The organism is Streptomyces sp. NPDC021749 (genome assembly GCF_040640655.1).
Lineage (GTDB): Bacteria > Actinomycetota > Actinomycetes > Streptomycetales > Streptomycetaceae > Streptomyces.
Genome location: NZ_JBFACE010000009.1, coordinates 55584 through 167804, shown reverse-complemented (window position 1 = coordinate 167804; position 112221 = coordinate 55584). Strand labels below are relative to the sequence as shown.

The window sequence follows — 112221 nt, the reverse complement described above, 5'->3', positions numbered from 1 at the left end:
GCCGACGGTTCGAGCGCGACGATCCGCGCCACCCGCTCGTCACGGGTGGCCGGTGCCGCCAGCCACCGCTCCGCGGCCGCCGCGAACGTCTCGTCGTCGCCGCGTTCCAGGGCTGTGGCCAGCATGTCCTGCAGCCGGGGCAGTCGCCGGGCACGCGGTCCCAGCGCGTCGGCCAGGCCCAGCAGCACCCGGAAGTCGGCGCGTTGGGCGGCCGCCGCCAGCCACGGGTGCAGCGCGTCGAAGAGCTGGTGCTCCTGGCCGCGGCGCAGGACCCGGTGGAGCGGACCGAAGTCGGGGACGCCGGTCCGGGCCACCACCCGCTCCAGGGTGCCGAGCGCCCAAGCCGGCAGGGCCGAGCCACCGTCGGTGGCGTGCTCCGCCAGTACGCGTGCGGCGAGGGTCCGCAGCGCCGCCCGGCTGTCGGCGGAAGCATCCCGTGCCTCCAGGGCCGCGACGGCGATCTCGTCCAGCAGCGCGGCGTCGTCGGACCGGAACGACCGCGCGGGTACGGAGGCGAGTGCGGTGAGCGCTGCGGCGCGCACCGCGTCCCGCTCGTTGCGCAGCCGCCGCATCGCGGTCAGCAGGTCGGTGAGTGCCTGGCGGCCGCCGTCCCGGGCGGCGCACGCCACCCACAGCGGCCAGGCGGCCGCCCGGTCGTCCGCGTCGGGCCGTCGGACCGCGGCGAGCAGCGCCGGTCGCGCCTCGTCGAACGGTCCGTGGGCGAGGGTGTCCAGGTCGTCCCACCAGTCGGCGCCGCTCGTGAACTCGGCCGCGGCCCGCCGCACCTCCGCCCACCGACGGTCGCGGGGCAGCAGATCGAGGACGGCCAGGGCCGGCTCCCCGGGGGTCCCGCCGGCGGTGACCGCGTCCAGGAAGGCCGGGCGCCGGCCGGGGGCCATGGCCTTGACCAAGGCGGTGAAGTGACCGCCGCGGGCCAGCCAGTGGCGGCCGAGGGCGGGCAGCGACGCCGGCGCGGCCCGCACCAGCCTGCGCAGCACTCCCGGCGGCGGTACCGGCTCGTGGCGCTGGGCACGCCGCTCGGGGGAGATCAGCCAGCGGACCACCCGCTCGGCATCGACGTCGACCAGCGCGCCGAGGCCGGTCCGCAGCGAGGACGGCAGGCTCTCCGGCCCGTACCGCTCCAGTAGCGTCAGCACCCGCTCGGGGCGGAGCGGTGCGAGCACGGCGACCGCGGGCGCGTGCAGCCGCCACCACTCGTCCCGCTGCCGTCCGTCCGCCCGCTCGGCGAGGGCGGCTTCGGCGTGCTCCAGCACCGGGTCGGGGTGCCGGCGGGCCAGCCCCGCCCAGGCCTCGACGCGGTGCGCGAGCCGGGGCAGGTGCTGTGCGACGAAGGGGGTGGAACAGGCCGGCAGCAGTCGTGCCGCCTCCGCGTCGCCCCAGTCCGCACGCAGCCGCACCACCAGCCGTTCGGCGAGCGCGGTACGGTCGCCGGAGGCCAGCAGCCGTGCGAGCCGGTGCCGCAGGGCGGCCGGTGCGTCGTCGTACACCGCCTCCACCGCCTCGTCCGGCACGGGCAGTACGCGGGCGGCGCGCAGGGCGTAGCCGGCCACGACCGGGTCGGGATCGGTGAGCCGCCCGGTGAGGAATCCGGCGTCCTTCCCGGCGAGGGCGGCCAGCGCCGCGAGCCGCCGCTCGTACGGCCCCCGGGCGTCCAGATCGGCCAGCAGCGGGGCGAGTCGGCCCTCCTTGGCCAGCCGATGGGCCGTCCTCGCGGTGAGGGAGAGGCGGGCGGGGAACGGCAGCGGTTCGAGTGCGGAGAGCAAGTGCTCCGCGGTGGTCGGCATGCGCGCATTGTGCCCGGAGTGATCCCGACGTGCGATCGAATATCCGGAGCGGGGTCTCCCCGCCGGAAGAGCCGCCTCCCGGACGGTCGCTCTGCGCTGCGGTCCTGCCGTGCGTACCGTTCATGGCGGTAGCAGCCGACCCGAAACAGGCCAGGTGGCGCACGATGAACGACCAGGACAGGCAGGCGGACGGCCTGCGCGTACGCACGGGCGCCGAACGCCACGACGCCGCGGAGCCGGCGGAGACCGGGGGACGGTCGGCCGAGTTGCGGGTGGCGCTCGACGGCATCCGGAGCATCCGCCGGCTGACCAACTCCGGTTCCGCGCCGCAGGCGCGCCCGGCCGAGTGGGAGCGGCGCCGGTTGCTGCGCACGGTGAGTCTGCTCCTGGAGGCCGAAGGCATTCCCCCCTCAGTCGTGGGTGAGGACGGCGAGCCGGTGCGGACCGGCTACCGCGTGAGCGAGGAGGAGCGGGCGGGGCTGGTGCGGGTGCGGTGGGCCGGGCCGCGGGGGAGCGGCGCCCGCTACCAGGAGCGGGAGAGCCTCCTGCGGTGCCAGGAGGTCCTGCGTGAGTGGGGCTTCGAGGCCCTGGAGGTCCGCGGCCGGGGCGGCCGCCGTCACCTGGAGGTCGAGGCCGGCCCTGGATGAACGCGGACTCCGCGCCCCGAAAGCGTCAGCCGGCGCTGACCGGCCGTTCGAAGAAGGTCTCCAGCACGACCGTCGCCTGCGTCCCGCTCACGCCCTCGATCGCGTAGAGCCGTCGCAGGACGTCCTGCAACTGCTCCGTGGTGGCCGTGCGCACCTTGACGAGGACGGAGGCGGCGCCGGCGATGATGTGCGCTTCCTGGATCTCGGAGATGGCGGCGAAGGCCTCGGCCGAGTCCCCCATCCAGGCCGAGGAGTCGACCATGACGAAGGCGAGCACGCCCTGCCCGAGGGCGGCCGGGTCGACGTCCACGGTGGTGTGGCGGATGACGCCGCGCTCACGGAGCTTGCGTACGCGGTCGTGTGCCGCGCCGGCCGAGAGGCCGACCGCCTTGCCGAGCGCCGCATAGGCCTGCGAGGCGTCCCGCTGCAGCTCCGCGATCAGCGCCCGGTCGATGTCGTCCACGATCCCCTTGTCCATCATCCTCATGCCGTCACCATATCTGGTTCGAGCGCACTAGTATGACGCCGAATGAGGTTCGATCGTTGTCGAGAAAGGGATGACCATGCCCGGCGATACGTTCAACACTCCGTACGAGGTTCTGGACGAGCGCTTCCGCACCGGGAGGTGCGCCAACGGGGACGCCCGGCTGGAGCGGCTGCACGCGGACTGCCGTTGGGCCGAGGGGCCGCTCTATCTGCCCGCCTGGCGGCAGTTGATCTGGAGCGACATTCCCAACGACCGGCTGCTGCGCTGGGACGAGGCGACCGGTGCGATCGGCGTGTTCCGCTCCCCGGCCGGGCACGTCAACGGCAACACCCTCGACCGCGAGGGCCGGTTGGTCAGCTGCGAGCAGGGCAACCGCCAAGTCACCCGCACCGAACACGACGGCCGGGTCACCGTGCTCGCCGACCGTTTCGAGGGCAAGCGCCTCAACAGCCCGAACGATGCCGTCGTCCGTTCCGACGGCTCGGTGTGGTTCACGGACCCGGACTTCGGGATCACGAGTGACTACGAGGGCCACCGCGCCGAGAGCGAGATCGGCAGCTGCGACGTCTACCGGATCGATCCGGTGACGGGCGCGGTCCGCCGGGTCGCGGACGGCTTCGGCGGACCGAACGGCCTGGTCTTCTCGCCGGACGAACGGCAGTTGTACGTCGCCGACACACGGGCCCGGCAGATCCGCGTCTTCGACGTACGGGAGGACGGCACCGTCTCGGACGGCAAGGTGTTCGTGGAGCGCACCGACGGCGGCTTCGACAACATCCGGTTCGACGACGAAGGGCGGCTGTGGGCCGCCGCGTTCGACGACGGCGTGCACTGCTACCACCCCGACGGCACCCTCATCGGAAGGCTCCGCGTGCCCGAGCCGGTGTCCAACATCGCTTTCGGCGGTCCCAAGAACAACCGGCTGTTCCTCACGGCGACCACCTCGCTGTACTCGCTCGTGATGTCGGTGACGGGTCTGCCCAGGGTGCTGTGACGCCTACGGCCCGGCGAACGGGAGGTGGCGCGATTCCCAGGCCCAGGCCGCGATGCCCACGCGGTTGCGTACCTTCAACTTCGCCTGGATGTTGGCGAGGTGCGTCTTGGCCGTGCCCGCGGAGATGTAAAGGCGTGCCGCTATCCCGGCGTTCGTCCCGCAGGCGCCGTCGCGCAGGGCCGTGCGGACGTAGTCGTCGTGGTCGAAGGTGGTGACGACCAGGACGCGGGGCCCGTCCGGCGTGGCCGGGCCGGTCAGGCGGCGGGTCACCTCCAGGCCGTCGAGCACCGGCATGCGGATGTCGGCGATGACCAGGTCGGGGCGGAGCTCGTGGGCCAGGTCGACGGCCGTGGCGCCGTCCGCTGCCTCGCCGACGACCGTCATGTCCGGCTGGGAGTCGAGGATCAGCCGGAATCCGCTGCGTACGTCGGCCTGGTCGTCGGCGAGGAGGATGCGGGTGAGGCGGCTGGGGGCGGGGGTGCCGGCGGCGGGGGTGGTCACTTCGGCTCCTTCGCGGCGGCGGCCGGCAGGGGGAGGAATGCCGTGAGGTGCCAGCCGCCCTCGTCCTGCGGGCCGGCGGTGAGGGTGCCGTCCAGTGCCCGTACGTGTCCGGTGAGGGCGGCGAGGCCGCGTCCGCCGCGGCGGCGCGGGGCGGTGGGCCGTCGGCTGGAGGGGGATTTGAGGGGCGGCTCGTTGGTCACGCGCAGTTCCACGCCCGCGGGAACGGCGGCGAAGCGGATGTCCACGCGGGGCGTACGGGGCGCGTGCCGATGGATGTTGGTGAGCGCCTCGGCCACGATGCGGTAGGCCACCGCGCCGGTCTCCGGAGCGTCAGCGAAGGCGTCCGCCGTGCTCGGCGGCAGGTGGAGACGGACGTCCGTATCGCTCAGTGCCGTGAAGTCATCGACGAGCGTGGCGAGTTGGGCGATGCCCGGGCGGTGGCGCGACGCGCTCGCCGGTTCCTGGTCGCCGCCGTCCAGCATGTGCATCGTGCGGTCGATCGCCTCCAGGGCACTCAGTCCCGCCTTCTCGATCCGCTCCAGGGCCAGCACCGCCTGGCCGGGATCGGTCGGAGCCAGGAAGCGGGCCGCCTGGGCCTGTACGACGATGCCGCTGATGTCGTGCGCCACGAAGTCGTGGAGGTCGCGGGAGAGCTGGAGGCGCTGGGCCCGCCGGGCCTCGCTGACCGCGGCCCGCCCACGCTGCTCCACCCGGCGCGGATAGCCCCCGACGGCTGCCGCGGCGAGCGCCGGGAGCAGCCAGAACGCCGCCACCCCCGTACGTTCCAGTAATCCGCCGTGGACCAGCGGCACCGGCCAAGCGGCCACCGCGACGACTGCGACGGGGATCGTGATGCGCAGTTCCCGCGGGGGCGACCAGCGGGCGACGGCTGCGATGAGGGGCAACAGGAGCGTTGCCGCCGCGAGTTCCCCGTGCGAGCCGGCCTGCGCGCTGCCGGCCACGGTGGTGGTCAGGGACAACAGTGCGCAGACCGCCGTGGGCCGGGCCAGTCGGGTGTGCGCGGCGGTGCGGCGGCGGGCCAGGGCCCAGGCCACGGTGACTGCGGTCGCGAGCGCCGGCACGCCGCCAAGTATGAGCTCCGGCACGGCTGGTGTCGTTTCCCCCATGGTGTCAGCGTACGAGGTCGTGATCATCAGCGCCGTCTCCGCCGAACGGCAGAGACGGCCCGCGCGGGGGCCGCAGATATCCGCCGGTCGGCCGATGGGCGGGGGCGGTGGGTGCGGGCGAGGCTGTTGTTCGTTCGGCGCACAGGCCGAACAGGACCGATCAGCCTTCTGTGAAAGGGAGTTCGCCATGCGCTTTGCTCCGTTGGGTGCAGTCGGCGCCGCCGCCGTGCTCGCCGGAATCGTCACGGCGGCACCCGCGCCCGGCGCCGCGCACGCTGCCCAGACGCCCGCGAAGAAGCCCGGGAAGGTCGCGAGCGTCCACGGGGCAGGACGCATCTGGTACGTCTACTCGCCCCACGACGACATCCGCTTCACCGTCGACGCCCAGGCGGCGCCCTTCACCCGCCCTCTGCCAGGGTCGCCGCTGCCCGCGTCGCCCACCTCGACCACATCACCGGCGACGCCCAAGGAGACGGGGGAGGCGGTGGGAAGGCGCAGTAGCGTGCGATGAAGGGGGCGTGGGTGGGGTGGGGGCCGGGGGCTGCGGTCCGGTCAGCCAGGCCGTATGAGAGCCGGCGCCGTGCTCCTGGCCCCCGCTTCCTGGAAGGGGGCGACGTGTGGGGCGTCGGACGGCACGATGGAGAGCGAGAAGACCGGGAAGTGGCCTTGTCCAGCAGGGGGAGTGCCGCCCCGAGGCCCCGGCTCCTCGGCCGAGGCGGGACCGGGAACCCTTGTGCATGAGGCCGGCCCTGACGAGTACGACTGCCCGAAGCGCTAGGGATGCGGGCGACGACGGGCACGCCAACGTCCGGGCCGACCCGCGTGGGGCCGGCCCGGACGCCTACAGCAAGGTGATCACGCCAGGGTAATCAGGCCAGGTCGTTCGGGTCAGGCCGATCAGACCAGGTCGAACCGGTCCAGGTTCGACACCTTGACCCACGCCGCGATGAAGTCGTTCACGAACTTCTCCTTCGCGTCGTCGCTCGCGTAGACCTCGGCGAGGGCGCGCAGCTCGGAGTTCGAGCCGAAGACGAGGTCGGCACGGGTGCCGGTCCACTTGACCTCGCCGGTGGCGTCGTCGCGGCCCTCGAAGGTGGTCTGGTCCTCCGAGGTCGCCTGCCACGTCGTACCCAGGTCGAGGAGGTTGACGAAGAAGTCGTTCGTCAGCTTGCCCGGGGTGTCGGTGAAGACGCCGAGCGACGTCTGCTGGTGGTTCGCGCCCAGGACGCGCAGGCCGCCGACGAGGACGGTCAGCTCGGGAGCGCTCAGACCCAGCAGGTTCGCCTTGTCGAGCAGCAGGTACTCGGCCGGCAGGCGGTTGCCCTTACCCAGGTAGTTGCGGAAGCCGTCGGCGGTGGGCTCCAGCGCGGCGAAGGACTCCGCGTCGGTGTGCTCCTCCGTGGCGTCCACACGGCCCGGCGCGAAGGGCACCTCGACGTCGTAACCGGCGTCCTTGGCGGCCTTCTCCACGGCGGCGGCGCCACCGAGGATGATCAGGTCGGCCAGGGAGACCTTCTTGGCGCCGGAGTTGAACCCGGCCTGGATGCCCTCAAGGACGCGCAGGACCTGGGCGAGGGCGTCCGGGTCGTTGGCCTCCCAGCTGCGCTGCGGCTCCAGGCGGATACGGGCACCGTTGGCGCCGCCGCGCTTGTCGCTGGTGCGGAAGGTCGAGGCCGACGCCCACGCGGTGGACACCAACTGTGCGACGGTCAGCCCCGAGTCGAGGAGCTTGGCCTTGAGGGCGGCGATGTCGCCGGCGTCGATGACCTCGCCGTCGGCCTCCGGCAGCGGGTCCTGCCACAGCAGGGTCTCCTCCGGAACCTCCGGGCCGAGGTACAGCGACTTCGGGCCGAGGTCGCGGTGGGTCAGCTTGTACCAGGCGCGGGCGAAGGCGTCCGCGAACTCCTCGGGGTGCTCGTAGAAGCGACGCGAGATCGGCTCGTAGACCGGGTCGAAACGCAGCGACAGGTCGGTGGTGAGCATCGTCGGGAGCTTCTTCTTCGACGGGTCGTGTGCGTCGGGGATGATCGCCTCGGCGTTCTTGGCCACCCACTGGTGGGCGCCGGCCGGGCTCTGGGTGAGCTCGTACTCGTACTCGAAGAGGTTCTTGAAGAAGCCGTTGCTCCACTCGGTCGGTGTGGCGGTCCAGGTGACCTCCAGGCCACTGGTGATCGCGTCGCCGCCCTTGCCGGTGCCGTAGGTGCTCTTCCAGCCAAGGCCCTGCTGCTCGATCGGGGCGGCCTCGGGGTCGGGCCCGACGTGGTCCGCGGGACCGGCGCCGTGGGTCTTGCCGAAGGTGTGACCGCCGGCGATCAGCGCGACGGTCTCCTCGTCGTTCATCGCCATCCGGCGGAACGTCTCACGGATGTCGCGGGCCGCGGCGATCGGGTCCGGGGTGCCGTTCGGGCCCTCCGGGTTGACGTAGATCAGACCCATCTGGACCGCGCCGAGCGGGTTCTCCAGCTCACGGTCGCCGGTGTAGCGCTGGTCGTCGAGCCAGACCTTCTCGGGACCCCAGTAGACGTCCTCCTCGGACTCCCAGACGTCCTCGCGGCCGCCGCCGAAGCCGAAGGTCGTGAAGCCCATGGACTCCAGGGCGACATTGCCGGCGAGGACCATGAGGTCGGCCCAGGACAGGCTCTTGCCGTACTTCTTCTTGACCGGCCACAGCAGACGGCGGGCCTTGTCGAGGTTGCCGTTGTCCGGCCAGCTGTTGAGCGGGGCGAAGCGCTGCTGGCCGGCGCCGGCGCCGCCGCGGCCGTCGCTGATGCGGTAGGTGCCCGCGCTGTGCCACGCCATGCGGATCATGAACGGGCCGTAGTGACCGAAGTCGGCCGGCCACCAGTCCTTCGAGTCCGTCAGCACCTCGGCGATGTCCCGTTTCACGGCCGGCAGGTCGAGGCTCTTGAAGGCCTCGGCGTAGTCGAAGTCCTCCCCGAGCGGGTTGGCCACGGCGGGATTCTTGGCAAGGATCTTCAGATTGAGCCGCTCCGGCCACCACTGGGCGTTGCCGCCCCCCTGGGTCGGGTGCAGGGCGCGCCCGTGCGCGACCGGGCAGCCGCCCGCCTCCTGGGGCTTGGGGTCCGTGACGATCGCGTCGTGGTTCTCAGACATGGGAATCCTTCCGAACTGGGCAGATCACGGTGCTCAGAAAATGCGGACGGGAAAACGACCGGGGCCTGTGGGCCCCAGCAGGTGACCTCGGCCTCGACGAACGAGGGCCGTGATCGCCGGACACGGTCGGCCACAACGCCATTCCGACCGCGTCGTGGACATCGACGACGACACCGCACGGCCGGCACCCGCCGTGGTGGCGGCCGTGGTCTCGCGCGCAGCGGTTCTCGCGCACGCGAAGGGTGCACTCCCGCTCGAAGGGGGCGACCTGCTCCAGCAGGACCTGCTCCTCGACCAGCACCGGGCCGCCGGCACCCGCCTGCCCGCTGTCCCGGCCGCTTGCGGCCAGGGCACCGGATGCGGTGCTGAGCGGACCCGTCCCATCAACCGTCACGGGCTTTCCCTGCTGTTGTCCTGTCCCTTGGCTGTCGCCAGAACCGATCCTACGATGGACGAAGTCCAAGTCAATACAACAGCCAGACCCGTACGCATTCATTTGCCGGAAGACGAACGGTCCGGAATCGGAAGACGAACGGCCGGAACGAAGACGAACAGTCCGGAAGACGCACAGTAAGGCTGGTGGTCATGAGCGACCTGCTGGACCGGCTCCGCCGACGCGGCTGGCGGATGACTGCCCAGCGCCGGGTAGTCGCCGAGGTACTCGACGGCGAGCATGTCCACCTCACCGCGGACGAGGTGCTCGCCCGCGCCACCGTCCGGCTGCCGGAGATCTCCCGCGCAACCGTCTACAACACCCTCGGCGAGCTCGTCTCGCTCGGCGAGGTGACCGAGGTGGCCACCGACGGCCGCGCCAAGCGCTACGACCCCAACGCCCACCGCCCCCACCAGCACCTGGTCTGCTCGCACTGCGGCACCATCCGCGACGTCCACCCCGTCGGCGACCCCCTGGCCGGCCTACCCGCCTCCGAACGCTTCGGCTTCACGGTCTCCGAGGTCGAGATGACCTATCGGGGCTTGTGCCCTGAGTGCAACCAAGCGTGAGCGGGGGCGGTGTACGGTGCGGCCGCGCCCGGGGGCGGAGGGTGCGTCCGCCGGCAGGTCCGGGGCGGGCGACCGGGCCTACCCGAGTTGCTTCCGCATCACCGTGCACATCGTTTCGTAGCGGCGCAACGACCCGTCAGGGGCTTGCTCGTCCCACGAGTCCGGCCGACGGTCGTACGCGACGTACCCCAGCCGTTCGTACAGCGCGCGTGCCCGTGGGTTGGCGTCCTCCACGGCCAGCTCGGCCTGCCGCAGACCGCGTTCCCTGATCCGCAGTTCTGCGGATGCGACGAGGAACGTACCGATGCCGCACGACTGCAATGCGGGGTGGACCGCCAACTGCCACAACGTGCCGACGCCCTCCGTGACCTGGTAGTCGACGCCGCCCTTCGCCACCGGGATGTCCGTTGCCGGGCAGATCGCGAGGTAGTCGACCTCACCGGTCCGGGCACGTTCCAACTGCCTGGCGACGTCGGTCAGGTGGTGAGCAGACCCTGCCCATCCGCACGACGCCAGGTCCGCGTGCACCAGGTCACGGGCTGACAGCTTCAACACCACGTCGCTCATCTTCCGTACCTCCGGCGAACCAGCATCCACGCCGATCACACGGGGGCGCAAAGCCGTTTCCCCGGCCCACGCCCTCGGCCCGTCGGCCGCTGCCGATCCGGTGCGCCGAGGGCCGGCCGTGGAACCTGCCGCTCCGCAAGGTCCTCGTGAGCCCGCGGCGTACGTGGCACGGCTTGCGCACCGGAAGCCGGATCACCGCTCGACCCCGTTGTCACATTCGACGGGCCGGCGGTGTCTTCATGGCGTAACGGCAGACATTCACGCCTACAGGGAGAACACCATGTCGCCACGCGTTCCGAAGGCGGAGCTTCCCACCGAACTCCGCGAGAACATGATCAAGCAGCTCGGTGCCGTGCCCGAGCCCGTCGAGGTGGTGTGGCACAGTCCCGAAGTCGGCGCGGCCAACCTGGAGTTCTCGGCCAAGCTGGCCGAGTGGGACGCGGCCGACGCGGACCTCAAGTCGTTCGCGCACATGGCCGTCGCGGCGCAGGTCGGCTGCAGCTGGTGCCTCGACGTCGGCTACTTCCAGGCGCTGAACCAGAACCTGGACCTGACCAAGGCGAGCCAGGTGCCGCGCTGGCGGGAGTCGGAGGTGTTCACCCCGCTGGAGCGGGACGTCCTGGAGTACGCCGAGGCCATGACGAACACGCCGCCGACCGTCACCGATGAGATGTACGCCGGTTTGCTGGACCGGCTCGGTCCGGCGGCGATGGTCGAACTCACCGCGTACATCGCCTTCGTCAACATGGCCAGCAGGAACAACAACGCCAACGGCGTCACCTCGCAGGGCTTCTCCGAAGCCTGCGAGGTTCCGCTGGCCGGGCGTCCGGTGACTTCCGGCGTGGCGTCGACGGCATGACCGAGGACCCGTTCGTCACCCATCGCACCCTGCTCTTCACGGTCGCCTACGAGATGCTCGGGTCGGCGGCCGATGCGGAGGACGTGCTGCAGGACTCCTGGTTGCGGTGGGCCGATGTCGACCAGGCGCAGGTGAGCGACCCACGGGGGTACCTCGTCCGGGTCGTCACCCGGCAGGCGCTCAACCGCCTGCGGACGTTGTCCCGCCGCCGTGAGGAATACGTCGGCGAGTGGCTGCCGGAACCGCTGCTGACCAGCCCTGATGTCGCCGAGGACGTGGAACTCGCGGAGAGCGTCTCGATCGCGATGCTGACCGTGCTGGAAACGCTCGGGCCGGCGGAGCGGGCGGTGTTCGTGCTCCGGGAGGTCTTCGACATGCCGTACCGCGAGATCGCCCAGGCCGTGGGGAAGTCCGCGGGCGCGGTGCGGCAGATCGCGCGGCGGGCCCGCGAGCATGTGGCGGCCAGGCGGCCGCGGGTCCAGGTGAGCCGGTCGGAGCAGCAGGCGGTGGTGGAGCGGTTCCTGGCCGCGTTGCGTACCGGACGGGTCCAGGAGCTGCTGGACGTCATGGCGCCGGACGTGGTCCTGATCGCCGACGGTGGCGGGATCGCCGCCGCCGCTCGGGAGCCGATCCACGGGGCCGAGCTGGTGGCGACGTTGCTCGCGCGGCCCGGCCGGGCGGTGTCGGCCGTGTGGCTCAACGGCGCGCCCGCCGGCCGGATCGAGATCGACGGCCGGCTGGCCGCGGTGAGCCTCGTGGTGGAGGACGGACGGGTCACCCGCATCCACGCGGTGGCCAACCCGCAGAAACTGACGCGGTTGGACGAGCCGGCCGAACTCGCCAGGTAGGCCGGCGGTTTGCTCAGGCGCGTGGGTGTTCCGGGCGGTGGAAACCGCCCGGAACACCCACGAACAGCGGTGTGCGTCCGTCAGCACCCCTACGGCACCCGGGCCGGAGCCCGTCCTGCCATGCTGTGTGGCATGGCGCATCTCGACGGAAAGCCCGTGCTCACCGATGACGTGCTCCCTCTCGCATTGACGGGCTACGGACACTTCACCACCATGCGGGTCGACGCCGATCACCGGATCCGTGGGGTGTCCCTGCACATGGACCGCCTCGTAGCGGACTGCAGGACCGTCTGGGGCGCCGATCTGGACACCGGCCGGGTCCGGCGGTTCGTCCGGCAGGCACTGGCGGGACACCGCGGTCCGTGCGTGGTCCGCGCGACGATCTACGATCCCGCGGTCGATGTCGCGCACCCTGCGGACGCCGATCAGCCCCGGGTGCTGGTCACCGTACGTCCGGCCGGGGCGATGCCCCCACCGCCGCTGCGTGCGAGGAGCGTGCCCTATGAGCGGGACCTGCCCCAGGTCAAACACTGCGGCCTGTTCGGGGCCCTGCACGTGCGGCGCGCAGCTCAGGTCGCCGGCTTTGACGATGCCCTGTTGGTCGGGCCCGACGGACACGTCAGCGAAGGACCGACCTGGAACGTCGGTTTCATCGCCGACGACGGCACCGTGGTGTGGCCGCAGGCTCCGGTACTCCCGGGCGTCACCATGAGGCTGTTGCAGCAACGGGTGGAGCACCGGATCACACCCGTCACCCTGGACCGGGCCAAGGGCATGCGGGCGGCGTTCGCCACCAACACGAGCATCGGCGTCCGGGCGCTGGCGGCGATCGATGACGCCTCTTTGGCCGTCGAGGACCCGGTGCTGAGCACTCTGCGTGAGGCGTACCTGTCGGTCCCCGGAGAGGAGCTGTAGGGGGCGATCATGGGGAGACGAGGCTTCCGCCGGCACCGACCACGATCAAGGAGCTCACCTCATGACCGACCTCGCCCCGCAGCATCCCTACCCCGACGCGTTCCGGCCGGACGAAGCGCCCGAGCCCCATGCACTGCTCGCGCCACTGATCGGGCTCCTGGGCACCTGGGCCGGCCGGGGGCGGGGCGGGTACCCCACCCTCGCCGAGGAGTTCGCGTACGCCCAGGAGGTCACCTTCAGTCATGACGGGCGTCCCTTCCTGCGCTACGAGGCACGCGCCTGGCTCCTCGACACGGACGACGCCCCGCTGCGGCCGGCCGCCCGGGAGAGCGGCTGGTGGCGGGTGCAGTCCGAGGGGCGCGTGGAGGCACTGATCACCCAGCCCACCGGTGTCGCGGAGATCCTGGTCGGACGTGCGGGCGACGGCACGGTCGACCTGACCACCCATCAGGTAGCGCTCACTCCCACCGCCAAGGAAGTCAGCGCCACCCGCCGCCGCTACGACCTGACCGACCGGGACACGCTCACCTTCGTCCACGACCTCGCGGCGGTCGGCGAGCCGCTCCAACACCACCTCGCGGCGGAGCTCCGGCGCGCCGATGGCAGCTAGGCACGTCCCGCCCGTTGCCCCCGGGGCAACCAACATCGCCATCCCGGCATCTCTCCGGATGACCAACCGACTGGGGGACACGATGAACTGGTCCAGGCTGATGGGCGCGCTGGCGGCCGGCCTTGTGCTGTGCGGGTGCGGCGCCCATTCGGCGAGCACGACCGAGGCGAAGCAGAGCCCGGGAGCGTCCGCGCACAACGCACACAAGACCGGCGCAGACCACACCGGGGACCACCGCAACGGCAAGAGCGGGTGCACGATCCCCGCGGGCAAGGCCACCGTGGCCGTGGAGAGCGATTCCGACGCCCGCCCCGGACAACGGGTCGCCATCGACCTCAACGGCGTCAGGTGCGAGCCGGAGGACCCGGTGGTGGCCCGGTCGTCCGCGTTCAGCGGGCCGGTACGGCTGCGCTGCCGGGACGGCTCCTGCCGTGCCACGGCCTCCCTCTCGATGACGGCCGAGCCCGGCCGGCACCCGGTGTCGGTCACCGTCGCGGGCCGTACCATCGCCCGCGACAAGATCCGGGTCGTGCGGTCCCGGCGCCCGTCGCTTGAGCTCAACCAGGCGGAGGGCGTGGCCCGCCCCGGGGCGCCGGTGTGGGTGTACTTCGACGACCTGTACCCCGGTGAGCGGGGTACCCACTTCACCGTGCGGTCCTCGGCCCTGCCACGGCCCGTGCGCCTGACCCACGACGTGACCGACTTCTACAACCCCCGCACGTTCCAGGCCCGGCCGGAGCTCAAGCCCGGCCTGGCGGACGGCAGGTACACCTTCGAACTGCTGGGCCCGCACGGCCGGCACATCATGACCAAGCGCCTGACCGTCCGCGCGCCCCGCCCCGGCGACCCCGACTACCTCGGCAAGGCGTACGGCCCCGCCCTGTACGAACCGGGCGTCGGCTACGACAGCAGCCCGCACGGGCACAGCATCCGGGTCGCCCGAGGAGGGAAAGTCGGGGTCATGTGGCACGACGTGACGCCGGACCCGGGCGAGGAGACGCGGCTGACCGCCACCTCCCCGGCGTTCACCCGCGTACTCCACCTCCGCTTCGACGACAGCAAGGCCGGCGACGGTGACGACCCGCGCTTCCTCGGCACGGCCACCATCCGCACCGACATCAAGCCCGGCCGCTATCCGGTGACGGTCGTCGCCCACCGCGGCCACGTGCGCAAGGTCGGCTATGTCACGGTGACGGCGGGGTAGGGACGGCTGGGCAGGGGCGGTGGGGTAGGGACGGCTGGGCAGGGACGGGACGGTGGTGGCCCGGCAAGGCATCGGCGGGCCACCGCGTGCATCTTCACCGTGTGCGTCTCACCGTGGGCGTCCTCCCCTGGGCGTCCTCACCCCTGCTCGTCCAGCAGGAAGGACCCGTACTCGGGTCGGCCCGCCCGTTCGTAGGTGCAGTACTGCACGCCCGCGCCGGTGGTGCGGGATTCCGTGAGCGTCCAGGCGACCGGGGCGGCACCCGCCGCGAAGAGCCGCTTGCCGGTGCCGAGGACCACCGGGTTGACGAGCAGCCGGTACTCGTCGACGAGGTCGTGCTGCTGCAGGGTGCTGATCAGGTCGCTGCTGCCCTGCGTCATGATCACGCCGTCGAGCCGTTCCTTGAGCTGCGCGACGGACTGTGCGGCCTCGCCCTTCAGCAGGTGGGAGTTGTGCCACTCCAGGCTGTTGCGGGTGCGTGAGGCGACATACTTGGGCATCGAGTTGAGCTTGACGGCGATCGGGTCGTTCGGGTCGGTGACGCGCGGCCAGTGGGCGGCGAAGATGTCGTAGGTCTTCCGGCCGAGCAGGAGATGGTCGGCGGTCCGCTCGAAGATCGCCGTGACGAGGCCCATGAAGTCCTCGTCGACGTAAGGGACCTGCCAGCCACCGTGCTCGAAGCCTCCGTCGACGTCCTCGTTCGGGCCGCCGGGAGCCTGCATCACGCCGTCCAGGGTGATGAACGCGGTGACGATCAGTCTGCTCATGGTGCCGCCTTTCTCCTCATGCCGAGCATCCCGCCACATGCCACTCTGACCGCAGCCGGGCGATACGGCCGCCTCGGACCGGCGAACGATGCGCCGAATACCCTGAGCGGCGGAACCGTTTCCCGAACAACAGCGGCCGGCTCGGCGCCATGGGCGCTGAACCGGCCGCTTCGGTGCTGCGTCACCCCCGGGGGTGGCGAGCGCACCGCTCGCCACCCCCGGGGGTGATCAGTCCGTAGATTCCCTTGATCCCGTGGGTTCCGCCTTGCTTCCGTTGAGTCCGTTGAGTCCGCTGCTCGGTCCGCTCGGTCCGTTCAGTCCGTGCCGGATTCCATCGCGGCGCGGTCCAGCAGCGCGTCGTCGTCGGAGACCTCGCCGCGGGAGGCGATGGCCTCGGCGCCGCCCTCCGGCAGTGTGCCGATCAGCCCGGTCGCGGCCGCCTGCGCGGCGCCGACGGCGGGGTTGGCGGTGCCGATCAGGCCGAGCCCGGCGTACTGCTCCAGCTTGGCGCGCGAGTCGGCGATGTCGAGGTTGCGCATGGTGAGCTGGCCGATCCGGTCGACCGGGCCGAACGCGGAGTCCTCGGTGCGCTCCATGGACAGCTTGTCCGGGTGGTAGCTGAACGCCGGACCGGTGGTGTCGAGGATCGAGTAGTCCTCACCGCGCCGCAGCCGCAGCGTCACCTCGCCGGTGACGGCCGCGCCGACCCAGCGCTGCAGGGACTCGCGGACCATCAGGGCCTGCGGGTCCAGCCAGCGGCCCTCGTACATCAGCCGCCCGAGGCGACGGCCCTCGTTGTGGTACTGGGCCAGGGTGTCCTCGTTGTGGATCGCGTTGACCAGGCGCTCGTACGCGGCGTGGAGGAGGGCCATGCCCGGGGCCTCGTAGATGCCGCGGCTCTTCGCCTCGATGATCCGGTTCTCGATCTGGTCGGACATGCCCATGCCGTGCCGGCCACCGATGGCGTTGGCCTCCATGACCAGGTCGACGGCGGAGGCGAACTCCTTGCCGTTGATCGTCACGGGGCGGCCCTGGTCGAAGCCGATCGTCACGTCCTCGGTGGGGATCTCGACCGACGGGTCCCAGAACCGCACGCCCATGATCGGCTGCACGGTCTCCACGCCGGTGTCGAGGTGCTCCAGGGTCTTCGCCTCGTGGGTGGCGCCCCAGATGTTGGCGTCGGTGGAGTACGCCTTCTCGGTGCTGTCCCGGTACGGCAGGTCGTGGGCGAGCAGCCACTCCGACATTTCCTTGCGGCCGCCGAGCTCGGTCACGAAGTTCGCGTCCAGCCAGGGCTTGTAGATCCGCAGGTGGGGGTTGGCCAGCAGCCCGTAGCGGTAGAACCGCTCGATGTCGTTGCCCTTGAAGGTCGAGCCGTCGCCCCAGATCTGTACGTCGTCCTCCAGCATCGCCCGGACCAGGAGGGTGCCCGTGACGGCACGGCCGAGCGGCGTGGTGTTGAAGTAGACCCGCCCGCCCGAGCGGATGTGGAACGCGCCGCAGGTCAGCGCGGCCAGGCCCTCTTCGACCAGCGCCGCGCGGCAGTCGACCAGGCGCGCGATCTCGGCACCGTAGGTCTTCGCGCGGCCCGGCACCGAGGCGATGTCGGGCTCGTCGTACTGGCCGATGTCGGCGGTGTAGGTGCAGGGGACGGCGCCTTTGTCACGCATCCACGCGACTGCGACGGAGGTGTCGAGGCCGCCCGAGAAGGCGATGCCGACGCGCTCGCCGGCGGGGAGGGAGGTGAGGACCTTGGACATGGAAAGAGTATGCAGCATCTCGCATGATCATGCAAAGGGCAGCGCCGGAATCGGCGACCTGCGGACCCGGCACCGACGGACGCGCCGCGGGGGAGGCGGCCGATGCGATCACCACGGACGCCACCCGCCGGGACTGAGCACGCCGAGCCGGCCGGTGCGTTCGGGCCCGTACGTTCCGTCCATACGGTCCCTCCCCGCACACTCTCCACCCCGACCCCTGCGTTCCGTCTCTGCGCCGCCTCGCGAGCCCCCGCACGGGAGCGGAAAATAGTGGCCGGGGCAGCAGCTCCCTGCCGCTCGCGGAGGAGGTAGCGGGGATGCGTCACACCAATCTGACCGAGGAGTCGGAGGCGTACGCCGACGCACGCGAGGAGCTGCGGCAAGCCGAGATCGAGCTGATGCGCCACCGCGAACGCATCGCCGAGCTGCGCCGCCGACTACCACCGGGGCCGGTCGTCGATGACTACGCGTTCGAGGAAGGCCCCGCCGACCTGCACGCCGGCGACGCCCCCGGGCAGACCGTACGGCTGAGTGAACTGTTCACCCAGCCCGGGCGGGACCTCGTCATCTATCACCTCATGTACGGCAAGCGGCAGACCGAGCCGTGTCCCATGTGCACGATGTGGATCGACGGCTTCAACGGCATCGCCCACCACCTCGCGCAGAACATCGACTTCGCCGTGGTCGCCGCGGCCGACCTGCCCACACTCCGCGCGCACGCCCGCAACCGGAACTGGACGAACCTGCGGTTGCTGAGCGCCGGCTCCAACACCTTCAAGTACGACCTCGGCAGCGAGGACGCCGAGGGCAACCAGGACTCCACGGTCTCGGTCTTCACCCGCGACGGCAACGGGGCGGTGCGCCACTTCTACTCGGCGCATCCCCGGCTGTCCGACGACATCGACCAGCGCGGTATCGACCTGCTCTGCCCCGTGTGGCACTTCCTCGACCTCACCCGGCACGGCCGGGGCGACTGGTTCGCCGCCCTCAGCTACTAGGCAGTGTCCGGCGGGTCGTGTGACGTGACTGTGCCTCCGTCTCTCACGGGGTGAGGACCAGGCACCCCCACAGGCCACCCTTGGCGAGTGCCTCATGCGCCTGGGCGGCCTGGTCCCATGGCAGGGTGCCGGCCACACGCAGGGACAACTGACCGCGTTCGGCCAGTGAGGAGAGCTGCGCGCGGCCAGTTCCACGGCAACCCCGGGCCGCGGGGTTGCGTGCCCCGCTCTACGCCGAGACCCGGATCGCCCTGCCCTTCGACCAGGTGTGGGCGGTCATCGCCGACTACCGCCGCCTGCTCGGGAAGCGCCGCACCCGCGCCTTCTTCCGTGCGGTGGAGCATCGCGCCGCCCTGCGCTGACCTCCCCTCAGCGGGTTCCGGCAACTGGTCCCGTCAGCCGTTGCTGTCGCCGGGCCCTGTCGCCGGGTCCCGTCGCGGGGGCCTGTCACCCGGTGCTGTCACCCACTCCTTTCAGGGGTGGTTTCGCCCGGGACGGTCACCTGCGTCTGTCCTCCGGCCCTGGCGATGAGTTCCCGCAGGGCCTCGGCCACCGCCGCGGGACGCTCCTCGTGCAGATGGTGTCCTGCGCCCGGCACGATCCGCACGGTCAGGTCGTCGGCGTCGGGACTGCCGCGCAGCAGGGCCGGTGGGATCACCGGGTCGTGCTCGCCGCCCAGGACGAACGTCGGGACGGTCAGCCGCCGCCGGCGGTGCGTGCCGCGAAAGCCCGCCGGAATGTCCCGTACGACGTACTGCCAGAACATCGCCTGTCCGGCATGCGCCGAGGCCTGTGCCGCCGCGGTGAACTCGGTGAGATCCGCGTCCCGCCACGCCGCCGGGTCGGCGACCGCGCGCCGCAGCAGATACCGGGTGAGGGCCGGCCAGTGCCGCAGGACCAGCCGTCCGACCACCGGATACTCGATGCAGGCGGTGAACCACATCCGCCACAGGTTCGGCAGGACATCACGGTGACGCGTCCACGGGTGCGCCATGTTCAGCGCCAGGAAGGCGCGGAACCGCTCCGGTGCCCGCTGGCAGAGCCGGAAGCCCACCCCGGCACCCCAGTTGTGTCCGACCAGGGTCACCCGGCCGAGGCCCAGCTCGTCGAGGAGTGCGAGGAGGTCGTCGCCGAGCTCGTCGGTGTCGTAGCCGCGCTTGGTCTGCTCCGACCAGCCGAAGCCGCGCAGATCGACGCAGATCAGCCGGTGATTGTCGGCGAGCAGGGGGACGAGCGCGCGCCACGCGTACCAGTGCTGTGGGAAGCCGTGCAGCAGCACCACGGGCTTGCCGCTGCCGAACTCGGCGAGGTGCAGCCGGGCCCCGCGGACCGTCACCCACCGGTGCTCGGCCCCTTCGAGTGTGGGCATGGGGCGGTCGCTGCTGATCATGAGGGAATCCGTTCGCCGGATGACTGTCGGCCGTTGACGAGAAGCCGCTTACATCCGCCAGGAGGCGCCCGATCCCGCGAACGTTCCCCGGTGTTTCCCTGTCGTACTAAGCCTTCGCCGCGTCCTGGCCGGGCTCGGGGGTTGGGGCGGCGGCCGTGGCGTCGGCCGGCTTCGCCCGGCCCCCGGTCACCCGCAGCGTCACGGCGGCCGCGACCCCCGCCACCAGGCCGCAGGTCAGCGCGGCCGGGACGCCGCCACCGAGGCCGGCGCTCAGGTGGAACAGCCCCCAGCGCAGGCCCGTCCCGTCCGTCGCCATCCGCAGCAGTTGGCTCGCCAGCTGGGGCAGGAAGCGGAAACTGCCGTGTCCTCCCGCAGCGATCAGCCACGGCGCGGAAACGGTCACCGCCAGGGTCCCGGCCACCAGGCCCCACGCCCAGAAGGTGAGCAGCGCGGCCGTCGTCCGGCCGCGCACCGGCGGCAGCCGGCGGGCCAGGAGCAGCGCCCCGAGCACGAAGAAGGCGAAGACCGCGGCGAACCGGATCTGCAGCGCGGTGGTGTACAGCGCGAGGTAACGGGTGCCTGCGATCCAGGCAGTGCCCCCGACCCCGCCGGGCACCTCGCCGTCGAGCTGGGCCGAGGACGGGGGATCGTACGACCAGGGGGCGAGTCAGTGGTCGAGCTCGGCGGTGGCGGGGACGCCCATCATGCCGGTGGCGCCCGGCAGGTGCAGCGCGTGCGCGCTCGCCCCCGCCCACCACAGCAGCGCGGTGAGTACCAGCCCTCCGGCCAGTGCCGGTATCGCCGCACGCCGGTATGTCATGTGTGCCCCCGTCTTGGTCGTGCATCCCGTAAGTCCCCTGCGCAGGTGGAGATTACGGGGCGTTGATCACATACGGATCACGGTCGTACGACCCGCGCGTCAACGAGGGGTTCGCTGTCCCGCTGCTGCCCTCGCACTTGCCCGCCCGCCTCACCGGCGGCCTCGCCCCTGAACGGCACGCCGACCAGGGGCGAAGTCACCCAGCGGAGGAAGGGCCGTGGCGTGCCCGTGTGCCGGGGCCGTGCGCGTTGCGGTCAGAAGGAGCCCAGGTCGGCGGACACCCAGTGTTCCGGCCGCATGGCGATGACGACGTGCGCACCGAGATGGGCGTGGTCGTACTCCACGAAGGCGGCGACCTTGTCCTGAGGGAGGTACCGCGCGGCCATCTCCCAGGACCGTTCGCGGCTGTCCGGGTCCGTCCGGGTCACCGGCCCCTCCACCGACGCGTAGCGCACCGTCGGCTCGGTCCGCTGCACCATCAGGCTGAAGCGCCCGGCAGCCCGGATCGCCCGCGCCTTGCGGGAATCCGGCCCGGTACGCACCCACAGCTCACCGCCCGGCGTGTACTGGTACCAGATGGGCACCGTCAGCGGTGCGCGGTCCGGCCGTTCGACCACCGACAGCGCACCGATATGAGGTTCCGCCAGGAAGTTCTCTCGTTCTCGGATCGACAGGGTCATGGAGCCGACCCTAGTCCGGCCGACCGCCCTCAGACGTGTACACCCGACTCAGGGCGGCGCGAGGTGGTCGAGCCAGTGCCCGAAGAGGGCGTGGAAGGGGCCGGGTTGGGCGCCGTTTCGCGGTCGACGCGGCCTTGGGGAAAGCTCGCTGATGTCGCCGTCGGGTCGCGGTGCGGTCAGCTGTTGCCGGTGCGCCGGGTCGGGAACCCGTGGTTCCGGGCCGCCAGTACGACGAGGAGGACCGGTGCGAGGAGCACCAGGACGGTCCAGGGGAAGGCGTCGGCCCCGACGGCCTGGAGGAGGAGGCCGCCGATGATGCCGCCGCCCGCCATGGCCACGTTCCACAGGGTCACCAGCATGGCCTGGGCGGCATCAGCCGCTTCCCCACCGGCTTGGCCGGCGGCAGTCTGCAACAGCGTGGGAACGCCGCCCCAGCCCAGACCCCACAGGGCGGCGGCGACGTACACCAGGGCATGGCTGCCGGAGAAGGCGCCGAGGCCCGCGGCGGCGATGCCGACCAGCACGGTGCTGGCAAGGATCAAGGTGCGCAAGTGGCCGTGGATGAAGGTGCCGACGATCCAGATGCCGGCCAGTGAGGCGATGCCGAAGACCAGGAGGGCGGCGTCGGTCCGGCCGCCCAGACCGATGTGGTGGAGGAAGGTGGCGATGTAGGCGTAGAGGATGGTGTGGGCCAGGACGAAGACGAGGGTGACGAACAGCACCGCGGCCACTCCCGGGACGCGCAGGGTCCGGCGCATGGGGATTTTGCCGCCGGTGGTCTGGCCCGGGTAGTCGGGCACCGTAAGGATGATCCAGGCCAGCAGCACCACGGTCAGCACGGTCATGGCGAGGAAGGCAGCCTGCCAGGAGACCAGCTGGCCCAGAAAGGTGCCGGCCGGCACGCCCAGGGACAGCGCGACGGGGATGCCCGCCATGGCGATCGCGATCGCACGGCCCTCCTGGTGGGGGGCGACCATCCGGCGGGCGTAACCGGCCAGAAGGGCCCAGGCAAGCCCGGCGGCGACGCCGGCGACGAACCGGGCGATGAGGGTCAGCGGGTAGTTCCCCGACACCGCGGTAACGGTGTTGGCGACGGCGAAGCCGGCCATGGCCGTCAGCAGCAGGCGCTTGCGGCGCCAGCCGGCCGTGGCCGCCGACAGCGGGATGGCCGTGAGCACCGTGCCGAGCGCGTAGATGGTCACCGTCTGGCCGGTGGCCGACTCGCTGGTGTGCAGGCTGGAGCTCATCGCGGGCAGCAGCCCGGCCGGCAGGGTCTCGGTGAGACTGGTGAGGAACACCGCGATGGCCAGGGCCAACAGTGCGCCATATGGCAGACGCTGCAGGCTAATTGATGGATCGTCAGGTGTCTGGGATGAGGAGAGGGAAGTGTCGGTGAGTAGCTCGTTCCTTCGCATGAGGGGATGCTGAAACCTTCCCACTAGTGTGAAGGTCAAGCCCGGCCTCATCCCGGTTCGCCTTCAAGGACGGCCTGATCGCCCGTGAACGTGGCCGACGTGGGGGTGGGCGACGTAAGGGTGGGGGATAAGAGGGCGGTCGACCCTCGACTGAAGGGCATCGACGAGATCAAAGCGAGGCATCTCTTCGCACCTCGGTCGTCAGTGCGAGACGTGGCTACGATCTCGCCATGACCAAGCTCTTCACGCACCGACTGCGGGTGCGCTACAGCGAGTGTGACCAGCAAAACGTCGTGTTCAACGGCCACTACCTCTTCTATTACGACGTTGCCCTCAATGAGTTGTGGCGCGACGCCGCGGCGGACTATTTCTCCATGGTCGAGGGGGGAACCGACCTGGTCGTCGCGGAATCACGGATTCGCTATCTCCAGGGCGCGCGTTTCGACGAGTTGCTCGACATCGAGCTGCCCGTCACCCATCTCGGAACGACGAGCATGATCGTGTGTCCGACATTCAAGGTCGGCGAACGGCTCATCGCCGAGGGCGAAGTGCGGCATGTGTTCACCGACGCCGTGGCCGGCGGCAAGAAAGAGATGCCGAGCACGGTCCGGGCCGCCTTCCAGCCCTACCTCTCAACAGCCCGATAACCTCCGCCCGGTCCGGCGCGTACGCGATGTCCAGACACTGCTGGCCGGACCGGGAGCAGTGCCCGTCTCTCCCGAGCTCGCCTGCCGCACCCGCGTGATGCCCGTCTCCCGCCTCGACGACAGTGGACTCGTCGACTGTGGCCCGCATCGACGACGTGAGCTCGTCGACTTCTGATCCCGTTTGCGGCTTGCCCAGGCAGCGCAGCCCCTATGCTGTGACCTCGCAATGACTCTATGTGATGAGCTTGGGGGAACTGTGAAGAGGGCAGCGTTAGCACTGCTTGCCTGTGGGCTCGGCACTGTGCTCTTAGTGGGGTGTGGTGCTGACACAGAGACCGAAACGTCGTCGGCCGATATCGCCGATGCGGTCAGGGACTTGCAGAACGCCATGAAGAAGGAGGCGGCGGCCGGCAAAACCGGCGGTGCAAGCGAGGAAACGGAGAACGTGCAGCGCGTCGCGCAGGCGGATCACGAGCGACTCGTGAAGCTGGCGGAGCGCGCGCCGGCGGACACTCAGAACTTCGCCGATGCCGCCGAGACGTGGGCCAAAGCGGTGTTGACCGACCGCAGCGCCGTCGTCGCAGGGGCACGCGCGAACACCGGTAAGGCCGCGACACTCAACATCCGTCTGGCCGCCCAGCAAATGGACTCCGAAGCGGCACGGCTGCACATCACGCCGTGGAGCAAGCTCGACCAATACTGACCGGGGCCCACCGGCGTGAACGTAAGGCACGGGGGTGTGCTGTCTGGCCGCCGGGGTGAACGGAGGACCCGGCGGCCAGGCACTTTGCGAGTTATGCGAACTGGCCGGGCCGGTAGTCGCCGGCCGGCTGCTGGACGATGACGTTCAGGCGGTTGAAGGCGTTGATGAGGGCGATGGCGCACACCAGGGCGGCGAGTTGCTCCTCGTCGTAGTGCTTGGCGGCATTCGACCAGGCCTCGTCCGTGACCCCGCCGGCCGCGTCGGCGATCCGGCTGCCCTGCTCCGCCAGCTCCAGAGCGGCGCGCTCGGCCTCGGTGAACACCGTGGCCTCCCGCCAGGCCGCCACCAGGTTGAGACGCGTCGGGGTCTCGCCGGCGTGCGCGGCGTCCTTGGTGTGCATGTCGGTGCAGAAACCGCAGCCATTGATCTGACTGGCGCGCAGCTTCACCAGTTCCTGCGTCGCGGCCGGCAGCGTTGAGTCCGCGAGCACCTTGCCCGCAGCGATGATGTGCTTCCCGAACTTGGCGGCGACCGGGCTGGCGAAGAGGTTCAACCGGGCTTCCATCATGCACTCCTGCGTCGTTGTGGGTGGCGACACCCCTTGTTGGTGGTGACACCCCTTGGACGAACGGCTCCCGCCTGTTGTGACACGAAGGAAAGTGATGCGCATCTCCTGTCGCACCGCGGCGCAGGTCCGCGACGGTCGGTAGTCGCGCTTGCCGGCAGTCGCCGTGCGCGCCGTGAACGGGACCGTGGAGCGGCCTCGGCGCCGTCATGCGACCAGGGCGTACCAGTCCTATCGTGGCAGGGGGGGGAGGAGGGAGGGGGAAGCCGGAGCTGCGGGGCGACCTTGGCTTCCGTAGGGGCGGACTGCCATCAGTTCACTGCCATCAGTTCGCTGCCGTCAGTTCACGTCACGATCTCGGATGGCTCTTCGACCAGATCCAGCAAGTGCTCCAGGACGCCGGTGCGGTCGTGCCGGCAGACATAGACGACCTGCAGTCCGTCAACCTCTTCCGGGTCGCGTGCGGTGCGGCACACCTCCTCTTTCCCGTGCCCGCCCCGGACGAACGCCCGCGGAACCGGCGGATCGAATTCGCGGTGGCGTCCTTCTCCCCCGAGGAGACACCCACCTTGTAGGCGCGCATCCCCACGGAACCGCCTAATACACCGGCAGCGCCAGCAACGTCGTGCGGTTGAGGACGAAGAGACGGTTGCCGCTGGCGGCCGTGGAGCGGGACTGGCCGCCGATGAGGGCGTACGTCTGGGGCTGGCCCTCCCCGGAGCGGGGAAAGCCGCTCACTCCGGTCTCGTCGCTCTCCACGACCCAGACACTGTTTCCCTGGACGACCGGTGGCCGCCACGGCGGGGCGACACCGGCGATCATCATCCGGGAGGCTGCCTCGCTGCCGTCGGAGTGCAGGGAGCGCAGCGACTCGCAGTCCAGTGCGTAGACCACTCCGCCGGCCACGGTGGGCGGACCCCACCCGGCGGTGCCCTGTCTGGGCGGTCGCAGCGGGTTCAGGGACCACAGCTCGCGACCGCCGGCGGCCTCCACCGCCGCCAGGGTGCGGCCGCCGAGATAGACGGTGGTGCCGTCGATGGCGGGCCGCAGTGCTCCTTCGGCCTGGCCCTTGCGGACCCAGGCACGGGCCCCGTCCTCGGCACGTACCGCAACCACGTCCCCCGTCTCGGTGCACAGCACCAGACGCCCGGCGCCGAGGGCCGCGGCGGGGTGGCCGCCCGACAGCGGCAGCGGCGGCCGCCGGGTCCACCGCACCTTCCCGTCGGTCCCCACACAGCGCAGTCGGCCGTCGGAGGTCAGCAGGTAGACCGCGTGGGCGTCCGCGGCCAGCAGGGCACCCACTTCCGCGTCCACCGTCCACCGGGGGGAGCCGGTGGCGGCCACCCAGGTACGCAGGGTCCCCTCGCCGTCGGCGGTGGCCACCAGCCGGTCCCCGATCGACAGGTAACCGGCGGCCGCCTTCGCCTCGTGGACCCGCCACCGTTCCCGGCCGTCGGTGACCCGGCGCGCCGCGATGCCGCCCCCGGAGGCCCCGAACACCACCACATCGCGGACCGGCAGCGGCGCCGGCGACCGGGCGTCGGCCACGTCCTGGAGGGGCCCCCACAGCTCTTTCGGGGTGCCGTCGGCGGAGCCGAGCGGGGCGGCCCGCACCTTGGCGGCCGGCGGGATGTCGAAAGGGTCGGCCGGGGCGTCATCATCGCCGCGGCTGAGCCACCAGGCCGTACCGCCGCCCGCCGCCAGCAGCGCCGTGCCGCCGGCGGCCGCGATCAGCAGCCGTCTCCGGGGGAGGCCGGGGGCGTTGCCGGCAGTACCCCCGGCGGCGGGGGAGGAGACGGTGGTACGGGCCGTCAGGCGGCGTGCGGTCGCCTCCCGTTGCCGGATCTCCTCACCCAACGTGCCTGACTTCCACAGCCGTTCGGGCTGGCGCGGTGCCGCGGCGGCCTCGGCGACCTGGGCGGGCAGCGGGCGGGCGGCCGGGTCCTTGGAGAAGCAGGGCACGACCAGGTACCGCAAGCCCTCCGGAACGGCCGCCAGGTCGGGGCTGCCGTGCACGACCTCGTACAGCACCGCCGTGACCTCGGCGCCGGTGTACACCGGCCGGCCGCCCGCGGCGAAGGCGAGCACGGCGCCGAGGGAGAAGACGTCGGCCGCCGGTCCGACGCGCTGCCCGAGGACCTGTTCCGGCGCGCCGTAGCCGGGGGTGACCGGGATCTGGCCGGTGCGGGTGAGGGTCAGGCCGTGCTCGGGGCGGGCGATGCCGAAGTCGATCAGACGGGGGCCGCGCGAGGTGAGTACGACGTTGGGTGGCTTCACGTCCCGGTGGACCAGCCCCGTGGCATGCACGTCCTGGAGCGTGCGGGCCAGCGACCGCGCCAACTCCCGTACCGCGGCGTCGTCGAGCGGCCCGAAGCGTTCGACGGCGTCGTCCAGCGTCGGCCCGGCCAGGAACTCCGTGGCGATCCACGGCCTGCCGCCCTCCAGTTCGGCGGCCAGTACGCGCGCCACGCCCTCGCTGGTCACCGCCTGCGCGGTCCGCGCCTCCCGGAGGAAGCGGTCGGCCAGATGCCCGTCGTGGGCGAGTTCCGGCAGCAGGACCTTCACCGCGGCCGGGCGACCGGAGGCGTCCGCTCCGAAGTACACCTTGCCCATACCGCCCTCACCGAGGACACCGTGCAGGCGGTACGGGCCCAGGCGCAGCGGATCTCCTTGGCCGAGGGGTTTCACAGGCGGTCGTCTCCTGGATCGGGAACGGGCGGGACGTCAGGCGAGCGGGAGGGCGAGGGTCCGCTTCTCCTGGCGGACGTACAGGTGCCCGCCCTTGGGGTCGGCGGACAGGACGAGGGGCTGGGTCTCGTACGTCCAGACGGCCTGACGGGTGCGCAGGTCGATGGCGCGGAGACCCTTGTCGTCGACGCAGTACGCGTACCGCTTTCCGATCGCCGGGGCCACGTCCCGGTTGCTCTTCCTGCCGGACAGCCCCTTCTCCTGCCAGTTCAACGTGCCGGAGGGGGCGTCGACGGCGACCAGCCCCTCGTCACCCTTGGTGCAGTAGACGACTCCGTCCTGGACGATCGGCGCGCCGTACTGCCGCTCCTGGCCCGCGCCGTCGTCGTGCTTGTTCTCCAGGAGCCATTCGAGACCACCGTCGGACAGCCGGCGGGCGGTGAGGTTCTCGGCGCCCAGGTAGAGGTTCCGGTCGTCGGTGACCAGCCGGGTCGGCGGGGTGGTGCCCGCGAACGTCTCGGACATCGTCCACAGTTGGCGGCCGTGGCCCTTGTCGTGCGCGGAGAGGCGGATGAACTTCGAGTCCTCCATCGGGCTCCCGCACAGCACCACCCGGGACCCCACCACGGCACCGCACAGCACCGGCGGGAGCCCCTCGGTCTGCGGCTCGTCCACCGGGCTGCGCCAGCGCTCCTTGCCCGATTTCAGGTCGGCCGCGACCAGGTACCAGCGCTTTCCGGAAGCGGCCCGGGCCACCAGGTACGCGATGCCGTCGACCACGCACAGCAGTTGGTTGGACTGCTTTCTGCCGGTGAACGCGGAGAGTTCCACCAGGGGCTTGCCCAGTTCGCCGTTGATCTGCGAGACCTCGCACACCGCCAGGGCCGTGCCCTCGTCCCGGTAGTCCCGCAGGGCGTACAACCGGGTCCCGTCGGTGGCCGACCGCCAGGTATCGGCGATGTTCGCCTGCCACGTCCCCTTGCCCGACTCGGCGTTGATGCCGCACAGCACGATGCCCGCGCGCATGGCCAGGTTCCGGCCCACCCGCATCACCTCGCCCCCGGCGTCGGGGCACCGGATGGTGGTGCTCCACAGCTGGGTCGGAGGCTTCGGACGGTCGACGGCGTCCTTCTTCGTGCCGCCGCCCCCGTCGTCCTTGGCGCCCCCGAACAGGGCCCAGCCACCGCCGCCCAGAAGGCCGCCGCCCAGGAGGGCGCCCCCGGCCACGGTCAGCAGCCGCCGCCGCGAGACGCCCGCCGCGGGGGCGACCTCGGTCCGCGGCACCTCGGTGGGCACCGGCGGCGGCAAGCGGTGCGGCGGCTCGCGCCACACCTCGTCGCTGCGCCGGGCGATCTCCCGCAGCACCGCGTCGGGCAGCAGGACCGCGAAGCCGCCGCGGTCGCCCGGCTCGGCCCCGGCACCGCCCAGTGCGGTGCGCAGCTCGGTGGTGGACGGCCGGTGCGCGGGATCCTTGGCCAGGCAACGGACGAGCAGCGGGCGCAGCGACTCGGGTACCGCGCCGAGGTCCGGCTCGCCGAACCGGACGCGGTACAGCAGGTCGGTGGGGGCCCCGCCGCCGAACGGGCCGACGCCGGTGGCGGCGAAGACCAGCACCCCGGCCAGGGCGAACACATCACCCGCCGCCGCGTGTTCCAGGCCCGCCGCCTGCTCGGGCGACATGAACGCCGGCGTTCCCACGGCGCTGCCGACGTGCGTCAGATGCTCGTCGCCGAAGGCCCGGGCGATGCCGAAGTCGATGATCCGCGGACCCTGTGCGGTCACCAGGATGTTGGACGGCTTCAGGTCGCGGTGCACCACCTCCGACCGGTGCAGCTGCTCCAGCCCTGCGGCGAGGGCCGCACCGAGGGCGCGTACGGCCGGCTCGGGCAGCGGCCCGCCCACCCCGACGGCGTCGTCCAGCGGCGGGCCGAGGACGTACTCCGTGGCCAGCCACGGGGTCGGTGCCTGCGGGTCGGCGTCGACGACCACCGCACCGTGGCCGGAGCCGATGACGCGGGCCGCGTCCGTCTCCAGCCGGAAGCGGGTCCGCAGCGTGGTGTCGGCGGCGAGGCGGGTGTGCAGCGTCTTCACCGCGACCGTGCGTCCGCCCGCGGAACGGGCCAGGTAGACGGTCCCCATACCGCCTCCGCCGAGGCGGGCGAGGATGCGGAACGGACCGACGGTGTGCGGGTCGTCGTGCAGAAGGGGGGAGATCATGGCTCAGTTCCCTTGGGTGGGGAGAGCGGCGGCGAGGACCTCCGCCGACTGACGGGACAACGCCTCGACGACCCGGCCGGGCAGCGACACCGGTTCCGTGGAGCCGGTCAGCGCGCCGTACGCCGCGCCCGGCAGCAACTCCGCGAGCACCCTTGCCGGTTCGGGCCGGCCCTGCGGGTCGCGCGAACGGCACGCCGTGATGATGTCCCGCAGGGCGGCGGGGATCTCCTGCCGCTCGGGCACGGTGTGCCCAGTCGCCGCGTACGCCAGCACGGCACCCAGGGCGTAGACGTCCGCGGCCCGGTCCGCCGCGCCGCCCGCCGCCAGCTCGGGTGCCAGGCAGCCGGTCTCCAGCCCGGCTGCCTGGGCGGGGGAGGCCCCTGCCAGTGGGTTCGCGCGGGTCGCACCGAAGCAGCCCAGCAGCGGTCCGCAGGCGGTCAGCAGGACGCCCGCCGGGCAGACACCGCCGTGCACGAGGCCCAGGACGTGGGCCGAGGCGAGGGCTTCGGCCAGCGTGCCGCCGAGCGTGCGGACAAACGGTTCCGGCAGCGGGCCGCCGTGCGCGGCCAGGACGGCGGGCAACGGCAGTGCGGGCCGGTAGGGGGAGGCGTACCAGGGGAAGGCCGGTGTCCCCCCGAGCTGGCCGACCGGCCAGAACCCGGGCTGGGTCAGCCGGGCCGCCTGCTGCACCTCGGCGGCCCACCGCGCCGGGTCACCGCCGGGCGCGGGCAGACACACCAGCACGGTCTGCCCGCCGTCCGCGCTCCGGGCCAGATAGCGGCGTTCGGGAACGCCCCGGCTGCCGTCGGCGTCGAGGCGCGCCAACGTCACAAATTCCCCGATCCGCGCAGGCTCGTCCTGTCGCAGCCGCTCCACTCGTTACTCCCCCGTCAGGCTCGTTACGGACGTGAGCCTATATACGGCGGGGACGCGGGCCGGAAGGGGGGCCGCATCCGCGGCGACGGACGCCGCATGGCGCCCGAAGTGCGGGTCTTTGTCCGGGAGGGCGAGGCGGGCGATCGCTGGGAGGCGGAGGCGGAGAGCGGAGGGCGAAGGGCGGAGGGCGGAGGCGGGGAACGGAAGGCCCCCGAGCCTCCCGCCGCCGTCCTGCCGTCCCGCCGTCCTGTCGTCCCGCCGCCCCACCGTCCTGTCGTCCTGCCGTCCCACCGTTGCCGTCCGCGGCCGCCCCGCCGCCCGCCGCCTATCATCCGGGCAGTCCGTGACCTCATCAGGCCACCGGTGACTGGCAGCCGCCCCGGCAGTCGCTCCGGCTACGTGTCTGAGTGAAGGAGCAGGCACATTGCTGCCTTGGTGGCGGCGGAGGGGCGTAGGGCTTCCGCCGGCGGTGGGGGAGGGGAACAGCGCTGCTGCGAGGGGCGCCATGACGGTGTGTTGCATTCTTGGCGGACTCACTGCTACTGCCTCAAGGAGGCAAACGATGATTCTGGTGACCGGTGCGAGTGGGAACGTCGGAACGGCTCTCCTGGCTCGTCTTTCTGCCGACGGTGTGCTCGCGCGTGCGGCGTATCGTGATCCGCGCATCACGGCCCGGGTGATGGGATCGGGCGGCCAGGCGGTCACGCTTGATCTGGGCAAGCCGGACACGCTCGGGCCCGCGCTGGAGGGCGTCGAGTCCCTCTTCCTGCTCGGCGCGACGGGCCCGGACCAGACCACGCACGAACTCAACATGGTGGAAGCCGCCCGTGCCGCGGGTGTGCGGGTGGTCAAGCTGTCGGTCTGGCGGGCCGAGGAAGGGCTTTCGCCGATCGCCCGGCTGCATCGGCCCGTCGAACGGGCACTCGCCACGTCCGGGCTGCCCTGGACGATCCTGCGCCCCAACTTCTATCTGCAGAACTTCCTGAATCAGCGGTCCATCCGCGAGGCCGGGGAATTCCGCCTGCCACTGATCACCGCACCCATAAGCTTCATCGACGTCGGCGATATCGCCGACGTCGCCGCGCGGGTCCTCACTACCGGTGGCCACGACGGCTGCGTGTACGACCTCACCGGGCCCGAGGCACTGACCTACGCCGACGTCGCGGAAGTGTTCTCCGACGTCCTCGGCAAGCCGGTGCGCTATGTGGGCCTGCCGGACGACGAAGCGCGCGCGGCCATGCTGAGCCGCGGAATGCCGGAGTTCTCCGCCGATGCCCTGGTAGAAGTGGCCCGCGCCTACCGCGACGGCGGCGCCGAGACCGTCACTTCGGCCGTGGCCGATCTCACCGGCCGCAAGGCCCTCGGATGTGCCGAATTCGTGCGCCGGCACCGGCACGTGTTCAGTTGACCCATCACGCCCGAGCGGCCGTGTTCCAGGGCTACCGCCAGTCGACCAAGGCCGTCGGCCCGGCGGCCCGACAGGCCGAGGCCGCTGCCCGCCTCTGGTCCCAGTGGGTGCACACACCAAGGGGAGGCGGTGATCGTGTCCGGCAGGCCCCTGCGGTCCGGACGCCTGCGCTGCGAGACGTCCGGGTTCAGCGCGCCGAGAGCTCCGTGATGCGCCGGATCAGGTCGGGGTAGGTCCAGCCGGCCCCGGTCGCCGCGAGCGGCAGCAGGCTCGTCGCCGTCAGGCCCGGGAGGGCGTTCACTTCGATGCACATCGGCGCGCCGCCGGCATCGCAGCGAAAGTCGGTACGGGAGTACGCGTTGCCGCCGAACCCGAGAGCCTGATGCGCACGCAGCGCCAACTCCTGCAGCTGGTGGGCGAATTCGTCCGGCACCGGTGCCGGACACACTTCGTTGACCGCCCCGGGCTGGTACTTGGCCGTGTAGTCGAACACCGACGTCGTCAGCTCGATCTCCACCACGGGGAGCACCTGGTCGCCGACCACGGCCACGGTGAACTCCCGCCCGGAAAGGAACGGCTCCACCATCAGCTCCGCCTCACCGGAGCGCATCTCGGCCGCGAGCTGCGCCAGCCGCGGGAGCGAGTCGACGTAGTGGACCGACACGCTCGATCCGTCCGCGACCGGTTTGACCACCACCGGCCCGGCGGTCAGGAGCCGTGTCACGGCCTCCGGCAGCTCATGTGCGGCCGGCCGCCACAGCACCCGCTCGGCCACCGGGAGGCCTGTCGCACCCAGTACCGCTTGGGTGCGCCCCTTGTGCCACGCCGCCGCGCAGGCCGCGCTGCCGGCGCCCGTGAACCGCACGCCCGCCATCTCCAGCAGCGCCTGCACATGCCCGTCCTCGCCCCAGCCGCCGTGCAGCGCCAGGAACACCAACTCCGCGTCCCGCAGCAGTTCCAGGACCGGGCCGCCGGTCAAGGAGGCGTGCATGCGCCGCCTCAGCCGATCCCGGTCTGCCGGGGAAGGCGGCTCCTTGCCCACCATGGACCCGTCGACCGCGTCACCGGGGCGCAGCGGCCCTGCCAGCACCGGCACCGCAGCGGCCGGGTCGACCAGCACCACCTCGTGCCCCCGGTCGAGCAAGGCCCCGGCGACCGACCGGCCCGAGGCCAGGGAGACCTCGCGCTCCGAGCTCTCCCCGCCACACAAGATCACCACACGCATGCCTGACTCTGTCTCCTTTCTCCGGCCCGGCTCGCCTCGCAGGCGGCCGGCCGGCCCAGTCGGATCGGTCACGTTCCGTCGGCACGGTGGCCGGTCGTCGCTTCCGGCCGGCCCGGGCTCAAGATCATCAGATGCTCGGGGTTCGGTATGGGGGTGAATCCGGCCTTCGCGTAGACCCCGTGCGCGTCGAGCGTGGAGAGCATGAGGCGCTTGAGCCGGTACGGAGCAAGGTGGTCGCGGACCGCACCGGCAAGCCAGGTGCCGAGCCCCTTCCCGCGGTGCGCGGGAGCGACATAGACGTCGCAGAGCCAGGCGAAGGTCGCCCGGTCGGTGACGACCCGCGCGTAAGCGACCTGCGGGCCGGCGGGCTCATAGACGGCGAAGTTGACGGAGTTGCGCACCGACTGCTCGACGGTTTCCCGGCTGCGGCCCAGCGCCCAGAACGCATCCGTCGAGAGCCACTGGTGTACCAGGCCGACGTCGAGGCGGTCGGGGTCGGTGGAGAGCTGGTAGCCGTCTTCCCTGTTTCTGATCACGGGGGCAGCGTAGCGGTGGCACTTGGGTTTTCCAAGGATGTACTTGGGTCGTCCAAGGATGCACTTGGGTCTTCCAAGTGCCGGCATGGCTCCCACGGTCCGAAAAGCGTTTCGAGAGTTCGACGGCCGTGGGGTACGTTTCTGCTGTTCGAAGGGGGACGAAGTGGCGAAGCTGAACCAGATCATCGCTGTCGAAAAGGGTGTCAAGAGCAAGTCGCTCCAGGACATCACCGCGGCTCACCAGAAGCTGCAGAAGCCCGCACAGCTGGCCGGTATCTCGCGTACGTATCAGCCGAAGGACGAAGAGGGCGAGCAGTTGCCGCCCGAGTCCACGCGGGTGCAGGTCAAGTCCGAGGACATACTGCGGGAGATGGCGGCGTCGCTGACCCGGCTGTTCGACGTGACGGCCACCAAGGACTGGGCCAACTGCACGGCCCGCGCCGACATCACGGTCGACGGGCGGACGATCCTCGCCGAAGTCCCGGTCAGCTACCTGCTGTTCCTGGAGAAGCAGCTCGCCGACCTGTACGCCTTCGTCAAGAAGCTCCCGGTGCTCGATGCCGCCGAGTCCTGGTCCCTCGACCCGTCCACGGACTGGTGGAAGACGGACCCGGTCCGCACGATCCGTACGAAGAAGGTCCCGCGCAACCACGTCAAGGCGGAAGCGACCGACAAGCACCCGGCGCAGGTCGAGGTGTATTACGAGGACGTGCCGATCGGTTACTGGACGACGGTGAAGTTCTCCGGAGCACTTCCGGCACGCCGGGTGAACGAGCTGTTGGAGCGGGTCGAGAAGCTCCAGCAGGCGGTCAAGTTCGCCCGCGAGGAGGCCAACGGCGCCGAGGTCACCGACCAGCGCATCGGCGACGCGGTGTTCGGCTACCTCTTCGGCTGACGCCGACCGCTGTCCGCTCGGCCGACATCGGTTGCGGGTAGCATCCACGATCGCCCCCGCGTGCGAGCGCGGGGGTGCGCAACAGGCACGGGCCGGATTGAGGACCGGTCCGTGCGAGCGCAAGCTGAAACTGAAGTTCAGCCTGAAGACGCGGTTCACAGTGAAGGTTCGAGTCCTTCCCCCGGCACTACGGGCCGGGGTGGCCCAACATGGCAGAGGCAAAACCGCATCAATCTCAGACTCTCGCTCCAGCTTCAGCATCGCCGCCGATCGCCGGACCGACCGAGGACGGACGAACGCCGTCGGATGCGAGTTCGAATCTCGCCTGCACCTCTCCGCGGTGCGGTAGTTCAAAGGAAGAACACGACGGCCTGATGACTGATCCGTCCTCTTAAACGCCGCCGGCGTGCGCAATTGGGTGGCATCCCCAGGGGCCCGGGAGCTGGATACGACTCCCGGGCCCCGCCACGTTCCGCGTCAGCGCCTGCGCGCCGGCGTCAGCCCGTCCCGCTGATGGCTCGGCTGGGCCATGGTGCGCCGTATGCGCCCCGAAGTACCGTTCCGGCCAACGGAGTTGGGTTTCCCCCCACGTCGCCTCCGGCACGACTTCCGCGGTCGCGCGACGGAGCGCCGGCAGGACCTTGCGCCGAGAACGGTGAGGGCGATAGGAGTTTGCCCTCCACGCAGGGTCGAGCGGTGAGGGGACGAGGCGATGCCGCAGCACTCGGGACACAGACGCACACCGAACTTATGGGCCGACACCAGCGCCGTTCGGTGCGAGGCGGGCCGGGCGGGGGTGTTCGCCGACGCGGGGGTCGGCGAACCGGCGCTGCCGCGGCCCGGCAGGGGTGCGAACCAGGAGCCGACGTCATGACCGCCGCCTCTTCCCGCCCCTCCCCTTCACCCCGTCGTTCCACAGCGCTCGACATCGAAGCGTTTCCCTCCGACCTCTCGCTGATGCTGACCCTGCTGGTCGCCACGGTGCTGACCCAGGACCTGTTCTTCGCGCTCTGGATGGCCACCCTGCAGGCACCCGTGGCGGAGCTGTGCACGGGTTCGTCCCTCAACTGCCCCAGGGATCCCAGCGCCATGGTCAGCGGCACGATCAACTACCTCATGATGCTGCTCACGCCCGGGCTCGTGATCGGGGTGCACACCGGCTGGCGCCGGCAGCGGCGTTCCACGCCGCTGGCCGAGACCCCCTTCCGCGGCGTCGGCGAGGCGGTGCAGAACCTCGTCACGGAAGCCCGGCTGCATCGCGAGCCGACCGTGATGGTGGACCCGCGGCTGGCGTCGGGAGCGTACGTCACCGGGCAACGAGGTCGGCCCCTGCTGATGCTCAGCCCGGGCCTGCTGGTGCTCCGCGAGAAGAGCGACCACGGACGGCGGATCTTCGAGGCCGTGGTCCGGCATGAGCTCGCGCATCTTCGGGGCGGGGACCTTCAGGCGTACAACCTGCTGACGGTGTTCCGTCCCTCCAACCTGTTCGCCGGGGCCTTCATCGCCTTCGCCATGACACTGGACGTGCTCAACCGCAACTCCACGCCGGGAGCGATGGTGGTCGCCCTGGCCCGGGTCGTCCTGCTCACCCTGCTCGGCGAGCTGATCGTCCGCGCCTACCTGAGGATCCGCGAACACCATGCGGACGTGCACGCCGGAATGACCGACCCGGAGGGCCTGCTCGCCGCCCTCGGCGCGGAGGCCGGCAGCGCGGACGGTACGGGTGCGGCACGGCTGCGGTCCTGGCTGCGCCACCACCCCATGGGAACGGAACGGGTCGGCGTGGCCAGGTCCCCGGGCCGCGTGCTCGCCTCCTCGCCGGGACGGGTGTTCCTCGGTGCGACCGTCGCGGGTGTGCTGCTGCCGACGCTCCAGGACATGCTGCTGCGGTTCTACGGCCCGAGGGACGGCTTCTTCACCCCGGTGCTGTGCGGGCTGCTCGTCGGAGTGGGGCTGACGCTGTTCGTGGGGTTCACGCTCTGGCGCCACCAGTGGTACGCGGGTGGTCCGGCCGGGCTCGGCCGGTCGGCGCTCACCGGTGTGACCGTGGCCGCCGGTGTGGTGGTGGGCAGTTGGCTCGCCCTCTACACGAGGGTTTCCGGTTACGGCCTCTCCGGCATGCCGTTGGCCCCGTCCTTCCTGGCTGCGCTGGCCGCCGTGGCGGTGCTGCTGTGCGGCTGGCTCACGGTGGTCGGGGCCCAGTGGTTCCGGGGCGACCCACAGGCGCAACGCATGCCACGGTTCCTGAAACTGGCCGTTCTTCCCGCGTGCCTGCTCGGCGGGTGGCTGATCGCCGGAATCTGGACGTGGGGAGTGACCCTTCAGGGCGTGCTGACCGGCTGCTCGACCCAAGGGTACGTGTGTCGGTCGGACGCGCCGGAGTGGGACGTCGCCAGGATGGTGACCGGATTCTTCGGCCAGGGACCGGTGCTGGTGACGGTGGTTGTCCTTGCCGTGGCCGTCCCGCTGGCCGCCCGTTTCACCGCACCGGTCACCGAAAGACTCTGGCGCGCCGGCCGGCCACCGCGGCGTTCTCCCTGAGCAAGGACAGGTACCCGCCTACCTGCCAGGGTGAGCGAGAGCGCCTGGTTTGTCCGGGCGTACTGCGCGCAGCGGCCTCTGTCAGTGGCGGGTGCTTGACTGGGGCGTATGACCCCAGAGTCCGTGCGTCCTGCCCTCCGGGACTTCTGCGCCGAGCGTCTCGGCCCAGGTCTCGCCGACCGGTTCGTCCGCCTGGCCCGACCTGGTTTCGACCTCACCGAGGCCGCTCCCGGCGAAGCCGCCGGCCACAGCCGGTTCGGCGGCCGGGCGTTGCTCGAACCGGGCACGCCCTGGCCGACGTGCGACGGCTTTCCGTTGAGCCTGATCGCCGTGCTCGACACGGACGCCTTGGCCCCCTGGCTCGACGACGTCCTCCCGGCCGGAACGGGCCTGCTCAACTTCTTCTCCCTCGACACCGACTCCGAGCAGTGCGATCCCGTTTCCTACGAGCTGGCACTCACGTACCACTCCTTCGATGCGCAGTTGGGGAAGGTGATCTCGGCCCGCTCGGCGCACGCCGTCGAGACGAACCCGCCCGCCCGGTCGAGCGTCTTCGACCCGGTCGCCTGGGCAGCCACGCCCGGGTTCGACTTCCCCGACACCTGGGACCCGGCCTGGGACGCCCTCGACCTCGGACCGGATGCCGACCACATGGCCAGGGCCATGCCCGGTCAGTACGTGGAGGAGTTGCTCACCGACTGGTCGGGGCGACCGGGTGCCCTCGTTGCCGAGGACCTGGCCTTCGGCTGGCCGACGTTCCCCACGGGGAGCTCGCCGACCGTGCCGTGGGGCGAAGACCCCACCACCTACCACCACCTGCTCCAGCTGTCCGGACAGGAGGAGTGGTACCTGGGCGGCGACGGCGGCTGGATGCACTGGTCGATACCCACCGACGCGCTGCGGACCGGCGACTTCAGCCGGGCGATCCCGACCCCGGACATATGGTGACCGCAGAACGAGCGGATTCCGTCCGGGGATGCGGGGAGCCTGAGCCTGAGCCAGAGCCTGAGTGGTCCCGCTGTGTGATCGACTTCCGCGAGGGCGCCGCACCGGTCCCCCACCGCGGACCTCCTCAGCCGACGTGGGCCGGCAGCGGGAGCGACGCAGGTCACATCCGTCCATGTCACAGGGGGTCGGGCCACCCCGTCTCAGGGGTGTAGTCACTGACAACCGCAGAGGAGCACACCATGGACGCGCGACTGAACTACTTCGCCAGCCCGACCGCCGGCAAGGCCCTCAAGTACGTCATGTCGGCGGGCAAGGTGATCAAGGACTCGCCGTTGCCGGCCGCGACGCAGGAGTTGGTGGCGCTGCGCGTGAGCCAGATCAACGGCTGCGCCGGCTGCATCGACATGCACACCAAGGAGGCCGCGGCTGCCGGTGAGACCTCGGTGCGGCTGAACCTGGTCGTGGCCTGGCGGGAGGCCACGGTCTTCACCGAGGCCGAGCGTGCCGCGCTGGAGCTGGCGGAGGAGGGGACCCGGGTCGCGGATGCTGCCGGCGGGGTCAGCGACGAGGTGTGGGCGAACGCCGCCAAGCACTACGACGAGGAGCAGCTCAACGCCCTGGTGATCTTGGTCTCCTTCATGAACATGGTGAACCGGCTGAACGTCATCTCCCAGCAGCCGGCCGGCAACTACGAGCCCGGGCAGTTCCACTGACCGGCACCAGCAACCGGCTCGGGGCCCGCCCTGGGGCTCCGAGCCCTCTCGCTCACGACCCCGGGCTCATGACCCCGGGCTCAAGACCTCCGGGCTCAAGACCTCCGGGCTCAAGACCTCCGGGCTCAAGACCTCCGGGCTCGTGGCCTCCGGGCCGTGGCCCTACTCTGGCCTGTCGACGGGGCTGCACGATCATCAAGAACATGTCTGCGCCGGCGAGTACGGCCGGGGGCGGGCTTCACGGGGAGGGGATGCGGCGTGCGCAAGGTCGAGGAGTTCGAGGAGCTACGGCCGCTGCTGTTTTCGATCGCCTATCGGATCCTGGGCAGTGTGGGGGAGGCCGAGGACGCGGTGCAGGAGACGTGGCTGCGCTTCGACGCTTCGGCCACCCGGCCCACCTCGACCAAGGCCTATCTGTCGGCCGCGGTGACGCGGATCTCGATCGATGTACTGCGCTCCGCGCGGGTCCGGCGGGAGGAGTACATGGGCCCGTGGTTCCCCGAGCCGCTGCTGAGCGATCCGTATCAGGATCCGGCGCGGTCGGTCGAGCTCGCCGACTCGGTGTCGATGGCGGCGCTGCTCCTGCTGGAGCGCCTCAGCCCGCTGGAGCGGGCGGTGTTCGTGCTGCGGGAGGTGTTCGGCTTCGGGTTCGACGAGGTCGCCGCGGCGGTGGGGCGCTCCGAAGCGGCGTGCCGACAGCTCCTGGTGCGGGCGCGACGGCATATGGAAGCCGGACGGCCGCGCTTCGAAGCGGTCCGCGAAGAGCGGGAGGAACTGGCTTCGCGATTCTTCGACGCCCTCCGCGAAGGCGACGTGGCCGGTCTGCAGGAACTCCTCGCCGCCGACGTATCGATGGTCGGCGACGGCGGCGGCAAGGCCCCGCAGCTGGCCAGGGCCGTCATCGGCCCCGAGAAGGTCGCCAGGCTCCTTGCCTCCGTCTTCCCCAGGATGGCCCGGATCGATGTGTCCTTCGAGCCGCACGACATCAACGGCCAGCCGGGCGCGATCTTCCGCGACCGGGACGGCAAGGTGCTCCACACCCTGGTGCTCGACGTGCTCGACGGGCAGATCCAGACCATCCGCTCGGTGATCAATCCTGACAAGCTCGGCCACATCGGGCCGGTCGCCGACGCCTGGGCCCTTGACCGCGAGATGAAGCAGACCCGTCGGTAGCGGACTCGACCACGGAGAGGGCACGCCTGGCCTCAGCCGCCGAGGAAGTACAGCTTCTCCATGCGGTAGGTGGAGCTCACGGTGTGGCGGACCGTGAAGACGGAAGTCTCCGGGTGCGTCCAGGGCCACGGGTCTGCCTCGCCCAGGGCCAGGCCGACGAAGGCCGCCCACTCCACTTCCTCGGGCCCGGCGTTCAGGTCGACGTCGATGTCCTCCAGCATCTCACCGGTGATGCCGAGGGCAGCGGCAACCGCGTGGGGATCGCCGGTCAACTCCCAGGGCTCCATCCCGGGCCAGCCGGAGGCGTGGAACATGGTGCCGTCAGGAAGCCAGACGATGTCCTCGGTGTGGGACTCGCCGCAGTCCACCTCCACCCGTCCGACGATCCGGGCATCCGGGTAGCGCTCGCGCAGCCGGCCCACCTCGTACAGCAGCGGGGTGTCGTTGCCGTCGCCACCGAGCGCGGGATCGCTGATCCCCAATACGGGGCCCCATGCCCCGGCCTGTATCTGGTCGAGGTCGGCTCGCTCGCTGGGGTACAGGATCTGGTTTGCGGGCCGGGTCTCGATCTCTCCCAGCACCTCATCGACGGTGCCGAAGGAACGGGCGAACTCCCTTGCCCGGACGGGGTCGTTGGCCGGGAGGGTGTGGGCGGTCGCCGTGAACGGCGGTGGGAGGACGGTGATGTCGCATCTGCCCATGCTGCCGCGCACCATGCGGTCCGCCGGCGTGGTCCAGAAACTGATGTCGGTCATGCATCACACGGTAGTGCGGACCACTGACAGGCCCCTGCGGACCGTCGGCCGCGATCGTCGGCCGCTACCGTCGGCCGCGGTCGACGGTCGTGCATCGACGGCCGCGATCGACGGTGCCGCCTCGACAGTCGTCAACTTGCCCTTCTGTGCGGCGACTTCATGCGTTTTCCCGTGTCCGGTGTGACGGACGTTGCGTGAGCCTAGGATTGCGGCGACATTCGGCAATCAAGGCACGGGGAATCACGGGGGAATGATGACTGGCCAGTGGGAGAGGCTCGCGAAGCCGGTGGCATCGAGGCGTATGTGCACCGCCCGGAGGGTGAGGTGCGGGGCGCGGTGGTGATCTGCTCCGAGCTGTACGGAGTGAACGCCTACGTCCGCGACACCTGCGCCGAGTTGGCGGCGGCCGGGTATGTGGCGCTGGCACCCGACTACTACTGGCGCAACGCCCGCCGAACCGCGCTCGGGTACTCGGTCGAGGAGCGCGAGGACGGTCTGGCGCTGATGCGCGCCCTGGACCGGGACGAGTTGGTGGCCGATGCCTCGGCGGCGCTGTCGGTGGCGCGTGCTGAGGCCGGGGAGCGGGGCGTGGCCTTCCTCGGACTGAGCATGGGCGGACACATCGCCCTGCGGGCGGCGACCGAGCTGCGCTTCGAATTGGCCGCCGTCTTCTACCCGGGGTGGCTACTGAACAGCGGCTTCCCCCTGGTCGGCCCGGTGCCCTCGTTGGAGACCAGTGAGCGGATCGCCGAGGGCGGCGCCTTCCTGCTGGGCTTCCGCCGCGAGCTGGACCACATCATCCCGGCCGAGGAGTGGGAGCAGGCCGAACGGCGGCTCACCGAGGCCAAGGTGCCGCACGAGCTGGTGACCTACCCGGGCGCGCGGCACGGCTTCGCCTGCGCGGACCGCCCGGAGGACTACGACCCGCACGCGGGCGCGGATGCCTGGCGGAAGGTCTATGCCGCCTTGGCATCGCACCTCTAGGGATGGCAGTGACTGGTCACTCGGGCAGTGGTCGGTCACTCGGGCAGTGACCGGTCACTCGGGCAGTGGTCGGTCGTCGATGACGTTCTTCATCACGAGGGTGGAGGTCAGCCGCTGGACGCCCGGCAGCTTGGCCAGCTGCTGGTCGTAGAGCTGCTGGTAGGCGGCCAGGTCGGTGGTGGCGACCCGCAAGAGGTAGTCGGGTTCGCCGAAGAGGCGCTGGGCCTGGATCACGTGCGGGATGGCGGTCACGGCCTCTTCGAAGGCGGTGACGGTGTCGCGGTCCTCCCAGCGCAGAGTGGCGAAGACGAGAGCTTCGAAGTTCAGGCCGATGGCAGCCGGCTCGACGACGGCGCGGTAGCCGCGGATGGCGCCCTCGCGTTCGAGGTCGCGCAGGCGGCGGTGGCAGGGCGACACGCTCAGCTGCACGCGGGCGGCCAGCTCCGTGACGGTCAGGCGGCCGTCCAACTGCAGCTCGGTAAGAATTTTCCGGTCGAGGGCATCCATGGAGAAGATTCTCCCTCACGAGCCGCGATCTTGGGGTAAGAACAGAAACACTTTCTGGCTGGTCCAGCCTAGGTTTTCCTCTCAGAGCAAGGAACGTGAGAGGAATCGATCGATGCACATGACAACGCTGGCGGCTTTTCTGGCGGTGGATCTGCTGCTGGTGTTCACTCCGGGCGCGGACTGGGCCTATGCGATCTCGGCGGGGTTGCGGGACCGGTCGGTGGTTCCTGCGGTCGCCGGGCTGATAGCCGGATACGCGGGCTACACGCTGCTCGCCGTGGCCGGCCTGGTGGTGCTCGTGGCGAGCTCGCCGCCCGTGCTCACCGCGCTGACCGTCGCCGGTGCCGCTTACCTGATGTGGTTGGGCTGGGGCGTACTGTCGCGGCCGGTGGCCCTGGGCGCGGCCACGGAGACGAACTTGGACGCGCCCACGGCGACGAAGGCTTCCACGACGGTGGCATCCACAACGGTGGCATCCACGACGGTGGCCCCCTCCGCGGTGGCCCCCTCCGCGGTGGCCCCCTCGACGGTGGTGTCCTCTACGGCGCCCTCCTCAACGCTGGTGTCCTCTGCGGTGGCCTCCTCGACGACGGCCGCGTCGCGCGGGCGGATCATGCTCAAGGGTGCCGGCATCAGCGGTCTGAACCCCAAGGCGCTGTTGCTGTACTTCTCGCTGTTCCCGCAGTTCATCAACCCTGAGGGTGGCTGGCCGGTTGCCGCACAGACCGGTCTGCTCGGCATTCTCCACATGACGGCCTGCGCCCTGGTCTACCTCACCGTCGGCGTCCTGGCCCGCACCGTCCTGAAGACCCGCCCTTCGGCGGCCCGAGCGGTCATGCGGGTCTCCGGTGCCATGATGATCGTCATCGGCGCGTTCCTGCTCGCGGAACGCCTCGCCGGCTGACGCACCCGCCCCACCGGACCCACCTGTCCAAGGCCGCGGGAATCGAAGCGCTCGACATGATCGAGACGGCGCTGGAGGCCGCGGGTCTGCTGCCACTGGTCGACTCGACCGAGGCACCGGTCGACGCCGCGCCGGGTTCGTCATCAAGGCAGCCGTGATCACCCCAGCCGCGATCAACCCAGCCGCCCCAGCCGCGATCAACGATGTTCGTGATCGCTCGGTTGGTGATCGCTCACGTTCGTTCTCAGGTACGAACGCACTCGCCTATCCTCGTCCGCACGCACCAACCCGGGGGCCGGTAACGGTCCTAACCTGCGGAGATGATCAGGCGCATGTCGTCGCACCCCGCCAGAAGCTTGAGCCGGGTGCTCAAGGACTTCGGCTCCACCCTGCTGGACCTGTCGTACGGCGACGCCGAGGCGGCCGAGGAGATCGGCGGCGTCGGCATCCACGACCCGCATGACGACCAGCAGTATCCGCAGCGCGCCATCGTGCTCGGCGTCGGTGTTCATGGAGCCGAGCAGATCTCCCGGCTCCTGCGGGAGCTCGCCGTTCCTCGGGCCGCGGCTCTGGTGGTCCGGGGCCCGGTCGAGGACGCGGGCGAGCTCGAACAGGTCGTGGCCGAGACCGGTGTGGCGCTGCTGGCCCTGACCCGTGGCGCGTCCTGGGCCCAGCTGGCGGCGATGCTGCGGACGCTGCTGTCCGAAGGGGACGTCGGCGAAGCGGGGGCACACACGCTCGGCGGGGTGCCGTCCGGTGACCTCTTCGCGCTGGCCAACGCGATCGCCACCCTGCTGGACGCCCCGATCACCATCGAGGACCGCCGCTCGCGGATCCTGGCCTTCTCCGGCCGGCAGGACGAGGCCGACACCGCCCGCGTGGAGAGCATCCTGGCCCGGCAGGTGCCCGATTGCTACCTGCGCGTCCATGAGGAGACCGGGGCCTTCAAGGAGCTGTACCGCAGTGCGGGCCCGGTGCACATTCCTCCGCCGGCCGTCGGTGACGAGGTCGCGCTGCCACGCGTGGCGATCGCGGTGCGCGCGGGGGACGAGATCCTGGGGTCGGTGTGGGCGGCGCTGCGGAAGCCGCTCACCCCCGAGCGCGACCAGGCGTTCCGGGAGGCGGCCAAGCTCACCGCGCTGCACATGCTCCGGTTCCGCGCGGGCACCGACGCCGAGAACAGGCTGCGCGCCGACCTCGTCGCCACCGCTCTGGAGGGCGGGGGAGGGGCGGTCGACGCGCTCGGCCGGCTGGGCCTGGTGAACGAGCCCACCTTGGTCATGGCCATGGGGCCGGCCCCCGGCGCCGGCGAGGACCACGCCCACCTCACCGCCGAGCGCCAGCGCCTCGCGAGCGCCCTGGCCGTCCACCTCACCGCCGTCCAGCCCCGTTCCGCGGTGGCCCTGCTGGGAGACGTGGCGTACGCGCTGTTCCCGGTGGCCGGCGACCCGGCCCAGGCCCGGGAACGTTCCGTGCAGGTGGCGGAGAACTTCCTGCAGCGCACCGGTGGCCGGGCCGGCGCCGTCATCGGCATCGGCCCGGTCGCCCAGGAGCCCGCCGCCCTCCCGCGCTCGCGGGCCAACGCCGACCGGGCGCTGCGCGTACTGCTCAGCGGCGAGAGTGCCCAGCGCGTCGCCTCGATCGCCGACGTGTACGTCGACGCCCTCCTGCTGGAGATGCGGGACCTTGCGATCGCCCACCGCGACGAGCCCTCCGGCCCGCTCGCCCGGCTGACGGCCTACGACACCAAGCACAACGCCCATCTCGTCGAGACGCTGCGGGCGTGGCTGGACGCCTTCGGGGACGTCATCGCCGCCTCTGCGAGCGTGTTCGTCCACCCCAACACGTTCCGCTACCGCCTCCGCCGGGTGGCCGAGGTGGGACAGCTGGACCTGCAGGACCCGTCCGCCCGGTTCGCCGCGATGCTCCAACTCCGCCTGATGGGCAACGGCGAGAGCGGGGGGACGCGTACCGGAGGCGCAGGCCTCCCGTGACCGTATCGAGGGCCGGGCGGCGGTGACCTCTCAGACGCAGTGCCGGCTTCGACCAGGCATCAGTTCCCCATCATGGACATCAGAAGCCGGTGGGTTTCCCGGTCGGCAGCCGCGACGAGGCCGCGACCTGCCGGCCCGACCGGGGCGCCGTCGATCCCCGTGACCACGCAGCCGGCGGCCCGGCACAGGGCGATACCGGCGGCGAAGTGCACGCTCCCGGACAGGTCGCCGCCGTCCGTGACGTACGCGGCGCGCCTGCCGGCGGCGACCCAGGCCAACGCCAGCGTCGTGGAGGCGACCCGGGGCCGGAACCGTTCGGCGAACGCGGGGTGGGCCAGCAGGTCCACGGCCCGGAATCCGGGCGCGCTGGGGAACGGCGGGTCCAGGTTGACGTCCACGAGTGGGGAGGCGGGCGTGGGTGCCAGTCGGGTATCCGCCCCGTCGTGCCGCACCCAGGCGGTCTCACCGTCGGTGCAGAAGATCTCGCCGCTGAACGGGTCGGCCACCGCTGCCGCCCCGTCGCGCAGCGCCACGTTGACGGCCACCAGCATGGTGCCGACGGCGTAGTTCAGCGTGCCGCACAAGGGATCCACCAGCCACTGGCGCGCGGCCTTCGCGGCACCCTGCTGTCCGCCCTCCTCGCCGAGGACGGCGTCGTCCGGCCGGGCGGCACGGAGGACGCCGAGGATCGCCGTCTCGGCCTCCACATCGGCGGCGGTGGCGAAGTCCCCGCCGCCCTTGTCGATACGGGTGAGCCGCCGGCCGTACATGCTGCGCACCACGTCCGCGCCGGCGCGGGCCGCTGCTCTCGCGACCCCGGCATCGTCAAGGGCTGCATACGCGTGGGACATGGCCCGCAGGATAGCGGCGACACCCGGCACACCCCGCCTACGGATGTCGCGCGGGCCGCCCCCGCGCATGTCCGACCGGTGCCCGGCGGGCGGCCGGTCCGCCGGGCACCGGCGTTCCTCACGGATTCGGTTCCGGGCACCAATCGGCTCCCCAGATTGTCACCGGGCTACCAACCAGGCCCTGGTCAGCGTGCCTAGCGTGGCGGTCATCCCACCCCTGGAGGACCCGTGCCGGTTGACCCCGCATCCCGTTCCGCGCGAGCGGACCGTAGGGCGAGCCTCGACGCCATGCTCGCCGACCTCGAAGAACTCGTGACCTGTGAGTCCTACTCCGCCGACCATGCGGCCGTGGCCCGCAGTGCCCAGGTCGTCGCCGCGCAGGGCGGCCGCCTGCTCGGCACCCCCGCGCAGACGTTGGTGATCGGCGGTGTCACCCACGTCCAGTGGACCTTCGGAACGCCGCGCATCCTGCTCCTCGGCCACCACGACACCGTCTGGCCGATCGGCTCCCTCACGACCCACCCCTGGTCGGTGGAGCAGGGCATCGCCCGCGGCCCGGGCGTCTTCGACATGAAGGCCGGCCTGGTCCAGATGTTCCACGCGCTGGCCTCGCTCCCGTCCCTCGACGGCATCTGCGTACTGGTCACCGGCGACGAAGAGGTCGGCTCGAACACCTCCCGCCGGCTCATCGAGGACCTCGCGCGTCAGTGCACGGCCACCCTCGTCCTCGAACCCTCGGCCCCCGGAGGCGCGTTGAAGACCAGCCGCAAGGGCGTCTCCCTCTACGACATCACGGTTCACGGCCGGGCCGCCCACTCCGGGCTGGAACCCGAGAAGGGCGTGAACGCCGCGACCGAGCTCGCCCACCAGCTCCTCGCCCTGCAGCACATCGCCGACAGCGTCACCGCGCGCACCGGGCCCGGGACGACCCTCACCCCGACCCTGATGTCCGCGGGCACCGCGAGTAACACCGTGCCCGCCCGCGCCGAATTGAACGTGGACGTGCGCGTGCCCACCGCCGCGGCACAGGCAGCGGTCGACCAGCTCATCCGGACCAGGCAACCGCAGATCCGCGGCGCCCGTCTGCAGATCGACGGCGGCCCCAACCGTCCGCCCCTGGATCCCGACGCCTCCCGTGAGCTGTTCGCCCTGGCCGCCGAACAGGCCGCACAGCTCGGCCTCGACCCGTTGCGGCAAGCGGCCGTCGGCGGAGCATCCGACGGCAACTACACCGCCGGAGCCGGCTGCCCCACCCTCGACGGACTCGGTGCTGTCGGCGACGGCGCCCACGCCGACCACGAACACGTCCTCGCCGCCACCATGCCGGTCCGGGCCCGCCTCCTGTCCCACCTCGTCGGAGCACTGCGATGAACGGACCCGAGATCCGCGAACTCCACGCCGTGGAGGAGTTCGCCACCGTGAGCCGCCTCTACGCCGACATCTGGGGCACGGAGACCGCCGGCCCGCCCGTCTCCGCCGAGGTCATGCGTGCCCTGGCGCACGCCGGCAACTACGTGGCCGGGGCCTACGAGGACGGCCGGCTGGTCGGCGCGTCCGTCGCCTTCTTCGGCGACCCCATCGCGACCACCCTGCACTCCCACATCACCGGCGCCGCCATGGGCCGCGGCATCGGCCTGGCCCTCAAACAGCACCAGCGCCGGTGGGCGCTCGCCCGCGGACTGAAGCGCATCACCTGGACCTACGACCCGCTCATCCGCCGCAACGCCTACTTCAACCTCGTCAAACTCGGCGCCCGCCCCGAGGAGTATCTGACCTCCTTCTACGGCGCCATGGACGACGCCATCAACGGCGGCGACGAGTCCGACCGCGTGCTGGCCGCCTGGGACCTGACCGCACCCACCGAAGCACCAGGGCCGGGCAACGCATCCGCTGGGCTCGCCGACGCGGCACACGCCCTGCGGAACCGCGGCGGCCGCCCCGAAACCGGACCGGCCGACGCCGACACCGTCCTCGTCGACCTGCCCGACGACATCGAAGCCCTCCGTCGGCAGGACGCCGGCGCCGCCCGCGCCTGGCGACTGGCCGTCCGGCACACCCTGGGCGGCCTGCTCGCCGAAGGCGCGCGCGTGACCGGCTTCCACGACCGGCGCAGTTACGTCGTCCACCGCACCCCCACCTCCATCGCCTGACCCCTCAACTCTCCATCCAGCCACAGGAGTTACCCCACCATGAAGATCAAAATCTCCGGCGTCGAACTGCGCCGGATCGCGATGCCGCTCGTCGCACCGTTCCGCACCTCCTTCGGCGTCCAGACCAGCCGCGACGTGCTGCTGGTCCGCGTCGTCACCTCCGACGGCGAGGGCTGGGCCGAATGCGCGGCCATGTCCGAACCCCGCTACTGCTCCGAGTACGTCGACGGCGCACAGGACGTCCTGCGCAAGTTCCTCATCCCCGCCCTGCCCAAGGACGGCGTGGACGCCGCCGCGGTGGGACGGATACTGGAGCCCTTCACCGGCCACCACATGGCGAAGTGCGCGCTGGAAACCGCGGTCCTGGACGCCCAACTCCGCATCGCCGGCGAGTCCTTCGGCTCCTACCTCGGCGCCGCCCGGGACCGCGTCCCCTGCGGCGTCTCCGTCGGCATCATGAACTCCGTCCCGGAACTCCTCGACGCCGTCGAACGCTACGTCGCCGAGGGGTACGTCCGCATCAAGCTGAAGATCGAACCCGGCTGGGACGTCGAACCGGTCCGCGCCGTCCGCGAACGCTTCGGCGACGACCTCCTCCTCCAGGTCGACGCCAACGCCGCCTACACCCTCGTGGACGCCCAACAGCTCGCCAAACTCGACGCCTTCGGCCTGCTCCTGATCGAACAGCCCCTCGCCAACGACGACATGGTCCAGCACGCCCAGCTCGCCAAGATGCTGCGCACCCCGATCTGCCTGGACGAGTCCATCGAGTCCGCCGCCGACGCCGCGGCGGCCATCTCCCTCGGCGCCTGCTCCCTCATCAACATCAAACCGGCCCGGGTCGGCGGCTACCTGGAAGCCCGCCGCATCCACGACCTGGCCCGCGCCCACGGCATCCCCGTCTGGTGCGGCGGCATGCTCGAAACCGGCATCGGCCGCGCCGCCAACGTCGCCCTCGCCGCCCTGCCCGGCTTCACCCTCCCCGGCGACACCTCCGGCTCCCACCGCTACTTCGCCACCGACATCACGCCCCCCTTCGTCCTCACCGACGGCCACCTCAACGTCCCCACCGGCCCAGGCCTCGGCATCCAGCCGCTCACCGACCTCCTCGACGAGGTCACGACGGCCAGCGAATGGATAGCCCTATAGCCGCGGGCGCAGAGGCCGAGTGATCGCGTGATCGCGTGATGCCCGGGCAGCGCCGCTCCCGCCAACCCAAGGCATCGCTTGGGTATTTCCCAGTAAACCCATGGATTGACTTGGGTTTCCCCGAGGCTTGATCATCGTCACAGGGCCCAGGGCGGCAACCCGCCGCTGCTTTCTGCGTGATCCGGACGCGCGAGAGTACGGCGGGTGCCGACCCGCACCCCGTGCCAGGGAACCGTCGTCGCCCATCCACCGATGCACACGGCCTACATGCCTGGCGCCTCGACCACCCCGACCACACCCATCACGCCCATCCCACTCATCACGCCCATCACACCCATCACACCGATCAGACGGTCTCGTCAGGACAGGAGCAGACGCGTGAGCACAACCAACCTGAGGGTGGCCGTCCTCGGACCCGGCGGCGTCGGCGGTCTGCTCGGCGCGCTGCTCGCCCGTGACGGACACCGCGTCATCTGCCTGGCCGGCGAGCAGACCGCGGCCACACTCCGCCGGGACGGCCTCCACGTCGAGAGCGCCCGGTACGGGAACTTCACCGCAGAGGTCGAAGCCGACACCCGTCTGCGCGAGCCGGTGGACGCCGTCTTCGTGACGGTCAAGCAGACCACCCTGGACGAGGCGCTCGACCGGGTCCCGGCCGACATCCTCGGTGAGGCGCTGGTGGTCCCCCTCCTCAACGGCCTCGACCACCTCGCGGTACTCCGCCGGCGCTACCCCGCCGCCGGTGTCGTCGCAGGGACGATCAAGGTCGAGGCCACCCGTACGGCACCCGGCCGCATCGTCCACACCAGCCCCTTCGCCCACCTCGAACTCGCGGCACCGCTCGACGCGCTCGCCGACGGCCTGCGGCAGGCCGGCCTCGGCGTGACGCTGCGCCCCGACGAGGCCGCGATGCTCTGGGACAAACTCGCCTTCCTGGCCCCGTTCGCCCTGCTGACCACCCGCTACCGGGCCGGCCTGGGGACCGTACGCAGTGAGCGGAGGCCGGAGCTGGTCGCCGTGCTCGACGAGATCACCGCCGTGGCACGGGCCGCCGGCGCGGCGGTGACCACCGAGTCCCTGCTGTCGTTCTTCGACGGCGCTCCGCAGTCGATGAAGTCCTCGATGCAGCGCGACGCCGAGGCCGGACGCCCCCTCGAACTCGACGCCATCGGCGGAGCCGTCCTGCGCGCCGGAACCGCCCACGGCGTCGAAACCCCGGTCACGGCACGGCTGGTGGCCGAGGTGGCCCACGCGGCGGACGAGGCGGCGGCGTGATGCAGCAGGGCGACCTGACGGACGGCGGCTCTTCGGCAAGCCGAAGCGGAAGCGGCAGGGGAAGCGGCCCGGGTGGTGCCACGGCGCGGCCGGACATCGATGACTTCCTGCGCACCCGGGGCGCCGACCGGGTGCCCCACCCCGGTGGCACACTCCTGGAACACCTGACGCGCGTCGCGCAACTGCTGGACGCGTGGGGCGCCGGCCCGGCCGTACAGATCGCGGGGCTCTGCCACGCGGCCTACGGCACGGACGGATTCGGCCACACACTGCTGGACGTCACCGAGCGCGCCGTCCTGGCCGAACTGATCGGCGAACGGGCGGAGGCGCTGGTCCACCTCTATGCGAGCTGCGACCGCGATGTCGTGTACCCACGGCTCGGCGGCGGGCGCCCCGTGGTCTTCCGCGACCGCTTCACCGGCCGGGAACACACGCCGCCGGAACCGGACGTGTGTGCCTTCCTGGAGATCACCGCCGCCAACGAGCTCGACGTGCTGACGCACCACGCCGATCTGGCCGAGCGCTACGGCCCGGCCCTCTACCGGCTGTTCACCCGCTCGCACGACCTGCTGTCCGCCCCGGCCCGGGACGCCTGCGAGCGCCACCTCGGCCGGTACGCCCCTGACCACGGCGCAGGATCCGCATCACCGGCCTGACGTGCCGGACCACCTGACGCCGCCCCTCACCACCGCCCAACGGGCCGTCGCCATGAACGGAAGCACCGCCAACTACCCTGCCTAGCAGCCGAAGTTGCCAACCGACAGGAGTCCTCGGCATGCCCACGAAGCTGACCACGGTCGTCATCGAGGCGTCGGACCCATCGCGCCTGGCCCGCTTCTGGGCGCAGGCCCTGGAATGCGAGCCGCCCGCCCCCGCCGACGGCTCGATCGCCGACGGCTCGATCGCCGACGGCTCGATCGCCGACGGTACGGCCATCCGGCCGCGCGGCGCGGGCGATGTCGGCCTGCTGTTCGTCCCCTCGGAGCGGCCGAAGACCGCGAAGAACCGGGTTCACCTCGATCTCGCCGGCGACGCGGACGACGTGCGGCGCCTGCTGGCCCTGGGCGCCGGGCGCCTGGACATCGGGCAGGGCGCGGTTTTGTGGGAGGTGCTCGCCGACCCGGAGGGCAACGAATTCTGCGTCCTGCCCCAGAAGGGCTCCCACGGTCGCCTTGCCCAGATCTGCCAGGACGCCGCCGACCCGACCACGCAGGGCAGGTTCTGGGAAGAGGCGAGCGGCTGGTCCCTCGTGGACAAGGGCGACTGGGGCGTCAGGCTCGCCCCGGCAGCCGCCGACGGACCCACGCTGGTCATGGGCCCGCCAGTGGCACCCAAGACCAGCCGGAACCGCCTCCACCTGGCCCTCACGACCAGCGCCGGCAGCGACCTTTCGGCCGAGGTGCAGCGCCTGCTGGACGCAGGTGCCGCACACGGGGACGCCGGAGCGCACGAGTCACCCCGACGGCTGCTGACCGACCCCGAGGGGAACGAATTCCTCGTCCTCGGCCCCTCGCAGGCGTAGAAGCGGGACGCTCAACGCACGAGACGCCGCGAGACACCACCTAACCGTTCACCGGCCGGAGCCGAGACGTCCTTCGGCCGCAGGACGCCCGAGAGGCACCGCCTAACCGTCCTCCCGGCCGGGGAGTGGTGCCCCCTGGAGAAACGCTCGGTAAGCGTCTGCGGCATCGCCCTCTATGGTCGGCCCCTCCGGTCCGTACCGTGTGTCGCCCCGGTCGCGTTTCGGTCCAGAGATCCAGAAGTCCTCATGGGTTTCGACGTCGTAGAAGTTGGCGTCGGACAAGCCGAGACCCGTGCCACGCCGCAGGGTCCGCCCGTGGAAGTAGGCCGTCTTCCAGGTCTTGGAGAACTCCACCCATCCGATCCACGAGGGTCCGCGATCGGTGTCGTAGCCCGTTTTGAGCTGCACGAACATGATTCTGCGAGGCATGGCCCCAGCTTGGCCGATCGCGCCGGCCCAGGAAACCGAATTCGGTGACCGAGCCGATGAGCCCGAGACCCGTGGACCTCCACGCCACGAGAGGGCTCGCCGGAAACGGAAGTGCGGGACGGGAAGTGCGGCCGGCCGCGCCAAGGCATGGCCCTTCGGGCAGCCGAACAATGCGGAGAGCAAGCGGCGTTACGCGGTGGAACAGCGCCAGGCGGTGCTGCGTGCGCTGGCGGCGTATGCCCCGCAGACCATGGCCGTCTTCGACGTGGACTTCGGGCACACCGATCCGCAATGGGTGATCCCGTACGGCGGCTTGGTGAGCGTGGACGGCCCGGCACGGCGGATCACCGTGACGTACTGATCCCGGCTCAGCGGAGCTCGCTCGCCAGCAGGCCCATCGTGAACATGTCGTACCACTGGCCGTCACGACGGAAGACCTGGCGCAGGCGGCCCTCCTCGACGAAGCCGGCCTTCTCGTAGACCCTGCGTGCGGCGTCGTTCTCCGTGACCACGGTGAGCGTCACCTTGTGCAGGCGCATGTCCTCGAAGCCGTAGCGGCAGATCGTCCGTACCGCGTCAGTGGCGTAGCCCTTGCCCCAGTACGCCTTCTCGCCCAGGTAGATGTCGAGTTTCGCGATGCCCTTCTCCGGCTCCGCGTCCTGCAGCATGACCAGGCCGCGCCTCGGCGTCCGCCGGGCCCATCGCCCGCTGTTTCACCAGTTCTCCGAGCGGCACGCCCACCGACCCCCTACGCATCCCGTGACCATGTGAGGAACCACGAAGTGGTGCCACGGTCATGATCGCTTGCTCAAGCGGTTTCCGTGGGGGCGGGCGGGCGTCCGGCCGGGGTGTCAGGCGCTGGTCAGGACGACGAGTTGCCGGGTGGCTCGGGTCATCGCGACGTAGCGGTCGACGGCGCCTTCGATGCCCTGGCCGAAGGCGTCCGGGTCGATGAGGACGACCAGGTCGAACTCAAGCCCCTTGGACAGCTCCGGGGGCAGCGACCTGACGCGGGACGTCGCGGGGAACGTGGGGTCGCCGATGACGCAGGCGGTCCCTTCGGGGTGTGCGGCGAGCCAGGTGTCGAGGATCGACTGCAGGTCGGTGGCGGATCCGTGGACGACGGGGAGGCCGTTGCTGCGGATGGAGGTCGGTACGTTGGCGTCGGGGAGTGCGGTGCGGATGACCGGCTCGGCTTCTGCCATGACCTCTTCCGGGGTGCGGTAGTTGATGCTCAGGGAGGTGAGGTTGATCCGGTCGAGGCCGATGCGTTCGAGCCGTTCCTGCCACGACTCCGTGAAGCCGTGTCTGGCCTGGGCGCGGTCACCGACGATGGTGAAGCTGCGGGAGGGGCAGCGGAGCAGCAGCATCTGCCATTCCGCGTCGGTCAGTTCCTGGGCCTCGTCGACCACGATGTGGGCGAACGGGCCGGCGAGCCGGTCCGCTTCGAGGGCGGGCAGTTCGGACTCGTCGACCAGGCTGACCTGGGCGTCCTGGCCGCGCAGCATCCTCACCAGGCCCTCGCCGTCATCACCGTCGGCGCCGGAGCTGGCCGCGGCCTCGATCAGGTTGTCGACGACCTGCGTCATGCGCTCGCGCTGGGCGGCGAGGATGGCCTTGTGCCGTCGCTGTCGTCGAGCCGCCTCCGGGTCGCCGAGGCGCTGCCGTGCCGCATCCAGGAGCGGCAGGTCGGACACCGTCCAGGCCTGGGGGGTTTCCTTGCGCTGCAGCCTGCGCACCTCGTCGCGGCTGAGCCAGGGAGCGCACATCCGCAGGTACGCGGGTACCGACCACAGGTCTCCGACGAGGTCGGCCGCTTCGAGCAGCGGCCACGCGCGGTTGAGCGTGGTGACCAGCTCTTCGTCGTGCAGCAACGACCTGCGGAACAGCTCGGGGGAGACGTCACCGTCGAGCTTGTCCAGCAGGATCGTGACCAGCGCGTCCCAGATCTGCTCGCGCGCCTCGTTGTGCGGAGTGCCTGGTTCGGGTGCGTCGAAGGCCTCGGCCCATTCGTCGGCGCTCAGCCAGATGTCGGACCAGTCGGTCGTGACCGTCATCCCCTCGGCGGGTGGCTCTTCGTAGAACCTGACGGCCGTCTCGATCGCCTTCACCATGTCCGCGGACGACTTCAGACGGGCCACCTCCGGGTCGGCCTCCACCGCTGCGGTGGCTCCCTCGGCGACGAGGTCCCGCAGCACGGCCGTCTGCACCCCCTCCTCCCCGAGGCTGGGGAGGACGTCGGCGACATAGGCCAGGTAGGGCCGGTGAGGACCCACGAACAGCACACCGCCCCTTCGGTGACTGAGGCGAGGGTCGGAGTAGAGGAGGTAGGCGGAGCGGTGCAGGGCGACCACGGTCTTGCCGGTGCCCGGACCGCCGTCGACCACCAGGGCGCCGCGGGATCCCGCGCGGATGATGGTGTCCTGGTCGGCCTGGATGGTGCCGAGCACATCGCGCATCCGTGCCGAGCGGTTGCTGCCCAGACTGGCGATGAAGGCGGACTGGTCGTCGAGCGCGGCGTGCCCGACACCTCCGTCCGGGGTGAACACCTCGTCCCAGTAGTCGCTGATCCGGCCGCGGGTCCAGCGATACCTGCGGCGGCTCGCCAGACCCATCGGGTTGGCGTGGGTGGCTCCGAAGAACGGCTCGGCCGCGGGGGAGCGCCAGTCGACCAGCAGCCGGCGACCCGTGCTGTCGGTGAGGCCGAGTCGGCCGACGTACACCGGTTCCGAGCCGTCCGCGCCGACCATGTGTCCGAGGCACAGGTCCAGGCCGAAGCGACGCAGCGCGCGCAGGCGGGCGGTCAGCCGGTGGATCTCCGCGTCCCGGTCCATGGCCTGCCGCCCCATGCCACCGGGGGCCTTGCGCTCGGCTTCGAGGCGGCCGGAGAGTTCGGCGATGGTCTGCTCAAGGCTCTCCGCGATGGCCGCGAAGTGCTGCTCGTCGCCGGCGATCAGCGTGGGATCGGCCTTGGGGGAGAGGTGGTCGGGAAGGTCGAACACGCTGGTGGTCAGCGGGTGCACAGCAGGGCTCCGATCTGCGGTCGCTCGCTCGCGACCGTTGCGCGCGGCAAGGGTTCTGGTTCTCGGTCTCGGCTCGACGGTCCCGGTCCCGGTCCCGGTCCCGTGGGATTCACCGGACGTCGGTGGCTGTTCTCAGCCGACCGCGTCGAGCAGCAGCTTCGCGGCCACCGCCGCGCCGTCGGTACGGGCCGTCCCGGCCACGGCGGCCGCTCGTGCGCGGGTCTCGGGGGCCAGGGCGGTCTTGAGGGCGGCGGACAGTTTCTCGGCCACCGACAGCGCGCCGGCCGCGGCCGGCAACATGCCGGTCGCCACCAATGCGTCACATCCTTCGGCCGCCGCGGCGACCACCTGGAACTGGGTGGCGATCAGCTCGGCCGCGTACTGGGGCAGCGAAGACGGCGGCGGCGCCGCGGTGGTCAGCTCGCGCGCCGACGGACCGACGGGCACCAGCGACACACCGATGCCGGCCAGTCGCTCCGCGAACTCCTCATCCGGCGGCGCGCACACCCGTACCTCCGCGCCGAGCTCCCGCAACCGCACCGCGAGTCCCGCCAGCGGTTCGACGTCCCCCCGCGACCCATAGGTCGACAACAACACACGCACTTCGCGACACCCGTTTCCGCAGATTGTGGCTTCGGCCGGCGATTCTGCGGCACGAGGGGGGCCTTGCGGCAAGGCCCCCCATGCGCTATATGTTGAGAGTGGCAAGGAGTGGATGACCTCCTTGCCTTTGTTTTTGCCCTGGTCCTGGCTTGCCGACCTCGCGAAAGTATGTGGCAAGTACCCAGAGGCGGCACGGCAATACGCTCTTTTTCGCGGATCCCGGGCTGGAATGCGAGGGGGTATCGACTTCTCGCAGCGATACGGCTTGCGCTGCATCGAAGGAGACGGATCGTCCCCTGGGCCAGGCCGTCAGCCGTCACCGTGGCCCGGGCTGCTCACTCTCCGCGTCCTTGGCCTGGACGGCGGTTCCGCTGCCCGATGTTGCGTGCCGGTACAGGACCGAAAGCGCGTCGTCGATGGGGTGGTGTTGCGGCTTTCCCGAAGCGTCGATCCTGTTCCACCTGGAGAGGTTCATCGCGAGGGACAGCTGCCGTTTTCCGTCGGCGCGGGTCAGGGAGATCGTTGCGGCCCCCCAGACGGTGCCGTGGTGGCCCCAGAAGGTGCCGCAGCCGGGAACCGTGACCTTCTGCAGACCGAGACCGTAGTCGATCAGCTGTCCGTCCAGGGCGCGGACCGGGACCGTGCGCTGCATCTGCGCGAGCGACGAAGGGCTGACGATCCGGCCGTCGAGCAGCTCGCCGTAGAAATGGTTGAGGTCTTCCATGGTCGATACCAGCCCGGCGCCTGTGCGCACCCATGACGTGCTGTAGACGCTGTAGTCGCGGGGCGGATCGATCAGGCCGTAGAACGCCTCGTACATCCGCGAGTGTGGTCCGTCGATATGCGGTCCGGCCGGGAATTCGGTGTGCCGGAGGCCGGCGCGCTCGATGACATTCCGGGTGATGCACTCCTCGGCCGTGGTGCCCGTTGCCTGTTCCAGGAGTTGGCCGAGGAGCAGGTAGTTGGTGTTGGAGTACGTCCCGGTGGGGCCTCCCGGCTCGCCGGCGGGAGGCGCGTTGAGTCCGCTCTCGATCAGTTCCTCCGGGCGGAACTCCCGGAACCGGTTGTCGTCCAGGCTCTCGGGCGAGATGTCCGGCAGGGAGGGGAACTTACCGAGGGACGGGAAGGCGTAGGGGAGGTAATCGGGAATGCCGCTGGTGTTGTTGAGCAGCATCCGGACGGTGATTTTTTCGCCGCGTTCTCCCGGCACCAAGTGCGGCAAATAACCGCCGATCGGTGCGTCGAGTTCGATCCGGCCGCCTTCGACCTGCTGCATGACGGCGGCGGCGGTGAAGGTCTTGGTGATGCTGCCCACGCGCTGCCGCATGTCGGCAGCGACGGGACGGCCGGTTCGGAGATCGGCGACGCCGGATGCGCCGCGCCATGTCCGGCCGGCCGCGCGTACCTCCGCGTAGACACCCGGCGTCCCCGCACGGTGGATTCCGTCCAGGGCGGACTGCAGCGCCGCAGGATCGAATCCGCTCGACGGATGCGTGCTCCCGGCCGGTGCGGCTCCCGTCTCCTCGGGCGTGGGGACCGCCGCGACCGGGCCCGCGCCCACGCCCAGCGCGGCCGCACTTCCACTTGCCTCGGGTCGGATCTTCATGACACTCGTCCTCTCGTGATCAAGGGGCGCACCGGGGACTGGCCCGGTGCTCTTCGACATCCCTGGCCCGGCCGGGACGCCTCGCCTCCACGGCCCGGCCGGGCCTCGTCCACGGCGTCGCAAGGGCTCCTCCACGGGGCCGCCACGCGCCGTCCAGGGCTCACTCGGCCAGGGCGCGGCGCAGGACGGCGCCGAGTTCGGCGATCTGCCGCTGTGAGATCTCGGCGGACAGGATCGCCTGCGAGCCGTGGAAGGTGCCGGGCCACTGGTGCAGCTCGACCGAGACGCCGGCCTGGAGCAGGCGCAGCGCATAGCTGATGTCCTCGTCGCGGTTCGGGCAGAGTTCCGCGGTGGCCACGTAGGCGGGCGGCAGACCGGACAGGTCGGCGGCCCGGGCCGGGGCCGCGTACGGGGTGGCCGGCGCGGAGCCCAGATAGTGGCGCCAGGACGCGGTGACCTTGTCGCGCGTCATCCAGGGCGTTTGCCGGAAATTCCGCGCCGACCAGGTCTCCTGCCGGTCGTCGAGTCCGGGCTGGTTGAGCAGTTGGAATCGGATCGGCGGCCCCTGCCGGTCACGCGCCCGCAACGCCACCGCGGCCGCGAGCCCTCCGCCGGCACTGTGCCCGCCGACCGCGATCCGTTCCGGGTCGATGCCGAGCTCGGCCGCGTGCTCGGCCGTCCAGGTCAGCACGGTGTAGGCGTCGTCCAGGGCGGCCGGGAACCGGTGCTCGGGAGCCAGTCGATAGTCCACCGAGATCACCACCGCGCCGGATGCGTCGGCGATCCGGGTGGCCCACGGATGCTCGGTGTCCAGGCCGCCGTAGACGAATCCGCCGCCGTGCAGCCACACGATGGCGCCCTGCGCCTGGTGCGGGCGGTAGATCCGCACCGGCACGTCCGGATCGCCGGGCACCGTGCGGTCCTCGATCTCCATGCGCGTGGTGTCCGGGGGCGGCAGCTTGGCCGCCAGGTCGGCGAAATAATTGCGCTCGGCGACCGGGTCGAGCAGGTCGACCTGTGGGAACAACGGTATGAACGCTTCGAGTTCGGGATCCATGTCGGCCATCCTCGCGGTTGCCGTCCATGGGATCACCCGCCGACTGTCGGGCAGTGCCACCCGATCACGCACCGAACGGCGCCTCTCCTCCCTGCCTGCCCGTCCTATCCTCCTGCCATGGAGGCACTGGCCGTACGGCTGTCAGGAATGGATTCGCACGTCGACGGCGCGCTCCGCATCGTCGCGTTCTACGACACACTGATGCGCCGGCGGGTGGATCTCCCGGCCCTCGCCCGGGCCTCGGCGGGCCTGGCGGAATGCGTCGCCGGAATCCAACTCCACGGCACGGAACGGCCGATCCGCATGGCCCCCGACGGCAGGCAAGCGCCTGCCCCGCCGGCACCCGCGTCCACCACGGTGCCGATCCTTCTCGATGAGGAGGAGATCGGCACGGTGTGGCTGGAACGCCCCGGCGCGCCCGGCCCGTCCGGCTCGCTCGACCTCGACGAGGTGCTGCTGGACCGGCTCGCCCTCGCCGCCGCCGCGGTCGCCGAGCGGTACGGCCCGGCCCGCACCACCATGGCCGACCCCGCCCTCGTCGAACTGGTCATCAGCGCCGACAGCGACGAGGCCGGCCGTGCGCGGGCGTTGCGGCTGCTGGGATTCGCCGCCGACCTGCCCGTCCGCGTCGTCGCCGTACGGTCGCACCTCCCGCTCGACCGGATCGGCAGCCTCATCTGCCCGGGCCGCCCGGTGAAGGCGGCACCCCTCGCCGACGTGGGCGTCATCCTGGCCACCGCCATCGCTCCGGATCGGTTTCCGGCCGGCGTCTGCGCGGGCCTCGGCGCCGCGACCAGCCCCGACCGGTCATGGCGGGAGGCCCGCACCGCCCTCCGCTTCACCACCTCGCGCCAACCAGTCGTCCACCATGACGAACTGGGCGCGCTGGCGCTCCTGGCCGAGATACCGCAGGACATCGCACGCAACAACGCCGATGTGCTCGCCGTCGCCCGCATCGCCGACACTCCACACGATCTGGAAACCCTCGACACCTACTGCGCCACCGGCTCCCTGCGCCGGGCCGCCGACCTCCTCCACCTGCACCACAGCAGCGTCGCCCGCCGACTCGAACAGCTCGGCAGGACCCTGGGCCTGGAACTCACCGAACCCGCCGGCCTGTTGCGCGCCAGGCTCGCCCTCACCACGTGGCGGCTGCTCAACGACTGAGGAAGCCCCGAACCGCAGCCAGGGCCCGTCCGCGCCCGACGCCCTGCGTTCCCCGCCTCCTCCCTCACCTGGCACGAACTCACGCTCCCACCACCGCCGTTACGGGGCGGCACTTGCGCAGAGCATCCGTGCATCCCCTATCCTCGTACAGTGTACGTAATGAAGGAGGGGGAACCATGTCCTCACGCATGCCCGAAACCGTGACCAGGCCGTCCTGGGTGCCGTCTGCCAAGAAGCCACCGCTGTCCGCACGGATGTTGAGGGCGACCTGGCGGGGCCTCCCGGCGAAGCGCCACGAGGTCGGATACGAGCCGGGGCTGGAGGTGCCGGCTGCCGACGGCATCCCGTTGATCAGTGACCACTACTTCCCTCGCGCCGAGGGTGACTTCCCCACCCTGCTGGTCCGTTCGCCGTACGGCCGGGGGCTGCCGTGGGCTCCCATGTACGGCCTGCTCTTCGCCGAACAAGGCTTCCACGTGGTCCTGCAGAGCTGCCGGGGCACCGGCGGCTCGGGCGGTGAGTTCTATCCGTGGCGCAGCGAGGCCGCTGACGGCCAGGCCACGGTGGCCTGGCTGCGCGAACAGCCCTGGTTCGACGAACGGCTGGGGACGATCGGCCCCAGCTACCTGGGATACGTGCAGTGGGCCCTGGCCGCGAACCCGCCACCGGAGCTGAAGGCGATGGTCGTGCAGCTGGGGTTGCACGATCCTTCCGCCTTCTTCCACACGGACGGTGTGCTCCACCTGGAGAACGCTCTGGCCGTCGGCGCAGGCATGACGTATCAGCACCAAGGCGTGGCACCGCTGCTGAAAGCGAGCCTGCGTCTGCACAGGCGCCTGCGTGACATCACCACCGCGCAGCCGCTGCGTGGCGCACACGTGTCCGCCATCGGCGAAGTGCCCTGGCTGGACGACGTGATGGCCCACCCGGACGCCAACGACGCCTACTGGGACGGCATCTCGGTGGCCGAGACGGCGGACCGGCTGCAGGTACCCACGAGTCTGGTCGGCGGGTGGCGCGACGTACTGCTAGACCAGACCCTCGAACAGTACGGTCGACTGCGCCGGGCCGGATGCGAGACCGCCCTGCTCATCGGCCCCTGGACGCACACCTCCGCCGTGCAACAGGGATGGCCCGAGGTGTTCGCCGAAAGTCTGGCGTGGCTGCGCGCCCACCTGTACGCCGATCCCTCCGACCTGCGCCCCACCACGGTGCGCCTACACATCGGCGGCGAGGACGCCTGGCGGGACCTCGACGACTGGCCGTCGGCCCCGGCTGCCGCCTCGTGGTACCCCGTTCCGGGCGGCCATCTCACCCGGCAGGCCCCCACGGACTCCGCACCGGTGACCACGTTCCGCTACGACCCGGCCGACCCCACCCCGTCACTCGGCGGCCCCCTGCTCTCCCGCACCGCCGGACCTCGTGACAACGCCACCTTGGAGGCCCGAGACGATGTCCTGACATTCACCGGCCCCCCACTGACCGAGCCCGTGGACATTCTGGGCCCGGTCTCCGCGCGGCTGACCCTCTCCACCGACACCGGCCACGCCGACGTCTTCACCCGCCTGTGCGACGTGGACGAACAGGGCCGCTCCGTCAACGTGTGTGACGGGCTGGGCCGGATCCGGGCGGCGGAACACACGCCCTCGCAGGTCACCGTGCCGATGAGCTCCACCGCCCATCGCTTCGCCGTCGGGCACCGCATACGCTGGCAGATCAGCGGCGGCGCCCATCCGCGCTACGTCCGCAGCACCGGCACCGGGGAGTCGCCCGTGGACGCGACCACCTTCACACCGGTGCGCATCACGCTCCACGCGGACTCGGAATTGCTGCTTCCGCACAGCTCCGGTCTCTCGTGATGCTCCAGCCCTGATGAGGGCAACGACCGACGAGCCGGGCCCGGCCGGGCCCGGCTTTTCACGGCCGATCTGCGGCCGGTCGAGGTGCTGCGCTCCGCACGAGCCGCTGGTTCTGCCACACGGTGATGCGCCTGATGATGACCAGCACCAGCAGACCGGCGACTACATCGAGCACGGTACTCAAAGTGGACAGCTTCGCGGCGCTCAGCAGGCTCTCCTCGGTGATCTCCTCCGACACGTAGAGGCCCAGGAGGGCCCGGCCGAGGACCGCGCTCACCACGAGGGGCGCCCACCAGGCCAGGACCAGTCCAGTGGGGACCGGCCGCCGGGGTGCGCTGGCCCGCCAGATGTCCGACACGACCTGGTACGGAACCCACAGGTTGGCCACCGGGGTGAACCAACCGCCCACCACCCAGCCCCGGGAACGGCGCTGCGCGGCGGCGCCGCCCAACAACTCGGCGTTGAACCGCGCCCGCCACAACCAGACGAGGAACACCACGCCGGCTGCCACCCATGCCACGACCGACGGCAGCGACACCAGCTGCGAGAAGTCGTCGGCCGCCTCAAGGTCCATGATCGCCGCCGCCCCGGCCTTGTAGTCGTGGACGACCAGGTAAGTGCGCCAGTCGGACACCGCGATCAAGACCTCGCCCACCAGCACCAGCAAGATCAGTGCCATCGCGGCGGTGCCCGTTCCGGTCACCGTCCTGGGCCGCTGCGGACCGGCCAGGCTCGCATGCATCGGCGTGGCTTCCTGCGGACCGTCCATGATTCCCCCGAATCCCGCGCAAACGCTGAACAATCCCTGAGGCGGGATGCTACTCCGGAGCGCCCTGACACGTCTGCCGTTTCTCCTTTCCCGCAGGCGGCGCTGTCAGGGGCCGAAGAGCTGCAGTGCCCGGGACACGAGCCAGGACAGCAGGCCCAGGGCCACGACCAGCGCCATACCTGCCCACAACGCGGCCTGCGCAGCGAAAAGTCCCTTCAAGGCCAACATCCGTCTGCGCACCCCCACCGACGCCAGAGCGGCCTTCACGGCACGGATCACGTCGTACGCGGGCGTGGTCACGGTCATCGACATCAGACCGACCTTCCTCAAACGGGCCACGAGGTACCCGAAACCGCCTCGCCGGGTCATGGTCCCGGCCCGCCGCTCCACCGGACGCACCTGGGGTGTCCCATCGGGGGCGAAGGCGATGACGGCGGAGATCCAGGAGTCACCCGCGATCACCTCGTCCAGCCGGGACGGTGCCGGCAGATGCTCGGCCAGCCGCTCGACCACGTCCGGCCGTCCGCCGGGCGCCAGCAGGACCAGCTTCCGCGCGGGCTGAGTGGCGCGGGCCCGCTCGACCTCCCACCACAGCCCCTCGCCCGATCCGAGGCCCAGCACGATGAGTTGGGACAGCTCCATCAGCCGCAGGACACCGGGCTGCCAGTCGTCCGGCGGCAGATAGAACCGCGCCGCTCCCAGGCGTGGCAGCGGCTCCCCGGGCTTTCCCACTGCAATGACGGGGCCGAAGGCGCTCAATGCCGCCGCGAGTTGCTCCTCCCGCGAATGGAGGTTGATCGGCGCCCCGTCGTCGACCGAGGCCGCGGTGTCGTCGTCGGCGAAGCTGCGCAGGTAGAGCACCGGCTTACGGCCGTCGGCCAGCAGGGCCTGGGCCGCGCTGCGCGCCGAGCGTGGACGGCAGTGACGCAGGATCAGGACGGCGGCGCCCAGCGCGGCCAGACCACCGAGCAGCAAGAGCACCTGTGCCTCCAGCGGCATCTTGTAGCCCTGCCGCTCCGCCCCGGTGACCGCGAAGGTGCCCGCCGCGAACAGGGCGTATCCGCACCAGCTGAACACCAGGAACACCGGTCGCCGCCACCACGGTTGGGGCGGGACGAACCGGCTGACCACGTCTACGACCTCCGCGGCGCCCGACCGGCGACGATGACGCAGCCGGAGCGCCGGCACGAGAAGCACCCCAGCGGGCACCGCCAAGTACAGCGCGGCCGCGGTCGACGAGCTGAGTTCCCGGTCGAGCCCCGCCTGATCCTGGGCGGTCTTTGCCGCCAGCCCGGCCAGGTGCTCGCGGGCCAGGGAAACCCTGCCCTCCTCGGCGTCGTCGGCGGCGGCGGAGATCGCTGACTGGCTCGCCCCCGACGGGGCGTTCCGGCCGAACCACGCGTCGATCCGCTGGATGTCAGCGCGCGCGGACCGCTCTCCGTCGGCGTAGCGGTCCAGTGCGGCGACGAAGGCAGCGGCCCGCACCGGCGCCTCGCGGAAACGGTCACGGGCCTGCAGGTCCAGGCATGCGGTGACGGTGAAGTGCAACGCGATGTAGGCCGTGATGACCGTGATCGCCGTGACCAGACGGGCAACCGCCCGTAAGCCGGAGGACACCTCGACCCCCCTCGCTCCCGTTGCCGCAGCACCGCGGTCAGGCGCGGTTTCGCTCCAGTGGTACGTGCAAGGTGTGTGTTCACCAGTGTGTCGGGCACTCAAACCGTCCGCGTGGTGTCCTTGTCCGGTGCCCGGTGGTGAGGGACGGTCCACCGTCGCACCAACCGGTCGTCGGAAGCCGTGGCGATCAGGGACATCCGGGTCCTGCGCTCCCTCGTCCGGCGACAGCGCATCCACTGCGCTGGAGAGAGGTGCGGTCCGCTTCTCGCCCGTCGACGAGCAGACCCACGGGAGGGATCGGTGTCCGTACCACTGAGCGAACGTCAGAGCCCGCTCAGGCCGCGCGCCGGACAGCGCAACGTGCGCGCGCGGCCATTCGGATGACCCTCCTCCGGAAACCTTGCCCGCCCCGTCACCCTGGTGGGTTACTTGGTGCGTCCAATCCGGTGAGCCGCCCATCTTCTCCGGGGGAGCACGTGACGGCGGTTTCTGTTCGCTTCCCGGTTTGGAGTCCCGGCCCCGCACCGGTCTGACGACGGCGATGCCTTACCGGTTCCCTCGGCAGAGGACCTGCCTCGCCCGCCCGTGCTGCTTCTCAGCAGGGCAGGAGCAGCGGCTCGCACGACCGCTTGGGGGCCTCATGCCAACCGCCCGTGCTCTTCGGTCGGCACTCGTGGTCTGTCCTCTGACCGCGGGCCTGAGGGCAGTACCGGCCACCGCCCGTGCCCAGGCCCCTGTGCGGTACGCGCCGGACGACTGCGCCTGTGCGGGAAGCATCCCGGGCTGCGCGGACTGACGGCACGGCCGAACCCCACCACCGGGCAGCCGGACGACACCACCGGCTCGCTGCGACATCAGGGCGCGCACCGCAGCACAGCAGAGCGCCCGGCCCGCGGGCCAGGCATGTCCCCCCACAGTGAGAAGAGGCACCATGCCCATCACCCCCAACCAAGGCTCCACCGGCGGTGGCACAGCCGTCACCAGCACCGGTACCCAGCTGACCACCACGCAGGCGGTCTCCTTCGGCGGTGGCCCGGCATCGTTCGACGTCATCGGCGACACCATCATTGCGGCCGTCACCCCACCCGGGGCCGCCGGCACGGTGGATGGAGTGGTGGCCACTACAGGCGGAGCGGCAACTGCTGCGGGCGCCTTCACCTACACCGCAGGGCCCGGTATCTGACACTACGGGTCGCTGAGCCTGGCCCCTCCCGGCCAGGCGCGCGGGGGCCTACCCGGAATTCCCCCCAACCCCCACCGGGCAGGCCCCCGCGCATTCCCCTTCCCACAGACAGCGGAGCATCCTGCCTCGCGCCGGTCCGGCGCTCGCACCGACCGCCGCGCCTTTTCGCAGGCAGCAACGTCTCCACCCCCACTGGGTCCGAGGGTCCGCCCCTCCGCGACAGGACGGCGACCGGCTCCGGGCCCACCACAGCCATCGGCAAGCAACGCAAGAGGTGCCCCATGAGGATGTCGAACGAGCGCCGGAAGAGGGTCGCCGCCCTCAGGCCCGGCTACCAGAGCGACCTGGCACAGGGCCTGGAGCGGTTCTTCGAACCCCGCCGGACCGAGTGCCCCTGGTGCACCTCCACCAGCCTGCGCCGGCGGCTGCGCACCAGAGACCACCTCCAGCGCAAACCGGGGATCTTCGTACTCGATCAGTGCTGCAGCTGCGGTCACGTCTTCCAGAACCCCCGACTCAGCGAAGAGGGAAGGGAGTTCTACTACCGCGACTGCTACGACGGCCTGGGACGGGCGACGATGGCGCGACTGGCCTCCTCGCCCCTTGCGGTCATGCTCTACCGGGCACGTGCCCGCGCAGTGCTGCCCTACGGTCGCCCGTCGCTGTGGCTGGACGTGGGAACCGGCCAGGGCCACTTCTGCGCCACGGCCCGGAAAATTCATCCGGACACCGAATTCCACGGGCTGGACCAGGGCGATGGCGTGCAGAGCGCCGCACGCGAGGGCCGCATCGCGCGAGCCCACCGAGGATCGTTCACCGACCTCAGTCGCCGGTTCGCCGCACGGTACGACGTGGTGAGCATGTACCACTACCTCGAACACACCCCCACACCGCGCAGGGAATTGGATGCAGCGCACCGAACGCTCCGCGTAGGCGGCCATCTCGTGATCGAGGTCCCCGATCCGCAGTCCCTCTCCGCCCGTCTGCTCGGCCGCTGGTGGGGCCCGTGGCTGCAACCGCAGCACCTGCACCTCCTTCCGCTGCAAAACCTCTGCGAGGCGTTGGACGAGCACGGCTTCACGGTGGTGGCCGTCGACCGGCGCACGCCACACATCCCCACCGACCTCACCTCCGCGGCGGCCAACCTGCTCAAGTCCGTTCTGCCGTACGAGGATCAGCCCTGGAATCCCAAGAGACCGGGCCCGCTCAGGCGCTGGCTCCGCAGGCTGTTGCTGCAGCAGACCGCACCCGCCCTGGTCGCCCTCTTCGCAGCGGACCTCCTGCTGGCGCCCGTCATCCGCCGCACCCGTCTGTCCAACGCCTACCGGGTGATTGCACGACGTAACTGATCGTTCAACACGCCTGCCAATGAAGGGAGTTGGCCATGCGTGTGCTGATAGCTTCCGCGGGTTCGCACGGGGACGTCGCCCCGTACACCGGCCTGGGGACTCGTTTGAGGACAGCCGGGCACGAGGTGGTGGTGGCGACGCATGAGCGCTCCGCCGCGCTGGTCCGCCGCTGTGGACTCGACTTTCTTCCGTTGCCGCTCGACCAGGGTGCGTCAGCCGGCCCCGGCACGCGGCGCCCACCGGCGAAGGCCGGCCTCTCCGTGACCGAGCAGATCCGTGTGGTGCGCGATCTGGGACCGGTGATGGGGGAGGCGCTGGCGGACGCCTGCGCCTCCGGTGCGGACCTCCTTCTGTTCTCCAGCGGCCTGGCTCCCCTGGCGCTGGTGGCAGCGGAAGGAACGGGACTGCCCAGCAGCGGGGTCTACCTGCAACCACTGGCCCCCACACGGGAGTTCCCCCCGGTCATCTCGGGTTTCCCGTCGCTGGGACCGCAGGGCAACCTGACTGCGGGCCACTGCGCCCAGTCATTGCTGGTCCGCCTCTACGCACCGGCGGTGCGTCATCTGCGGCGGCGCCTGCACGTGACGGCGCACGCCGTCCGGCGAAGGCGGGCGGCATCACCCGTGTACCACGGCTTCAGCCCCAGGGTCGTACCCAGACCTTCCGACTGGCGGCCGGGCATGGACGTGGTGGGGTACTGGTGGCCGGCGGAGGACCCTGACTGGACGCCGGACCCCGGACTGGCCGATTTCCTGCGGTCCGGACCGCCGCCGGTCTACGTGGGCTTCGGCAGCATGCATCTCGGGGACGCGGAGGACCTCGGGCGTCTGGTGGCCCGCGCCCTCAGGCTCGCCGGCGTACGCGGGGTGTTGCAGACGGGCCAGGCAGGCCTGTCCCTCCACGGAGACGACCTGCTGACGATAGGCCAGGTTCCGCATGCGCAGCTGTTTCCGCAGGTGGCCGCGGTGATACACCATGCGGGGGCCGGCACCACGGCGGCCGGTCTGCGGGCCGGGGTGCCGGCGGTGCCGGTACCCGTGATGCTGGACCAGCCGTTCTGGGCGTCCCGTCTGAGGGCCCTCGGAGTCAGTCCCGGTGTGCTGCCGGTGCGGCGACTTTCTGCGGAGAGGCTGGCGGAGGCCGTCCGGCACGCCGTGCGCGATCCCGGCTACCGTCGGCGCGCGCAGCGCCTCTCCGGGCTGATCGCAGCCGAGGACGGCGCCGGACGGGTACTGGCGGCCATCGAGCGCGGCGAGTGAGCCATCGAGAGCGGAATGATCCCCAACTATCTTCCAAGGCACGGAAGTTGGGCCAGTCGTCCGCTCGCTTCGCGGCGTTGCCGGCTTAGGCCAAACGGGTGCCTTGTGGTCAATGCCGGTTACGTGGGGCCGGTCCGCGTTGCTTTACTGGCTGCATCCGAACCGGCGGGCCGCCCATCCCTTCCCCGGGAAGTCGGCGCTATGACGCCCGCCCGCTCGCGCTCCCAACAGGCAAGCCATTGGCGGCTGTTGCCAGCTTTCCGCAAGCCCTCTGGAAGGGACCCGGTGTTCCTCCGGCACCCACTCTCCTTGCCGCTCGGCGAGGATGACACCTGTAGGGAGTTCCCATGAACCGTCTCCGTATCGCCGCCGCCACCGGCACGTCCGTCGTCGCGATAGCTCTTGCTCTGGGCGTCGCCCCGATCGCTTCGGCCGCGCCCGCGAAGGCCGCCGTATCGGCCTGCGTGACCGACCTCCAGGCCGCCCAGAACTCCAACAACGCTGCGATCGCGGCGGACCAGGCCAACAACACCGCCGCCGCCCGCAACTACAACCTGTCCACCACGACCTCGCTGCTGGGGGCAGCGGTCGACTGCCTCGGGCAGCCTTCGAATGTGACGGCCAACGTCCTCACCGCCACGACCAGCAACCTCTCCGCGACGGTGTTCAACCTGCTGGGGGCCTCGGCTGCCGCCCTGAACTCGGAGCAGTCGACGGCCTCGGCAATCAGCAGCGCTCTGGCCAGCGCAAGCTGACGGCTCCGTAGACAGCTGGGGGCCCGGGCCGCACGCCCGGGCCCCCACCGCTTTCCCCCGCGTTGTCATTCCGCCGGAATGCGCGCTGCGCTGAACGAGTGGCCCCAGGTCAAGGACGTTGTCCGGCGGCAAACCCTTCTGGGTTACTGGGGGTGCCTGTCGGTGGGCCGTCCATCCCCCTCGGGCTTCAGTGGTCGGTCCGCCCGCCAGCCCCCTGCACGCGGGGTGGTGAAGGAAGCCGACAGCGTGACGGCCCCTCTCCCCTCGCGAAGGTGAGCAGGCCCCTGCGCGCCGTCGTGTTCTCCTCCGGTACGGCCGGCTGCTGCCAGTGCTCGGACTCATGGCCCGTGAACACCTCGTTGCGGGCCGATCCGGGCGACATCCCGCAGACAGCAGGAGAACTTCCATGTGCGAATGCTCGAACACAGCGAATCCGCAGGTCCAGACGCAGCTCCAGGCTCCTCAGCTCCCTCAGCTCCCTCAGCTCCCTCAGCTTCCCCAGCTCCCGCAGCTCGGTCCGGTTCTGATCGCCGTGCTGCCCAATTCGGGACCCGTCGACGGTGATAACACGGTGACGCTGTTCGGCCTGGGGCTGGCCGGAACGACCAGCGTGCTGTTCGGGAGCTCACCGGCGACCATCGTCGGGCAGGATCCCCTCGGGCTGACCGTCACGGTGCAGGCCCCGCCGCACGACGCGGGTGTCGCGCAGGTCACCGCCACGAACGCCGCGGGCACCAGCAACCCGGTGCCCTACCTCTACGTGGTGCAGGCCCCGCCGCCGGTCCCGCAGCCGCTCGCGATCGTCCCCAACTCCGGTCCGTCCGCGGGCAGCACCCCGTTCATCATCATCGGGTCCGGTCTGCAGAACGCGACCGTGACGTTCGGGGACACTCCCGCGACCGTGCTGGGCACCGACCCCAGCGGCTCGTTCCTGTTCGGCCTCACTCCGGCCGGACCCGGCGAAGGCGGCAACGTCCCGGTCGTGGTGACCACCCCGGGCGGCAGCGGCACAGTCTCCGGTGGGTTCACCTACCTGTGAGGTAGGCAATCTCCCCAGGGCCTCGCCCCGGGCGTGGTGTCCCCGTCGTCCGGCCCCCGTCCCTCAGGGACGGGGGCCGGACTCTGCCGGGGCGCCACGGGCTCGTCCTAGCGCCCGGGGCTCGCGCTCGGCGGGAGGTAGCGCCGGACCTCGTCCTGCGGAGGGCGCCCGGCGACGTCGTGCAACTCGGACATCGGCATGCCGGCGTCCGCCATCCAAGTCAGCCCGGTGGGCCGCAGGTCGTTGCGCAGCAGGAAATCGTGCCCCAGCTCCACGACGACGTCGTCCCAACGGGTCGCCTCCCTCAGCAGCGGGGTGGAAAAACGGCCACCGGACGGTGCGGTGAACAGCCGGGTCTGCGGTGCCTGGCGTGCCGCCTGCAACCGCCGGGCCAGCAGTATCCGTGCCGCGGGACGCAGCGGCACCGCACGCCGGCTCCGGTTCCGGCACAGGCAGTCGGTCAGCCCGTCCGGTACGAAGACGGTGTGCCGGCATACGTGCCAGGTCCAGGTCACCGGGTCGATGTCCTGTGCGCGCAGGGCGGACACCTCGCTGAAGCGGGTGCCCGTCCAGGCCGTGAAGCGCACGATGTCGCCCCAGCCCTGGTAGCCGTCAGAGGACTGCTGGACGAGCCTGGCCGCCAGACGGTCGAGCGCCGCGGGGTCGGGCAGCGCCAGCGACCGCGGGGTGCTGCGTTCGCGTTGGGCGCGCTGGTACTCCTGCTGCCAGCCGGCGAGGCGCGCGGGATTGGCGTCGAGGACCCCGTCGCGCACGGCCTGTTCGAGGACCCGCACCAGCACCGCCAGGCTGTTCTTCACCGTCGACAGCCCGTATTCGTCCGCGATCCAGCAGTGCAGCGCCCGGTTGACGTCCCGTCGCGTCATCTGCCGTACGAGGACGTGCCCGAGGGCCGGGAGGACACGCAGCCGCCATCCCGCCTCGTACGGACACATCGTCAGGGGCTCCAGCCCCTCCATCGCTGCTGCCCACCGATATCCGCCGTACTCGGCGAGTGACATCGTGCGGCTGTCGACCGTGCGGGAAGACCGTGCCGAGAAAACAATCGTCATTCTCCAATTGCCCTTGTCTGATGGGGGAGTTGTCGCCCGTGCTAAGAGGTGGCGGAAATTGTTCGTACACGGTGAAGGCGGTGTCCGGCCGTGGGTACTTCAGAAAGATGTGCTAAGCCCCGTCACAGGTCATCGGGCATACCTACCGACTGGTTGACGTCCTGAGGCAACCGATTTTGTACCGCCCGAGCTCCCGGTGTGCGAATCCGGAGCATCGAGTTGGCGGTGGCGCACGTCATCTTTTCATTGCACAGCGGGTGGAGGTATGGCGGCGCAGCATCGGTCATGAGTGAATTAAAAGCACCCATCAATGCCGGTGCGCAAGTTGGTTGGTGCGAGTTCACGGTTTTTCGCGCTGCTCCGAATGGGTGGCCTTTTCGGTTGACTGTTGTAGCCCACCCTGAGTGCATGGATAACTATTCGCATCCAACCGGTGGGCCGCCCACCCTCTCCGGGGAGCGGCTCCGGCCTACTCGTTGGCCCGGCCCCGTGCCTGGTTACGGGTCAGACCGTTGCCGTATGGGCGTCCCCGGCGGAGGGTCTTGGATCCGTCAGCCGGCGCCGGATTTCCGGCGCCGGCTGATCGGCCCCCCACCGCCGAGCGAGGGGCGCCAGACTATCGACTTCCGCGTGGTGACCGTCCCCAAGGCCACCACGATCACAGCGGCCACCGCCTTCGCCGCTGTCGACCGTCCACTCACCGGCGCAGCCCCGCCGGTAACACGACAGGCACGGCCTTCGTCGCCCCTCCGGCAGGTGCCGCCCCAGCGGTGACCTCCACGCAGGTTCCCCCACCGCATCTCTGCATCGCCATCGGCCGGGAATCCGGCTGCGAACCAGAAAACCTGCGAAAGAACCCCGGAGTGGACCATGCCACGAAAAAACATCGTGATTCTCGTCGACGAGCCCGGGGGGACGGCCCTTCCCCAGAACTCGCGTGAAGAAATCCGGGATCCGGTACGGCTCGTGCGCGGCAGCGGCTACGAGCGTTTCGAATTCTACGGCGAATACGCCGAGCTGGACGGCGAACAAGTGCCCGTTTACCGCTGGCACTACCGCACGTCCATTGCCGAATAGGCAACGCGCGCCCCGAGGAAGAAACCAGTTCACAGAGGACGGCGCATGACGATCCTCGTGAGGGACGGAGTCCTGCCATGAAACCAGCCGTGTACCCCGAAGACCAGGACACCGGCCGCCGCGCCGTGGTGACCGGCGTGGGGTTCTGTCTGCCCGGCCAGACGAAACCGGTCTTCACGGCCGAAGAGGCATGGGACGTCGCCTCAAACGGCCGGTCGTGCCTCACGTACGACGAGGTCTACTACGGTGCCGTCGGCCTCACCCAGGAAATGTTTGACGAACATTTCCCGGACCTTCCGCCGTTCTTCTCCGGGCACTACACAACGGCACATCGCTACGGCCTCCTCTCGCTGGCACATGCCTGCGACAACGCCGGACTCAATTTCCGGGACGGCGAACTCGGCAATGCCGCGATCCTGGTAGGACGCGGGGGAGTGGACGCCAACATCGACAGTTATCTGTCGGTGCTCCGTGCCGACCCCGCGACGACCACCGCACCGGAGGCCATGGAGCTGTTCGTCGCGGCCCAACAGGCGGTGACCCCCTCCGACGTGGCACTGGTCCAGTCCGCGCTCGTCCGTTCCAACGGCCCCACGTACACGGTCTCGTGCGGGTGCGCCTCGTCCGCCGTGCAGATCGGCAACGCCCGGCAGATGATCAACCGGGGTGAGGTCGACATCGCCGTCGTCACCGGCGTCGACGTCTTCAACATGCACCTCATCCAGAACATCCAACGGCTGCTGCACGGCGCCCAGCAGAGCTACGAGAACGTACGGACGCCCGGCATGCCGGAGACGGTCCCGTCCTTCCTCTCGCTCATGCGCCCCTACGACCGCCGGGCGGACTGCATCAACCACGGCGAGGGCTCGGCCACCCTGATCATCGAGAGCTGGGACCACGCCGTCCGGCGCGGTGCGCACATCTACGGCCAGGTGCTCTCCACCGCCATGACCCGCGACGGCCTGGCCAACCCGCTCGCCTGCGACGAGACCGGCAGCGAACTGGTCACCGCCGTCCGCCGCTGCCTCGGCGACCGGTGGGACCTGGGCAACGTGCCGTACGTCCACGGCGGCAGCGACGGCAACGTCGTCGTCACCGCCTTCGAATCCGCCGCCATCAGGGAGTTGTACGGCGACGAGAAGCCCATCATGACGTCGCAGGAGGGCTGCTTCGGCCACAACGGCGCCCCGGCGGGCTGCACGGGCGTCGCCCTGACCCTGATGATGATCGAGCGAGGGCAGGTCTGCCCCACCGCCAACTGCGAGGAACCCGCCGAGGGGCTGCCCTTCGACCCCGTCCCCGGCGTCCGTCCCCGCCCGCTCGACTTCGACCTCGCGCTGAACTTCAACTACCAGGTCGGCGGGGTCAAGAACGCCATCCTCCTCGGCAGCACCCAGGTCGTGTGACCGCGGACCACGCCTACGTACGGAGACCCGATGAGCAACCACACGCTACCTCCGGCCGACGCGCCGCAGACCCCGACCGACACCGAGCGCATCGCCGTGATCGGCATGGGCTGCCGGCTCCCCGGCGACACCCCGTCGCCCGCAGCCCTGTGGCGGCTGCTCTCCGAGGGCCGGGACGCGATCGGCGAACTTCCCCCCGAACGCCGGCGCCTCGTCCAGGGCGACGCGCCCGGCCGCGGACACCCCGGAGCACCAACCTCCCTGCCGGGCGGCTACCTGCGCGAGGTGGCGGGCTTCGACGCCGCGTTCTTCGGCGTCGCAGGCGGGGAGGCCGATGTCCTGGACCCCCAGCACCGCCTGCTGCTCGAAGTCACCTGGGAGGCGCTGGAACACGCCGGCCTGCCGCCCGAGCAGGTGCACGGCACCCCGACCGCCGTCTTCACCGGCATCAGCTACGGCGACTACATGGACCACCTGACCGGGACGCCCCAGGAACTCGAAGGATCGATCCTGACCAACGGCCACTGCGTGGCGGCCGGCCGGGTCTCGTACCTCCTGGGAGTGCACGGAGCGAGCGTGGCCCTGGACACCGCCTGCTCGTCCTCGCTGGTGGCCGTGCACATGGCGCGCCAGGCACTGAGCGCCGGCGAGTGCGACCTGGCGCTGGCCGGCGGCGTCACCCTGACCTTCCAGCCACGCATCACCCGCTCCTTCGCCAGGATGGGCATGCTCTCCGCCAGCGGGCGCTGCCGCACCTTCGACGCCGGGGCCGACGGATTCGTCCGCGGCGAGGGCTGCGGCGTGGTGGTGCTCAAACGCCTCAGCGAGGCCCTTCGGGACGGCGACCGCGTACTGGCCGTACTCCGCGGCTCCGCGACGAACCAGGACGGTTCGTCCGACGGACTGGCCGCACCGTCGGCCGCCGCCCAGCGAGCCCTCTACCGGGAAGCGTTGGAGCGCGCCGGGGTCGACCCCCAGGACGTGGGAATGGTGGAGACCCACGGCACCGGCACCCCGGTGGGCGACCCCATCGAGTTCGCCGGACTGGCGGACGTCTACGGCGACGGCCCGGGCCGCTGCGCCCTGACCTCGGTCAAGACCAACGTCGGACATCTGGAACCGGCCGCCGGCGTCACCGGGCTGATCAAGGCCGTGCTGTGCCTGCAGCGCGGCGCCATCCCCGCGAACCTGCACTTCCGGAAGTGGAACCCGGCCATCTCGGCAGCCGACACCCGCTTCTTCGTGCCCACCGAGCTGACCGCCTGGCCCCTGCCGACGCCGGCCCGGCTGGCGGCGGTGTCCTCCTTCGGCTTCTCGGGAACCAACGCCCACGTACTGCTGGAGCAGGCTCCGAGTACTTCGGCCCCCCGGCGCTCCGAGGAGCCGGCCCCCTCGGCACCCGACGTCTTCCTCGTCCCGGCCGGCTCCCCGGACGTGCTGCCCGCGGCAGCCGGCAGACTCGCGGACTGGGTGTCCGGTGAGGGCGCGAACGTACCGCTGCGGGACCTCGCGCACACCCTGGCCCTGCGGCGCTGCACCGGCCGCGGCCGGCTCGGCGTCGTGGCCGCGGGACGCCGGGAACTCCTCGGCGCCCTCCGGGCGTTCGCCGACAGGCAGCGACACCCCGCGGTGGTGACCGGGGCGGTGGGCGCGGCGGTGGAGCGGCAACCGGTCTGGGTGTTCTCCGGCCACGGCTCCCAGTGGGCCGGAATGGGCCGCGGCCTGCTGACGACCGAACCGGCCTTCCGAGAGGCGTTGAGCGAGGTCGGCGAACTCGTCCGGGCACAGAGCAAGGTGTCGGTGGTCGACATCATCCGGAAGGGCAGACCCGTCAAAGGCTGCGGCGAGGTGCAGCCGGTGCTGTTCGCCCTCCAGATCGCACTCGCCGCCACCTGGCGCTCGTACGGCGTCGAACCCGCCGCGGTCATCGGCCACTCCATGGGCGAGGTCGCGGCGGCGGTGGTGGCCGGCGCCCTGTCGCTCGCCGACGGAGTCCGGGTCATCTGCCGCCGCTCCGGCCTGCTCAGCGACATCGCGGGCACCGGCAGCATGGTGAGCGTGGGGCTGAGCGCCGACGCGGTGCGCGAGGAACTCGCGGGCAGCGCGGCCGAGACCGTATCGGTCGCCGTGCTGTCCTCGCCGGACACGACCGTGGTGGCCGGACGCACCGCGGAGGTGAGCCGACTGGCCGCCGCCTGGGAGGCCCGGCAGATCCCGGTCTTCCCGATCGCCGTGGACGTCGCCTCCCACTGCCCGCTGGTCGACCCGGTCCTGCCCGCACTGCGCACGGCGCTGGCCGGGCTGACGCCGATGCCCCCCACGGTGCGGTTCTACTCGACCGTGGTGGAGGCAGGTGCCACCCCGTCCTTCGACGCCGACTACTGGTGCGACAACCTGCGCCGCCCCGTGCGGTTCGCCGAGGCGGTGGCCACCGCGGCGGCCGACCGGCACCAGGTCTACGTGGAGCTCTCGCCCCATCCCATCGTCACCCACTCCGTCGAGCGGAGCCTGTCCGGGCTGGTCACCTCCCCGGCCGTGCTCCCCACGCTCCGCCGCGAGGAGGACGAACCGACCACACTGCGGACCCAGCTCGCCGCACTGCACTGCGCCGGAGTCCCGGTGAACTGGCGGCGCCTGTACGACGGCGGGAACCTCGTCGACGCCCCCACCCTCACCTTCGACCGGCGCCACCACTGGGCCGAGGCCGCGCGCAACTCCGCGCCCACGGGCCCGGACGACTCCGTCCTGCCCGGCAGGCACTCCGAAGTGCCGGGCGAGCCCGTGCGGCACTGCTGGCGCGCCGACGCCGGCACCGACGTACTGCCCTGGCTCGCCGATCACCGGGTCCACGGCGACCCGGTCATGCCCGGCGCTGCCCACTGCAGCGTCGCGCTCGCGGCAGCCACCGAGGTCTTCGGTGCCGCCCCGAACGAGGTCGACGTCACCGACGTCCACTTCGAGCAACTGCTGCGACTGGACCGGCACACCGACGTCAGCACCGTCGTGACGATGGCCGCCCCCGACCGGGCACACTGCGAGATCCTCGCGCGGGGCGAGGACGGCGACTGGGAGCGGCAGGCCGACGCGGTGCTGCACCGGCTGACCGTACGACCGGAGCCCCGGCCCCGGCCCATCGAAGCCCTCACGGTGCGTCACCCGGTCCGGCTGGACCCGGGCGACCTGTACCGGAACCTGCGCGGGCGCGGACTGGAGCACGGTCCGGCCTTCACCGGCATCACCGAACTGCGCACGGAACGCCACCACGGCAGCTACCTCGCCAAGGTCACCCTCCCGTCCCGGGCGAAGGACCCCGCCCCCGGCCTCGCGGTCCATCCCGTCCTGCTCGACGTCTGCGCCCAGCTCGCGGTGGCACCGCTGATGCACGAGGACGACACCGCACCCGTGCTGCCCGTGGCCGTACAGGCGGTACGCGTCCTGGGCGATGCCGCGCAGGCCGCGTACTGCCACGCGCTCATCAGCGAGAACGCACCGGACAGCGTGGTCGCCGACGTCCGGCTCCTGGACGGCGACGGCGCGGTCGTGCTCGCCGTCAACGGCCTGCGCTTCGCACGGCGGGCCGCACGCAGCGCTCCGGCGGCCGACGACTGGCTGCTGGAGATCGACTGGCAATCCTCCCCCCGGACCGCAACCGGGGCCGGACAGGCCCCGGGGAGCTGGCTCCTGGTGGGGGAGGCGGACGGATCGGCCCGGGTACTGGCCGCCGCGCTGCGCGGCCGCTGTGCCCGCACCAGTGTCTGGGACCGCCCGCTGGACGACACACCCCTGGAGACCCTCCGCACCTCCCTCAGCGAACGCCTGGCCGCCGGACTCCAACCCCCGCGCGGGGTGGTGCTGGTGTGCGGCCGGCAGAGCCGTGCCGAGCCGACCGAGGAATCGCTGCGGCGCACCCGCAGACTGCTCGCCGTCCTGCAGGCCGTCACCGCGAGCTCGACGTCACCGCGGCTGTACGTCATCACCCAGGGCGCCCGCGACGTACTGCGGGACGACACCGTCGACGTCGGGCAGAGCAGCGTCCGGGGACTGGTGCGGGTGGGTGCCCTGGAGCACCCCGAACTGCGCCCGACGCTGGTGGACGCCGACGCCCGCAATGCCGACCCGACGGACGTGGCGGAGGAGTTGCTGGCCGACGCCGACGACGACGAGGTCGCGCTGCGCGCCGGCGAACGGTGGGTGGCCCGGCTGCGACGTGCCCCGGCCGAGCAGGAACGGCCGCTGACCCCCTGCGTCGTGCAGTACGGCGTGGACGGGTTCCGGCTGCGTGCGGCCCGGCTGGGCGATCTGTCCAGCCTGGAGTACGCCGCGGTCCGGCGGCGCCCGCCGCAGCGCGGTGAGGTCGAAGTGCGGGTCACCGCGGCCGGCCTGAACTTCCGGGACGTGCTGACGGCCATGGGGCTGCTCCCGGGCGACGAGGACGTCCGCTACCGCATCGGATTCGAGTGCTCCGGCGTCGTCAGCGCGGTGGGCGCCGGGGTGGAGCATCTGCAGGTCGGGGACGAGGTCGTCGCCATCGATCTGCGGGGCGGGGCGTTCGGCTCGTTCCTGACCGCCCCGGCCGAGGTGGTCGCACCGATCCCCGCCGGTCTCGGAGCGGTCACCGCGGCGGGCCTGCCGGTCGCCTTCGTGACGGCCTGGTACGCCCTGCGACATGTCGCACGCCTCGCGGCCGGGGAGCGGGTGCTGATCCACTCGGCCACCGGCGGCACCGGGCTGGCGGCGATCGCGGTGGCCCGGGCGCTGGGGGCCGACGTGCTGGCCACGGCCGGCAGCGAGGACAAACGCCGTTACCTCCGCGGCATGGGGATCCGGCACGTCATGGACTCCCGTTCCCTGGACTTCGGGGAGCAGGTCCGCGAGGTGACCGGCGACGGTGTCGACGTCGTCCTCAACTCGCTGTCCGGCGCGGCGATCCGCACCGGACTGGAGACGCTCCGCCCGTTCGGCCGGTTCGTGGAGCTCGGGGTGCGCGACATCCTCTCCGACGCCCCGCTGGGGATGCTGCCGCTGCGGCACAACGTCACCCTGCGCACCGTCGATCTGATCGAGTTGCGCCGCCAACGTCCCGACGCGTTCGCCCGCGTCTGGCAGGAGGTCCTCGACGAGTTCGAGGCCGGCCGGCTCACCCCGCTGCACTGCACCGAATACCCGCTGTCCGAAGCCACGACGGCCTTCCGCACCATGGCCGCCGCCGAGCACATCGGCAAGATCGTGCTGGCCGTGCCGCACGCCGGCCGGGCCCGCGCCGCGCTGCCCGAGATGCCGCTGCCGGTCCGGAAGGGCGGCGCCTACATCGTCACCGGCGGACTGCGCGGTCTGGGGCTGGCCACGGCACGCTGGCTCGCCGACAACGGCGCCGGGCACCTCGTCCTCAACGGACGTTCCGCCCCCTCCGCGGAGGCCGCACGGCAGATCGCCGACCTGGGCAAGGACGACACCAAGGTGTCGGTGGTGCTCGGCGACATCGCCGAACCGGGCACCGCGGAGCGGCTGGTGACGACCGCGGCGACCGGGGGCTTCCCCGTGCACGGGGTGGTGCATTGCGCCATGGTCCTGGACGACGCGGCCCTCACCAACGTCACCGACGAACAACTGGAGCGGATCTGGCTGCCGAAGGCGGCGGGCGCCTGGCGGCTGCACCACGCCACCGAGGGGTGCCCGCTGGACTGGTTCGCGGCGTTCTCCTCGATGGCCTCACTGCTCGGCAACCCCGGCCAGGGCGCCTACGCCGCGGCGAACTCCTGGCTCGACGGCTTCGCGGCCTGGCGCTCCGCCCAGGGCCTGCCGACCCTGGCGGTGAACTGGGGCCCCTGGGGCGAGACGGGTGTCGCCACCGACTTCGGCCGGCGCGGCTACCACACCATCCCCACCGAGCAGGGCATGGCCGCGCTGTACGGCCTGCTGTCCCGGCGGCGGGTGCAGACCGGTGTGCTCCCCGGGCCGTCGGAGACCTGGCTCCCCTCCGCGGGCCGGCACCTCCCCTTCTTCAGCGCGGTCCCGACCGAGCGCCCTGCCAAGGGGACCGAAGCCAAGGGCACCGAAGCCCCCGACGACGCCGGGGAGTTGCGGGCCTGGCTCAGCGCTCTGCCCACCGGCCTGGCGCGCAGAGCGGCACTGGAGGAGCGCCTGGCGGAGCACGTCCGGGCGGTACTGCGCCTGGGCGACGGCACCGTCGACCCGCAGATCCCGCTGAAATCCCTGGGATTCGACTCCCTCCTGGCGATGGAGATGCGGGTGCGCATCGAGCGGACCTTCGCCGTCTCGGTGTCCCGGAACTTCGTCTGGCAGCACCCCACCCTGGCCGATCTCGCCATGGGCGTGGCGGACCTTCTGGGACTGGAAATGGCCGCCACATAACACGGCCCTGACCCCCTCTCCCGTTCGGCGGACACCTGTGACGGTATCCGCCGAACGCGGTGCTGTCCGGCGGCGATTATTCAGCGACGACACCAATTGCTCGCCATTCCCGCGGCTCCCGCACAACGTTTTCTTGCGGTGATAATATTTCGCCTCGCCATGTCTCCGCACCCCTTTTTGCGCCTCTCGATGCGCCTTCCGTAATGTCATCCATACTGTTTCAATGAATGTGGAAAAACAGCCAAGGAATCCCGGGTGTTATTCCGCCTGAGGGTTCCCTCAATTGGTACGGGGGTCCGCAAGGAACCTGGGAAAGGGGTAGTCATGTTACCCAGCATTCAAGAGGCCGGTATAGAACTGACGGCCCACCAGATCGAGACCTGGCCGGACGCGAAGGCCACGGTCCTGTCGCCCGACGACTGGCGTTCCACCGAGCAGACCGCATTCAGCCTGCCACCACTGGAGCGCTCGGTCCCGGTCTGCCGCGCCCTGGCCCGCGCCTGGCTCGACGGGCAGCAGATCCAGGGCGACGACACCCGCTACCTCATCCTGCTCACCCTGTCCGAACTCGTCACCAACGCGATCCGGCATTCCGGCGCCCTCCGCATCACCTGCCGACTGCGCCGGTCCGGTCATCAGGTACACATCGAGGTCCATGACGGCGGCGGCACCCCATGGGTGACGCGCAGACGGCGCCCGGACCATAGGCAGGAAAGCGGCCGAGGTCTGGAACTCGTCGCCAAGTCCTGCCTGCAATGGGGCCGTCGGACCGAGCCCGAAAACGGCTGCACGGTCTGGGCAACGGTGTCGCTGAACACCTGCGCACCCGTCGGCCGCCTCCCGCAGCCGTGAGCCGCAGATGACCTGCGTCTCCCGCTGCACGCTCCCCGTGCTCCGCGCACCAGCCGCGGCCGCCGCGACGGTCGACGGCCGGCCAGGCCCGATTCCCTCTCCCCCCTCCGGAGCGGGACGATCTGCCCGGCTGCCGGCGCCGTTACCCGCGCCGGTCAATCGCTGGACGCCCGCTGCGCGGGGAGATGCGCCTCGCACTCCTGCATCAGGACGGCGAACGCGCCGGCAGCTTTGGTATCTCGGTAGGGGCGCAGTCCCGCCAGGAACTGCTCCAGATACTTCCTGCCCAGTGCCGACCGCAGCTGCCGCAGCAGACCCAGGGCCTCTTCGGCCACCCGGCATGCCTCTTCCACCTCACCGGCCTGCACTTGCGCCGACGCCAGCAGCAGCAGATCGATCGCCCGGCGGCGCACCCGCGTCCTCGGGTGCCGGGCCAGCGCTTCGGCGGCCCGGCGAGCGGCCTGCCGGGGCTGCTGCAGGTCCCGGTGGCAGTGCGCCAACTCGTCGGCCAGGTATGCCCGGTCGAAGTGCGCCAGCCATTCAGGCGCGTCCGCCGGATCCGCATGTGTCATCGCCTCCAGGGCCTTGTCCCTGAGCATCCCGCACGTCCGCGAATCGCCGAGCAGGGCGTACCCGCGGGCCTCGGCCACGTAGAACAGCGCCTGTGCAGCCGGTGGCGCCAGCCCCCTCGTTCCTTCCTGGGCGGCCCGCGCGAGCTGTACCGCCTCCCGGGCACAGCCCGCGTCCACGGCGAGCCGGCTCAAGCCGGAGGCCAGCACATAACCGCCGTAGCACCTCTCGTCCGCCGCCTGTGCGAGCCGCAGGGCCTGGATGTAGTACCGCTGCGCCAGGCCGGGTCGGCCGGTGTCCATCGCGGTGTACCCGGCGAGCTCGGTCAACCGTGCGGCAGCCGCGAACAGTTGGCGTCCGGTGTCCTCGCTGTAGCTTCCGGCGAACAGCCCCGACAGGACGCTGTTCAGACACGACACCACCACCGGCCGCACATAGCCGCCGCCCACCCTGTGGTCGAGTTCCTCCAGCGCCCGGGTGGTCATCCGCACCAGCTCGACCTCGTCCAACCCGGTCCGCGGCCCCGTCCGGTGGTCCTGTGCCACTTCCGGGTCGACGGCGCTGATCAGCCAGTCCCGCGTGGGTTCGACCAACGCCGCGGTGCCCATGGTCGTGCCGGCCAACGCCTCACTCGACTCCGCGTCCATCTGCCACAACTCGCGGACCTGTCCCAGCGCATCCTTCACATCAGCGGCAAAATGGAGCCCGACCCCGCAGGTCACACTGTTGCCATTGGCCATCCCGATCTGCTCGGTCGAGACCGTACGGCCGAGCCTGCTGCTCAACGCCTCGGCGATGATGGCGGGTACGCGGCCCCGCGGCTGCTGGCCCCTCAGCCACCGGCTGACAGACGTCTTGTCGTACCGGAGATCGAGCCCCTGCTCGCGTCCCAGCATGTTCACCTGGCGTGCAAGGGCGGAGTTGGACACCGCGGCCTCTTGGATGAGCGACCGTAGCCGCTGGTTGCTCTGACGTGCGAAGACAGGTCGGGCGGCCATCGTGTGCCTCCAAGCACATGCTGACAAAGCGTTACGTTGGCATATCCAGTGTTATGGGACTGCAAAGGTCATTACCCAACAACCGGGAATGATCCGTCATGACTCCAGTCAAGTCACCACCACGGCCTCGCGCACAGTAGTGCGGGCGCGTGACCGAACGCGGGTCGCCGCCCGGTGACGTTTGCCCGCCCCGCTCGCATCCTCCGGACGTCGCGCGCCGGTCATATGCACCCGCACAACCCTGACTGGTCCTGCTCGGCAGGAAACGAGGGCCTATTCACGCCAGCAACGCTTGTTCAGGCCAGGACGTACGGCCGTCGCGCGCCCCCGGTCACCGGCCCGCGCCCCCGCATTGCGGCGCGGGCCAAAACGCGCCGCCTCGCGGCCGGCTCCTCAGCCCCTCGGGGACGACGCCGCCTGCCTCGGGCGGGACTGCGCTCCCCGAACAAACGCACCACGGCGGCGCTCGTCTTCCCCGCAACGCCCGTGCTCATGCGTCAACAGTCGAGGAATAACGCCGAATTCCTCCGTCGAACAACTCGCGCAATGTGCGTGCAACCGGATAACACCGCATCCGCGAAACGCTTTAGGCCAAGAGCAGTCTGGTGGCCCTGTCGAGCACGTCGGCGCGACTGCGTGTGCCGTGGTCGGCCGCCAGGAAATGTTTTCCGACGGCGAGCGAGAAGGCGAGCATACTGCGGGCCTCGACCTCGTCCTCGTCGCTGCAGAAGGTGCTGAACAGTGAGCGCGCGTAGTCCATTCTCCGGTTGTCGACGCGACGCAGGCGTTCGGCGACTGCCGGGTCACGACGAGCCCAGTCCCGGACGGCGAGGTCGATCGGCAGCAGGGTGTCGGAAAAGGTGAGCGCGCCCGCGCGCCGTACTTTGTCCCTGGCGTCGCCGCCCTCGGTCTCGACGCGTTCGATCACCTCATCCGTGCTCATCCGCTCCCAGGTGTCGAGCATCTCCTCCAACAACGCGCCCCGGTCCTTGAAATGCCAATAGAAGCCGCCTCGGGTAACGCCCAGCGCTTTGGCCAGCGGCTCCACCCGAACGGTGTCCGGACCGCCCGCAGCAAGGGCCTGTAGCCCGGCTTCGATCCAGGTGCTGCGTGGGGTGCGCGTCGGTGCCGCCATCGGTTTCTCCTCGTGGGTGTCGTGTCCGCCAGGGAGTCTGCCTGCTTCGGTGCGCGGCTGCTACCATTCATCCATACATGACTGTATGGATGGGGTCGCTCATGACGCTTCCGCACACTGCACAGACCTCCCGGCCGTGGCGTATCCACGCCCTCACCAGCGGTTTCCAGCAGAAGACGAGCGGGCCCCTTCCGATGCAGGGCCCTTTCCGATGCCGCGCCCTTTCCGGCGCAGGGCGCTTACGACGCCAGGCGATTCAGGCGTCGGGGCGGTTGCCGGCCTCCCGGCTGCGGCGCTGATCGCCTCGGGCGGTCCACTGCCGTAACGCGCGTTGCCAGTCCAACGCCCCAACGCCCCAATGCCCCCGCAAAACTGAGGAGTAGTGATGGTTGATCCCACGCCACATCAGCAGGCCCCGGACCGGGTGCGCCACATCCCGGTGCCACCCGACGCACACGCGCTGAGCACACTCGCCCGGATCGACTACGAGAACGCCCTGCTCGCCGACCTGGGCCCGGACCAGGACCGCACCGCCGAGCAATGGGCGCGAGCGGTCCTGGAAGGCGCGCCCCCTGAGATGCGGCAGGCCCTCACCCAGGGCTGGACCGCGCTCGGCCTGCGGCTCGGCCCCGCCCAGTCCGAGGGATGCGTGCTCGGCTGGCCGGTGCGGGACAGTACCCCGGACTTGGTGCTTCTCTCCACCACGTCCACCCGTGGGTTTCGAGGCGAGTTGCTCTTCCAACTCCGGCCGCACACACTGCTGTTCGCCTCCTTCATCCACCTGGAGCACGACGACGCACGCGCCCTGTGGGCGTCGGTCGAGAGCCGACACCCCCAGGCCATGCACCACCTTCTCGAACAGGCCGTCTCCCGGACCGCGCCGGCCTGACCCACACGCGACCCGGGTCGAGGTGACTGGCCAACAGGCCACGGCCGGGGGGAATTTGCCGCCCCCCCCGGCAGCGCGCGTTTACGTGAGCTGCCGACTGCGTGGGGCTTGATCGGTGAGGGTGGGGACACGGTGTTGTCGACCGAGGCGACCGAGGCGACTGCGGCGACCGAGGCGGTCCAGGCGACCGAGTCGACTGCAACGACCGAGGTGACTGAGGCGACTGCGGCGACCGAGGCGACTGAGTCGACGGCGCTGCGGACTCCGCCGGTCCGCTCCCTGTCCGCGAGGCGTCAACCGAACGTGAGAACCGGCTTGATGACCTCCCCAGAGGCCGCGGCACGCGCGGCCGCCTCAATGTCACCGAAGGGATAACGGGTGATCAGCTTCTCTACGGGAAGCCGTCCCTGCTCGTGGAGCGCAATGAGGTGGGGGATGAACGTCTGGGGAGCAGCGTCCCCCTCGATGACGCCCCGCAGCTGAATCCCCTTGGTCATCACGGTCATGATGTCGAACTCGGCCGTCTTGCCGATACCCACCAGCGCCAGCGTTCCCCGCTGACGCAGGGCCGCGATGGCCTGGGAGATCACGGCCGACTGGCCGGTGGTGTCGATGGCGTGGTGCGCCCCACCCTGCGTGATCTCGCGGACTGCCGTAGCGACGTCGTCCACGTCCTCCGGGTCGAGCGTGGCGACGGCGCCGAGGTCCCGTGCCACCGCGCGCCGGGAGGCGACCGGGTCGACGGCGACCACGGAGCTGCCTTCGGCAACCGCGGTCATGACCGCGCTCAGGCCCACACTCCCGGCGCCGAAGACCACCAGCGACGAACTCGACGTCGGCCGCAGGACGTTGAGGACCGTGCCGGCACCGGTCTGCACTCCGCATCCGAGCGGTGCGGCGAGAACCGGGTCGAGGCCGGCCGGAATCTTCACGCAGTTGCTCTCGTAGGCGAGTGCGTGGGTGGCGAAGCTGCTCTGGCCGAAGAAGTTGCCGAAGACCGGCGAGCCGTTCCGGGACAGGGGTGTGCTGCTGTCGGTCCGGGTACCGGTGGCGTTCAGGGCGTGAATGCCTGCCTCGCAGTACGCGGGCCGACCGGAGGTGCAGTGGCCGCAGGTGCTGCAGCTGCGGTAGCTCAGGCACACGCTGTCCCCGGGGGCGACGGTCGTCACCGCCGATCCGACGGCTTCGACGACGCCGGCGCCTTCGTGGCCGAACACCATGGGCAGGCGTGGCCAGACCTGCCGGGTGCCGAGATCGGTGTGGCAGATCCCCGCTGCCGTGATCCGGACCAGGATCTCGTCCGGCCGCGGCTCGTCGATGTCGACGGCGCGCAGGGTGAAGGGACCGCCGGCGGACTCCACCAGGGCTGCCTGTATGCGCATGGGTGGGTTTCCCCCTGAACTGTCGGTCGTCGCACGGGCGACGGAGGTGAGTGACGGGCGCCGGCCACTGGGCACGAGCAGCCGCAGGTCTGTGGTCGCACCGGTGGTGGGGGAGTCAGCTCTCCTCCCGTTCCCGCTCCTGTTCCTGTTCCCGCTCCCGTTCCCGCTCCCGTTCCCGCTCCTGTTCCTGTTCCCGCTCCCGTTCCCGCTCCCGTTCTCGTTGGCCGGTGAGGAAGGCGGACCCCTTCCACGAGCCGAGGATCTCCTCCGGCCGCACGGTCTCCAGTAACGCCCACAGCCGGTCCAACTCGTCCGCGGTCACGCGTCCGCCGGCGGCTCGAACCGCTGCGATACGTGCGCGCGCCTGCTCGATGTCCATCCGGACTCCTTTCCGAGACACACCGACACGCCGATACCCAGACACGCCGATACCCAGACACGCCGATACCCAGACACGCCGATACCCAGACACGCCGATACACCGACACGCCGATACCCCGACATGCCGGTATACCGACACGCTGATACGCCCCGACAGTAACGCCTCCGCTCCCCGACCGTCGGTGGCGGCTCTTCGTCAGGGAGTATCCGGGGCCGCTCTTCCCACGTCGTACGCCGGAGGGGCGTGCATGCAGTGGTGGCGCGGTCCCAGACTTAGCGGGAGGCTTCCAGTCTTTTCTTTCAATCTCCCCTGGATTACGCGTTGTTGTGATGAGCCCTGGAGTTGGGGGCACAAGATCCCAACGATCTTCGTCGACCGGTGGGAGAGGACAACAGAGCATGGTGACCACCACACGCCGGCCGAGGCCCCCGCGCCGCCGGCCCGCCTTCAGCCTGCGGCAGCTGTCCGTCTCGTTCGGTCTGCTCGCGATCGGCGTCACGGGAGTGGGCCTGACACTGCGGAAGGCCATGGCCTACGCGAGTGCGCACCCCGGCCCTGCGGTGGTCGTCGGCCTGGTTGTGGTGGGGGTCGTGGCGCTGTTGCTGCCGCGTCGGGGGCGGCGCGGGCCGGCCGATGTGCCTCTGGCGGAGGAGGCCGCCTCCCGCCCGGTGGTGGGCGTCGACCCTCGCCCGCTGGAGATCGACGACTACGCCGCCATGGAGGCCGACGCGTTCGAGGAGGCGGTGGCGGGTCTGTGCCGGCGCGACGGCTGTGAGGACGTCCGGGTGGTCGGCGGCGCCTATGACCTCGGCGCGGACGTGGTGGCCGTGGCTCCCGACGGCCGCAATGTCGTCATCCAGTGCAAGCGCTACGGCGAGGACAACAAGGTGGGCTCCCAGGAGTTGCAGCGCTTCGGCGGCACCTGCTTCACGGTCCACGGAGCCGAGGTCGCCGCCGTCGTCACCACCAGCGCCTTCACCGACCCGGCACGGGAATACGCCGAACAATGCGCGATCCTCTGCTTCGACCACGACGACCTCGTCGGCTGGGCCTCCGGTAGCGGTCCGGCGCCGTGGGAGTGAGCGCGCCGGTTCCACGGGCGCAAGCCCGGGCAACGGCGTGGCCGGACGACGAACGGAGCGCCCGCGGGCAGTTGCGACGTGCTCCAGCGGTACGTCGACCGTCAGCCCCACGACCTGCACGACTGCGACTGAAGCGGGGGCGGGCGGGTAAACGGCCAGCGTTGATCGAACGGCCCGGCCCAGCCCGCCCGCTCCTGGGCATCCGCACGATGCGGGGCCGTCGCCCTCCTACTCGGGAGCTGATGGTGACCACTCATGCTGGTATCAGCGGTTCGCGGGCCGGTTCCGGCGGACGGCCGGGCGGCGCGCGGATGCGTCCCTTTGCCCATCTGTTCCGGTGGCTTTCGGTGGCGGCGCTGCTCGCGGCCGGCACCGGACTCGTGACCGCGGCGGTGCTGGCGTCGCCCTGGTGGTGGCCGCTGGCCCTGCTCTTCCTCGCCCTCGGCGGGGTCGGCACCGCAGACCTGGCGCAGCGTCGGCACTCGGTGCTGCGCAACTACCCGGTCATCGGCCATCTGCGGTTCGCACTGGAGGCGATCAGGCCGGAACTGCAGCAGTACTTCGTGGAGCGCAACTTCGACGGCCGGCCCTTCGACCGTGATGTGCGCAGCATCGTCTACGAGCGGGCCAAGGGCACCGAGGCGGAGGAACCCTTCGGCACCGAACGCGACGTCTATGCCGCCGGCTACGAGTTCATGGTGCCGTCGATGGCCCCCAAGCCCGTTCCCGACCGGCACCCCACGGTCCGGCTCGGCGGCCCGGACTGCACCCGCCCGTACGACATGGCGCTGCTGAACGTCTCGGCGATGAGTTTCGGCTCGCTGTCCGCCAACGCGATTCTCGCCCTGAACCGCGGTGCCGCCCTCGGCGGGTTCGCCCACGACACCGGGGAGGGCGGACTGTCCGAGTACCACCTCCGGCACGGTGGCGATCTCGTCTGGGAAATCGGGACCGGATACTTCGGCTGCCGGACGGCGCAGGGCGCCTTCTCACCCTCCGAGTTCGCCGACAAGGCGGCGCACGACAGCATCAAGTGCGTCTCGCTGAAGCTGTCCCAGGGCGCGAAGCCCGGCATCGGCGGCGTACTGCCCGGCGACAAGGTGAGCGCGGAGATCGCCCGGGTCCGGGAGGTGCCGGAAGGGCGGACGGTGACCTCCCCGCCCTACCACCGGACCTTCTCCACCCCGCGCGAACTGGTCCGCTTCCTCGCGCGGATGCGTGCCCTCGCGGGCGGCAAACCCACCGGCTTCAAGCTCTGCGTCGGCTCCCGACGGCAGTTCCTCGCGGTCTGCAAGGCCATGCTGCAGGAGGGTGTCACCCCGGACTTCATCATCGTCGACGGCGCCGAGGGCGGCACCGGGGCCGCACCCCTGGAGTTCGCCGACCACTTGGGCGCTCCGCTGACCGAAGGCCTGATCACCGTGCACAACGCACTGGTCGGCTGCGGGCTGCGGGACCGGGTCAAGATCGGCGCGAGCGGCAAGGTGGCCACCGGCGCGGACATGGTCAAACGCATGATCCAGGGCGCCGACTTCACCAACGCGGCACGCGCCATGATGATGGCCGTCGGCTGCATACAGGCCCAGCGCTGCCACACCAACACCTGCCCGGTGGGGGTGGCCACCCAGGACCCGCACCGGGCCCGGGCGCTGGACGTGGCGGACAAGTCCGCGCGCGTACACCGGTTCCAGAAGGCGACGGTGGACAGCGCCCTGCAGATCATGGGCTCGATGGGTGTCCAGCACCCCGACGAACTCCGGCCCCACATGCTGCGCCGCCGCCTCGACCCGCTCACCGTCCGCTCGTACGAGGAGCTGTACGAGTGGCTCTCCCCGGGCGAGTTGCTGGCCGTTCCCCCGCAGGACTGGGCCGCGGACTGGGCGGCGGCCGACCCCGACTGCTTCGCCGTCTGACCTCCTGCGCCGCACCCCGCCGACGAGCTGGACCGGGGCCAGAGGTCTGCGGGGCCGGCCTTCGGTCCGCGCGCGGTGTCTGTTCGAGGATGCCCCCACACCTGTCGGGTGCGGGCCCGCCGGTGACGGACCCGCACCCGACAGCTGTGACGGCTTACGGCGATCAGATTCTCAGTGTTCACTCGTCAAAGGCGCCCTTGACCTTTTTCGCCACGCCCCGCAGATGCCTTTCCGGTGACCTGCTCTGCCTTCGCCGGGACTTTCCCTCGGCGCTCTCGGGTCCCCTTCATCGATTTCCTTTCCCGTCATCGGTGCAGGGCGGCAGCAGGGATCTCCGCATTCCATTGACGAAACTCCCGCCGAACGGGAGCGGGCTTTCGGATAAAGCGTCGGGTCTGTATGGGCCGGAACGGCACGCGCTGGCGGCGGGACGCATATCCGGTGGCCACACGGTTGGGCCCCGGCACCTGGCGTGCCGGGGCCCGACGCTTTCACCGGGTACCACTCGTCACCAGCGATACCAGCGGCCCCGCTTTCCGGTGGGGCCGGCCGAGCGCAGAACGAAGCCCAGCAACCATGCCACGAGCACGATCACAGCCACGATCCACAGCGCCTTGAGCGCGAATCCGACGCCGAAAAGAAGCAGGGCAAGAAGCAGAACGAGAAGAAGGGGGACCATAGTTATCAACCTCCAAACACCGTGTGCCCGCACCCTGAACGACCACACCTTTCCCTTCGCAGATTTCTTATGTGGCGGGGCGCGGCATCCGGTGAGCGGCACGGCCGGAAGAAGTCCTCACCGCGGTCGTCGGCGAGCCGCAGCCGCAGCAGGCACCCGCCTGCACGCCGCCCTGGTCCACACACCGATCCGCTGATCCGCGACGAACGCCTCACAACGGCGGTCACCGCCCTGACCCGCCGCAGCGTGGCCCCTGAAGGCGGCCGCGAGCGCGGTGAGCACCGAGTCGCTGATCGCCCGGCAGCGGCTCTGCGCGACGCGTGACGACCGGAATAGCATGGAAAGAGCGGCACCGGTACGCGGCGCACCCGCCCGATGCATCCCCTTCGCGGAGGGGACGCGCACACAGGGAGGAAGAGCCATGTCATGGAATCTGACCGGTACGTATCTGGAGAGCTGCAACTGCGACGTGGTGTGCCCCTGCACCACCTCGGGCCTTACCGCTCCGGCCGACCATGATCGCTGCCAGGTGACCTTCGCGTTCCATGTCGACAGCGGGAACGTGAACGGCATGGACGTGGCCGACCGCAGCGTCGCCGTCTTCGTCGACGGGCCCCGGGTGATGGCCGAGGGCGGCTGGCAGGTGGCGCTGTACGTCGATGCGTCGGCCGACGACGGTCAGGCGACGGCGCTGAGCAAGGTCTTCTCCGGCCAGGCGGGCGGGCCGATGTCGGTGTTCACTCCGCTCATCGGCGAGGTCCTCGGTGTGCAGCGCGTTCCCATCGAGTACCGCGACGACGGCCGTCTCCACGCCGCACGGGTGGGCGACGTCATCGACATCGAGATCGAGGACCAGGTCGCCCCGCAGTTCGGCAAGGGCGGTCCGGTGATGGGCCTGACCGGCATGTTCCACCCGGCGAACAGCACACTGACGATCGCCCGGTCCACCCGGGCGACGGGCGACGGTGTGTACGGTCGGTCCTGGGACTTCACCGGCAGCAACGGACACTACGCGCCGTTCACGTGGACCGCGTGAACGGCAGACCGGTCACCGTCCGCCGCACGGCGGTCCCCACCGGGCTACTGCTGGTCGCGGCGGCGGCCGCGTGGGTCTGGGTGGTGACGCGCTGGGGCGGCATGCGGGCGATGCCCGGCACCATGGGACTGGGCCTGCCCGCATTCCTGGCCGTGTGGACGCTGATGATGGCCGCGATGATGCTGCCCGCCACGGGGCCCGTCGCCGCGCTGTACGCACGTACCATCACCGTGCACCGCGCGCCGCGCATGGTCGTCTTCACGGTCGCCTACCTGCTTGTCTGGGCCGCGGCCGGACTGCCGGCCTACGCGCTGGCCGTCGGTCTCGGCCGGGTGGCGAGCCTCCCCGCCGGGCCGGGGACCGCAGCGGCCGCGGCCGTGTTCGCGGTCAGTGGCGTCTACCAGCTGACGCCCCTCAAAGACCGCTGCCTGGCGAGGTGCCGCTCGCCGCTCGGACTGATGCTGCGCTACGCCTCGTATCCGGGGCCATCGCGCGACCTGCGGGCCGGGGCCCACCACGGAGCCTTCTGCCTGGGCTGCTGCTGGTCGCTGATGGTGCTGCTGGCGGCGTTCGGCCTGATGAACCTGTGGGCCATGGTGGTCCTGGCCGCCGTGATCACCGCCGAGAAGCGCGTTCCGGCCGGTCGCCTGGTGGCCCGTGCGGTGGGGCTCGCCTCGCTCGCCCTGGCCGTGGCCGTCATCTGGGTTCCGCAGCTGGCCCCGGGCCTGACCGGTGCCGGTAGCGCCGGAATGTGAGAACGGGCCGTCCCCGCCGGGCACCGCACCGTCCGGAACACCGCAAGCCTGGCCCCGGCGACCCACCGGCCAGTCACCGCGTTCCCAACTCCCGTTCCACGACCGCCCGGAAGGCGCGTGGCATCGGGACGGCCGGCACAAGTCAGTTGGCGGTCGTGCCAGTTGGTTTGTGAAGGCGTCAGGCAGAGCGTGGGGGTGATTCGCGGCCGTGCCTGAACAGGTGGCGTGCGGCCTGAGAGACTGGTGGGCATGGACATCGAGCGGAGGAACAACGTCGTCGTCACCGGTAACCCGCAGGGGCCGACGGTGCTGCTGGCGCACGGGTTCGGATGCGATCAGAACATGTGGCGGCTGACGGTTCCTGCCCTGGCCGAGGACTACCGGGTGGTGTTGTTCGACTACGTGGGTTCGGGCCGCTCGGATCCGTCCGCGTTCTCGGAGGACCGGTACGCCTCTCTGGACGGCTATGCCCGGGATGCGGTGGAGGTGTGTGACGCGCTCGACCTTCGGGACGCGGTGTTCGTGGGGCACTCGGTCAGCGCGATGATCGGGGTGTTGGCCGCCGGTCTGGCTCCGGAGCGTATCGGGGCGCTGGTGATGGTCGCTCCGTCTCCGCGGTACATCGACGACGACGGCTACCGGGGCGGGTTCAGCGCGTCGGACATCGACGAGCTGCTCGCCTCACTGGAGTCGAACTATCTGGGGTGGTCGGCGGCCATGGCACCGTTGATCATGGGGAACGCGGACCGGCCCGAGCTCGGCGAGGAGCTGAAGAACAGCTTCTGCGCCACCGACCCTGACATGGCGCGGGTCTTCGCCCGCACCACGTTCCTGTCGGATTCGAGGAACGACCTGAAAAGCGTGCGGGTGCCGACGCTGGTGCTGGAATGCACCCAGGACGTCATCGCGCCCCGCGAGGTCGGCGCCTTCGTCCACCAGGCGATCCCCGGCTCGCAGTTGGTCACCCTCGAAGCGACCGGGCACTGCCCCCACCTGTCCGCGCCCAAGGCCACCAACGACGCGATCACCGGATTCCTGGCAGGCCTGCGGTGATGTGCCGCACGGGGCAACCGGAGCCGCACGACGCGGGCGATGAGCGGACCTCGGACGCGGCGTTCGCCTCCCTGCTGGAGGACAGCGCCGAGGAGCTGTACGAGAGCGCGCCGTGCGGCTACCTGTCCACGCTGATGGACGGGACCATCGCCAAGATCAACGCCACGCTGCTGGGCTGGCTCGGCCTGGAGCGCGAGGCAGTGGTGGGCCGGACGCGGTTCCCCGACCTGCTGACCGTGGGCGGCAAGCTGTACCACGAGACGCACTTCGCGCCGCTGCTGCGGATGCAGGGCGAGATCAGCGGCATAGCCCTGGAGGTCAAACGGGCCGACGGCGCCCGGATGCCCGTGCTGGTCTCCTCCGTGGTCAAGCACAGCGACACCGGCGAACCGCTGCTGATCCGCACCACTCTCTTCGACGCCCGGGACCGCCGGGCCTACGAGGAGGAACTCCTGCGCGGCCGGAGAGCGGCCGAGGAAGCACGCCAGCAGGCAGAGACCGACCGCGCCCGGCTGCAGGAGGCGCTCGCCGTCCTCCAGCAGTCGCTGCTGCCCGCCACCCTGCCACCGGTGCCCGGGGTGGAGACGGCCGCCCACTACCACACTGCCTCCCCGGACCGGCTCGGCGGCGACTTCTACGACGTCTTCCCCGCTGACGGCAAACGCTTCGCCTTCTTCCTCGGCGATGTGTGCGGCAAAGGCCCCCAGGCCGCCGCGGTCACCTCACTGACCCGCTACACCCTGCGCGCCGCCGCACTGCACGACCCCGACCCCGTCTCCGCCCTGTCCACCCTCAACAAGGTGCTCCACGAGCGTTACGCCGGCAGCGGCGACCCGCGCTACTGCACCGCCGTCTTCGGCACCCTGGAACCCGACCCGGCGACCGGGCAGGTCGCCGTCCACCTCGCCTCCGGCGGCCACCCGCCGGTCCTCGTCCTGCGGGCCGACGGCACAGCCGGCTTCCTGCCCACCCCCGGCGGTCTCCTCGTCGGCATCCTGCCCACCGCGCGCTTCGTCACCGCCACCACGTGCCTGGCCCCCGGCGACACCCTCCTCCTCTACACCGACGGCCTCACCGAAGCCCGCACCGGCCAGGACCGCACCGGCTTGTACGGGGACGAGGCCCTGCTCGCCTTCGCCGCCCGCCAGGCCGGCAAGTCCCCGCCCGACGTCATCCAGGCCCTGACCGAGCTGCTGGACAGCTTCGGTGACGGCCTCGACGACGACACCGCCCTCCTCGCCCTCGGCGTCCCCGTCCCCGCCCCTCTGACGAAGCACACACGATGAGCCCGCTGAAGATCACCACCCGAGACGCTGCGACCGGTCCCGTTCTGGAGATCACCGGCGAACTCGACTACGACCATGCGCACGAGCTGCGCGAGGTGCTCACCACGCTCACCCTCCGGCCGGGTCAGCGCCTCACCCTGGACCTCGCCGGCATGGAATTCTGCGACTCCAGCGGCATCACCGCCCTGATCGCGGCCTACCGCCATGCCCAGGCCGCCCAGGCAGACCTCGCGCTCGCTGCCGCCCCTGCCCGTACCGTGCGCATCTTGCGCATCGTCGGCCTCGACCAGATCTTCAGCCTCCACCCCGACAGCGAGAGTGCCACCCGGCCCTGACCCGCGACGACTTGCTCGGTTCGGACCCGCCTGCCCGCAGGCGGGCCGGACGAGGCGCGTGCCTACGGGATCCAGGCGTTGACACCGGGGGCCGAGTCAGGGGTGCGTTTTTCAGGCGTCAGGTAGACGGCCGCCACGGCGGTGGTGAGCCGAGCAGCCCGAGGCGCACGGAACGGCGTGGGGTGTGACTCCTCGCCCTCTGTCGCACCGCTGCCGGCCGTGCTCTGCGGTGTGGTGTCGTGTTCCGCCATGTGGGCCCCACCTTTCTGATGTCCGCTCGTGATCGACGCACATCATGCAGGCCCCGCCGGTGTGGTAAACGGGATATCGGTCAACTTCCCCCCTGCCGGGGAATTTTGCGGCGCGCCCTTCACCTTGGCGTAACGCTCCGTAACGGCAGTCCCGGCGGCGCCGCATCCTGTGTCGCGGGGCGGCGACTTCCCGTCCGAAGAACCGGGAGTAGCCCGTGATCATCGGGGCAGACGATGAATCGTCACAGGTCAAGCACGACATCCGTCCTCACCGGTGCGCGGTCCCGCAGTCATCGGATCGTCCAGCAGGGTGGGCGTCATGGGTGGTGGTCAGGTCGAAAGCGGCCGCGCCGTCCGGGAGTACGGGTGACGGGTTCGAAACGGAGAGGCGAAACGGAGAAGGGCCATGGCTGAATTCCTCACGGATATCGAAACCATCCGGAAGCGAGCGCGCCTGGAGATCGAGAAGGGCCCGATCACGGATGCCTACGGCGCGGACCTGGAGCGGGTCCTCCAGGTGCTCAACGAGGCCCTGGCCACCGAGATCGTCTGCACGCTCAGGTACAAACGGCATTACTACACCGCGTCCGGGCTGTATTCGGAACCCGTAGCGGCCGAGTTTCTGGAACACGCCGCAGAAGAACAGCAGCACGCCGACAAACTGGCACAGCGCATCGTCCAGCTCGGTGGCGAACCGGATTTTGACCCGGACACCCTGACGAAGCGTTCGCACGCCGGGTACGACGCCAGTACCGACCTGGTCGAGATGATCAAGGAGGACCTGGTCGCCGAACGCGTGGCCGTGGCCTCCTACACCGAGATCGCACAGTGGCTCGGCGACGGCGATCCGACGACCCGCAGGGTCTTCGAGGACCTCCTCGCGCAGGAGGAGGAACACGCCGACGACCTGCGTGGCCTGCTGGAGCGGATCCCCCGGCACACCACGAACGAACTGTCCGACCGGACCTGACCGGGAGCCCGGTGTCCTCCCGGCGAGCGAGGACACCGTGCATTGTCGACCACAGCGAGGGAGCCCCACACATGCCTGATTCCGATCTGCTCAGCGTGGAAGTCACCGTCATCGACGAGCGGACCGCGGTGGTCGCGGTGGGCGGTGAGCTCGACACCGACACCGGCATCGCCCTGCACCACCAGCTCGCCAATCAGCTCGCGCACGGCCGCCGGTATCTCGTGCTCGACCTGAGGGACGTCCCGTTCATGGACTCCTCGGGGCTGAACGTCATCATCAGGGCGCACAATGACACCCGGAAGGTCGGGGGGAGCGTGCACCTGGCCGCCGTGTCACCGACCGTCCGGCGCCTGCTCGACCTGACGGGGATCAGCTTCACCACACCGGTCCGGGACACTCCGGAGGAAGCACTGTTCGAACTCGCGGCCGCGTCCCTGCCGGACGGGGGCAGCCGCCCGGCTTCCCCGACTTCTTGAACCGGTCGCGACGCGTTTCCAACGGGAGGCGCAACTCGTCCTCGGGGCCCGGGCGCTCGCCCTCCCGCTGGGCGCGTCCGGCCGCCCGCCGCGTGCCGTCCTCCTCCTGGACGACCGTCTCTGCCTCGGACGCGGCCGTGCGCACGCATGGCGTCGAAGAGCACTGTTCCGGCGTGCGGCTGCGCTGTGCTCAGCCGGTCGTACGCAGCAGCAGCTTGCCGGTCGAGGTGCGCCCGCCCATCAGCCGGTGGGCCTCGGCCGCGTCCGACAGGGGGAACTCCGCGGTGATCGGCAGGGTCACGGTGCCGTCGAGGACTGTGCGGAAGGCCCGTTCGGCCAGCGGGCGCAGTGTCCGGGGCGCCGACTGCGCGAGCGCCAGGATGGAGAAGCCCGCGACGGAACGGCCCTGCGCGTAGAGCTCGGGCTGTCCCACCTGCCAGGGCTCCGCCCCGCCGGCGTTGCCGAACGACACCAGGCGGCCGAAGACGGCCAGCGCGTCGAGCCCGCGGCGGAGGGTGTCGCCGCCCACCGGGTCGAGTACCAGGTCGACGCCCCTGCCGTCGGTGACTCGGCGGATGTCGTCGGGGAAGGTGTCGGCGGTGAACACCTCGTCGTAGCCGTGCTGGAGGGCGGCCTCGGTCTTGGCCGTGGAGGAGACCACACCGTACACGGCACCCGCGCCGGCAGCCCTGGCCAGTTGCCCGGCCACGGTGCCGACACCTCCTGCCGCGCCGTGCACCAGGATGCTCTCTCCGGCGCGCAGGCGTCCCACCTCGTGGAGCAGGGCGTGGGCCGTCGGCAGCACGGTGGGCAGCGCGGCTGCGGTCCGCAGGTCCAGGCCCTCGGGGAGAGGGAAGACCGTGGCGGATTCGGCGAGCACCACCTCCGCGTAGGCGCCGCTGTTGACGAGTGCGACGACCTCCTGCCCCGGACGCAGTCCCTCGACGCCGTGGCCGACGGCCCGGACGCGTCCGGAGACCTCCAGGCCCGGGCGGAAGGGCAGCGAGGTCACCCGGTACCCCTCGGCACGTGCCTTGAGGTCCGCGAAATTCACGCCCGCATAGGCGGTATCGATGGTGACTTGGCCCGGGCCCGGCGAGGGCGGTTCGGCCTGGACGACCGTGAGCACCTCGGGGCCGCCGTACTTCTGGAACTCGATTGCACGCATGAGGGGGACGCATCCTTCGACCGAGTGTTCAATGAAAAGCGAACACTGGGACTGTACGATGCTCATCGAACACTCGGCAAGGGCCGGTACGACGCAGATGTCCGGCAAGGACGCGTACGGTGAGGAGAGGGGTATGGCGAACCAGACCACGGGCGGCAGCCACCGCGCGGTGCCGGTGCACACCGATCCCGAAGAGGTTTCCCTCCTGGCCGCGTTGTCCGCGCTCGCCGACCCCGTGCGTCTCCAACTGGTCCGCGAGCTGGCGGACTCCGCCGACTGGACCCGCAGCTGCGGCAGCTTCGACGTACCGGTCGGCAAAGCCGCACTCAGCCACCACTTCTCGGTCCTGCGCGGCGCCGGACTGGTCGAACAGCGCGACGAGGGGCCCAAGCGGGTCAACCGACTGCGCCGGGCAGAGTTCGACGCCCGCTTCCCCGGGCTGCTCGACCTGGTCCTCCGCGCCGACGACCTCGACTGAAGGATCGGCACCGCCCCGGCGACGTGGCCGGGACGGAACGTCTCAACGTCTTGTGGATCACCACGAGGTTTGTCGTCCCCGACCACGAGAGGGTGGTGGCGGTGCCGGGGAGCGGCAGCGCGGTGGGGCCTGCCGTGCCGCCCACGTCGTCGGTCGGGCCCTGGCGATCGGGGTGAAGTGGCAGGTCACCGTGTTGTGTCCGGATGATGAGATGCGGGGTACGACGCAACCCCGGCCCGCAAGCCCACGTCTGCCAAGCCGAAAGAGGAAGCAAGGGCCAAAAGTAGGGGCCAGATGAACGACGGTCGCAGCAGTGACGGAACCGCCCGGGACGAACCGCCGGGGGCGGGTCCCCCTCGGACCGGACCGTCGGCCCACGAAGGCGCGCTACCGCTGGTCGGGCGCGGCGATGAGCTGGCCGCCCTCGACGCGGCGGCCGAGGAGGTGCTGGCGGGGCGGACGCGCGTGGTGCAACTGGTGGGGAACGCCGGCATGGGCAAGTCGGCTCTGCTGCACCACTGGCTGGACGGTGTGCCGGGGTTCCGGAACGTACGGGTGCGCTGCCGCCGGCTCCAGCGCGACTTCGCCTTCGGGACCGTCCGGCGGCTGCTCCATCCCCTCGTCGCCGCGGCCGGTGAGCAGGACCGCGGGGCGCTGCTCGACGGAGTGGGCGAGCCGGTCCTGCGCATCCTCGACCCGGAAGGGGCGTGGGGCGGCGACTCCGGGGCGTACGCCGATGCCGCGGACACGCTCGCCGGGCTGGACCGCCTTGCCTTCCGGCTGTCGCGCCGGGGGCCGTTAGTGCTGGCGGTCGACGATCTGCAGTGGATCGACCCGCCGTCGCTGCGCTGGCTGGCGCACCTGGTCGACCGGGCGGACCCGCACCCTATCCTGGTGGCCGTCGTGACCCGCACCGGGGAACGGCCGGCGCCCGCAGATCTGTACGACGCGCTCGTGCACCCCTCGACCTGCCGCACCCTGCCGCTGGAGCCGCTCGGCCCGGCGGACGTGGCGCAGCTGGTGGCGCAGGAGTTCGGCGTGCCCGGACCGGACCCGTCCTTCTGCGCCGCCTGCCACGCCGCCACGGAGGGCCACCCGCTCTTCCTGCGCGCCCTGTTGTGCGACGCACGGCGCGGCGGCGTGCGGCCCACACCGGAGGACCGGGACAAGATCCGGACCTTCGGGCTCCCGACGCTGCTGCGCGAGGTCGGGCACCGGCTGGGCCAGGGGTCCTCGGCCATGGCCGAGCTGGCGAGGGGGCTCGCGATCCTGGGGGACGGGATGCCGTGGCCGCTGCTCGCGGCGTACTGCGGCACCGGTGAGGCCGTGGTCCGCTCGGCCGCGGCGGAGCTGCGTTCCCTCGGGCTGCTGGGCGCCAGGGACGACCCGCGCTTCGTCCACCGGGTGGTCCGCGAAGCCGTCCTCGCGACGTGGACGCCCCAGGAGGTCGGTGCGGCCCACGCACGGGCGGCCCAGGTGCTGCACCTCAGCGGGCGTCCCGACGAGGAGGTGGCCGCCCATGTGATGGCCGCAGGACCGGTGGCCGGCAGCTGGCCCCTGGCGGTCCTGCGCCGGGCCGCGCGGGAAGCCCTCCGCCGCGGTGCGGCCGAGACGGCCGTGACCTGTCTGCGGCACGCCGCCTTCCAGCCGGCCGCGCCGGGGGAGCGCGCCCAGGTGCTCCTGCAACTGGCCGTCGCCGCGAGCCACTACGACACCTCGCTCGCCGTCTCGTACGGCACGGCCGCCCTGGAGGACCTCAGCGACGACACGGCCCGCTCCGAGGCCGTCGGGGTACTGGCCTACGCCCATCTGCTGTCCCGTGGAGGCCGCGCCGACGGGCCGGACCTGGCCCGGCTGACCGCGGAGCTGACCGCGCGCACGGACCCCGAGGGAGCGGACCGCGAGTCCTCGCTGCGCATGCGGGCGCTGGTCGAATGGCTGGAGTTCGAGCGGCCCTCCATGCGCACGGCGGAGCACACCCGGCGCGCCCTCCCCGTCGCCGACCTGGCCGGCCACACGCCCGGAGAGCGGCAGCTGCTCGCCGTCCGCGCCTTCGCCGCCCTGCGGGCCGGCGAGCCGGCCGACCGGGTCACCGAGCTGGTGGACCGAGCCCGGGTGAACCTGCCGGTGTTCTCCCACGAACTCTTCCCGCTGCACTACTTCGTCGCCCAGTCGCTGCTGTACCTGGACGCCCTCGACGCGGCCGACGGACTCTGCGACCGGCTGCTGCACGGGACGCAGGACATGGGGATGGAGCTGCTGGCCTCCTCGCTGATGGTCTACCGGGCCGCCATCGCGCTGCGCCGGGGGGACGTGGGACGGGCCGCCGCGGTGGCGCGGTCCGTGTCGGCGCGCGGCTGTGCGGCGGGTGAGCTGCCCTACCGCCTGTCGTTGGACACCATCAGGATCGACGCCCTCCTGCACCTGGGCGACGTGCAAGGCGCCGAGGTCATCGCCGCCGCCTGTTCCACCGCGGAACCGTCCGACACGTCCTGGGAGTGGCCGCGGTTCCTGATGAGCCTGGCGGCGTTGCGTACCGTCCAGGGGGACCGGCGAGGAGGGCTGGCGCTGCTGCGCGAGTGCGGCATGCACTTCGAGGCGGTGGGCACCGTCAGCCCGGTGATCGCCCCCTGGCGCTCGCGTGCGGCCGTGGTCGGTCTCGGGCTGGGGCACGGGCGCGAGGCGCAGGCGTTCGCCGAGGAGGAACTGGAGCTGGCCCGGCGCTGCCGGATACCGCGGGCCGTCGGCGTGGCCCTGCACGCCGTCGGCCGGGTCGCAGGAGGGGTGCGCGGCCTGGAACTCCTGGCCGAGGCGGTGAGCGTCCTGGAGTCCACCCCCGCCGAGCTGGAACTCGCCCGGGCCCTGCAGACGTTCGGGTGTGCGCTGCTACGGCGCGACGACAAGCCCGGGGCCCGTACGGCGCTGCGCCGCGGGCTGGACATCGCGGTCCGCTGCGGAGCCACCGCGGCGGCGCGGGACCTCCAGCAGCAGCTCCATGAGGCGGGGGGCCGGGTCGGCAGCCGGGGAGCGGGCGGCTGTCCCCTGACGGCGGGTGAGGAACGCGTCGCCGTACTGGCCGCCGAAGGGTGGAGCAACAAGCAGATCGCCGCACACCTCTTCGTCTCCCTGCGGACCGTGGAGACGCATCTGACCGGTGCCTATCGCAAGCTGCGGATCGGCGGACGGCATGAACTCCGGGGTGCGCTGAGCGTGCCGTCCGCCCGGAGCCGACCGACGGCGTGACGCGGTCAGCGCGGGGCCCTCCGTACTTCCCGGCGTCCTCATGGGGCCGGTCGGCACGGAGGGCCGCCGCTGTGTCACCGGTGCCGGGTCAGCAGTTCACCCGCAGGACCTCGGCGACGTTCGGCCAGACGCCCTCAAGGTTGTAGCAGTGGTCCTTGTCGGCGTCGTCGATGGTGACGGTCTTCGGCGCTCCGCCGGTGTAGCCGGCGAAGGTGACCTTGACGGTGGCTCCGGTCGCCTCCGGCGGGAAGTACGCCTTCCAGGTCGCTCCCTTGGCCTTGGCGTTGTGGCAGTAGTTCTTCTTCTCCACGCCCTCCGGTCCCTGCCATTCGTAGCAGGTGTCGACGAAATACAGCGCGTTGTTGGTGAACGTGATGGAGTTGTCCGAACTGGCGGCGGCCGACGGTGCGCTCAGGACTCCACCGCCCACCACCATGGCGAGAACGACCGCACCGTATCCGCCCGCCTGCTTCATCCGGCGCCTTCCGGCATTCATGGCTTCGCTCCTCCCGGTCCGGCCTAGCACTGCTTCTCGGTGATTTTCGGGCCCCAGGTGTAACCGGAAAGCTCGTAGCAGTAGCCGCGCTTCAGGTCGGTGATCTGCGGGGTGATGTTCCCGCCGCCGATCTGTGCGTCCACCGTCACGCTCAGCTCCACGCCCGTCGCGTCCTCCGGTATTTCCACCCGCCAGTCCTGGTTGATGGTCTTGCCGGAGTCGCAGCTGTCGGAAGTCGTCGAACCCTTCCATTTGTAACAGGTGTTGGCCACGAACCAGCCCTTGTTCGAGAACGAGATGTAGTGGCCCGAGCCGGCGAATGCCGGCGGCGCCGTCACCACCGCCCCGGCCAATGAGATGCCGATCGCGGCGGCGGCACAGGCCACCGCCCGTCTGGTGTTCTTCATGGTCGCGCCCTTTTCCCCGGTCCGGTTCACTGCTCCACCAGCAGCTTCTGTCCGCACTGCACGATGTCGGGAGCAGCGCGCTTGACGCTCTCCTTCAGGGGAATTTCGGTGCGCAGCCCCGAGATCTTCGCCCCGCCGAACTTCCCGCCCTGAACGGTGACATCGGAGACGATCCGCTCCATGTCGTGGCCCACCTTGAGCATGCCGCGCTGCCCGGGCTTCACGGTGATGTCGATGCTGCCGGTCTTCGTTTCGGTGTTGGTCTCGTTGTACTGGCCGCTGGCCCCGATTCCGACGCCCTTGGTCAGCTCGATGTCGATGGACCCTCCCACGTTCCAGCCCCAGGCGAACGCGTGCATGCCGCCGATCGACTCCTTGATGTCCGACCCGTTCTGCCCGCAGTTCTCCAGCGGACCGGTGCCGGTTCCGGTGTTTTCCACGTCGAACCACTTCGTCACCCTCTCCGGGGTGCCGACCGTGGTCGCCGCACACGAAACCGACTGGCTCTTGCACTGCTCGAAGGCTTCCTTGACCCGCGCCGGGTCGGTGTCCGTGAGGCCGTTCTGGTAGACGACCGTGGGCGTCGCCTCGTTCACCCAGTTGTCGGTGTGGCCGTTCACCGCGGTGTATTCCGGCTCGCCCGCGAAGGCCGCCGGTACGGTGCAGGCGAGTGCGGTGGTGAGGGCACCGGCGACCACGCCCATGCGTGCACATTTCATGGCTCTGTTCTCTTCCTCGTTTGTCAGCAGCCGGTTTCGATCAGCTTTTCCGAACCGAGCAGTCCCTGGATCTCGAAGCAGTGGTTCTTGCTGGTGTCCTTGACGGCGGCGCTGTCCCGGATCGCTCCCCAGGGCGAGAGCTTCAGATCGACCACGGCCGACGTGGCGTCCGCCGGGAAGTACGCGGTCCAGGAATCACCCACCGGCCTGCCCTGGTGGCAGTAATCCTTTCCGCTGGTGCCCAGCCACTCGTAGCAGGTGGTGGCGACGATCCCCGCCTTGTTCGTGATCTTGACGTAGTTCTCGGGCGCCGCATGAGCGGCCGGTGCGAGGGCCACGGCGGAGGCGCAGAGTGTCGCGCCGGCCGCCAGGCCGAACACGGTCCTTCGGGCAGTTCTCAAGGTTCCCGGCCTTTCGTTGAACCGTTTTTCATTGAACTGTGGTGTGCTGCGCGGAAAGGCGTCGCCGTGCGACCCCGTACCGCGTTCCCACAGTTATGCCGGGTCCGGATCATCGCGGGGAAGAAAGAATGCCGAGAACTGCGGTGCCCTGGAAAAAGTCAGCGGGCGACCACGAATATCCAGGACGGGAACCACGGTTTCTGCAGCCCCGGGTAGCCGCGGGTCGCCCCGGCCGCCTCCGGGCGACCACACCAGGAAGTCCCCTTGGACCAGCACCTCTACGAGGGCCCAGACCTCCAACAACGGGTCACGGTGACCGTATCGCCGTATCCGCAGGGGGTTGCGATGCCCCCGAGGCTTCGTCAGGTCAGGCGGCGGTGAGCCCCAGGTCGGCGGAGAGCCGGGCCCGGTGCCACCTCGGCGGGCCGAAGAGCTGGGCCGCACCGTGCGCCCGCTTGAGGAAGCGGTGGGCGTCGTGCTCCCAGGTGATGCCGATGCCGCCGTGCAGCTGGATCATCTCGCCCGCAACGGTCGAAAACGCCTCAGAGCAGGCGGACTTGGCGACGGCGGCACAGCGGATGAGCTCCGGTGAGTTCTCGGCGGCCGCGAAGGCCGCCCCGAGTGCGGCCGAGCGCGCCGACTCCACCAGTACGTACGCGTCCGCCAGCCGGTGCTTCACCGCCTGGAAGGAACCGATGGGCCGGCCGAACTGGATGCGCTCCTTGGCGTAGGCGACGGTGAGTTCCACAGCGCGGTCGGCCGCGCCGACCTGTTCGGCGGCGAGCGCCGTGCAGGCCAGGTTCAGCACGTGCCCCAGGATTCCGCCGCCCTCGCCGTCCGCGCCGATGAGCCGGCCCTCGGCGGCGTCGAGCGCCACACGCGCCAGGGCCCGGGTCTGGTCCATCGTGACCACCGCCTCGCGGCGCACTTCCGGGCTGTCCACGGCCACGTCGAAGAGCGAGATCCCGGCGCCCGTACGGGCCGCCACGAGCAGCACGTCGGCCCGGGCGCCGTCCAGCACGTGCTCCTTGGCCCCGGTGATCAGCCAGGTCCCGTCGGGCCCGGGGGCGGCCTCGGCCCGGATCGACGCCGGATCCCAGGAACCCAGCTCGGCCCATGCCAGGCTCCCCACCGCGCGGCCCTCGGCGAGGCCCGGCAGCAGCCGCGCGCAGGCCGCCTCGTCACCGGAGGCGAGCAGCGCCTGCACCGCGAGCACCGCCGAGCCGAGGTAGGGAACGGGACTCAGCGCGCGCCCCAACTCCTCCATCACGACGTGGACTTCACGGGCCCCGCAGCCCGCGCCGCCGTACTCCTCGGGCACGGCGAGTCCCGCGACACCGATCTGCTCGGTCAGGGGCCGCCAGGCTGTCGCGCCCTCGTGGCGTGCGAGCAGCGACCGCACGGCGGACCGCAGTGCTTCCTGTTCCGCCGTCAGCCTCACGCATCTGCTCCTTTCCGTACGGCGGGCCGCGGTGCGCCCGGGCAGGGGGCAACGACGCGGGCCCGGCAGGCGCTCGGGGTGCCCCAGGCACCACGCAGCGCGCGGGCCTTGCGGATCCACAGGGAGAGGTCCAGCTCTTCGGTGTAGCCGAGGGCGCCGTGCAGATGGAGGGCGGTGCGGGCCGTCGCGTACGCGGCCTCGCAGGCGGACACCTTGGCCGCCGCGACCTCGGCGCCCGACGAGTCCGAGTGCCCGGCCAGCGCCAGGGCCGCGGCGTACACCAGTGGCTCGGCGAACTCCAGGGCGATCAGCGCGTCGGCCAGCCGGTGCTTCACTGCCTGGAACGAGCCGATCGCGACCCCGAACTGGGTGCGCTGACGGACGTATTCGACCGTCCGGGCCAGCAGTGCCCGGCCCAGCCCGAGGGCCTGCGCCGCCGTCGCCAGCGCCGCGACCTCGGCGGCGTGTGCGGCCGCGGCGGGCACTCCCGCCCCGCGTGCCAGCAGCGTTCCGCCGAGCGGCCGGGACAGCCGGCGCGCGGGGTCGGCGGACGGCTGGACGGGCCCGGCCCGCTCCGCCAGGCGGACGGTGTCCCCGTCGACGACGAAGACGGCGTCGGCGGAGTCGGCGTCCAGGGCGTACGGACTGTGGGCGTACGGGGTGCCGTCGGAGGGCAGGCAGAGCGAGGCGGTCGTCTTGCCGGACGCGATGCCCGGCAGCCGGGCAGCGGCCGTCGCCTCGTCGCCGAGCGCGCCCAGCCGGTCCAGCAGTGCCGCCGCGGCCACCGTCTCCACCACCGGCCCGGGCACCGCGTGCCGGCCCAACTCCGTGAAGGCGACGCACAGTTCGACCGGCAGCGGTCCGAGCCCGTCGTGCCGTTCCGGTACGGCCAGGGCGAATACCCCGGCCTCGGCCAGCCGGGCCCAGACGGCGCGGCCGGGCCCGGTGTCCCCGGCCGCCCAGGCCCGTACGACCGCTGGGGTGTCGGCGGCCGCCAGCATGCCGTCCAGCGAGTGGGCGAAATCCCGCTGCCCGCCATCGAGGAGGAACCGCATCACCGGCGTCCCTTCGGCAGACCGAGCAGCCGCTCGGCGATGATGTCGCGCTGGATCTCGTTGGTGCCGGCGTAGATCGGCCCGGCGAGGGAGAACGTGTAGCCCTCGGACCAACTTCCGTGCGCCGGGGCCTCCTCGGCCTCGTCCGACAGCTCGCCGTACGGGCCGAGCAGGTCGAGTGCGGTCTCGTGGAGGGCGATGTCCAGCTCCGACCAGAACACCTTGTTCAGGCTCGACTCGGCGCCGATGCTGCTTCCCGTGGCGATCCGCGCGGCGTTGGCGTAGGTGAACAGCTGGTACGCGCGGGCGCCGATCACCGCGTCCGCGACCCGGTCGCGCAGCGCGGTGTCCGCCGGATCGGCGTGCTCGCGCCAGAGCGCGGTCAACCGCTCGGCGGCGGCCGTGAACCGGCCCGGACTGCGCAGCGTCAGCCCGCGCTCGTTGCCCGCCGTGCTCATCGCGACCCGCCAGCCCTGTCCGGGTTCGCCGATCACGTCTTCGTCCGGTACGAAGACGTCCGCGAGGAACAGCTCGGCGAAGGCGGGTTTGCCGTCGAGGCGGCCGAGGGGCCGCACGGTCACACCGTCCGCGTCCAGCGGGAACATCAGATACGTCAGCCCCCGGTGCGGCTTGCCCGCCGCCGGGTCGTCCCGGTCACTGCGGAAGAGACCGAAGGCCCGGTCGGCGAAGGCGGCCCGGGACGACCAGGTCTTCTGGCCGTTCAGCAGCCAGCCGCCGTCCGTCCGCACGGCCGTGGAGCGGAGCGAGGCCAGGTCGGAACCGGACTCCGGCTCGGACCAGGCCTGGGCCCAGATCGCCTCGCCGCTCGCCATGGGCGGCAGGATCCGGGCCCGCTGCTCCGGTGTGCCGTGCTCGAAGAGGGTGGGTGCGAGGAGGTGGATGCCGTTCTGGCTGACCCGGCCGGGCGCGCCGGCCGCGTAGTACTCCTCCTCGAAGACCAGCCACTGAAGGATCGAGGCGCCCCGGCCGCCGTACTCCTCGGGCCAGGAGACCACCGACCAGCGGCCCGCGAACAGTGTGCGCTCCCACTCCCGGTGCGCGGCGAAACCCTCCGCGGTCTCCAGCGAGGGCAGGGGCACCGACGGCACGTGGGCGGTGAGCCAGGCGCGGGCCTGCGCGCGGAACGCGTCCTCCGCCGAGGTGAAGTCCAGGTCCATCAGCCGGACGCCTCTCGGGGGTAGGGGGGCCGCCCCTCGGAATGCTGCCGCATGGCGCGGATGTCCATGCCGCCCAGGGAGTCCCGTGCGACCTCGGCGTTGTGCGCGTGTGCCACGTGGTGCAGTCCGAAGACGGAGTCCAGTCCGGTGTGCAGGCCCTGAAGATCCTCGGCCTGGTTGACCGCGCGCTTGGTCAGCGCCAGTCCCAGCCGCGGCATCTCCGCGATGCGCAGCGCCAACTCGCCCACGGTGTCGTCCAGTTGGTCGCGCGGGACGACCCGGTTGACCATGCCCACCTCGTACCCGCGCCGCGCGCTCATCCGGTCGCCGGTGAAGAGGAACTCCTTGGCGATACGCGGGGGCATCACCCACGGGTGGGCGAAGTACTCCACGCCCGGAATGCCCATCCGCACCACCGGATCCGCGAAGAAGGCGTCCTCGCTGGCGACGATCAGATCGCAGACCCAGGCCAGCATCAACCCGCCCGCCACGCAGGCCCCTTGGACGGCGGCGACCATCGGCTTGGGCAGTTCACGCCAGCGGCGGCACATCCCCAGGTAGACCTCGGACTCCCGGGCATAACGGCTCTCCGCGCCCTCCTTGTCCGAGTGGTCCCACCACAGCCCGGCCTTGCGGTCGAACGGCAGATGCGCGTCCCGCTCCGGGGTGCCGATGTCATGGCCGGCCGAGAAGTGCTTCCCCGCCCCGGCGAGCACCACGACCTTGACCTCGTCGTCGTCGGCCGCGCGGTAGAAGGCGCGGTCCAGGGCGTAGGTCATCGCGGAGTTCTGGGCGTTGCGGTATGCGGGCCGGTCCATCGTGACCACGGCGACGGGCCCCCGGCGTTCGTAGCGGACGGGCCCCGAGGGTGCAGTGCGGGCAGCGGACATCCGCCCCTCCTTCCCTAACAATTGTTTGGTAGGTTAACGTACGGGCCCGCGGCCGTCGAGGGCCGTCAGCAGCCGCCGAACGCCGTCCGGAGCCGCCCATGAGCAGCAGCGTCGAGGAGTTCCGCACCGAGTTCCGCGGCTGGCTGCGGGCCCACCTGACCGGGGAATTCGCGAGCCTGCGCGGACGCGGCGGCCCGGGCCGGGAACACGAGGCCTTCGCCGAACGCCTCGCCTGGGAACGGCACATGGCCGCCGAGGGCTGGACCTGCGTCGGCTGGCCGGAGGAGTACGGCGGGCGCGGCGCCACCCTCGCACAGCAGGTCGCCTTCCACGAGGAGTACGCCCTCGCCGACGCCCCCGCCCGCGTGAACCACCTCGGCGAACAGCTCCTCGGCCCCACCCTGATGGCCTTCGGCACCCCCGAGCAGCGGAAGCGCTTCCTGCCGCGGATCGCCGCCGTCGAGGAGCTGTGGTGCCAGGGCTACAGTGAGCCGGACGCCGGATCGGACCTGGCGAACATACGGACCCGGGCCGAGCTCGACGACGCGGCGGGCGAGTGGGTGGTCACCGGCCAGAAGATCTGGACCTCGCTCGCGCACGCCTCCGACTGGTGCTTCGTCGTCGCCCGCACCGAACCCGACTCCACCCGCCATCACGGGCTGTCCTATCTGCTGGTGCCGCTGGACCGGCCGGGCGTCGAGGTCCGGCCGATCACCCAGCTCACCGGCACCTCCGAGTTCAACGAGGTGTTCTTCGACGGCGCCCGCACCGCCGCCGGGAACATCGTCGGAGCGCCGGGGGAGGGCTGGAAGGTCGCCATGGCGACCCTCGGCTTCGAGCGCGGGGTGTCCACCCTTGGCCAACAGGTCGGATTCCGCCGCGAGTTGGCGGCCGTCATCGAGCTGGCGAAGCGCAACGGCGCCGCGCAGGACCCGCTGATCCGCGACCGCATCGCCCGGGCCTGGACCGGCCTGGAGATCATCCGCTGCAATGCGCTGCGCATGCTCGACGGCGTCGCCGCCGGCGCCCCCGGCCCCGAGGCGTCCATCGGCAAGATCTTCTGGGCCACCTGGCACCGCGAGCTGGGCGAACTCGCCATGGAGGTGCGCGGCGCCGACGGACTGACGGCCGCCCAAGCGCCGTACGACCTCGACGACTGGCAGCGGCTGTTCCTCTTCTCCCGCGCCGACACCCTCTACGCCGGGTCGAACGAGATCCAGCGGAACATCATCGCCGAGCGCGTGCTCGGCCTGCCGAAGGAGGTTCGCCCATGAGCTCGGCGCCGCACGAGCCCGCCGCCTCGGGCCCGCCCCCGTACGTGCCCGGCCACCGGCTGCTCGCCGGCCGCAGCGCCGTCGTCACCGCCGCCGCGGGCGCCGGAATCGGCGGTGCCACCGCCCGGCGCCTCCTCGAAGAGGGCGCCAGCGTCGTCCTCTCCGACGCCCACGCCCGCCGCCTCAAGGAGTCCGGAGCCGAACTGGCCGCCACCTTCGGAGCCGACCGCGTCACCGCTCTGACCTGCGACGTTACGGATGAAACCCAGGTCGCGGCACTCTTCGACCTCGCCGAGGAGCGCCACGGCCGGCTCGACATCGTCGTCAACAACGCCGGGCTCGGCGGCACCGCCGACCTCGTCGACATGACCGACGAGCAGTGGGACATGGTCCTCGACGTCACCCTCAACGGCACCTTCCGCTGCACCCGCGCCGCACTGCGCCGGATGAAGGCCGCGGGCGGGGGCGGGACCATCGTCAACAACGCCTCCGTCATCGGCTGGCGGGCCCAGCAGGGCCAGTCCCACTACGCCGCCGCCAAGGCCGGCGTCATGGCCCTCACCCGCTGCGCCGCCCTGGAGGCCGCCGACTACGGAGTGCGCGTCAACGCCGTCTCGCCGAGCCTCGCCATGCACCCCCACCTCGTGAAGGTCACCACGCCCGAGCTGCTGGCGGAGCTGACCTCCCGGGAGGCGTTCGGCCGCTACGCCGAGCCGTGGGAGGTGGCCAACGTCATCGTCTTCCTCGCCAGCGGCTACTCCTCGTACCTCACCGGCGAGGTCCTGTCGGTCAGCAGCCAGCACCCGTGAGACGACGATGGTCAGGTCCCGAGAGCCGGCGGTAGCCGTAAGAGGACCGCGATGATCCCGGCGCCCGAGCGGCGCGAGGAGATCCTGGCCACCGCCGCCGAGGTGTTCGCCGCCCAGGGTTACAACGCCACCACCGTCCGCAGGATCGCGGACGCGGCCGGCATGCTCGCGGGCAGCCTCTACTACCACTTCGACTCCAGTTCGAGGAGACGTGGCGGGGCACGCTGGAGTGCGGAGTGGCCGCCAAGGCCTTCCGGGCCGACCTCGACATCCCGCTCACCTACCGCTTCGTGCGCGACACCGTGTGGGTCGCCGCCTCGTGGTACCGGCCGGGCGGACAGCGCGGCCCCGAGGAGATCGCCCGCCAGTACCTCTCGACGGTGCTGGAAGGCATCGCCGTCCGGGAGCCCGTCCGGGAATGACGCACGACCTCAGAACGTAGACATACGAAAAGGAGTCGCCATGACCGAGGCATACATCGTCGAAGCGGTCCGCACCCCGGTCGGCAAGCGGAACGGCGGACTGTCCGCCGTGCACCCGGCCGATCTCGGCGCGCACGTGCTGAAGGCGCTGATGGAGCGCTCCGGCGCCGACCCGGCGGCCGTCGAGGACGTCGTCCTCGGCTGCCTGGACACCGTCGGACCGCAGGCCGGGGACATCGCCCGCACCTGCTGGCTGGCCGCCGGTCTGCCGGAGGAGGTTCCCGGAGTGACCGTGGACCGGCAGTGCGGCTCCTCCCAGCAGGCCCTGCACTTCGCCGCGCAGGGCGTCCTCTCCGGCACCCAGGACCTGGTGGTCGCGGGCGGCGTGCAGAACATGTCCCAGGTGCCGATCGCCTTCGCCAGCCGCCAGGCCGCCGAGCCGCTCGGCCTCACCCAGGGCCCGTTCGCCGGCTCGGAGGGCTGGCGGGCGCGCTACGGCGACCAGCCCGTCGACCAGTTCCACGGCGCCGAGCTGATCGCGCAGAAGTGGGACGTCTCCCGCCGGGACATGGAGGAGTTCGCACTGCGCTCGCACCAGCGCGCCGTCCGCGCCATCGACGAGGGCCGCTTCGACCGCGAGACCGTGGCGTACGGCGAGGTGACCACGGACGAGGGCCCGCGCCGCGACACCACCCTGGAGAAGATGGCGGGCCTCCAGCCGCTGATCGAGGGCGGCCGGCTCACCGCCGCGGTCTCCTCCCAGGTCTCCGACGGCGCCTCCGCCGTCCTTCTCGCCAGCGAGCGCGCCGTACGGGAGCACGGGCTGACCCCGCGCGCCCGCATCCACCACCTCTCCGCGCGCGGCGAGGACCCGATCCGGATGCTGTCCGCGCCCATCCCCGCCACCGCCTACGCGCTGAAGAAGGCCGGGATGACCCTCGACGACATCGACCTCGTCGAGATCAACGAGGCCTTCGCCCCGGTCGTCCTCGCCTGGCTCAAGGAGACCGGCGCCGACCCGGAGAAGGTCAACGTCAACGGCGGCGCCATCGCCCTCGGCCACCCGCTCGGCGCCACCGGCACCAAGCTGATGACCACCCTGCTGCACGAACTGGAGCGCACCGGCGGCCGGTTCGGCCTGCAGACCATGTGCGAGGGCGGCGGCCAGGCGAATGTCACGATCATCGAGCGGCTGTGATGCACCGGGGGCGGCCAGCGGTCGTCGGCCTCCTCACCTCACCAGCCGCGCGCGGAGGCGGAACGCGGAAGTCCACCACGGTCCGCAGCCGCAGTGCCGACAGCTTCGCCGCATCGGCGTCGGTCAGCCTGCCGAGCCCGTCGGCCCGGAACACCTGGCCGTAGCGGACGTGCCGCCCGTAGCCGGTGCGGTGACCACCGAGGTCGCGGACGTTCACCGCGCCCTGCAGCGCGATGGGGTGGACGGCGTCGGCGGCCCGCTCGGGGCGCGGGGCGGTGGCGACGGCGGCCCGCGCCGGGGCATCGGCTGCGGCGCAGCCGGAAGGACGCCGACGGTGAGAACGGAGACGACCGCGGCCGCGGTCAGTCGTACAGGGGTGGTGCGCATGACCTCAACTCCCTGTCGATGAAGGGGAATCCCGTCCCTGCGGGGGGACGCGGCTCGCGAGGGGAAGGGCGCGCAGGGTGTGCTGCGCCTCGGTCATGACGCGGTCGACGAGTTCGGCGCAGGACGGCAGGTCGTCGATCAGTCCCGCCACCTGGCCCGAGGCCATCACCCCGAGGTCCGTGCGGCCCTCGACCATCGACGCCTTGAGCAGCATCGGGGTGTTGGCCGCCAGCAGTACCTGACTCCATGTCAGTTCCTTGCCGTGCTTCACGGCCAGGCCGTCGCGGACCATCTGCGCCCAGCTCATGCCGGAGTCGCGCTGGAACGCGGCGGCATGGCGCACCGCCCGCAGCAGCGCCGTCACCCGGCCCGAGCGCTCCAGGGCGTCGACCAGCTCACTGCGCAGCATCCGGTGCGGCAGGCCGTCGACCTTGGTGGTGACGGTGATGTCCTTGACCGTCGCGGCCAGGTAGGTGGCCTTGACCGGGTCCGGGACGGTGCTGTCGGAGGTGAGCAGGAAGCGTGTGCCCATGGCGATCCCGGCGGCACCGTACGCCAGCGCGGCGACCAGGCCGCGGCCGTCGTGGAACCCGCCGGCCGCGATCACCGGGATGTCCACGGCGTCCACGACCTGCGGCAACAGCACCGTCGTGGCCACGTTCCCGGTGTGGCCGCCGCCCTCGCCGCCCTGCACCACCACCGCGTCGGCGCCCCACGCGGCGACCTTCTCCGCGTGCCGCTTGGCGCCGATCGACGGGATGACGACCACTCCGGCGTCCTTGAGGCGGGCGATCAGCTCGCGCGAGGGGGCGAGCGCGAACGAGGCGACCTTCACGCCCTCGTCGACGATGATCCGGACGCGCTCGGCGGCGTCGCCCGCGTCCGCCCGCAGATTGACCCCGAACGGCGCGTCCGTACGGGACGCGACCTCGCGCACGGCCGAACGCAGCTGGTCCGGGCTCATGGTGGCCGAGGCGAGGATGCCCAGCGCGCCCGCGTTGGCGGTGGCCGAGACGAGCCGGGGGCCGGCGACCCACCCCATGCCGGTCTGCACGAGGGGGTGCCGGACCCCCACGAGCTTGGTCAGCGGCGTCTCGATCCCGACGTCCGTCATGAGGGTGGCACCTCCCGCTCCCGCAGCCCCTTCGGGTCGACGACCTCGCGGATCAGCCGCAGCTCCTCGGCCGTCGGCTTGCGGGTGTACGGCACCCCGTCCGGAACGGTGAGCGCGAAAC

101 protein-coding genes and 5 pseudogenes (2 of these 106 running past the window's edge) are annotated in these 112221 nt (G+C 71.1%); 58 read left to right on the top strand and 48 right to left on the bottom strand.

The annotated features are described in order from the left end of the window. A protein-coding gene (locus AB0G35_RS12010; RefSeq protein WP_360947438.1) for a hypothetical protein crosses the window boundary here: on the bottom strand, nucleotides 1-1805 show its 5' portion. 1585 nt of this gene lie to the left of the window's left edge; 1805 of the gene's 3390 nt are visible here — the first part of the coding sequence; its start codon is at nucleotides 1803-1805; the stop codon falls past the left edge of the window. A gap of 164 nt (nucleotides 1806-1969) precedes the next feature. Between AB0G35_RS12010 and AB0G35_RS12005 the strand changes: the two genes are divergently transcribed. Next, nucleotides 1970-2452 carry a hypothetical protein gene (locus AB0G35_RS12005; RefSeq protein WP_360947436.1) on the top strand — a complete coding sequence of 161 codons (483 nt, stop codon included), beginning with the start codon at nucleotides 1970-1972 and terminating at the stop codon, nucleotides 2450-2452. A gap of 25 nt (nucleotides 2453-2477) precedes the next feature. On the opposite strand, the gene AB0G35_RS12000 is transcribed toward AB0G35_RS12005, so the two are convergent. Next, nucleotides 2478-2915, bottom strand: coding sequence for an Lrp/AsnC family transcriptional regulator (locus AB0G35_RS12000; protein WP_360947566.1), 438 nt, complete (start codon nucleotides 2913-2915; stop codon nucleotides 2478-2480). A gap of 100 nt (nucleotides 2916-3015) precedes the next feature. On the opposite strand from AB0G35_RS12000, the gene AB0G35_RS11995 reads away from it, so the two are divergent. Next, nucleotides 3016-3933, top strand: a complete 918-nt coding sequence (locus AB0G35_RS11995) for an SMP-30/gluconolactonase/LRE family protein (protein WP_360947434.1) — start codon at nucleotides 3016-3018, stop codon at nucleotides 3931-3933. A gap of 3 nt (nucleotides 3934-3936) precedes the next feature. On the opposite strand, the gene AB0G35_RS11990 is transcribed toward AB0G35_RS11995, so the two are convergent. Then, nucleotides 3937-4434, bottom strand: coding sequence for a response regulator (locus tag AB0G35_RS11990; protein ID WP_360947432.1), 498 nt, complete (start codon nucleotides 4432-4434; stop codon nucleotides 3937-3939). Then, nucleotides 4431-5516, bottom strand: a complete 1086-nt coding sequence (locus tag AB0G35_RS11985) for a histidine kinase (protein WP_360947430.1) — start codon at nucleotides 5514-5516, stop codon at nucleotides 4431-4433. Before AB0G35_RS11985 ends, AB0G35_RS11990 begins: the two co-directional genes overlap by 4 nt. A gap of 232 nt (nucleotides 5517-5748) precedes the next feature. On the opposite strand from AB0G35_RS11985, the gene AB0G35_RS11980 reads away from it, so the two are divergent. Further along, complete coding sequence (locus tag AB0G35_RS11980; RefSeq protein ID WP_360947428.1) at nucleotides 5749-6072, top strand: hypothetical protein; 324 nt, start codon at nucleotides 5749-5751, stop codon at nucleotides 6070-6072. A gap of 386 nt (nucleotides 6073-6458) precedes the next feature. On the opposite strand, the gene katG is transcribed toward AB0G35_RS11980, so the two are convergent. Then, nucleotides 6459-8675: a catalase/peroxidase HPI gene (katG, locus tag AB0G35_RS11975; RefSeq protein ID WP_360947426.1), complete on the bottom strand. Its 2217-nt coding sequence runs from the start codon at nucleotides 8673-8675 to the stop codon at nucleotides 6459-6461. 154 nt (nucleotides 8676-8829) lie between these two features. Here katG and AB0G35_RS11970 point away from each other — a divergent pair, with 154 nt between their 5' ends. Together AB0G35_RS11970 and AB0G35_RS11965 are read left to right on the top strand one after the other, a co-directional pair. Beyond that, complete coding sequence (locus tag AB0G35_RS11970; protein ID WP_360947424.1) at nucleotides 8830-9249, top strand: hypothetical protein; 420 nt, start codon at nucleotides 8830-8832, stop codon at nucleotides 9247-9249. An 11-nt stretch (nucleotides 9250-9260) separates the two neighbouring features. Next, a complete protein-coding gene (locus AB0G35_RS11965) occupies nucleotides 9261-9677 on the top strand; it encodes a Fur family transcriptional regulator (RefSeq protein WP_360947422.1) in 417 nt (138 codons plus the stop codon). A gap of 78 nt (nucleotides 9678-9755) precedes the next feature. Here AB0G35_RS11965 and AB0G35_RS11960 read toward each other — a convergent pair whose 3' ends face one another. Then, nucleotides 9756-10244, bottom strand: coding sequence for a GNAT family N-acetyltransferase (locus tag AB0G35_RS11960; protein WP_360947420.1), 489 nt, complete (start codon nucleotides 10242-10244; stop codon nucleotides 9756-9758). Nucleotides 10245-10524: 280 nt separating this feature from the next. Here AB0G35_RS11960 and AB0G35_RS11955 point away from each other — a divergent pair, with 280 nt between their 5' ends. The 5 genes from AB0G35_RS11955 to AB0G35_RS11935 all read left to right on the top strand — a co-directional run bounded on the left by AB0G35_RS11955 (nucleotide 10525) and on the right by AB0G35_RS11935 (nucleotide 14680). Next, nucleotides 10525-11103 carry a carboxymuconolactone decarboxylase family protein gene (locus AB0G35_RS11955; RefSeq protein ID WP_360947418.1) on the top strand — a complete coding sequence of 193 codons (579 nt, stop codon included), beginning with the start codon at nucleotides 10525-10527 and terminating at the stop codon, nucleotides 11101-11103. Further along, nucleotides 11100-11951 (top strand): RNA polymerase sigma-70 factor, encoded by an 852-nt coding sequence (locus tag AB0G35_RS11950; protein WP_360947416.1) that lies wholly within the window; start codon nucleotides 11100-11102, stop codon nucleotides 11949-11951. Before AB0G35_RS11955 ends, AB0G35_RS11950 begins: the two co-directional genes overlap by 4 nt. Nucleotides 11952-12083: 132 nt before the next feature. Beyond that, nucleotides 12084-12866 (top strand): aminotransferase class IV family protein, encoded by a 783-nt coding sequence (locus tag AB0G35_RS11945; protein ID WP_360947414.1) that lies wholly within the window; start codon nucleotides 12084-12086, stop codon nucleotides 12864-12866. 61 nt (nucleotides 12867-12927) lie between these two features. Continuing rightward, nucleotides 12928-13476: an FABP family protein gene (locus AB0G35_RS11940; RefSeq protein WP_360947412.1), complete on the top strand. Its 549-nt coding sequence runs from the start codon at nucleotides 12928-12930 to the stop codon at nucleotides 13474-13476. A gap of 58 nt (nucleotides 13477-13534) precedes the next feature. Further along, nucleotides 13535-14680, top strand: a complete 1146-nt coding sequence (locus AB0G35_RS11935; protein ID WP_360947410.1) for a hypothetical protein — start codon at nucleotides 13535-13537, stop codon at nucleotides 14678-14680. Nucleotides 14681-14817: 137 nt separating this feature from the next. On the opposite strand, the gene AB0G35_RS11930 is transcribed toward AB0G35_RS11935, so the two are convergent. Both AB0G35_RS11930 and argG read right to left on the bottom strand, forming a co-directional pair. Next, nucleotides 14818-15447, bottom strand: coding sequence for a dihydrofolate reductase family protein (locus AB0G35_RS11930; protein ID WP_360947409.1), 630 nt, complete (start codon nucleotides 15445-15447; stop codon nucleotides 14818-14820). 314 nt (nucleotides 15448-15761) lie between these two features. Beyond that, nucleotides 15762-17207 (bottom strand): argininosuccinate synthase, encoded by a 1446-nt coding sequence (argG, locus tag AB0G35_RS11925; RefSeq protein WP_360947408.1) that lies wholly within the window; start codon nucleotides 17205-17207, stop codon nucleotides 15762-15764. Nucleotides 17208-17524: 317 nt separating this feature from the next. Here argG and AB0G35_RS11920 point away from each other — a divergent pair, with 317 nt between their 5' ends. Further along, nucleotides 17525-18205 (top strand): DUF899 family protein, encoded by a 681-nt coding sequence (locus AB0G35_RS11920; protein WP_360947407.1) that lies wholly within the window; start codon nucleotides 17525-17527, stop codon nucleotides 18203-18205. Nucleotides 18206-18248: 43 nt separating this feature from the next. On the opposite strand, the pseudogene AB0G35_RS11915 reads toward AB0G35_RS11920, so the two are convergent. After that, a pseudogene (locus tag AB0G35_RS11915) lies at nucleotides 18249-18374 on the bottom strand (NADP-dependent oxidoreductase); the annotation flags it as partial. A 46-nt stretch (nucleotides 18375-18420) separates the two neighbouring features. Between AB0G35_RS11915 and AB0G35_RS11910 the strand changes: the two are divergent. After that, the gene (locus AB0G35_RS11910) at nucleotides 18421-18567 is read left to right on the top strand and encodes a hypothetical protein (RefSeq protein WP_360947405.1); all 147 of its coding nucleotides are present in this window, start codon (nucleotides 18421-18423) and stop codon (nucleotides 18565-18567) included. 98 nt (nucleotides 18568-18665) lie between these two features. Here the strand turns inward: AB0G35_RS11910 and AB0G35_RS11905 are convergent, their stop codons facing one another. The 4 genes and pseudogenes from AB0G35_RS11905 to AB0G35_RS11890 all read right to left on the bottom strand — a co-directional run bounded on the left by AB0G35_RS11905 (nucleotide 18666) and on the right by AB0G35_RS11890 (nucleotide 22510). Then, nucleotides 18666-19595: an alpha/beta hydrolase gene (locus AB0G35_RS11905; protein WP_360947403.1), complete on the bottom strand. Its 930-nt coding sequence runs from the start codon at nucleotides 19593-19595 to the stop codon at nucleotides 18666-18668. A gap of 331 nt (nucleotides 19596-19926) precedes the next feature. Beyond that, nucleotides 19927-20415, bottom strand: a pseudogene (locus tag AB0G35_RS11900) (hypothetical protein); the annotation flags it as partial. A 254-nt stretch (nucleotides 20416-20669) separates the two neighbouring features. Next, complete coding sequence (locus AB0G35_RS11895) at nucleotides 20670-21095, bottom strand: pyridoxamine 5'-phosphate oxidase family protein (protein WP_360947401.1); 426 nt, start codon at nucleotides 21093-21095, stop codon at nucleotides 20670-20672. Between the two features lie 176 nt (nucleotides 21096-21271). Continuing rightward, a complete protein-coding gene (locus tag AB0G35_RS11890; RefSeq protein WP_360947399.1) occupies nucleotides 21272-22510 on the bottom strand; it encodes an MFS transporter in 1239 nt (412 codons plus the stop codon). A gap of 230 nt (nucleotides 22511-22740) precedes the next feature. Between AB0G35_RS11890 and AB0G35_RS11885 the strand changes: the two genes are divergently transcribed. Then, nucleotides 22741-23157, top strand: coding sequence for a thioesterase family protein (locus AB0G35_RS11885; protein WP_360947397.1), 417 nt, complete (start codon nucleotides 22741-22743; stop codon nucleotides 23155-23157). 376 nt (nucleotides 23158-23533) lie between these two features. Continuing rightward, the gene (locus tag AB0G35_RS11880) at nucleotides 23534-23860 is read left to right on the top strand and encodes a hypothetical protein (RefSeq protein WP_360947395.1); all 327 of its coding nucleotides are present in this window, start codon (nucleotides 23534-23536) and stop codon (nucleotides 23858-23860) included. Between the two features lie 91 nt (nucleotides 23861-23951). Here AB0G35_RS11880 and AB0G35_RS11875 read toward each other — a convergent pair whose 3' ends face one another. Beyond that, nucleotides 23952-24425: a carboxymuconolactone decarboxylase family protein gene (locus AB0G35_RS11875; RefSeq protein WP_360947393.1), complete on the bottom strand. Its 474-nt coding sequence runs from the start codon at nucleotides 24423-24425 to the stop codon at nucleotides 23952-23954. Nucleotides 24426-24835: 410 nt separating this feature from the next. Between AB0G35_RS11875 and AB0G35_RS11870 the strand changes: the two genes are divergently transcribed. Next, nucleotides 24836-25000 carry a hypothetical protein gene (locus AB0G35_RS11870; RefSeq protein ID WP_360947391.1) on the top strand — a complete coding sequence of 55 codons (165 nt, stop codon included), beginning with the start codon at nucleotides 24836-24838 and terminating at the stop codon, nucleotides 24998-25000. Between the two features lie 22 nt (nucleotides 25001-25022). Here the strand turns inward: AB0G35_RS11870 and AB0G35_RS11865 are convergent, their stop codons facing one another. From AB0G35_RS11865 to AB0G35_RS11855, 3 genes are read right to left on the bottom strand one after another with little or no spacing between them, the layout of a single operon-like run. After that, the gene (locus AB0G35_RS11865; RefSeq protein ID WP_360947389.1) at nucleotides 25023-27113 is read right to left on the bottom strand and encodes a serine/threonine-protein kinase; all 2091 of its coding nucleotides are present in this window, start codon (nucleotides 27111-27113) and stop codon (nucleotides 25023-25025) included. A gap of 36 nt (nucleotides 27114-27149) precedes the next feature. Further along, the gene (locus AB0G35_RS11860; RefSeq protein ID WP_360947387.1) at nucleotides 27150-29330 is read right to left on the bottom strand and encodes a protein kinase; all 2181 of its coding nucleotides are present in this window, start codon (nucleotides 29328-29330) and stop codon (nucleotides 27150-27152) included. A 3-nt stretch (nucleotides 29331-29333) separates the two neighbouring features. Continuing rightward, on the bottom strand, nucleotides 29334-30206 hold the full coding sequence (locus AB0G35_RS11855) for a serine/threonine protein kinase (RefSeq protein WP_360947385.1): 873 nt from the start codon (nucleotides 30204-30206) through the stop codon (nucleotides 29334-29336). 562 nt (nucleotides 30207-30768) lie between these two features. Between AB0G35_RS11855 and AB0G35_RS11850 the strand changes: the two genes are divergently transcribed. After that, complete coding sequence (locus AB0G35_RS11850; RefSeq protein ID WP_360947383.1) at nucleotides 30769-31614, top strand: SDR family oxidoreductase; 846 nt, start codon at nucleotides 30769-30771, stop codon at nucleotides 31612-31614. A gap of 187 nt (nucleotides 31615-31801) precedes the next feature. On the opposite strand, the gene AB0G35_RS11845 is transcribed toward AB0G35_RS11850, so the two are convergent. After that, complete coding sequence (locus AB0G35_RS11845; protein WP_360947381.1) at nucleotides 31802-32839, bottom strand: D-alanine--D-alanine ligase; 1038 nt, start codon at nucleotides 32837-32839, stop codon at nucleotides 31802-31804. Between the two features lie 68 nt (nucleotides 32840-32907). Further along, entirely contained in the window at nucleotides 32908-33375 is a 468-nt protein-coding gene (locus AB0G35_RS11840; RefSeq protein WP_360947379.1) for a GNAT family N-acetyltransferase, read from the bottom strand. A gap of 163 nt (nucleotides 33376-33538) precedes the next feature. On the opposite strand from AB0G35_RS11840, the gene AB0G35_RS11835 reads away from it, so the two are divergent. From AB0G35_RS11835 to AB0G35_RS11815, 5 genes are all read left to right on the top strand, one after another. After that, nucleotides 33539-34270, top strand: a complete 732-nt coding sequence (locus tag AB0G35_RS11835; RefSeq protein ID WP_360947377.1) for a hypothetical protein — start codon at nucleotides 33539-33541, stop codon at nucleotides 34268-34270. Between the two features lie 870 nt (nucleotides 34271-35140). Beyond that, nucleotides 35141-36811, top strand: coding sequence for a M48 family metalloprotease (locus AB0G35_RS11830; RefSeq protein ID WP_360947375.1), 1671 nt, complete (start codon nucleotides 35141-35143; stop codon nucleotides 36809-36811). Between the two features lie 108 nt (nucleotides 36812-36919). Beyond that, nucleotides 36920-37759, top strand: a complete 840-nt coding sequence (locus AB0G35_RS11825) for a DUF1963 domain-containing protein (RefSeq protein ID WP_360947373.1) — start codon at nucleotides 36920-36922, stop codon at nucleotides 37757-37759. A 239-nt stretch (nucleotides 37760-37998) separates the two neighbouring features. Beyond that, the gene (locus AB0G35_RS11820; protein WP_360947371.1) at nucleotides 37999-38472 is read left to right on the top strand and encodes a carboxymuconolactone decarboxylase family protein; all 474 of its coding nucleotides are present in this window, start codon (nucleotides 37999-38001) and stop codon (nucleotides 38470-38472) included. 258 nt (nucleotides 38473-38730) lie between these two features. Then, nucleotides 38731-39645, top strand: a complete 915-nt coding sequence (locus tag AB0G35_RS11815) for an RNA polymerase sigma-70 factor (protein ID WP_360947369.1) — start codon at nucleotides 38731-38733, stop codon at nucleotides 39643-39645. Between the two features lie 32 nt (nucleotides 39646-39677). On the opposite strand, the gene AB0G35_RS11810 is transcribed toward AB0G35_RS11815, so the two are convergent. Continuing rightward, nucleotides 39678-40400 (bottom strand): DUF6333 family protein, encoded by a 723-nt coding sequence (locus tag AB0G35_RS11810; RefSeq protein WP_360947367.1) that lies wholly within the window; start codon nucleotides 40398-40400, stop codon nucleotides 39678-39680. A gap of 264 nt (nucleotides 40401-40664) precedes the next feature. Between AB0G35_RS11810 and AB0G35_RS11805 the strand changes: the two genes are divergently transcribed. Further along, nucleotides 40665-41384, top strand: a complete 720-nt coding sequence (locus AB0G35_RS11805) for a dienelactone hydrolase family protein (protein WP_360947365.1) — start codon at nucleotides 40665-40667, stop codon at nucleotides 41382-41384. A 54-nt stretch (nucleotides 41385-41438) separates the two neighbouring features. Here the strand turns inward: AB0G35_RS11805 and AB0G35_RS11800 are convergent, their stop codons facing one another. Continuing rightward, on the bottom strand, nucleotides 41439-41891 hold the full coding sequence (locus AB0G35_RS11800) for an Lrp/AsnC family transcriptional regulator (RefSeq protein WP_360947363.1): 453 nt from the start codon (nucleotides 41889-41891) through the stop codon (nucleotides 41439-41441). Between the two features lie 112 nt (nucleotides 41892-42003). Here AB0G35_RS11800 and AB0G35_RS11795 point away from each other — a divergent pair, with 112 nt between their 5' ends. Both AB0G35_RS11795 and AB0G35_RS11790 read left to right on the top strand, forming a co-directional pair. Further along, a complete protein-coding gene (locus AB0G35_RS11795; RefSeq protein ID WP_360947361.1) occupies nucleotides 42004-42795 on the top strand; it encodes a LysE family transporter in 792 nt (263 codons plus the stop codon). Between the two features lie 332 nt (nucleotides 42796-43127). Next, entirely contained in the window at nucleotides 43128-44789 is a 1662-nt protein-coding gene (locus AB0G35_RS11790) for a helix-turn-helix domain-containing protein (protein WP_360947359.1), read from the top strand. A gap of 59 nt (nucleotides 44790-44848) precedes the next feature. Here the strand turns inward: AB0G35_RS11790 and AB0G35_RS11785 are convergent, their stop codons facing one another. Next, a complete protein-coding gene (locus AB0G35_RS11785; RefSeq protein ID WP_360947357.1) occupies nucleotides 44849-45640 on the bottom strand; it encodes an inositol monophosphatase family protein in 792 nt (263 codons plus the stop codon). Between the two features lie 288 nt (nucleotides 45641-45928). Between AB0G35_RS11785 and AB0G35_RS11780 the strand changes: the two genes are divergently transcribed. The 6 genes from AB0G35_RS11780 to AB0G35_RS11755 all read left to right on the top strand — a co-directional run bounded on the left by AB0G35_RS11780 (nucleotide 45929) and on the right by AB0G35_RS11755 (nucleotide 51736). Next, complete coding sequence (locus AB0G35_RS11780; protein ID WP_360947355.1) at nucleotides 45929-47011, top strand: M20 family metallopeptidase; 1083 nt, start codon at nucleotides 45929-45931, stop codon at nucleotides 47009-47011. After that, nucleotides 47008-47790: a GNAT family N-acetyltransferase gene (locus AB0G35_RS11775; protein WP_360947353.1), complete on the top strand. Its 783-nt coding sequence runs from the start codon at nucleotides 47008-47010 to the stop codon at nucleotides 47788-47790. The genes AB0G35_RS11780 and AB0G35_RS11775 overlap by 4 nt, the downstream gene beginning before the upstream one ends. Before the next feature lie 39 nt (nucleotides 47791-47829). Beyond that, nucleotides 47830-48939, top strand: a complete 1110-nt coding sequence (gene menC / locus AB0G35_RS11770) for an o-succinylbenzoate synthase (RefSeq protein ID WP_360947351.1) — start codon at nucleotides 47830-47832, stop codon at nucleotides 48937-48939. Between the two features lie 378 nt (nucleotides 48940-49317). Then, nucleotides 49318-50214 carry a 2-dehydropantoate 2-reductase gene (locus tag AB0G35_RS11765; RefSeq protein WP_360947349.1) on the top strand — a complete coding sequence of 299 codons (897 nt, stop codon included), beginning with the start codon at nucleotides 49318-49320 and terminating at the stop codon, nucleotides 50212-50214. Next, a complete protein-coding gene (locus AB0G35_RS11760) occupies nucleotides 50214-50870 on the top strand; it encodes a DUF6817 domain-containing protein (protein ID WP_360947347.1) in 657 nt (218 codons plus the stop codon). Before AB0G35_RS11765 ends, AB0G35_RS11760 begins: the two co-directional genes overlap by 1 nt. A gap of 119 nt (nucleotides 50871-50989) precedes the next feature. Further along, entirely contained in the window at nucleotides 50990-51736 is a 747-nt protein-coding gene (locus AB0G35_RS11755) for a VOC family protein (protein WP_360947345.1), read from the top strand. A 102-nt stretch (nucleotides 51737-51838) separates the two neighbouring features. Here the strand turns inward: AB0G35_RS11755 and AB0G35_RS11750 are convergent, their stop codons facing one another. Further along, nucleotides 51839-52150 (bottom strand): hypothetical protein, encoded by a 312-nt coding sequence (locus AB0G35_RS11750; RefSeq protein ID WP_360947564.1) that lies wholly within the window; start codon nucleotides 52148-52150, stop codon nucleotides 51839-51841. A gap of 148 nt (nucleotides 52151-52298) precedes the next feature. Between AB0G35_RS11750 and AB0G35_RS11745 the strand changes: the two are divergent. Continuing rightward, a pseudogene (locus AB0G35_RS11745) lies at nucleotides 52299-52526 on the top strand (LD-carboxypeptidase); the annotation flags it as partial. A 7-nt stretch (nucleotides 52527-52533) separates the two neighbouring features. On the opposite strand, the gene AB0G35_RS11740 reads toward AB0G35_RS11745, so the two are convergent. From AB0G35_RS11740 to AB0G35_RS11720, 5 genes and pseudogenes are all read right to left on the bottom strand, one after another. Beyond that, entirely contained in the window at nucleotides 52534-52833 is a 300-nt protein-coding gene (locus tag AB0G35_RS11740) for a GNAT family protein (protein ID WP_360947343.1), read from the bottom strand. A 183-nt stretch (nucleotides 52834-53016) separates the two neighbouring features. Beyond that, complete coding sequence (helR, locus tag AB0G35_RS11735; RefSeq protein ID WP_360947341.1) at nucleotides 53017-55188, bottom strand: RNA polymerase recycling motor ATPase HelR; 2172 nt, start codon at nucleotides 55186-55188, stop codon at nucleotides 53017-53019. Between the two features lie 255 nt (nucleotides 55189-55443). Then, nucleotides 55444-55791: pseudogene (locus AB0G35_RS11730) on the bottom strand (glycosyltransferase); the annotation flags it as partial. A 316-nt stretch (nucleotides 55792-56107) separates the two neighbouring features. Continuing rightward, nucleotides 56108-57397, bottom strand: coding sequence for a serine hydrolase domain-containing protein (locus tag AB0G35_RS11725; protein ID WP_360947339.1), 1290 nt, complete (start codon nucleotides 57395-57397; stop codon nucleotides 56108-56110). Between the two features lie 160 nt (nucleotides 57398-57557). Then, nucleotides 57558-58454: an alpha/beta hydrolase gene (locus tag AB0G35_RS11720; protein ID WP_360947337.1), complete on the bottom strand. Its 897-nt coding sequence runs from the start codon at nucleotides 58452-58454 to the stop codon at nucleotides 57558-57560. Between the two features lie 117 nt (nucleotides 58455-58571). Here AB0G35_RS11720 and AB0G35_RS11715 point away from each other — a divergent pair, with 117 nt between their 5' ends. Together AB0G35_RS11715 and AB0G35_RS11710 are read left to right on the top strand one after the other, a co-directional pair. Then, nucleotides 58572-59621 carry a helix-turn-helix domain-containing protein gene (locus AB0G35_RS11715; protein WP_360947335.1) on the top strand — a complete coding sequence of 350 codons (1050 nt, stop codon included), beginning with the start codon at nucleotides 58572-58574 and terminating at the stop codon, nucleotides 59619-59621. A 254-nt stretch (nucleotides 59622-59875) separates the two neighbouring features. Beyond that, nucleotides 59876-61480 carry a CocE/NonD family hydrolase gene (locus AB0G35_RS11710; RefSeq protein WP_360947562.1) on the top strand — a complete coding sequence of 535 codons (1605 nt, stop codon included), beginning with the start codon at nucleotides 59876-59878 and terminating at the stop codon, nucleotides 61478-61480. A gap of 58 nt (nucleotides 61481-61538) precedes the next feature. Here AB0G35_RS11710 and AB0G35_RS11705 read toward each other — a convergent pair whose 3' ends face one another. Further along, nucleotides 61539-62249, bottom strand: a complete 711-nt coding sequence (locus tag AB0G35_RS11705) for a DUF4328 domain-containing protein (protein ID WP_360947333.1) — start codon at nucleotides 62247-62249, stop codon at nucleotides 61539-61541. 105 nt (nucleotides 62250-62354) lie between these two features. Then, a complete protein-coding gene (locus tag AB0G35_RS11700; protein ID WP_360947331.1) occupies nucleotides 62355-63866 on the bottom strand; it encodes a transferase in 1512 nt (503 codons plus the stop codon). Nucleotides 63867-64797: 931 nt separating this feature from the next. Between AB0G35_RS11700 and AB0G35_RS11695 the strand changes: the two genes are divergently transcribed. From AB0G35_RS11695 to AB0G35_RS11675, 5 genes are all read left to right on the top strand, one after another. Next, on the top strand, nucleotides 64798-65049 hold the full coding sequence (locus AB0G35_RS11695) for an IPT/TIG domain-containing protein (RefSeq protein ID WP_360947329.1): 252 nt from the start codon (nucleotides 64798-64800) through the stop codon (nucleotides 65047-65049). 281 nt (nucleotides 65050-65330) lie between these two features. Further along, a complete protein-coding gene (locus AB0G35_RS11690) occupies nucleotides 65331-66398 on the top strand; it encodes a class I SAM-dependent methyltransferase (protein ID WP_360947327.1) in 1068 nt (355 codons plus the stop codon). Between the two features lie 35 nt (nucleotides 66399-66433). After that, a complete protein-coding gene (locus AB0G35_RS11685; RefSeq protein WP_360947325.1) occupies nucleotides 66434-67657 on the top strand; it encodes a glycosyltransferase in 1224 nt (407 codons plus the stop codon). 347 nt (nucleotides 67658-68004) lie between these two features. Then, nucleotides 68005-68412, top strand: a complete 408-nt coding sequence (locus AB0G35_RS11680) for a hypothetical protein (RefSeq protein WP_360947323.1) — start codon at nucleotides 68005-68007, stop codon at nucleotides 68410-68412. A gap of 340 nt (nucleotides 68413-68752) precedes the next feature. After that, nucleotides 68753-69451, top strand: coding sequence for an IPT/TIG domain-containing protein (locus AB0G35_RS11675; protein ID WP_360947321.1), 699 nt, complete (start codon nucleotides 68753-68755; stop codon nucleotides 69449-69451). A gap of 107 nt (nucleotides 69452-69558) precedes the next feature. Here AB0G35_RS11675 and AB0G35_RS11670 read toward each other — a convergent pair whose 3' ends face one another. Then, nucleotides 69559-70521: an integrase gene (locus AB0G35_RS11670; RefSeq protein WP_360947319.1), complete on the bottom strand. Its 963-nt coding sequence runs from the start codon at nucleotides 70519-70521 to the stop codon at nucleotides 69559-69561. Nucleotides 70522-71391: 870 nt separating this feature from the next. Between AB0G35_RS11670 and AB0G35_RS11665 the strand changes: the two genes are divergently transcribed. The 4 genes from AB0G35_RS11665 (at nucleotide 71392) to AB0G35_RS11650 (ending at nucleotide 80228) form a co-directional block, all read left to right on the top strand. Then, nucleotides 71392-71598: a DUF5988 family protein gene (locus AB0G35_RS11665; protein ID WP_360947317.1), complete on the top strand. Its 207-nt coding sequence runs from the start codon at nucleotides 71392-71394 to the stop codon at nucleotides 71596-71598. A 77-nt stretch (nucleotides 71599-71675) separates the two neighbouring features. Beyond that, nucleotides 71676-73004, top strand: coding sequence for a beta-ketoacyl synthase N-terminal-like domain-containing protein (locus tag AB0G35_RS11660; protein WP_360947315.1), 1329 nt, complete (start codon nucleotides 71676-71678; stop codon nucleotides 73002-73004). 30 nt (nucleotides 73005-73034) lie between these two features. Further along, nucleotides 73035-79376, top strand: a complete 6342-nt coding sequence (locus AB0G35_RS11655; RefSeq protein WP_360947313.1) for a type I polyketide synthase — start codon at nucleotides 73035-73037, stop codon at nucleotides 79374-79376. Nucleotides 79377-79700: 324 nt separating this feature from the next. Continuing rightward, nucleotides 79701-80228: an ATP-binding protein gene (locus tag AB0G35_RS11650; protein ID WP_360947311.1), complete on the top strand. Its 528-nt coding sequence runs from the start codon at nucleotides 79701-79703 to the stop codon at nucleotides 80226-80228. Nucleotides 80229-80383: 155 nt separating this feature from the next. Here the strand turns inward: AB0G35_RS11650 and AB0G35_RS11645 are convergent, their stop codons facing one another. Both AB0G35_RS11645 and AB0G35_RS11640 read right to left on the bottom strand, forming a co-directional pair. Beyond that, entirely contained in the window at nucleotides 80384-81796 is a 1413-nt protein-coding gene (locus tag AB0G35_RS11645; RefSeq protein ID WP_360947309.1) for a transcriptional regulator, read from the bottom strand. 586 nt (nucleotides 81797-82382) lie between these two features. Next, on the bottom strand, nucleotides 82383-82931 hold the full coding sequence (locus tag AB0G35_RS11640) for a helix-turn-helix domain-containing protein (RefSeq protein WP_360947307.1): 549 nt from the start codon (nucleotides 82929-82931) through the stop codon (nucleotides 82383-82385). A 385-nt stretch (nucleotides 82932-83316) separates the two neighbouring features. On the opposite strand from AB0G35_RS11640, the gene AB0G35_RS11635 reads away from it, so the two are divergent. After that, on the top strand, nucleotides 83317-83820 hold the full coding sequence (locus AB0G35_RS11635; RefSeq protein WP_360947305.1) for a hypothetical protein: 504 nt from the start codon (nucleotides 83317-83319) through the stop codon (nucleotides 83818-83820). 293 nt (nucleotides 83821-84113) lie between these two features. Here AB0G35_RS11635 and AB0G35_RS11630 read toward each other — a convergent pair whose 3' ends face one another. Both AB0G35_RS11630 and AB0G35_RS11625 read right to left on the bottom strand, forming a co-directional pair. Next, a complete protein-coding gene (locus tag AB0G35_RS11630) occupies nucleotides 84114-85202 on the bottom strand; it encodes an NAD(P)-dependent alcohol dehydrogenase (RefSeq protein WP_360947303.1) in 1089 nt (362 codons plus the stop codon). 115 nt (nucleotides 85203-85317) lie between these two features. After that, the gene (locus AB0G35_RS11625) at nucleotides 85318-85581 is read right to left on the bottom strand and encodes a GXWXG domain-containing protein (RefSeq protein ID WP_360947301.1); all 264 of its coding nucleotides are present in this window, start codon (nucleotides 85579-85581) and stop codon (nucleotides 85318-85320) included. Between the two features lie 401 nt (nucleotides 85582-85982). On the opposite strand from AB0G35_RS11625, the gene AB0G35_RS11620 reads away from it, so the two are divergent. Both AB0G35_RS11620 and AB0G35_RS11615 read left to right on the top strand, forming a co-directional pair. After that, nucleotides 85983-86666, top strand: coding sequence for a restriction endonuclease (locus tag AB0G35_RS11620; protein WP_360947299.1), 684 nt, complete (start codon nucleotides 85983-85985; stop codon nucleotides 86664-86666). 242 nt (nucleotides 86667-86908) lie between these two features. Beyond that, nucleotides 86909-88579 carry an FMN-binding glutamate synthase family protein gene (locus AB0G35_RS11615; protein ID WP_360947297.1) on the top strand — a complete coding sequence of 557 codons (1671 nt, stop codon included), beginning with the start codon at nucleotides 86909-86911 and terminating at the stop codon, nucleotides 88577-88579. Between the two features lie 508 nt (nucleotides 88580-89087). Here AB0G35_RS11615 and AB0G35_RS11610 read toward each other — a convergent pair. Continuing rightward, entirely contained in the window at nucleotides 89088-89258 is a 171-nt protein-coding gene (locus AB0G35_RS11610) for a hydrophobic protein (RefSeq protein WP_360947295.1), read from the bottom strand. Between the two features lie 421 nt (nucleotides 89259-89679). Here AB0G35_RS11610 and AB0G35_RS11605 point away from each other — a divergent pair, with 421 nt between their 5' ends. From AB0G35_RS11605 to AB0G35_RS11575, 7 genes are all read left to right on the top strand, one after another. After that, entirely contained in the window at nucleotides 89680-90294 is a 615-nt protein-coding gene (locus AB0G35_RS11605; RefSeq protein ID WP_360947293.1) for a DUF1326 domain-containing protein, read from the top strand. Beyond that, entirely contained in the window at nucleotides 90291-91049 is a 759-nt protein-coding gene (locus tag AB0G35_RS11600) for a DUF2182 domain-containing protein (RefSeq protein ID WP_360947291.1), read from the top strand. Before AB0G35_RS11605 ends, AB0G35_RS11600 begins: the two co-directional genes overlap by 4 nt. Nucleotides 91050-91298: 249 nt before the next feature. Next, nucleotides 91299-92102 carry an alpha/beta hydrolase gene (locus AB0G35_RS11595; RefSeq protein ID WP_360947289.1) on the top strand — a complete coding sequence of 268 codons (804 nt, stop codon included), beginning with the start codon at nucleotides 91299-91301 and terminating at the stop codon, nucleotides 92100-92102. Beyond that, nucleotides 92102-93388: a SpoIIE family protein phosphatase gene (locus tag AB0G35_RS11590; protein WP_360947287.1), complete on the top strand. Its 1287-nt coding sequence runs from the start codon at nucleotides 92102-92104 to the stop codon at nucleotides 93386-93388. The genes AB0G35_RS11595 and AB0G35_RS11590 overlap by 1 nt, the downstream gene beginning before the upstream one ends. Further along, nucleotides 93385-93723 (top strand): STAS domain-containing protein, encoded by a 339-nt coding sequence (locus AB0G35_RS11585; protein WP_360947285.1) that lies wholly within the window; start codon nucleotides 93385-93387, stop codon nucleotides 93721-93723. The genes AB0G35_RS11590 and AB0G35_RS11585 overlap by 4 nt, the downstream gene beginning before the upstream one ends. Nucleotides 93724-94380: 657 nt before the next feature. Continuing rightward, nucleotides 94381-94944: a ferritin-like domain-containing protein gene (locus AB0G35_RS11580; protein WP_360947283.1), complete on the top strand. Its 564-nt coding sequence runs from the start codon at nucleotides 94381-94383 to the stop codon at nucleotides 94942-94944. Between the two features lie 71 nt (nucleotides 94945-95015). Beyond that, on the top strand, nucleotides 95016-95420 hold the full coding sequence (locus tag AB0G35_RS11575; RefSeq protein WP_360947281.1) for an STAS domain-containing protein: 405 nt from the start codon (nucleotides 95016-95018) through the stop codon (nucleotides 95418-95420). 190 nt (nucleotides 95421-95610) lie between these two features. Here the strand turns inward: AB0G35_RS11575 and AB0G35_RS11570 are convergent, their stop codons facing one another. Next, entirely contained in the window at nucleotides 95611-96588 is a 978-nt protein-coding gene (locus tag AB0G35_RS11570; protein ID WP_360947279.1) for a zinc-binding dehydrogenase, read from the bottom strand. A 133-nt stretch (nucleotides 96589-96721) separates the two neighbouring features. Here AB0G35_RS11570 and AB0G35_RS11565 point away from each other — a divergent pair, with 133 nt between their 5' ends. Together AB0G35_RS11565 and AB0G35_RS11560 are read left to right on the top strand one after the other, a co-directional pair. Next, on the top strand, nucleotides 96722-97066 hold the full coding sequence (locus AB0G35_RS11565; protein WP_360947277.1) for an ArsR family transcriptional regulator: 345 nt from the start codon (nucleotides 96722-96724) through the stop codon (nucleotides 97064-97066). Nucleotides 97067-97360: 294 nt separating this feature from the next. Further along, complete coding sequence (locus AB0G35_RS11560) at nucleotides 97361-100309, top strand: AAA family ATPase (RefSeq protein WP_360947275.1); 2949 nt, start codon at nucleotides 97361-97363, stop codon at nucleotides 100307-100309. Between the two features lie 88 nt (nucleotides 100310-100397). On the opposite strand, the gene AB0G35_RS11555 is transcribed toward AB0G35_RS11560, so the two are convergent. The 8 genes from AB0G35_RS11555 to AB0G35_RS11520 all read right to left on the bottom strand — a co-directional run bounded on the left by AB0G35_RS11555 (nucleotide 100398) and on the right by AB0G35_RS11520 (nucleotide 106896). Continuing rightward, entirely contained in the window at nucleotides 100398-100805 is a 408-nt protein-coding gene (locus AB0G35_RS11555) for a hypothetical protein (RefSeq protein WP_360947273.1), read from the bottom strand. A 23-nt stretch (nucleotides 100806-100828) separates the two neighbouring features. Continuing rightward, entirely contained in the window at nucleotides 100829-101212 is a 384-nt protein-coding gene (locus tag AB0G35_RS11550; protein ID WP_360947271.1) for a hypothetical protein, read from the bottom strand. A gap of 26 nt (nucleotides 101213-101238) precedes the next feature. Next, nucleotides 101239-101931, bottom strand: a complete 693-nt coding sequence (locus AB0G35_RS11545; protein ID WP_360947269.1) for a hypothetical protein — start codon at nucleotides 101929-101931, stop codon at nucleotides 101239-101241. A gap of 23 nt (nucleotides 101932-101954) precedes the next feature. Next, nucleotides 101955-102269 (bottom strand): hypothetical protein, encoded by a 315-nt coding sequence (locus tag AB0G35_RS11540; protein ID WP_360947267.1) that lies wholly within the window; start codon nucleotides 102267-102269, stop codon nucleotides 101955-101957. A gap of 430 nt (nucleotides 102270-102699) precedes the next feature. Then, a complete protein-coding gene (locus tag AB0G35_RS11535) occupies nucleotides 102700-103773 on the bottom strand; it encodes an acyl-CoA dehydrogenase family protein (protein WP_360947265.1) in 1074 nt (357 codons plus the stop codon). Further along, a complete protein-coding gene (locus AB0G35_RS11530; RefSeq protein WP_360947263.1) occupies nucleotides 103770-104828 on the bottom strand; it encodes an acyl-CoA dehydrogenase family protein in 1059 nt (352 codons plus the stop codon). The genes AB0G35_RS11535 and AB0G35_RS11530 overlap by 4 nt, the downstream gene beginning before the upstream one ends. Next, nucleotides 104828-106006 carry an acyl-CoA dehydrogenase family protein gene (locus AB0G35_RS11525; RefSeq protein WP_360947261.1) on the bottom strand — a complete coding sequence of 393 codons (1179 nt, stop codon included), beginning with the start codon at nucleotides 106004-106006 and terminating at the stop codon, nucleotides 104828-104830. Before AB0G35_RS11525 ends, AB0G35_RS11530 begins: the two co-directional genes overlap by 1 nt. After that, nucleotides 106006-106896 carry an enoyl-CoA hydratase gene (locus AB0G35_RS11520; RefSeq protein ID WP_360947259.1) on the bottom strand — a complete coding sequence of 297 codons (891 nt, stop codon included), beginning with the start codon at nucleotides 106894-106896 and terminating at the stop codon, nucleotides 106006-106008. Before AB0G35_RS11520 ends, AB0G35_RS11525 begins: the two co-directional genes overlap by 1 nt. Nucleotides 106897-106994: 98 nt before the next feature. Between AB0G35_RS11520 and AB0G35_RS11515 the strand changes: the two genes are divergently transcribed. The 4 genes and pseudogenes from AB0G35_RS11515 to AB0G35_RS11500 all read left to right on the top strand — a co-directional run bounded on the left by AB0G35_RS11515 (nucleotide 106995) and on the right by AB0G35_RS11500 (nucleotide 110599). Then, nucleotides 106995-108170, top strand: a complete 1176-nt coding sequence (locus tag AB0G35_RS11515; protein WP_360947257.1) for an acyl-CoA dehydrogenase family protein — start codon at nucleotides 106995-106997, stop codon at nucleotides 108168-108170. After that, nucleotides 108167-108979, top strand: a complete 813-nt coding sequence (locus AB0G35_RS11510; protein ID WP_360947255.1) for an SDR family oxidoreductase — start codon at nucleotides 108167-108169, stop codon at nucleotides 108977-108979. Before AB0G35_RS11515 ends, AB0G35_RS11510 begins: the two co-directional genes overlap by 4 nt. A gap of 51 nt (nucleotides 108980-109030) precedes the next feature. Continuing rightward, nucleotides 109031-109401: pseudogene (locus tag AB0G35_RS11505) on the top strand (TetR/AcrR family transcriptional regulator). Nucleotides 109402-109441: 40 nt separating this feature from the next. Beyond that, complete coding sequence (locus AB0G35_RS11500; RefSeq protein WP_360947253.1) at nucleotides 109442-110599, top strand: acetyl-CoA C-acetyltransferase; 1158 nt, start codon at nucleotides 109442-109444, stop codon at nucleotides 110597-110599. On the opposite strand, the gene AB0G35_RS11495 is transcribed toward AB0G35_RS11500, so the two are convergent. The 3 genes from AB0G35_RS11495 to AB0G35_RS11485 all read right to left on the bottom strand — a co-directional run. After that, complete coding sequence (locus tag AB0G35_RS11495) at nucleotides 110583-110816, bottom strand: tyrosine-protein phosphatase (protein ID WP_360947251.1); 234 nt, start codon at nucleotides 110814-110816, stop codon at nucleotides 110583-110585. The genes AB0G35_RS11500 and AB0G35_RS11495 overlap by 17 nt on opposite strands. A gap of 174 nt (nucleotides 110817-110990) precedes the next feature. Next, the gene (locus AB0G35_RS11490; RefSeq protein ID WP_360947249.1) at nucleotides 110991-112100 is read right to left on the bottom strand and encodes a nitronate monooxygenase; all 1110 of its coding nucleotides are present in this window, start codon (nucleotides 112098-112100) and stop codon (nucleotides 110991-110993) included. Next, on the bottom strand, nucleotides 112097-112221 hold the 3' portion of the coding sequence (locus tag AB0G35_RS11485) for a CoA-transferase (protein ID WP_360947247.1). The gene runs 649 nt beyond the window's last position; only the last 125 of its 774 coding nucleotides appear in the window; its start codon lies beyond the right edge, outside the window — the gene reads right to left on this strand; the stop codon is at nucleotides 112097-112099. The genes AB0G35_RS11490 and AB0G35_RS11485 overlap by 4 nt, the downstream gene beginning before the upstream one ends.

Excerpts from the sequence above, each read along its gene's own strand:
- AB0G35_RS11995 (WP_360947434.1), top strand. The coding sequence starts at position 3,016 with ATGCCCGGCGATACGTTCAACACTCCGTACGAGGTTCTGGACGAGCGC.
- AB0G35_RS11590 (WP_360947287.1), top strand. The coding sequence starts at position 92,102 with ATGTGCCGCACGGGGCAACCGGAGCCGCACGACGCGGGCGATGAGCGG.
- AB0G35_RS11780 (WP_360947355.1), top strand. The coding sequence starts at position 45,929 with ATGCTCGCCGACCTCGAAGAACTCGTGACCTGTGAGTCCTACTCCGCC.
- AB0G35_RS11935 (WP_360947410.1), top strand. The coding sequence starts at position 13,535 with ATGACCAACCGACTGGGGGACACGATGAACTGGTCCAGGCTGATGGGC.
- AB0G35_RS11640 (WP_360947307.1), bottom strand. The coding sequence starts at position 82,931 with ATGGCGGCACCGACGCGCACCCCACGCAGCACCTGGATCGAAGCCGGG.
- AB0G35_RS11905 (WP_360947403.1), bottom strand. The coding sequence starts at position 19,595 with ATGATCAGCAGCGACCGCCCCATGCCCACACTCGAAGGGGCCGAGCAC.
- AB0G35_RS11570 (WP_360947279.1), bottom strand. The coding sequence starts at position 96,588 with ATGCGTGCAATCGAGTTCCAGAAGTACGGCGGCCCCGAGGTGCTCACG.
- AB0G35_RS11790 (WP_360947359.1), top strand. The coding sequence starts at position 43,128 with ATGTCGTCGCACCCCGCCAGAAGCTTGAGCCGGGTGCTCAAGGACTTC.
- AB0G35_RS11595 (WP_360947289.1), top strand. The coding sequence starts at position 91,299 with ATGGACATCGAGCGGAGGAACAACGTCGTCGTCACCGGTAACCCGCAG.
- AB0G35_RS11510 (WP_360947255.1), top strand. The coding sequence starts at position 108,167 with ATGAGCTCGGCGCCGCACGAGCCCGCCGCCTCGGGCCCGCCCCCGTAC.
- AB0G35_RS11555 (WP_360947273.1), bottom strand. The coding sequence starts at position 100,805 with ATGAATGCCGGAAGGCGCCGGATGAAGCAGGCGGGCGGATACGGTGCG.
- AB0G35_RS11830 (WP_360947375.1), top strand. The coding sequence starts at position 35,141 with ATGACCGCCGCCTCTTCCCGCCCCTCCCCTTCACCCCGTCGTTCCACA.
- AB0G35_RS11930 (WP_360947409.1), bottom strand. The coding sequence starts at position 15,447 with ATGAGCAGACTGATCGTCACCGCGTTCATCACCCTGGACGGCGTGATG.
- AB0G35_RS11520 (WP_360947259.1), bottom strand. The coding sequence starts at position 106,896 with ATGTCCGCTGCCCGCACTGCACCCTCGGGGCCCGTCCGCTACGAACGC.
- AB0G35_RS11630 (WP_360947303.1), bottom strand. The coding sequence starts at position 85,202 with ATGCGCATACAGGCAGCCCTGGTGGAGTCCGCCGGCGGTCCCTTCACC.
- AB0G35_RS11845 (WP_360947381.1), bottom strand. The coding sequence starts at position 32,839 with ATGCGTGTGGTGATCTTGTGTGGCGGGGAGAGCTCGGAGCGCGAGGTC.
- AB0G35_RS11715 (WP_360947335.1), top strand. The coding sequence starts at position 58,572 with ATGGAGGCACTGGCCGTACGGCTGTCAGGAATGGATTCGCACGTCGAC.
- AB0G35_RS11615 (WP_360947297.1), top strand. The coding sequence starts at position 86,909 with ATGGTGACCACTCATGCTGGTATCAGCGGTTCGCGGGCCGGTTCCGGC.
- AB0G35_RS11560 (WP_360947275.1), top strand. The coding sequence starts at position 97,361 with ATGAACGACGGTCGCAGCAGTGACGGAACCGCCCGGGACGAACCGCCG.
- AB0G35_RS11525 (WP_360947261.1), bottom strand. The coding sequence starts at position 106,006 with ATGGACCTGGACTTCACCTCGGCGGAGGACGCGTTCCGCGCGCAGGCC.
- AB0G35_RS11620 (WP_360947299.1), top strand. The coding sequence starts at position 85,983 with ATGGTGACCACCACACGCCGGCCGAGGCCCCCGCGCCGCCGGCCCGCC.
- AB0G35_RS11965 (WP_360947422.1), top strand. The coding sequence starts at position 9,261 with ATGAGCGACCTGCTGGACCGGCTCCGCCGACGCGGCTGGCGGATGACT.
- AB0G35_RS11820 (WP_360947371.1), top strand. The coding sequence starts at position 37,999 with ATGGACGCGCGACTGAACTACTTCGCCAGCCCGACCGCCGGCAAGGCC.
- AB0G35_RS11960 (WP_360947420.1), bottom strand. The coding sequence starts at position 10,244 with ATGAGCGACGTGGTGTTGAAGCTGTCAGCCCGTGACCTGGTGCACGCG.
- AB0G35_RS11955 (WP_360947418.1), top strand. The coding sequence starts at position 10,525 with ATGTCGCCACGCGTTCCGAAGGCGGAGCTTCCCACCGAACTCCGCGAG.
- AB0G35_RS11665 (WP_360947317.1), top strand. The coding sequence starts at position 71,392 with ATGCCACGAAAAAACATCGTGATTCTCGTCGACGAGCCCGGGGGGACG.
- AB0G35_RS11660 (WP_360947315.1), top strand. The coding sequence starts at position 71,676 with ATGAAACCAGCCGTGTACCCCGAAGACCAGGACACCGGCCGCCGCGCC.
- AB0G35_RS11690 (WP_360947327.1), top strand. The coding sequence starts at position 65,331 with ATGAGGATGTCGAACGAGCGCCGGAAGAGGGTCGCCGCCCTCAGGCCC.
- AB0G35_RS11645 (WP_360947309.1), bottom strand. The coding sequence starts at position 81,796 with ATGGCCGCCCGACCTGTCTTCGCACGTCAGAGCAACCAGCGGCTACGG.
- AB0G35_RS11810 (WP_360947367.1), bottom strand. The coding sequence starts at position 40,400 with ATGACCGACATCAGTTTCTGGACCACGCCGGCGGACCGCATGGTGCGC.
- AB0G35_RS11490 (WP_360947249.1), bottom strand. The coding sequence starts at position 112,100 with ATGACGGACGTCGGGATCGAGACGCCGCTGACCAAGCTCGTGGGGGTC.
- AB0G35_RS11875 (WP_360947393.1), bottom strand. The coding sequence starts at position 24,425 with ATGGAAGCCCGGTTGAACCTCTTCGCCAGCCCGGTCGCCGCCAAGTTC.
- AB0G35_RS11710 (WP_360947562.1), top strand. The coding sequence starts at position 59,876 with ATGTTGAGGGCGACCTGGCGGGGCCTCCCGGCGAAGCGCCACGAGGTC.
- AB0G35_RS11885 (WP_360947397.1), top strand. The coding sequence starts at position 22,741 with ATGACCAAGCTCTTCACGCACCGACTGCGGGTGCGCTACAGCGAGTGT.
- AB0G35_RS11725 (WP_360947339.1), bottom strand. The coding sequence starts at position 57,397 with ATGAAGATCCGACCCGAGGCAAGTGGAAGTGCGGCCGCGCTGGGCGTG.
- AB0G35_RS11750 (WP_360947564.1), bottom strand. The coding sequence starts at position 52,150 with ATGTTCGTGCAGCTCAAAACGGGCTACGACACCGATCGCGGACCCTCG.
- AB0G35_RS11565 (WP_360947277.1), top strand. The coding sequence starts at position 96,722 with ATGGCGAACCAGACCACGGGCGGCAGCCACCGCGCGGTGCCGGTGCAC.
- AB0G35_RS11670 (WP_360947319.1), bottom strand. The coding sequence starts at position 70,521 with ATGACGATTGTTTTCTCGGCACGGTCTTCCCGCACGGTCGACAGCCGC.
- AB0G35_RS11515 (WP_360947257.1), top strand. The coding sequence starts at position 106,995 with ATGAGCAGCAGCGTCGAGGAGTTCCGCACCGAGTTCCGCGGCTGGCTG.
- AB0G35_RS11795 (WP_360947361.1), top strand. The coding sequence starts at position 42,004 with ATGCACATGACAACGCTGGCGGCTTTTCTGGCGGTGGATCTGCTGCTG.
- AB0G35_RS11610 (WP_360947295.1), bottom strand. The coding sequence starts at position 89,258 with ATGGTCCCCCTTCTTCTCGTTCTGCTTCTTGCCCTGCTTCTTTTCGGC.
- AB0G35_RS11650 (WP_360947311.1), top strand. The coding sequence starts at position 79,701 with ATGTTACCCAGCATTCAAGAGGCCGGTATAGAACTGACGGCCCACCAG.
- katG (WP_360947426.1), bottom strand. The coding sequence starts at position 8,675 with ATGTCTGAGAACCACGACGCGATCGTCACGGACCCCAAGCCCCAGGAG.
- AB0G35_RS11580 (WP_360947283.1), top strand. The coding sequence starts at position 94,381 with ATGGCTGAATTCCTCACGGATATCGAAACCATCCGGAAGCGAGCGCGC.
- AB0G35_RS11720 (WP_360947337.1), bottom strand. The coding sequence starts at position 58,454 with ATGGATCCCGAACTCGAAGCGTTCATACCGTTGTTCCCACAGGTCGAC.
- AB0G35_RS11500 (WP_360947253.1), top strand. The coding sequence starts at position 109,442 with ATGACCGAGGCATACATCGTCGAAGCGGTCCGCACCCCGGTCGGCAAG.
- AB0G35_RS11530 (WP_360947263.1), bottom strand. The coding sequence starts at position 104,828 with ATGCGGTTCCTCCTCGATGGCGGGCAGCGGGATTTCGCCCACTCGCTG.
- AB0G35_RS11760 (WP_360947347.1), top strand. The coding sequence starts at position 50,214 with ATGCAGCAGGGCGACCTGACGGACGGCGGCTCTTCGGCAAGCCGAAGC.
- AB0G35_RS11685 (WP_360947325.1), top strand. The coding sequence starts at position 66,434 with ATGCGTGTGCTGATAGCTTCCGCGGGTTCGCACGGGGACGTCGCCCCG.
- AB0G35_RS11635 (WP_360947305.1), top strand. The coding sequence starts at position 83,317 with ATGGTTGATCCCACGCCACATCAGCAGGCCCCGGACCGGGTGCGCCAC.
- AB0G35_RS11950 (WP_360947416.1), top strand. The coding sequence starts at position 11,100 with ATGACCGAGGACCCGTTCGTCACCCATCGCACCCTGCTCTTCACGGTC.
- AB0G35_RS11860 (WP_360947387.1), bottom strand. The coding sequence starts at position 29,330 with ATGATCTCCCCCCTTCTGCACGACGACCCGCACACCGTCGGTCCGTTC.
- AB0G35_RS11775 (WP_360947353.1), top strand. The coding sequence starts at position 47,008 with ATGAACGGACCCGAGATCCGCGAACTCCACGCCGTGGAGGAGTTCGCC.
- AB0G35_RS11800 (WP_360947363.1), bottom strand. The coding sequence starts at position 41,891 with ATGGATGCCCTCGACCGGAAAATTCTTACCGAGCTGCAGTTGGACGGC.
- AB0G35_RS11550 (WP_360947271.1), bottom strand. The coding sequence starts at position 101,212 with ATGAAGAACACCAGACGGGCGGTGGCCTGTGCCGCCGCCGCGATCGGC.
- AB0G35_RS11825 (WP_360947373.1), top strand. The coding sequence starts at position 36,920 with ATGACCCCAGAGTCCGTGCGTCCTGCCCTCCGGGACTTCTGCGCCGAG.
- AB0G35_RS11850 (WP_360947383.1), top strand. The coding sequence starts at position 30,769 with ATGATTCTGGTGACCGGTGCGAGTGGGAACGTCGGAACGGCTCTCCTG.
- AB0G35_RS11625 (WP_360947301.1), bottom strand. The coding sequence starts at position 85,581 with ATGGACATCGAGCAGGCGCGCGCACGTATCGCAGCGGTTCGAGCCGCC.
- AB0G35_RS11545 (WP_360947269.1), bottom strand. The coding sequence starts at position 101,931 with ATGAAATGTGCACGCATGGGCGTGGTCGCCGGTGCCCTCACCACCGCA.
- AB0G35_RS11585 (WP_360947285.1), top strand. The coding sequence starts at position 93,385 with ATGAGCCCGCTGAAGATCACCACCCGAGACGCTGCGACCGGTCCCGTT.
- AB0G35_RS11695 (WP_360947329.1), top strand. The coding sequence starts at position 64,798 with ATGCCCATCACCCCCAACCAAGGCTCCACCGGCGGTGGCACAGCCGTC.
- argG (WP_360947408.1), bottom strand. The coding sequence starts at position 17,207 with ATGTCCAAGGTCCTCACCTCCCTCCCCGCCGGCGAGCGCGTCGGCATC.
- AB0G35_RS11675 (WP_360947321.1), top strand. The coding sequence starts at position 68,753 with ATGGCCCGTGAACACCTCGTTGCGGGCCGATCCGGGCGACATCCCGCA.
- AB0G35_RS11605 (WP_360947293.1), top strand. The coding sequence starts at position 89,680 with ATGTCATGGAATCTGACCGGTACGTATCTGGAGAGCTGCAACTGCGAC.
- AB0G35_RS11680 (WP_360947323.1), top strand. The coding sequence starts at position 68,005 with ATGAACCGTCTCCGTATCGCCGCCGCCACCGGCACGTCCGTCGTCGCG.
- AB0G35_RS11575 (WP_360947281.1), top strand. The coding sequence starts at position 95,016 with ATGCCTGATTCCGATCTGCTCAGCGTGGAAGTCACCGTCATCGACGAG.
- AB0G35_RS11940 (WP_360947412.1), top strand. The coding sequence starts at position 12,928 with ATGACCGACCTCGCCCCGCAGCATCCCTACCCCGACGCGTTCCGGCCG.
- AB0G35_RS11980 (WP_360947428.1), top strand. The coding sequence starts at position 5,749 with ATGCGCTTTGCTCCGTTGGGTGCAGTCGGCGCCGCCGCCGTGCTCGCC.
- AB0G35_RS11895 (WP_360947401.1), bottom strand. The coding sequence starts at position 21,095 with ATGACCCTGTCGATCCGAGAACGAGAGAACTTCCTGGCGGAACCTCAT.
- AB0G35_RS11655 (WP_360947313.1), top strand. The coding sequence starts at position 73,035 with ATGAGCAACCACACGCTACCTCCGGCCGACGCGCCGCAGACCCCGACC.
- AB0G35_RS11755 (WP_360947345.1), top strand. The coding sequence starts at position 50,990 with ATGCCCACGAAGCTGACCACGGTCGTCATCGAGGCGTCGGACCCATCG.
- AB0G35_RS11920 (WP_360947407.1), top strand. The coding sequence starts at position 17,525 with ATGCGTCACACCAATCTGACCGAGGAGTCGGAGGCGTACGCCGACGCA.
- AB0G35_RS11890 (WP_360947399.1), bottom strand. The coding sequence starts at position 22,510 with ATGCGAAGGAACGAGCTACTCACCGACACTTCCCTCTCCTCATCCCAG.
- AB0G35_RS11785 (WP_360947357.1), bottom strand. The coding sequence starts at position 45,640 with ATGTCCCACGCGTATGCAGCCCTTGACGATGCCGGGGTCGCGAGAGCA.
- AB0G35_RS11705 (WP_360947333.1), bottom strand. The coding sequence starts at position 62,249 with ATGGACGGTCCGCAGGAAGCCACGCCGATGCATGCGAGCCTGGCCGGT.
- AB0G35_RS11945 (WP_360947414.1), top strand. The coding sequence starts at position 12,084 with ATGGCGCATCTCGACGGAAAGCCCGTGCTCACCGATGACGTGCTCCCT.
- menC (WP_360947351.1), top strand. The coding sequence starts at position 47,830 with ATGAAGATCAAAATCTCCGGCGTCGAACTGCGCCGGATCGCGATGCCG.
- AB0G35_RS11740 (WP_360947343.1), bottom strand. The coding sequence starts at position 52,833 with ATGCTGCAGGACGCGGAGCCGGAGAAGGGCATCGCGAAACTCGACATC.
- AB0G35_RS12005 (WP_360947436.1), top strand. The coding sequence starts at position 1,970 with ATGAACGACCAGGACAGGCAGGCGGACGGCCTGCGCGTACGCACGGGC.